The organism is Alteromonas abrolhosensis (genome assembly GCF_001953635.1).
Taxonomy (GTDB): domain Bacteria; phylum Pseudomonadota; class Gammaproteobacteria; order Enterobacterales; family Alteromonadaceae; genus Alteromonas; species Alteromonas abrolhosensis.
In genome coordinates this window covers 115,343-230,685 of the sequence record NZ_MEJH01000006.1, presented here as the reverse complement: position 1 = coordinate 230,685, position 115,343 = coordinate 115,343, and the positions used below count along the sequence as shown (strand labels likewise).

General features: G+C 45.5%; 96 protein-coding genes, 1 tRNA gene and 1 pseudogene (2 of these 98 running past the window's edge). 46 read left to right on the top strand and 52 right to left on the bottom strand.

All coding sequences use genetic code 11. The features are described from left to right. Positions 1-836, top strand: a pseudogene (locus BGK61_RS19860) (tyrosine-type recombinase/integrase) (its annotated part extends 103 nt beyond the left edge of the window); the annotation flags it as partial. A gap of 200 nt (positions 837-1,036) precedes the next feature. Here BGK61_RS19860 and BGK61_RS11310 read toward each other — a convergent pair. The 3 genes from BGK61_RS11310 to mutY all read right to left on the bottom strand — a co-directional run bounded on the left by BGK61_RS11310 (position 1,037) and on the right by mutY (position 2,663). Further along, positions 1,037-1,112, bottom strand: a tRNA-Phe gene (locus BGK61_RS11310). Between the two features lie 151 nt (positions 1,113-1,263). Further along, the gene (locus BGK61_RS11305) at positions 1,264-1,536 is read right to left on the bottom strand and encodes an oxidative damage protection protein (protein WP_014947929.1); all 273 of its coding nucleotides are present in this window, start codon (positions 1,534-1,536) and stop codon (positions 1,264-1,266) included. Positions 1,537-1,595: 59 nt separating this feature from the next. Next, positions 1,596-2,663 (bottom strand): A/G-specific adenine glycosylase, encoded by a 1,068-nt coding sequence (gene mutY / locus BGK61_RS11300; RefSeq protein ID WP_076011015.1) that lies wholly within the window; start codon positions 2,661-2,663, stop codon positions 1,596-1,598. A 113-nt stretch (positions 2,664-2,776) separates the two neighbouring features. Here mutY and BGK61_RS11295 point away from each other — a divergent pair, with 113 nt between their 5' ends. The 6 genes from BGK61_RS11295 (at position 2,777) to arcA (ending at position 9,564) form a co-directional block, all read left to right on the top strand. Further along, positions 2,777-3,481, top strand: coding sequence for an alpha/beta fold hydrolase (locus tag BGK61_RS11295; protein WP_076011014.1), 705 nt, complete (start codon positions 2,777-2,779; stop codon positions 3,479-3,481). A gap of 91 nt (positions 3,482-3,572) precedes the next feature. Then, the gene (trmB, locus tag BGK61_RS11290; protein ID WP_076011013.1) at positions 3,573-4,292 is read left to right on the top strand and encodes a tRNA (guanosine(46)-N7)-methyltransferase TrmB; all 720 of its coding nucleotides are present in this window, start codon (positions 3,573-3,575) and stop codon (positions 4,290-4,292) included. Further along, positions 4,292-5,374, top strand: a complete 1,083-nt coding sequence (locus BGK61_RS11285; RefSeq protein WP_076011012.1) for a methyltransferase — start codon at positions 4,292-4,294, stop codon at positions 5,372-5,374. The genes trmB and BGK61_RS11285 overlap by 1 nt, the downstream gene beginning before the upstream one ends. 149 nt (positions 5,375-5,523) lie before the next feature. Then, positions 5,524-6,948 (top strand): glycogen synthase GlgA, encoded by a 1,425-nt coding sequence (glgA, locus tag BGK61_RS11280; RefSeq protein ID WP_014996959.1) that lies wholly within the window; start codon positions 5,524-5,526, stop codon positions 6,946-6,948. Positions 6,949-7,055: 107 nt separating this feature from the next. Next, entirely contained in the window at positions 7,056-8,702 is a 1,647-nt protein-coding gene (locus tag BGK61_RS11275; protein WP_076011011.1) for a sensor histidine kinase, read from the top strand. A 154-nt stretch (positions 8,703-8,856) separates the two neighbouring features. Next, positions 8,857-9,564, top strand: a complete 708-nt coding sequence (arcA, locus tag BGK61_RS11270) for a two-component system response regulator ArcA (protein WP_014996957.1) — start codon at positions 8,857-8,859, stop codon at positions 9,562-9,564. A 158-nt stretch (positions 9,565-9,722) separates the two neighbouring features. Here the strand turns inward: arcA and BGK61_RS11265 are convergent, their stop codons facing one another. Then, on the bottom strand, positions 9,723-12,842 hold the full coding sequence (locus BGK61_RS11265; RefSeq protein ID WP_076011010.1) for a beta-galactosidase: 3,120 nt from the start codon (positions 12,840-12,842) through the stop codon (positions 9,723-9,725). A gap of 104 nt (positions 12,843-12,946) precedes the next feature. Between BGK61_RS11265 and BGK61_RS11260 the strand changes: the two genes are divergently transcribed. Beyond that, the gene (locus BGK61_RS11260) at positions 12,947-13,801 is read left to right on the top strand and encodes an AraC family transcriptional regulator (RefSeq protein ID WP_076011009.1); all 855 of its coding nucleotides are present in this window, start codon (positions 12,947-12,949) and stop codon (positions 13,799-13,801) included. On the opposite strand, the gene pmbA is transcribed toward BGK61_RS11260, so the two are convergent. Further along, positions 13,798-15,129 (bottom strand): metalloprotease PmbA, encoded by a 1,332-nt coding sequence (gene pmbA / locus BGK61_RS11255; RefSeq protein WP_076011008.1) that lies wholly within the window; start codon positions 15,127-15,129, stop codon positions 13,798-13,800. The genes BGK61_RS11260 and pmbA overlap by 4 nt on opposite strands. 72 nt (positions 15,130-15,201) lie before the next feature. On the opposite strand from pmbA, the gene yjgA reads away from it, so the two are divergent. Both yjgA and BGK61_RS11245 read left to right on the top strand, forming a co-directional pair. Further along, positions 15,202-15,759 carry a ribosome biogenesis factor YjgA gene (gene yjgA / locus BGK61_RS11250; RefSeq protein ID WP_076011007.1) on the top strand — a complete coding sequence of 186 codons (558 nt, stop codon included), beginning with the start codon at positions 15,202-15,204 and terminating at the stop codon, positions 15,757-15,759. 56 nt (positions 15,760-15,815) lie between these two features. Then, on the top strand, positions 15,816-16,244 hold the full coding sequence (locus BGK61_RS11245) for a hypothetical protein (protein WP_014996952.1): 429 nt from the start codon (positions 15,816-15,818) through the stop codon (positions 16,242-16,244). A gap of 100 nt (positions 16,245-16,344) precedes the next feature. On the opposite strand, the gene tldD is transcribed toward BGK61_RS11245, so the two are convergent. The 13 genes from tldD to BGK61_RS11180 all read right to left on the bottom strand — a co-directional run bounded on the left by tldD (position 16,345) and on the right by BGK61_RS11180 (position 32,152). Continuing rightward, positions 16,345-17,787, bottom strand: coding sequence for a metalloprotease TldD (gene tldD / locus BGK61_RS11240; protein WP_076011006.1), 1,443 nt, complete (start codon positions 17,785-17,787; stop codon positions 16,345-16,347). Then, a complete protein-coding gene (locus BGK61_RS11235) occupies positions 17,780-18,598 on the bottom strand; it encodes a carbon-nitrogen hydrolase family protein (protein ID WP_076011005.1) in 819 nt (272 codons plus the stop codon). Before BGK61_RS11235 ends, tldD begins: the two co-directional genes overlap by 8 nt. Next, positions 18,591-22,589 (bottom strand): YhdP family protein, encoded by a 3,999-nt coding sequence (locus BGK61_RS11230; RefSeq protein ID WP_014996949.1) that lies wholly within the window; start codon positions 22,587-22,589, stop codon positions 18,591-18,593. Before BGK61_RS11230 ends, BGK61_RS11235 begins: the two co-directional genes overlap by 8 nt. Positions 22,590-22,615: 26 nt before the next feature. Beyond that, the gene (rng, locus tag BGK61_RS11225) at positions 22,616-24,082 is read right to left on the bottom strand and encodes a ribonuclease G (RefSeq protein ID WP_014996948.1); all 1,467 of its coding nucleotides are present in this window, start codon (positions 24,080-24,082) and stop codon (positions 22,616-22,618) included. Then, positions 24,079-24,669 (bottom strand): Maf family protein, encoded by a 591-nt coding sequence (locus BGK61_RS11220; protein ID WP_014996947.1) that lies wholly within the window; start codon positions 24,667-24,669, stop codon positions 24,079-24,081. The genes rng and BGK61_RS11220 overlap by 4 nt, the downstream gene beginning before the upstream one ends. A gap of 36 nt (positions 24,670-24,705) precedes the next feature. Beyond that, positions 24,706-25,182 carry a rod shape-determining protein MreD gene (gene mreD / locus BGK61_RS11215; RefSeq protein WP_076011004.1) on the bottom strand — a complete coding sequence of 159 codons (477 nt, stop codon included), beginning with the start codon at positions 25,180-25,182 and terminating at the stop codon, positions 24,706-24,708. Then, on the bottom strand, positions 25,175-26,077 hold the full coding sequence (gene mreC, locus BGK61_RS11210) for a rod shape-determining protein MreC (RefSeq protein ID WP_076011003.1): 903 nt from the start codon (positions 26,075-26,077) through the stop codon (positions 25,175-25,177). Before mreC ends, mreD begins: the two co-directional genes overlap by 8 nt. Before the next feature lie 37 nt (positions 26,078-26,114). Continuing rightward, a complete protein-coding gene (locus tag BGK61_RS11205; protein ID WP_014947909.1) occupies positions 26,115-27,158 on the bottom strand; it encodes a rod shape-determining protein in 1,044 nt (347 codons plus the stop codon). Between the two features lie 397 nt (positions 27,159-27,555). Further along, complete coding sequence (locus BGK61_RS11200; RefSeq protein WP_014996943.1) at positions 27,556-28,143, bottom strand: type II secretion system protein; 588 nt, start codon at positions 28,141-28,143, stop codon at positions 27,556-27,558. 157 nt (positions 28,144-28,300) lie between these two features. Then, positions 28,301-28,804, bottom strand: coding sequence for a hypothetical protein (locus tag BGK61_RS11195; protein ID WP_076011002.1), 504 nt, complete (start codon positions 28,802-28,804; stop codon positions 28,301-28,303). 139 nt (positions 28,805-28,943) lie between these two features. Further along, a complete protein-coding gene (locus BGK61_RS11190) occupies positions 28,944-29,513 on the bottom strand; it encodes a histidine phosphatase family protein (RefSeq protein WP_234349439.1) in 570 nt (189 codons plus the stop codon). A gap of 42 nt (positions 29,514-29,555) precedes the next feature. Continuing rightward, the gene (gene glpD / locus BGK61_RS11185) at positions 29,556-31,103 is read right to left on the bottom strand and encodes a glycerol-3-phosphate dehydrogenase (RefSeq protein WP_076011000.1); all 1,548 of its coding nucleotides are present in this window, start codon (positions 31,101-31,103) and stop codon (positions 29,556-29,558) included. 290 nt (positions 31,104-31,393) lie between these two features. After that, positions 31,394-32,152, bottom strand: a complete 759-nt coding sequence (locus BGK61_RS11180) for a DeoR/GlpR family transcriptional regulator (RefSeq protein ID WP_014996939.1) — start codon at positions 32,150-32,152, stop codon at positions 31,394-31,396. 161 nt (positions 32,153-32,313) lie between these two features. Here BGK61_RS11180 and glpK point away from each other — a divergent pair, with 161 nt between their 5' ends. The 6 genes from glpK to BGK61_RS11150 all read left to right on the top strand — a co-directional run bounded on the left by glpK (position 32,314) and on the right by BGK61_RS11150 (position 42,973). Then, entirely contained in the window at positions 32,314-33,798 is a 1,485-nt protein-coding gene (glpK, locus tag BGK61_RS11175; protein WP_076010999.1) for a glycerol kinase GlpK, read from the top strand. A 305-nt stretch (positions 33,799-34,103) separates the two neighbouring features. Continuing rightward, positions 34,104-36,848 (top strand): TonB-dependent receptor, encoded by a 2,745-nt coding sequence (locus tag BGK61_RS11170; RefSeq protein WP_076010998.1) that lies wholly within the window; start codon positions 34,104-34,106, stop codon positions 36,846-36,848. 66 nt (positions 36,849-36,914) lie between these two features. Continuing rightward, entirely contained in the window at positions 36,915-38,369 is a 1,455-nt protein-coding gene (locus tag BGK61_RS11165) for an SLC5 family protein (RefSeq protein ID WP_076010997.1), read from the top strand. A 24-nt stretch (positions 38,370-38,393) separates the two neighbouring features. Continuing rightward, positions 38,394-39,941 carry a tryptophan halogenase family protein gene (locus BGK61_RS11160; RefSeq protein WP_076010996.1) on the top strand — a complete coding sequence of 516 codons (1,548 nt, stop codon included), beginning with the start codon at positions 38,394-38,396 and terminating at the stop codon, positions 39,939-39,941. A 51-nt stretch (positions 39,942-39,992) separates the two neighbouring features. Beyond that, a complete protein-coding gene (locus BGK61_RS11155) occupies positions 39,993-40,745 on the top strand; it encodes a SapC family protein (RefSeq protein WP_076010995.1) in 753 nt (250 codons plus the stop codon). A 98-nt stretch (positions 40,746-40,843) separates the two neighbouring features. Next, the gene (locus BGK61_RS11150) at positions 40,844-42,973 is read left to right on the top strand and encodes an alpha-galactosidase (protein WP_076010994.1); all 2,130 of its coding nucleotides are present in this window, start codon (positions 40,844-40,846) and stop codon (positions 42,971-42,973) included. Positions 42,974-43,021: 48 nt separating this feature from the next. Here the strand turns inward: BGK61_RS11150 and BGK61_RS11145 are convergent, their stop codons facing one another. The 8 genes from BGK61_RS11145 to BGK61_RS11110 form a co-directional block, all read right to left on the bottom strand. Beyond that, positions 43,022-44,119, bottom strand: coding sequence for a tetratricopeptide repeat protein (locus BGK61_RS11145; RefSeq protein WP_076010993.1), 1,098 nt, complete (start codon positions 44,117-44,119; stop codon positions 43,022-43,024). 168 nt (positions 44,120-44,287) lie between these two features. Next, positions 44,288-45,574, bottom strand: coding sequence for an alpha/beta hydrolase family protein (locus BGK61_RS11140; RefSeq protein ID WP_076010992.1), 1,287 nt, complete (start codon positions 45,572-45,574; stop codon positions 44,288-44,290). Between the two features lie 267 nt (positions 45,575-45,841). Continuing rightward, positions 45,842-46,795 carry a hypothetical protein gene (locus BGK61_RS11135; RefSeq protein WP_076010991.1) on the bottom strand — a complete coding sequence of 318 codons (954 nt, stop codon included), beginning with the start codon at positions 46,793-46,795 and terminating at the stop codon, positions 45,842-45,844. 208 nt (positions 46,796-47,003) lie between these two features. Next, complete coding sequence (locus BGK61_RS11130; RefSeq protein ID WP_014947881.1) at positions 47,004-47,588, bottom strand: single-stranded DNA-binding protein; 585 nt, start codon at positions 47,586-47,588, stop codon at positions 47,004-47,006. A gap of 267 nt (positions 47,589-47,855) precedes the next feature. After that, positions 47,856-49,418: a sodium/sugar symporter gene (locus BGK61_RS11125; RefSeq protein ID WP_076010989.1), complete on the bottom strand. Its 1,563-nt coding sequence runs from the start codon at positions 49,416-49,418 to the stop codon at positions 47,856-47,858. 355 nt (positions 49,419-49,773) lie between these two features. Further along, entirely contained in the window at positions 49,774-50,913 is a 1,140-nt protein-coding gene (galK, locus tag BGK61_RS11120; RefSeq protein ID WP_076026070.1) for a galactokinase, read from the bottom strand. Further along, positions 50,906-51,961, bottom strand: coding sequence for a UDP-glucose--hexose-1-phosphate uridylyltransferase (locus BGK61_RS11115; RefSeq protein WP_076012798.1), 1,056 nt, complete (start codon positions 51,959-51,961; stop codon positions 50,906-50,908). Before BGK61_RS11115 ends, galK begins: the two co-directional genes overlap by 8 nt. A 172-nt stretch (positions 51,962-52,133) precedes the next feature. Continuing rightward, a complete protein-coding gene (locus BGK61_RS11110) occupies positions 52,134-53,153 on the bottom strand; it encodes an aldose epimerase family protein (protein WP_076012799.1) in 1,020 nt (339 codons plus the stop codon). A 330-nt stretch (positions 53,154-53,483) separates the two neighbouring features. On the opposite strand from BGK61_RS11110, the gene BGK61_RS11105 reads away from it, so the two are divergent. Further along, on the top strand, positions 53,484-54,485 hold the full coding sequence (locus BGK61_RS11105; protein WP_014996928.1) for a LacI family DNA-binding transcriptional regulator: 1,002 nt from the start codon (positions 53,484-53,486) through the stop codon (positions 54,483-54,485). Between the two features lie 408 nt (positions 54,486-54,893). On the opposite strand, the gene BGK61_RS11100 is transcribed toward BGK61_RS11105, so the two are convergent. Continuing rightward, a complete protein-coding gene (locus tag BGK61_RS11100) occupies positions 54,894-55,757 on the bottom strand; it encodes an alpha/beta hydrolase family protein (RefSeq protein WP_076012800.1) in 864 nt (287 codons plus the stop codon). A gap of 231 nt (positions 55,758-55,988) precedes the next feature. Between BGK61_RS11100 and BGK61_RS11095 the strand changes: the two genes are divergently transcribed. Beyond that, positions 55,989-56,603: a hypothetical protein gene (locus BGK61_RS11095; protein WP_076012801.1), complete on the top strand. Its 615-nt coding sequence runs from the start codon at positions 55,989-55,991 to the stop codon at positions 56,601-56,603. 74 nt (positions 56,604-56,677) lie between these two features. Here BGK61_RS11095 and BGK61_RS11090 read toward each other — a convergent pair whose 3' ends face one another. Both BGK61_RS11090 and BGK61_RS11085 read right to left on the bottom strand, forming a co-directional pair. Then, positions 56,678-57,262 carry an HAD family hydrolase gene (locus tag BGK61_RS11090; RefSeq protein WP_076012802.1) on the bottom strand — a complete coding sequence of 195 codons (585 nt, stop codon included), beginning with the start codon at positions 57,260-57,262 and terminating at the stop codon, positions 56,678-56,680. A gap of 64 nt (positions 57,263-57,326) precedes the next feature. Continuing rightward, positions 57,327-58,664 carry an MFS transporter gene (locus BGK61_RS11085; protein ID WP_076026069.1) on the bottom strand — a complete coding sequence of 446 codons (1,338 nt, stop codon included), beginning with the start codon at positions 58,662-58,664 and terminating at the stop codon, positions 57,327-57,329. Positions 58,665-59,034: 370 nt separating this feature from the next. On the opposite strand from BGK61_RS11085, the gene uvrA reads away from it, so the two are divergent. After that, positions 59,035-61,866 (top strand): excinuclease ABC subunit UvrA, encoded by a 2,832-nt coding sequence (gene uvrA, locus BGK61_RS11080; protein ID WP_076026068.1) that lies wholly within the window; start codon positions 59,035-59,037, stop codon positions 61,864-61,866. A gap of 203 nt (positions 61,867-62,069) precedes the next feature. Next, positions 62,070-62,237, top strand: a complete 168-nt coding sequence (locus BGK61_RS19600) for a hypothetical protein (RefSeq protein WP_012516741.1) — start codon at positions 62,070-62,072, stop codon at positions 62,235-62,237. A 65-nt stretch (positions 62,238-62,302) separates the two neighbouring features. Here the strand turns inward: BGK61_RS19600 and BGK61_RS11075 are convergent, their stop codons facing one another. The 3 genes from BGK61_RS11075 to BGK61_RS11065 form a co-directional block, all read right to left on the bottom strand. Next, a complete protein-coding gene (locus tag BGK61_RS11075; protein WP_076011938.1) occupies positions 62,303-63,805 on the bottom strand; it encodes an Hsp70 family protein in 1,503 nt (500 codons plus the stop codon). A 76-nt stretch (positions 63,806-63,881) separates the two neighbouring features. Further along, the gene (locus BGK61_RS11070; protein ID WP_076011939.1) at positions 63,882-65,117 is read right to left on the bottom strand and encodes a S41 family peptidase; all 1,236 of its coding nucleotides are present in this window, start codon (positions 65,115-65,117) and stop codon (positions 63,882-63,884) included. A gap of 11 nt (positions 65,118-65,128) precedes the next feature. Beyond that, complete coding sequence (locus BGK61_RS11065) at positions 65,129-65,605, bottom strand: MarR family winged helix-turn-helix transcriptional regulator (protein WP_076011940.1); 477 nt, start codon at positions 65,603-65,605, stop codon at positions 65,129-65,131. Positions 65,606-65,818: 213 nt separating this feature from the next. On the opposite strand from BGK61_RS11065, the gene BGK61_RS11060 reads away from it, so the two are divergent. Next, positions 65,819-66,238 carry an acyl-CoA thioesterase gene (locus BGK61_RS11060; protein ID WP_014996919.1) on the top strand — a complete coding sequence of 140 codons (420 nt, stop codon included), beginning with the start codon at positions 65,819-65,821 and terminating at the stop codon, positions 66,236-66,238. A gap of 22 nt (positions 66,239-66,260) precedes the next feature. Continuing rightward, positions 66,261-66,959, top strand: coding sequence for a 2OG-Fe(II) oxygenase (locus BGK61_RS11055; protein WP_076011941.1), 699 nt, complete (start codon positions 66,261-66,263; stop codon positions 66,957-66,959). Here the strand turns inward: BGK61_RS11055 and BGK61_RS11050 are convergent. From BGK61_RS11050 to BGK61_RS11035, 4 genes are all read right to left on the bottom strand, one after another. Further along, positions 66,956-67,894: a dihydrodipicolinate synthase family protein gene (locus BGK61_RS11050; RefSeq protein ID WP_076011942.1), complete on the bottom strand. Its 939-nt coding sequence runs from the start codon at positions 67,892-67,894 to the stop codon at positions 66,956-66,958. The two genes, BGK61_RS11055 and BGK61_RS11050, sit on opposite strands and share 4 nt — an antisense overlap. A gap of 111 nt (positions 67,895-68,005) precedes the next feature. Continuing rightward, on the bottom strand, positions 68,006-68,491 hold the full coding sequence (locus tag BGK61_RS11045; protein ID WP_076011943.1) for a DUF3299 domain-containing protein: 486 nt from the start codon (positions 68,489-68,491) through the stop codon (positions 68,006-68,008). A 137-nt stretch (positions 68,492-68,628) separates the two neighbouring features. Continuing rightward, on the bottom strand, positions 68,629-69,159 hold the full coding sequence (gene ppa, locus BGK61_RS11040) for an inorganic diphosphatase (RefSeq protein ID WP_014947861.1): 531 nt from the start codon (positions 69,157-69,159) through the stop codon (positions 68,629-68,631). A 162-nt stretch (positions 69,160-69,321) separates the two neighbouring features. Beyond that, positions 69,322-70,299: a class 1 fructose-bisphosphatase gene (locus BGK61_RS11035; RefSeq protein WP_014996915.1), complete on the bottom strand. Its 978-nt coding sequence runs from the start codon at positions 70,297-70,299 to the stop codon at positions 69,322-69,324. A gap of 311 nt (positions 70,300-70,610) precedes the next feature. Here BGK61_RS11035 and mpl point away from each other — a divergent pair, with 311 nt between their 5' ends. The 3 genes from mpl (at position 70,611) to BGK61_RS11020 (ending at position 73,484) form a co-directional block, all read left to right on the top strand. Then, complete coding sequence (gene mpl, locus BGK61_RS11030; RefSeq protein WP_076011944.1) at positions 70,611-71,969, top strand: UDP-N-acetylmuramate:L-alanyl-gamma-D-glutamyl-meso-diaminopimelate ligase; 1,359 nt, start codon at positions 70,611-70,613, stop codon at positions 71,967-71,969. Positions 71,970-72,039: 70 nt separating this feature from the next. Further along, on the top strand, positions 72,040-72,672 hold the full coding sequence (locus tag BGK61_RS11025; RefSeq protein ID WP_014975357.1) for a flavin prenyltransferase UbiX: 633 nt from the start codon (positions 72,040-72,042) through the stop codon (positions 72,670-72,672). 2 nt (positions 72,673-72,674) lie between these two features. After that, positions 72,675-73,484, top strand: a complete 810-nt coding sequence (locus tag BGK61_RS11020) for a S1/P1 nuclease (RefSeq protein ID WP_076011945.1) — start codon at positions 72,675-72,677, stop codon at positions 73,482-73,484. 133 nt (positions 73,485-73,617) lie between these two features. Here BGK61_RS11020 and rraA read toward each other — a convergent pair whose 3' ends face one another. Then, positions 73,618-74,103, bottom strand: coding sequence for a ribonuclease E activity regulator RraA (gene rraA, locus BGK61_RS11015; protein WP_039220963.1), 486 nt, complete (start codon positions 74,101-74,103; stop codon positions 73,618-73,620). A gap of 351 nt (positions 74,104-74,454) precedes the next feature. On the opposite strand from rraA, the gene BGK61_RS11010 reads away from it, so the two are divergent. From BGK61_RS11010 to BGK61_RS10970, 9 genes are all read left to right on the top strand, one after another. Next, positions 74,455-74,967: a phosphatase PAP2 family protein gene (locus BGK61_RS11010; protein WP_076011946.1), complete on the top strand. Its 513-nt coding sequence runs from the start codon at positions 74,455-74,457 to the stop codon at positions 74,965-74,967. 1 nt (position 74,968) lies between these two features. Beyond that, a complete protein-coding gene (locus BGK61_RS11005) occupies positions 74,969-76,036 on the top strand; it encodes an MJ1255/VC2487 family glycosyltransferase (protein WP_076011947.1) in 1,068 nt (355 codons plus the stop codon). A gap of 12 nt (positions 76,037-76,048) precedes the next feature. Next, positions 76,049-76,285: an LPS translocon maturation chaperone LptM gene (gene lptM / locus BGK61_RS11000; protein WP_014996908.1), complete on the top strand. Its 237-nt coding sequence runs from the start codon at positions 76,049-76,051 to the stop codon at positions 76,283-76,285. Continuing rightward, a complete protein-coding gene (gene lysA / locus BGK61_RS10995; protein WP_014996907.1) occupies positions 76,285-77,535 on the top strand; it encodes a diaminopimelate decarboxylase in 1,251 nt (416 codons plus the stop codon). Before lptM ends, lysA begins: the two co-directional genes overlap by 1 nt. Positions 77,536-77,570: 35 nt before the next feature. After that, positions 77,571-78,401, top strand: coding sequence for a diaminopimelate epimerase (gene dapF / locus BGK61_RS10990; protein ID WP_014996906.1), 831 nt, complete (start codon positions 77,571-77,573; stop codon positions 78,399-78,401). Further along, positions 78,398-79,093, top strand: coding sequence for a DUF484 family protein (locus BGK61_RS10985; RefSeq protein ID WP_014996905.1), 696 nt, complete (start codon positions 78,398-78,400; stop codon positions 79,091-79,093). Before dapF ends, BGK61_RS10985 begins: the two co-directional genes overlap by 4 nt. A 5-nt stretch (positions 79,094-79,098) precedes the next feature. Further along, a complete protein-coding gene (gene xerC, locus BGK61_RS10980) occupies positions 79,099-80,019 on the top strand; it encodes a tyrosine recombinase XerC (RefSeq protein ID WP_076011948.1) in 921 nt (306 codons plus the stop codon). Positions 80,020-80,039: 20 nt separating this feature from the next. Beyond that, on the top strand, positions 80,040-80,780 hold the full coding sequence (locus BGK61_RS10975; protein ID WP_076011949.1) for an HAD-IA family hydrolase: 741 nt from the start codon (positions 80,040-80,042) through the stop codon (positions 80,778-80,780). A 152-nt stretch (positions 80,781-80,932) separates the two neighbouring features. Continuing rightward, positions 80,933-82,441: a sensor domain-containing diguanylate cyclase gene (locus BGK61_RS10970; RefSeq protein ID WP_076011950.1), complete on the top strand. Its 1,509-nt coding sequence runs from the start codon at positions 80,933-80,935 to the stop codon at positions 82,439-82,441. Positions 82,442-82,539: 98 nt separating this feature from the next. Here BGK61_RS10970 and cysE read toward each other — a convergent pair whose 3' ends face one another. Beyond that, positions 82,540-83,346: a serine O-acetyltransferase gene (gene cysE, locus BGK61_RS10965; RefSeq protein WP_076011951.1), complete on the bottom strand. Its 807-nt coding sequence runs from the start codon at positions 83,344-83,346 to the stop codon at positions 82,540-82,542. 437 nt (positions 83,347-83,783) lie between these two features. Here cysE and uvrD point away from each other — a divergent pair, with 437 nt between their 5' ends. Both uvrD and BGK61_RS10955 read left to right on the top strand, forming a co-directional pair. After that, positions 83,784-85,955, top strand: coding sequence for a DNA helicase II (gene uvrD / locus BGK61_RS10960; protein WP_076011952.1), 2,172 nt, complete (start codon positions 83,784-83,786; stop codon positions 85,953-85,955). 42 nt (positions 85,956-85,997) lie between these two features. After that, positions 85,998-87,275, top strand: coding sequence for a GGDEF domain-containing response regulator (locus BGK61_RS10955; protein WP_076011953.1), 1,278 nt, complete (start codon positions 85,998-86,000; stop codon positions 87,273-87,275). Between the two features lie 156 nt (positions 87,276-87,431). On the opposite strand, the gene rarD is transcribed toward BGK61_RS10955, so the two are convergent. The 3 genes from rarD to BGK61_RS10940 all read right to left on the bottom strand — a co-directional run bounded on the left by rarD (position 87,432) and on the right by BGK61_RS10940 (position 90,481). Beyond that, complete coding sequence (gene rarD, locus BGK61_RS10950; protein WP_076011954.1) at positions 87,432-88,346, bottom strand: EamA family transporter RarD; 915 nt, start codon at positions 88,344-88,346, stop codon at positions 87,432-87,434. A gap of 197 nt (positions 88,347-88,543) precedes the next feature. Further along, entirely contained in the window at positions 88,544-89,881 is a 1,338-nt protein-coding gene (locus tag BGK61_RS10945; RefSeq protein ID WP_076011955.1) for a magnesium transporter, read from the bottom strand. A gap of 87 nt (positions 89,882-89,968) precedes the next feature. After that, a complete protein-coding gene (locus tag BGK61_RS10940) occupies positions 89,969-90,481 on the bottom strand; it encodes a thioesterase family protein (protein ID WP_014996896.1) in 513 nt (170 codons plus the stop codon). Positions 90,482-90,695: 214 nt separating this feature from the next. On the opposite strand from BGK61_RS10940, the gene recQ reads away from it, so the two are divergent. After that, positions 90,696-92,537: a DNA helicase RecQ gene (recQ, locus tag BGK61_RS10935; RefSeq protein WP_076026067.1), complete on the top strand. Its 1,842-nt coding sequence runs from the start codon at positions 90,696-90,698 to the stop codon at positions 92,535-92,537. Positions 92,538-92,620: 83 nt separating this feature from the next. Here the strand turns inward: recQ and BGK61_RS10930 are convergent, their stop codons facing one another. After that, positions 92,621-93,289, bottom strand: a complete 669-nt coding sequence (locus BGK61_RS10930) for a glutathione S-transferase (protein ID WP_014996894.1) — start codon at positions 93,287-93,289, stop codon at positions 92,621-92,623. A gap of 104 nt (positions 93,290-93,393) precedes the next feature. Between BGK61_RS10930 and BGK61_RS10925 the strand changes: the two genes are divergently transcribed. The 4 genes from BGK61_RS10925 to BGK61_RS10910 all read left to right on the top strand — a co-directional run bounded on the left by BGK61_RS10925 (position 93,394) and on the right by BGK61_RS10910 (position 99,021). After that, complete coding sequence (locus BGK61_RS10925) at positions 93,394-93,711, top strand: hypothetical protein (RefSeq protein ID WP_044556888.1); 318 nt, start codon at positions 93,394-93,396, stop codon at positions 93,709-93,711. A gap of 87 nt (positions 93,712-93,798) precedes the next feature. After that, positions 93,799-96,645: an EAL domain-containing protein gene (locus BGK61_RS10920; RefSeq protein WP_234349544.1), complete on the top strand. Its 2,847-nt coding sequence runs from the start codon at positions 93,799-93,801 to the stop codon at positions 96,643-96,645. A 132-nt stretch (positions 96,646-96,777) separates the two neighbouring features. Continuing rightward, positions 96,778-97,392: a GTP cyclohydrolase II gene (gene ribA / locus BGK61_RS10915; protein ID WP_014996890.1), complete on the top strand. Its 615-nt coding sequence runs from the start codon at positions 96,778-96,780 to the stop codon at positions 97,390-97,392. 135 nt (positions 97,393-97,527) lie between these two features. Then, positions 97,528-99,021, top strand: coding sequence for a DUF3300 domain-containing protein (locus BGK61_RS10910; RefSeq protein ID WP_076026066.1), 1,494 nt, complete (start codon positions 97,528-97,530; stop codon positions 99,019-99,021). A gap of 131 nt (positions 99,022-99,152) precedes the next feature. On the opposite strand, the gene BGK61_RS10905 is transcribed toward BGK61_RS10910, so the two are convergent. Then, entirely contained in the window at positions 99,153-100,049 is an 897-nt protein-coding gene (locus BGK61_RS10905) for an ATP-grasp domain-containing protein (protein ID WP_076012079.1), read from the bottom strand. A 163-nt stretch (positions 100,050-100,212) separates the two neighbouring features. Here BGK61_RS10905 and BGK61_RS10900 point away from each other — a divergent pair, with 163 nt between their 5' ends. The 3 genes from BGK61_RS10900 to BGK61_RS10890 all read left to right on the top strand — a co-directional run bounded on the left by BGK61_RS10900 (position 100,213) and on the right by BGK61_RS10890 (position 103,112). Further along, positions 100,213-101,694, top strand: a complete 1,482-nt coding sequence (locus tag BGK61_RS10900; protein ID WP_076012078.1) for a methyl-accepting chemotaxis protein — start codon at positions 100,213-100,215, stop codon at positions 101,692-101,694. A 36-nt stretch (positions 101,695-101,730) separates the two neighbouring features. Beyond that, the gene (locus BGK61_RS10895; RefSeq protein WP_076012077.1) at positions 101,731-102,249 is read left to right on the top strand and encodes a DUF6436 domain-containing protein; all 519 of its coding nucleotides are present in this window, start codon (positions 101,731-101,733) and stop codon (positions 102,247-102,249) included. A 122-nt stretch (positions 102,250-102,371) separates the two neighbouring features. Further along, entirely contained in the window at positions 102,372-103,112 is a 741-nt protein-coding gene (locus tag BGK61_RS10890; RefSeq protein WP_014996885.1) for a MauE/DoxX family redox-associated membrane protein, read from the top strand. A gap of 103 nt (positions 103,113-103,215) precedes the next feature. Here the strand turns inward: BGK61_RS10890 and BGK61_RS10885 are convergent, their stop codons facing one another. The 6 genes from BGK61_RS10885 to BGK61_RS10860 form a co-directional block, all read right to left on the bottom strand. Continuing rightward, complete coding sequence (locus BGK61_RS10885; RefSeq protein ID WP_014996884.1) at positions 103,216-104,187, bottom strand: histone deacetylase family protein; 972 nt, start codon at positions 104,185-104,187, stop codon at positions 103,216-103,218. Next, complete coding sequence (locus BGK61_RS10880) at positions 104,184-106,025, bottom strand: bifunctional acetyl-CoA hydrolase/transferase family protein/GNAT family N-acetyltransferase (RefSeq protein WP_014996883.1); 1,842 nt, start codon at positions 106,023-106,025, stop codon at positions 104,184-104,186. Before BGK61_RS10880 ends, BGK61_RS10885 begins: the two co-directional genes overlap by 4 nt. A gap of 131 nt (positions 106,026-106,156) precedes the next feature. After that, positions 106,157-106,654 (bottom strand): alpha/beta hydrolase, encoded by a 498-nt coding sequence (locus tag BGK61_RS10875; protein WP_076012076.1) that lies wholly within the window; start codon positions 106,652-106,654, stop codon positions 106,157-106,159. Positions 106,655-106,711: 57 nt separating this feature from the next. Continuing rightward, a complete protein-coding gene (locus BGK61_RS10870) occupies positions 106,712-109,810 on the bottom strand; it encodes an efflux RND transporter permease subunit (RefSeq protein ID WP_076012075.1) in 3,099 nt (1,032 codons plus the stop codon). 21 nt (positions 109,811-109,831) lie between these two features. Continuing rightward, positions 109,832-110,977: an efflux RND transporter periplasmic adaptor subunit gene (locus BGK61_RS10865; RefSeq protein ID WP_014996880.1), complete on the bottom strand. Its 1,146-nt coding sequence runs from the start codon at positions 110,975-110,977 to the stop codon at positions 109,832-109,834. A gap of 315 nt (positions 110,978-111,292) precedes the next feature. Then, on the bottom strand, positions 111,293-111,961 hold the full coding sequence (locus tag BGK61_RS10860; protein WP_014996879.1) for a DNA-J related domain-containing protein: 669 nt from the start codon (positions 111,959-111,961) through the stop codon (positions 111,293-111,295). A gap of 209 nt (positions 111,962-112,170) precedes the next feature. On the opposite strand from BGK61_RS10860, the gene BGK61_RS10855 reads away from it, so the two are divergent. After that, a complete protein-coding gene (locus BGK61_RS10855; RefSeq protein ID WP_014996878.1) occupies positions 112,171-112,887 on the top strand; it encodes a DUF1499 domain-containing protein in 717 nt (238 codons plus the stop codon). An 80-nt stretch (positions 112,888-112,967) separates the two neighbouring features. Here BGK61_RS10855 and BGK61_RS10850 read toward each other — a convergent pair whose 3' ends face one another. Both BGK61_RS10850 and BGK61_RS10845 read right to left on the bottom strand, forming a co-directional pair. Further along, on the bottom strand, positions 112,968-113,285 hold the full coding sequence (locus BGK61_RS10850) for a DMT family transporter (protein WP_076012074.1): 318 nt from the start codon (positions 113,283-113,285) through the stop codon (positions 112,968-112,970). 115 nt (positions 113,286-113,400) lie between these two features. After that, entirely contained in the window at positions 113,401-114,003 is a 603-nt protein-coding gene (locus BGK61_RS10845) for a LysE/ArgO family amino acid transporter (RefSeq protein ID WP_076012073.1), read from the bottom strand. A gap of 176 nt (positions 114,004-114,179) precedes the next feature. On the opposite strand from BGK61_RS10845, the gene BGK61_RS10840 reads away from it, so the two are divergent. Then, positions 114,180-115,064 (top strand): ArgP/LysG family DNA-binding transcriptional regulator, encoded by an 885-nt coding sequence (locus tag BGK61_RS10840; RefSeq protein ID WP_076012072.1) that lies wholly within the window; start codon positions 114,180-114,182, stop codon positions 115,062-115,064. 58 nt (positions 115,065-115,122) lie between these two features. On the opposite strand, the gene BGK61_RS10835 is transcribed toward BGK61_RS10840, so the two are convergent. Then, positions 115,123-115,343, bottom strand: the 3' end of a protein-coding gene (locus BGK61_RS10835) for a diguanylate cyclase (protein WP_234349493.1). 1,312 nt of this gene lie beyond the right edge of the window; the window shows 221 of its 1,533 coding nt (coding positions 1,313-1,533); the start codon falls outside the window, past its right edge; its stop codon occupies positions 115,123-115,125.

Here is a 115,343-nt window from a genome sequence, read left to right as displayed (position 1 = left end):
AAAGCCGTGCAGAGCACTTTGAACACCGCCTTCGCGATGAAACGTTAGCTATACTGATGCGTAACTCTCAAGAGGTTGGCTCATGGAATGAAGCTTTAACACTTTATCTAGAATCCAGACAAGCAAACAAGACCATTGATGAAAAGACGAAAAAGCTAGCCTGGTGGTCTCAATATCTAGCAAATATTCCATTAACCGAAATTAATTCTAAGCTTATTCTGACGACGTTAGTAAAAAAGACTGACGTCACCTTAGCAACGAAGAATAGATACCTCGCAGAGATCAAAAGCTTTTTAAATTTCATTCATAAAGAGCTGGAGTGGATTGATCGCGTCCCCCATTTGAAAACCCACAAAGAGCGAGAAAAAAGCTTCTATAAGCTTACTGAGAAAGATTCTGCTCGCCTCATTGATTGCGCCCCAGCCTTTCTGCAACCTATCATCATATTTGCCCTAGCAACCGGATTTCGTGCCTCTAATATCATTGGCCTGAAATGGACTCATGTCGATTTGGAGCATCAAACACTGAAGGTAGACGCGGGTTCTCACAAAAGTGGCTCTTCGGTTCTTATACCGATGAACAATATAGTCTTCGAACTACTGAGTTCTTTGCATAACTCGAAAAATTCCGTATTTGTTTTTCTCAATTATGATAATTCGCGTATTAAAGACTTAAATAGAAGGATATGGGCTAGGACGACGAAAGCAGCAGGTCTAGATGGGCTGCGTTTTCACGACTTACGTCATAATTGGGCATCACGCCATGCTGAGAGTGGCACCGACTTATTAGCTATTAAAGAATTAGGGGGCTGGAAAACACTGGAGATGGTTCAGCGATACACACATCCATCGCTGAGTTATTTGTCACAGCAAGCAAACAATATTGTAAAAGAAAAAAATGATACCTTTGTCACAAAGTCAGGTTGTGACAAAAAATCGTCACACTTTGTGACAATCAATGGCCTTCTGATTAAAAAAGACAAGGCCCAGAAATGGAAAAACCTGATAGTTTTCAATAAACTATCAGGTTCCAATGATGGTGCCTCGACCCGGGATCGAACCAGGGACACGCGGATTTTCAATCCGCTGCTCTACCAACTGAGCTATCGAGGCTGAAACTTGTTAGCGTTCTAGGCGTTTACTGCCTGTCCTGCTGTGGGTGCGTATTAAACGGTTTTCGCCTTCACAAGTCAACCGTTTTTCTCGCTTTTTTTGCGCTTTTATTACTGTTTGCGCATTGTTTGCTCAAAAAAGTCTTTTTTGCTTATTTTTCAGGCGGAACGTAGCCTTCAATCGTAGGCTCTACGTCATCAAACAAGTATGCCGACATTTTTTCTTCCAAAAACTTACGGGCATTCGGTTCCATCATATTCAACTTATGTTCGTTAATTAGCATGGTTTGCTTTTTCTGCCATTCAGCCCATGCTTCTTTAGAAATGTTGTCGAAAATACGTTTACCCAGCTCACCTGGATAAAGTTGGAAATCTAAGCCGTCAGCTTCTTTTTGAAGCTTGCGACAAAATACCGTTCTTGCCATGTTATTTCCTTTCGTTCGCTATCTGCTTAGCAATAAATATTACGTTGGGCTTAGAACGCCTAACGCATTAACTGCTGAATAATCTTGGTTGTAGGTGCCGCTAAACCAACTTCAATAGGCTCGTTCAACGAAAACCAACGAAATGCCATTTCGGCTACGCGCTTTGTTGGAGCAGAGTTTACCACGGCCACCACCGGGGTGATATCTAAATGAAAATGGCTAAATGTATGACGGAACCCTTCAAGCGTTCGGGTTTCGTCGACACTGATACCTCGCTTGGCCAACTGCTCTATCCCCTCTTCTATTGAAGACACCTCAATAAAACCATATAGGCCACCCCACAGCCCGGTTGAAGGGCGCTGCTCTAGATATACTTGGCTGTTGAACTGTGCCACCATCATAAAGGTGAATTTCTCGGGGAGCGTCTTTTTTGGTTTTTTACCCGGGTAGTCGGTTTGCGCGCCTTGGGCGTAGGCTATACAGTCGGCTTGAAGCGGGCACTCATCACACTTTGGCTTGCTTCGCGTACAGATCATCGCGCCCAAGTCCATCATCACCTGCGTATAGTTGGCACAACGTCCGCCTTCTGAATTGGTGGGCGTGTTTTTCTCGGCCACTTCCCAAAGCAGATTCTCTACCTTTTTCTGTCCCGGCCACCCGCCAATTGCATAGTATCGTGCCAGCACACGCTTCACATTGCCATCTAATATAGGAAAGCGCATATTGCGAGATAGCGAAAGTATCGCCCCTGCGGTTGAGCGCCCTATGCCGGGCAAATCCATGACTTCTTCCAGACTATAGGGAAACTCGCCGTTGTAATTATTTACCAGCATATTCGCAGCTTTGTGAAGATTCCTTGCTCTTGCGTAGTAGCCAAGCCCAGTCCAATGATGAAGCACGTCGTCTTGAGATGCCTTAGCCAAGTCGTGCACGGTAGGAAAAGACGCCATAAAGCGTTTAAAATAGGGAATTACCGTAGTGACTTGGGTTTGCTGCAGCATTATTTCAGACACCCACACTTTGTATGGCGTAACGTCTTGTTGCCAAGGCAAATGCTTTCGCCCGTGTTTATCAAACCATGCGAGCACTCGCTCTGCAAAGCTACCTGTATATTGTTGTTCTGTCATAATCGTCTGTATGGGCAATTACTACCGCTTGGTCGCTTTCTACCTAGCGACCATTCATTAAAAAGCGCGCTATGGTAGCATGTAACTAGCCAGTTTATTGTTAAGGAGCACACGTGTCTGTGCAGCACCCTGTTTTATTTTTTCCCGGTACGCTCTGTGACGAGCGAATATTTCTGCCTCTTTGGCGCACACTCAGTATTGCGCAACGTCGCTATGTGCCACTTCAGTGGGCAGCTTCACAAGAAGAAATGTTAGCATTAAGCGAAGATCGTATTCTCGAAAACGAAAAAGTGCACCTTGTGGGTTACTCCATGGGTGGATTTATTGCCGCGCTGGTAGCGCAGCGCAACCCTGCAAATGTAGCTTCCATAACATTGATTGGCTATAACCCAGAAGGGCTATCAAAAGAAGAAATAGCCAAGCGTAAGCAGCTGACCACCATGCTTAAGCAAGGAAACTTCAAGCCCGACAACGATGCTTATCTTTCGCGATTTATCCACCCTTCCCGCTTAGCGGATGAAAACGTGGCTGGTGTGGTAAAATCTATGGCGCAAGATTTGGGTAAAACCACCTTACTTAACCACACCATGGCTACCACACCACGAGAAAGTACCGTTAAAGCGCTGGCAAAGATCAACGTGCCAGTAACGTTCATTACTGCCCAGCAAGACGCCATTGCACCTGCAGTAGCAATACAGCAACTGAAAAGCGCGTTGCCTAAAGCGACATTTCATACCATTCAGGATGCGGGGCATATGTTGGTACTTGAGCAAACTGAAGCCGTAGCATCTATTATTGCTAAACAAATTGGCGTATAAAATTACAGCATTTTTACCATTTCAGCGTTGCATAAGCCGTGGGTAAGTGGATAATGCGCCACCAGAAAATTGGGTAAGAAAGGCATTGCATATGAGGCAATTCAAAAGTCAGGCGGAAGCAGAAGCCGCTGGAGTATACGTGAGCAAAGTAAAAAGCTTCGTGAAACGCGAAGGAAGACTTACGAAAGCACAAGAAAAAGCGCTAGAAGATCACTGGCCGACCAAAGGCATTGACTATGCCGACGCACCGTTATCGTTGCCAGATATTTTTGGCCGAAACGCACCTATTGTTGTAGAAATTGGCTTCGGTATGGGCAAGTCACTGGTTGAAATGGCCGCGAATGCGCCCGAGAAAGACTTTATCGGCATTGAAGTTCACCGTCCTGGCGTAGGCGCATGTTTAGCTGAAGCAAGCGAACAAGGCGTCGAAAACCTGCGCGTAATGGACCATGATGCGGTAGAAGTCCTTAAAAATATGATCCCAGACGGTTCACTGTCTCGCCTACAGCTGTTTTTCCCAGACCCTTGGCACAAAAAGCGTCACCACAAACGCCGTATTGTTCAGCCTGAATTTGTTGAGCTGGTTCGCAGTAAATTAGCTATTGGCGGCTGCTTTCATATGGCGACTGACTGGGAGCAATATGCTGAGCATATGTTAGACGTTATGACCAATGCTGACGGTTACGCCAACACTTCGACTGACGGCGACTATGTACCTCGTCCGGACTACCGTCCAATCACCAAGTTTGAAACCCGTGGCCAAAAACTAGGTCATGGCGTTTGGGATTTAATTTTCGAGCGTACTAAGTAATGATTCTATCTCCTCAAAGCCAACTGTTAGAACGAAATATCGCGCTTTTCGACGAGGGTCAGTGGGCATTTATCAATCCCTCTGATGCGTATTTTCTGGACGGTCTTAAATCGCAAGAAGTCACGGTAATTCACCAGTATTTCGATATTTTTTCAGAGTGCGTAAGAGTCGTACCTTCGGTTTCGTTTGATAGTCGAGATATTACACGCACAGGTTTTGAGGTGACACAAAAGGTCGGCAACCATACCCATATTTTTACGCCGTTCGTGACCTTAGAAAAATCCCACACTGACGTGATGGTTTTCTTACCCAAAGCGAAAACCCATTTTCAAATGCTATTGCGAATGGCGGCAAGTATGGTGGGTCAAAATGGTCGCATTCACGTGGTGGGTGAAAACAAAGGCGGTATTAAGAGTGCGGCTAAGTTGATGGAGCAATACGGTCCAACCCAAAAAGTTGACTCAGCCCGCCATTGCAGCCTTATCACCGTTTTGGTTGAAGAGCCACATCTTGCCTTTGAACCCGATGCATGGCTTGATATGAATACGTATCACGTTGAAGGCACGGCTTGGCAAGTAGCCTCTATGCCTGGCGTATTCAGCCATAAAGAATTAGATGCAGGAACAGAGTTGTTACTAGAAAAACTCTCTACCTCACTGAGTGGTGAAATATTGGATTTCGCATGCGGCGCTGGCGTAATAGCCAGCTATATAATGCTGAAATATCCACATTTGAAGCTGCACCTTACCGATGTCAGCGCGCTTGCAGTTTACTGTAGCGCCTTAACCTTAGCGGAAAATGGGTTAGCGGCAACCTTATATGCCGCCGACGGTTTGCACGGTTTTACCCAAAAAGTACAGCACATTGTCACCAACCCTCCGTTTCACACGGGTATTAAAACTGACTACACCATCACTAAACGCTTTATTTCAGATGCCAAGGCAAGCTTAAGTCGCGGCGGCACTATGCAAATGGTGGCAAACCGATTCTTACCTTACCCGGGTTTACTCGCTGAGCACTTCCAAACGGTCTATACCACAGCACAAACGTCGCAATTTTCTGTTTATCAAGCGGCTTTATAATTAAAAAAACCATTAGCTTGTGCTAATTTAGCTTTTCTATCTGTTGCTCATGCCATTGCGTACTCTACACAATGGCATTTGGCGCTTTTTCCGTACACTATATTTAAGCATTACAAGTGCACTGCACGTTACGCTCTGGGAGATTACCTGTGAATATTGTATTTGCTATTTCAGAAGTTGAAGAATTGGTAAAAACCGGCGGCCTTGCAGACGTTGGAAAAGCACTTCCACTTGCGCTAGATACCTTGGGCGAAAGCATCACCATAGTTATGCCTTACTACCAAGTGCTGGCAGAACAGTTGAGCTTACCAACCGTAACTGAGCAGCAAACCCTGTTTACTGAAGGACAGGTATACCATTTTGATATCCGCTACATGCAATGGCACGGTATTCCTATTTATTTCGTAGACTCGCCAGAACATTTCATGCGTGAAGGGCTATATGCCAACGCATTTGAAGCCTACGAAGACAACGGTGAGCGCTTTAGTTTTTTCAGTGGTGCCGTACTCCAAACCCTAAAAGCTATCGATAAAAAGCCAGACGTTATTCACTGTCACGACTGGCATGCAGCCATGCTTCCGTTTTTACTTACCCATGACAAATCAGGGTATTTCGACAGCACTAAAACGGTATTCACTATCCACAATGCCGCTTTCCAAGGCGTTCATAGGCTGGAAACTATCCCGTTTCTTCGCCATCACCCTAATATTCTGGCGCAAGTTCACGGCGGTTACATAAACATGCTGCAAAGCGGCATTGAATTTGCCACGAAGGTGACAACGGTAAGCCCAAACTATGCAAGAGAACTACTCACTGACTTGGGTAGTCATGGCCTTCATGAACGCCTGGTAAGCCGTCAAGCCGATTTAAGTGGCATTCTGAACGGATGCGACTACACCCAGTGGAACCCAGAGACAGATACATTCCTACCTGAGAACTACAGTGTAGATAATCTTCACCCGAAAACATCATGTAAGCGAGCATTACAAGAAAAGTCAGGATTACCTGAGAATGGCAATGTACCTCTTATTGGAATGGTATGCCGCCTTACAGAACAAAAAGGCTTTGGCTACATACTGCCCATCTTGGACGACCTGATTAAGCACAATGTTCAAATGGTAATTGTGGGAACGGGCGATCCTAAAGTCTGTATGGATCTTGGCGAATTTGCTCAACAGCACCCTGACCAATTCGCGTTTATAAACGGCTTTAGTTCCGAACATGCCCATCTTGTAGAAGCTGGCGCTGATTTTTTCCTAATGCCTTCTCAGTTTGAGCCGTGCGGATTGAACCAGATGTACAGCTTAGCTTATGGAACCATCCCTATCGTGCGTTCGGTGGGCGGACTCAAAGACACGGTTATCGATTACAGTAATGATAGCGATGGGACGGGTTTTGTGTTTGACGACCCTACGCCGCACGCCTTGCTATCGTGTATTCGCCGAGCACTGCTAGCGTTCTACGAAGACGCTGGCAAGTTCAGAGCAATGCAGCAACGGGGTATGCGAACGCGATTTACTTGGGAAGCGGCTGCAAAAAATTACCAGCAACTTTACCTTTCAACCCTCAACTAGCGGGCGCTGCTTACATTAATTATTGTTTATAGGCATCTTCCTTTTTGCGCATTTTTGCGCCACTATTGATGTATGTAAGACGTGGATGGACAATACGCAAGACGGATATGACGGATAAAGTAGTCAAGCTTACTATAAAAAGCCTTTTCCTTTGGGTAGTAATGTCAATTGCTACCTTTTCGCTTGCGGTGTTATCCAGTCTTGCCGTTTACACGCAAATAAAAACCTATCGCCATGAACTTGAGTCTAATGCACTCATGCTTGCCAAACTGGTGGCAAGAAGCTCGGCCGCCTATCTTTATGACGAAACACCAGAACGTATTGAGACTGCTTTAAGTAATTTAGCAGCGGCTGATCATGTGTTAAATGCCCATGTGTACAAAGCACAAAGCGGTAACTTGGAGCCTCAGATATTTGCTTCTTACAATAAGGAAGGTCAATTATTGTTAGGAGGCAAAGAGAATCAACTAGCTTCCATGTTTATGACACCTCAGCTGGCTGACAATGGGCAATACCTTGAGTTAAGTGCAAAAGTTTTCGACATTGAGACGAATATTCAGCTGGGCTGGATATATTTACGAATTTCTTCAGAGAACTTCAATCAACTCGTTGGGAAGTCAATTTGGCTGAATATAGCTGTCGCTTTGGCATTGTTAGCGATTAGTTTTTACTCGGCCATGCGAATGCAGCGCTTTGTTACCGGCCCTGTTGAAGAGATAGCAAACTTCTTGCAACGCACATCGCGGCAGCGGGATTATTCCGCTCGTGCCAGCGGTTCTACCATTCGAGAACTTGATATCTTAGCAGACGCTGTAAACGTGATGCTATTTCGCATGCAGGAGTACATGCAAAAGCAGCGACAAGCAGAAGAGCAACACAGAAAGCTCAATGCCAGCCTTGAAGATATGGTAAGTCACCGCACCACTGCCTTAAAAGATGCCAACCAAGAGCTTATTCAAACACTTGAGAAACTGCATCAGTTCCAGCGTCAGATTGTACAAAACGAGAAAATGGCATCATTGGGCGATATGGTCGCTGGCGTTGCGCACGAGGTAAATACACCTATCGGCTTAGGCGTAACGGCGTCCACAATGATGCTAGACAGGCTAGCTGTTATTCAGAAAGACTTCGAAGATAAAACACTCAAAGCCAGTGCAATGAAGCGCTTTTTGGATGAGAGTAATGAAAACCTGAATATTATTTACCGCAATTTGAACAGAGCTGCCGAGCTTATTAGCAGTTTTAAGCAGGTTGCTGTCGATCAAACCTCAGAATCTAGTCGAAGTTTTTGCGTTGTGCAGCTAGTTAATGAGATACTACTGTCATTGCAGCCTCGACTCAAAAAATTAAAACACAACATCAACGTAGAATGCGACCCTACCCTTAGCGTTGAAACGAAGGCTGGCCCAATAAATCAAATCTTGATTAATTTAATCATGAATTCGGTTATTCATGGGTTTGAAACCATGGATGAAGGCACAATTGATATACGTGCCGAATTGGTGAGTAACAATAAGCTCAAGCTTGTTTATACCGACAACGGAAAAGGTATTCCACCGGAAATTCGCAAACGGATATTTGACCCCTTTGTTACCACAAAGCGGGGACAAGGCGGATCTGGTTTAGGAATGCACTTGGTATACAACTTAGTAACGCAAGCCCTTAATGGTTCGATATCAATTACCAGCGAGGAAGGCAACGGCGTGGAATTTGTAATTATCTTCCCTGTTGTTAATGCGAAAACATCAGAATAGTTGTATAAAGTATGAACTTTTCTTGAATTTTATTGGCTAACCCCAATACCTAAACAGTAAGAATATTCACAAGTTGCTTGCAATCAAGTATATGAATATTAAAATTTAACCAGTTAGTTGCTTAAATCGTATTTTAGAAAGAGTGTAGAACACCATGCAGACGCCAAATGTGTTAATTGTTGAAGATGAGGTGGTAACCCGTACCACGCTTAAGAGTTTATTTGAAGCGGAAGGGTATAATGTGTTTGAGGCCGAAAACGGTGATCAAATGCATGATTTCTTCGAGAATCACGCTATCAATTTGGTTATCATGGATATTAACCTACCGGGTAAAAACGGCCTTATTTTGGCACGTGAAGTACGTGACCGTAAAAACGTTGGCCTTATTTTCTTAACGGGTCGTGATAATGACGTTGACCGTATTCTAGGTCTTGAAATTGGTGCAGATGATTATCTGACTAAGCCATTTAATCCTCGTGAATTGACCATTCGCGCACGCAACTTACTGTCTCGTACTACAAACTCTTCAGAAGATGACGATTTACCAAGCCGTGTAAGCTTTAACGGTTGGACGCTTGACGGCGACAGCCGTTCATTGATTTCTCCAAACGGTAAAGAGTTCCGTCTACCACGTAGTGAATTCCGTGCACTTCACCTTTTCCTAAGCAACCCAGGTAAAATTCTTACCCGTGAGCAGCTAATTATGGAAATGACAGGGCGTGAACTTCGTCCGAATGACCGTACGGTTGACGTAACGATTCGTCGTATTCGTAAGCACTTTGAATCAGATCCAACAGATGAAGAGTTGATTGTAACCATCCACGGTGAAGGTTACCGTTTCTGCGGTCAAGTTGACGGCTAAGACGTTGCCTGAACGAGTTTTGAATTAATAAAAAGCCGCTACTGTGTAGCGGCTTTTTTTATATGTAAACACTTTATCCCAATGACGGCATAACTAAGCTATGCCGCGAATTGTCACTGGAGATATTGAGTGCTAAATGACCTACTTAACACTGAGGATTAACTGTCAGCGGCGCTAAAGCAAACTGAATAACGGTAACGCTTCTCTTCCAACAAGAACGCTTTGTGCGTGCTTGGGCTCCAAGAGTCATCGCCGCCTACGCCCATGTGAGCATGATCAATGTACACAAACACGCAATCTTGAGGTGTCAAATCACAGGTGTGTTTTGCCTCATCTAGCTGGGACTGACCGTACTCGCTCACGTTAAAATAGAACTGTCCATTTGCTTTTAAGCTGCTAACTTCAAGTTGTGTACAGCCACAACGCAAGCCGTTATCCGTTGGGAATATGTAGCGCGTTTGCATCTCTTCTATAGGTAAGGTGTAGTGACCATAACGCGCTGCCGCTTTTCTGTCAGGATAGTTCTCAAACGGCCCTAAACCTTGCCAGGTAATCGACGTTGGCTCATGCGCTACAGGTACCGCCGTTTGCATACCAATACGCGGCATAGGCGGTAAACCATCATCCAAAAGTACTTCAACGTCTACCGACAGCTCGGCCTGTGCATTTATGGTGTAAAGCCACTTGGTTGCCGCTACCAGCTTTTCTGAATGGTGATATTCAAATAACGATGTTATACGCACGTCTTGCACGCCCTGCTCAACATTTACACTTGTGCAAGTGCGTGTCCACTTGCCAATTCCAGCACGACGCCAGCGTGACTCCCACGCATTCGGGTCGGGATTATCTACTTCGCTTACCCCGATGTCGTTATCTAGCGGCGCTCTAAAGAAGTTATCTTCTAGCGGCGCGCTAAGTATTTCCTCCGCGCCTTGAAGCCATGAGGTTAATAGCCCGCTTTCACTACTAAAGCTAAATACGTTATTCAGCGCATGTACCAGTAACGTCCCATCCTGAGCTTCAATTGATAGCTCACTAGTACCGTTTGCTATGTCGTTATCATCAAGAGAAAACGACACAATTCCACGCTTGTTGACTAGCGCTAACTGGGCGGTGTCCATGACATGCCCTGCATTAGCCCACGGGCTATCTTTTGCTAATACTACGTCAATATTTAAGTGATAGTCGGCACCCGCTTTGAATGTAATATCTGGGGCCAGGCTGAGCGTTTGTGTTTGTTGCGGGGCAATGTCGATTTCACATTCGCCCTTTGCCTCAGCAATCGGTTTTCCGTTTTCTAGCAATTGCCAACGTAACAATTCATTGTCTGTACGTCTAAATAGGTAATCGCTGCTTACGGTAAGCTCAAACTTGTTGTCTTTCTCAGCCAACAAAAAGCTTAAGTGCTGCTGACAAAATTTAGCTTCAAACAAGTGCGGGTGTGGCGTTCTGTCTGGAAATAACAAACCATTGATACAGAATTGCCTGTCGTTTTCACTATCGCCGAAGTCGCCACCGTAAGCCCAGTAAGCTTCGCCGCTATTAGTGTGTTTTACTAATCCTTGATCAACCCAGTCCCAAATAAAGCCACCTTGAAGGCGAGGATAAGCCTTAAACGCTTTCCAATATTCATCAAAGCTACCCAAGCTATTACCCATAGCATGCGCATATTCGCATAGAATAACGGGGCGGTTTTCCCCCGGCATCGACAACCATTTTTTAATGGCCCACTTAGGGACGGCGTCGTCCTTAATGTCGGTATCAACCCGTGCATACATTGGCGCAATAATGTCGGTAGCCGTAGTATCAGCGCCGCCGCCTTCGTACTGTACAGGGCGCGAGGGGTCAAATGACTTTGCCCAGCCATACATTGCATCGTGGGTAGGGCCGTGACCAGACTCATTCCCTAACGACCAAATGATGATGCTGGGGTGGTTTTTGTCTCGCTCGACCATTTGCGTGAAGCGCGCCATGTAGGCGCCGGCCCATAGCGGGTCGCGAGAAAGCCTTCCCATTGGGAACATACCGTGGGTTTCGATGTTGGCTTCATCTACCACATAAAGCCCGTATTCATCACAAAGCTCATACCAACGAGGGTTATTTGGATAATGAGCGGTACGCACAGCATTGAAGTTGTTTTGCTTTAACAACTTAATGTCTTCAAGCATGTCATCTTCATTGATTGCATGCCCTTTCGTTTGATGGTGTTCGTGACGGTTAACCCCACGAATTAGCACGGCTTTACCATTTACCAATAACTGGCCGTTTTTCATTTCAATGTTTCTAAAGCCAACGTCATAGGCCTCAACATCAACGGCGCTGCCATTCTCATCAATAAGTGAGACTACGATGCGGTACAGATTCGGTGTTTCAGCAGTCCAGTGTTTAGGTTCATTCACATGAAGCGTTTGAAAAACTACATCATCCCAACCGCCCTTTTCATCAATACGCTTATTATTAGTGCCGGTAATAACTTGCTCGGTAACAGCGTTATTGCCATCAAAAAGCTGAATACCCACTTTGTAGGTAGAAGGCGCATTGATGGCGGTACGTACGGTTACTGTTGCGTCGCGATAGCATGCGTCAAGGCTTGGCGTAACAAACACATCCTGAATGTGATGCTGAGGTTTGGTGACTAGATTTACGTCGCGGAAGATACCGCTAAGCCACCACATGTCCTGATCTTCTAAGTAGCTGCCGTCTGACCATCGGATCACCATTACCGCTAGTCGGTTTTCACCGTCGACCAAGTAGCCAGACAAATCAAATTCAGCTGGTAGTCGACTGTCTTGGGAATAGCCTACGTACTCGCCGTTGCACCACAAGTGAAACGCGCTATTTACCCCTTCAAAGACGATATGATTGCGCTGTTTTAGCTCATCCTTGGTAACATTGAATGTCGTACGGTAGCAACCCGTTGGATTCTCGCTGGGTACCACTGGAGGGTTCACCGGAAAGGGATATTTAACGTTACAGTAAATCGGTTTGTCGTGACCTTGCAGCTGCCAGTTAGAAGGCACCGCAATAGGCTGCCAATTAGCAGACTCGTCATCACTTAATGTTTTAGAAAGCAGGCTTTCAGGTACGTTTGCTGGAGCTTCAAATAAACGGAAATCCCACTGACCGTTTAAACTACGCTTTTGTGCGTTGGTATTGTGCAATGCGTCTTTTAGCGTTTTATATCCGTGATGTGGACTGTGGGCATTGATGCGATTTCTCTGAAATACAATCGGGTTTTGCCAATCGTTTTGAGCCACTACTTGCGCAACATTAAGCATGTCATATCCTTTACTTTTTCGTTAAGCGCAATATAGCTAACTTTCATTAAATCCTTTATGCTCTAATCTTTCATATATTTATCCAAAACTATCATTTCACATTTATGCAACTTAACTTTAGAGACATTGTAGACATAGGCCCTAAGTGCTTTGAACGCTTTATTGATAGTAGTAACGCGCCTGAAATCAGCGACCTGGAGATTGAACTAGCAGGATGCTCTAACTTATCAGGTGACTATACGGTAGGTCGCGTTTCGCCTCCTAACCACACCTTGTTTTACAGCATTCATGGACAAGGAAAATTTCGTGTCCCGTCAGGCGAGATGCAATTAGATGAAGGACAGCTAATTATTTTACCCGCTGGACAAAGTTTCGAAGTCACAATAGTCAGTGAGCAATGGGATATTATTTGGGTCAACCTGGCAGACTCCGAACGCTGGACATCATTTAACAAGCGAGGTGCGGTGATTGTGGATAATGCCATGCTGGAAGGAATGCATCATGCAATGGAACTTTTGTATTTAGAGCGTGACGTCGAGAATCGAAATTCGGCGATGCAAGTTGTGTCTCGCTATCTGTACCGTATTATTGATGCGCCTTTGAGTGACGCACATACTCACGATGAGAAAGAACGACGACAGGTAAGCAGGCTACACAGCCTCTTTTCAGCGGTTGAAAAACAACTTCAGTTTGATTGGGATATGGAAAGCTTAAGTGAGAAAGCCCATTATTCTGCCCCTCACCTTCACAGGCTGTGCTTACAAGTATTTGGGAGAAGCCCCAAACAACACGTTATCCATTTGCGTATGACACGAGCCAAAAGCTTATTACTAAGCACACAGTGGCCCGTATCCTATATCGCCAGTTATGTGGGTTACGCAAATGTATTTACATTCTCGAAACGCTTTAAGAAGTCGACCGGGCTGTCTCCTTCAGCGTTTCGAGAAAACGTAAACTAGCTACCTGCTATTTTCATTTGGTCTATAAGTACAGAGCCGGTCTGTACACTACCGCGCACATCTTTTTCTGCGCCAATTGCCACAATGCCTTTAAACATATCTTTAAGATTGCCAGCAATAGTTACCTCGTGAACTGGGTATTGGATTATGCCATTTTCAACCCAGTATCCCGCTGCGCCGCGTGAGTAGTCACCCGTCACACCATTAACGCCTTGCCCCATCAGTTCGGTAACGAACAAACCTGTGCCCATTTCTTTAAGCAGGTCGGCGTCGCTATGACCCGTATCACCTACTAGCCAGTTATGAATGCCACCGGCGTGGCCATTCGAGCGAGTGTTTAGTTTACGCGACGAGTAAGTGGTATAAAGATATGTGGCCAGTTTACCCCCATCTACAATGGTCATGTCAGAACATGCCACACCTTCGTTATCAAAGCTTGAGCTTGCTAGACCACCTTTAATAAACGGACGCTCTTCAATGTTAAGCCATTCTGGGAAAACTTGTTTACCCAAGCTATCTAACAAGAAACTAGAACGACGGTAAAGGCTACCACCGCTAATGGCTCCTACATAATGACCAAACAAGCTAGATGCGATGTCACGGTGTAAAAGCACGGGCACGTTGGCCGTGTTAATTTTACGAGCGCCCAAACGGTCTACAGTAGCTTTCGCGGCTTCGATGCCCACTGCACTTGCTGATTGCAGCAAAGAGGCTTTACGGCTTACTGTGTAAGCGTAATCGCGCTGCATGTCGTTATCTTGTGCGCCAATAACCATACAGCTTAGTGAATAACGGCTGCTAGGATAGCCGGCATTAATACCGTGCGTGTTGCCGTACACTCGCATACCTAAATTCGCGTTATACGACGCACCATCTGAGTTCGTAATGCGAGAGTCATAATTCATTGCAGCCGTTTCAGCTTCAATGGCGATTTTAATGGCCTTTTCAGTATCTAACTCTTCAGGGTGATACAGGTCTAAATCAGGAAATTCTGTGGCGATAAGGTCGGCATCGGCCAAACCTGTACAAGGATCTTCACTGGTATAGCGAGCAATATCTACGGCTTTTTCTACCGCGAGTGTTAGCGCCGCTTTGCTCAGATCTGCGGTAGACGCACTCCCCTTTCGCTTGCCTACATATACGCTGATACCTAAGCCGCCGTCGTTGGTAAATTCAACGTTTTCAACTTCTTGCATACGTGAAGATACGGCGATGCCCTGCACTTTAGACATGCTGGCTTCGGCTTGTGTTGCGCCTTTAGAAAGGGCTAATTTCAGTACATCATCTACGACATTTTGAATGTCGGCTAACTGCTGCTCAATTTGCATAGTAAGTTTCGCTGTCTTAATTCGACTGTGATAGTTACAATTTAGCTAAAGTGTAACACTAATGAGTTTGAAATGAGTGATCAGAAATACAATTCTCCTGAAGATCCTTACTTCGAAGATGCGCAAGCAGATGAGTTCGAAGAGGAAGAATTAATCAGTAAAACTGAGCTGAAGCGTCAAGCTAAAGAACTTCACAAGCTAGGTGAAACGTTGGTTAACCTGACCGATGCTCACATAGCGACGATTCCAATGGATGAAGATCTTGCTGACGCCGTAGCTATTGCCCGCAAAGTGAATAAGAAAAAAGACGGTTACCGCCGTCAGCTTCAGTTTATCGGCAAAGCTTTACGTCAAAGAGATACCGCCCCTATTGAAGAGGCGTTGGCTAAAATTTCGCATCAGCACCAGGCGAGCAATGCTGCTTTTCACGCACTAGAGAAAGCCCGTGAAGCCGTGATTGAACAGGGCGACCCAGCTATCCAAAAGCTGATTGAAGCGCACCCTGAACTTGACCGCCAAAAACTGCGTCAATTTCATCGCCAAATTAAAAAAGAGCGTGAAAAAAATGCGCCGCCTAAAGCATTCAGAGAGTTGTTTCAGTATTTGAAAGACGTTATTCACGACGACTAAAGGGCGGCATGTTAGCCAAACTCGGCATTAAGTCCACCTGCCCAAAGGGGGGTAATATGAAAATTTTTTCAAACCCTAATACTAAGCTCAGAAGTAAGTATGGCCAGTATCAAATTGCTGTACTAGGCGACATTGTTGGTGTATCGGCTGAAGGTATTGCTGATGGGGCAGCCATTGAGCGTTACGCACGCGACATGATGGATGTAATTAACAGCTTTGCTGGTAAGCGCTGGGCATTTCTAGGTTTTTTGCATGGCTCCGCTCTTCTCACTAAAGCGGGTGAAACCGAACTGCAGCGTTCTATTGAGTGGCGTGCGAAGCACGGAATGGCGCTTGGCGCGCTGGTTATCGGCGACACCACAGTGCAGCCTATTGTAAGAGCGCAATTTCAGAGAATTTATGATAATGCAGGCCTTGAGCTAGGTATTTTTGGCAACGAGGAAGATGCCATTAAGTGGTTGAATGAAAAAGGATTTGAAAGTTAGCCACGACTTATACCAGTCCGCTTACAAAAAAAGGTTGGTGCCGAAGCCCAACCTTTTCTTAGTTTTTGTGTGAAATTTTCGTGTGATGATTTAGGCTGAATTAAGCCGTACCACCCACCGTCAACTCGTCAATTTTAAGCGTAGGCTGGCCTACACCCACTGGCACGCTTTGACCGTCTTTACCACATACGCCCACGCCCTTATCTAGGGCTGTGTCGTTACCAATCATTGAGATTTTTTGCATAACCTCTGGGCCGTTACCAATTAAGGTTGCCCCTTTTACTGGCGCGGTAATTTTACCATTTTCAATTAAATACGCTTCAGCGCTAGAAAACACGAATTTACCAGACGTAATGTCTACCTGTCCGCCAGCGAAGTTCGGCGCATAAATACCTTTGTCGATAGACGCGATAATTTCCTGCGGATCGTGTTGGCCTTCCAACATATAAGTATTCGTCATGCGGGGCATAGGCAAGTGTGCATAGGATTCACGCCGACCGTTACCGGTAGGTGCAACGCCCATAAGCTTGGCGTTGTGCTTATCCTGCATATAGCCTTTCAAGATACCATCTTCAATAAGCACGTTATGCGCTGTTGGTGTACCTTCATCGTCTACCGACAACGAGCCACGACGGTCGTTTAACGTGCCATCATCAACAACCGTTACGCCTTTGGCAGCTACGCGCTGACCAATGCGACCACTAAATGTTGATGCACCCTTACGGTTAAAGTCACCCTCAAGGCCGTGCCCTACTGCTTCATGAAGTAATACACCAGGCCAACCGTTACCTAATACTACAGGCATAGCGCCTGCCGGCGATGCCACGGACTGCATATTAACCCGCGCCATGTGAAGGGCATCTTCTGCCAGTGTTTCATAATATGGTTTACCATTCTCGTCTTGCTTAAAGAACGAGTAAGCATAACGACCACCGGCCCCCGCTGAACCACGCTCACGTCTATCGCCTTGTTCTAGCAATACCGAACAGTTTAAACGCACCAGCGGGCGAATGTCGGTAGCCAACGTACCGTCGCTACCAGCGACTAAAATCTCTTCATATACGCCGCTTAAACTCACCACCACCTGATTGGCAGACGGCTCTTGTTTGCGAATATAAGCATCTACGGCTTTTAATAACGATATTTTCTCAGCGTCTTGCATCGCAAGAATTGGGTTATTTTCGCTGTATCGCGCTTGCACTGGCTTTTGCCCCAATGCCGCAACTTGCTGTGTGCCGCCACTTGGTGCTATACCACGTGCAGCTTTACAGGCTTTTGTCAGCGCTTCTTCGCTAATCTCATCTGAGTAAGCGAAACCCGTTTTTTCACCGCTAATAGCACGCACGCCTACGCCGCGCTCTATATTGTAGCTGCCTTCTTTGATAATTCCGTCTTCTAACACCCAGCTTTCGTGCTGGCTTGACTGAAAATATAAATCAGCATAGTCGGTATCGTGACGATGAATAGTGGCTAAAGCTCGCTCTAGCTTGGTGATATCTAGCCCTGAGTCAGATAATAAATGACGCTCAACAGATTTAGACAAAGTGACTCCTGAATCGGTTATGTTCGGCAACCGGCATATTCTGTTTGATGGTTTCTCTTTCTGCAATATCTACTTTTGCCGACACCAACCCTCTTTCAGTTTTACGTTCGGCAAGGGTTTCACCCCATGGAGACAATACAATACTGTGTCCATAGGTCTCGCGACCATTTGCATGCACACCACTTTGGTTTGCAGCTACCACAAAGCACTGTTTCTCGATGGCTCTGGCTTGCAATAACGCATGCCAATGCGCTTCTCCGGTGCGTTGGGTAAAGGCCGCAGGTAATAGCAAGATATCGATATCACCCATTGCAGTAAACAACCCTGGAAAGCGAACATCATAGCACACCGCAAGCCCAATGTTGCCTATTGGCGTTCGAACGGTAATTACTTCGCTGCCCGCTTCGGTTGAAGCCGACTCACGATAACTGCCCGTGCTGTCGTTTACCGAAACATCGAACATGTGAATTTTGCGGTAATCGGCCAGCAAATCGCCATTTGGCCCAAACAGCATACACGCCGCAGAAAATTTCTCCGGATTGTTTGTTTTTACGGGAAACGTGCCAGAAACCAGATAGCATTGATGCTCTGCCGCAAGCGTTGACAAACGACGCTGAATTACGCCGTCGCCCTTTGTTTCTGCCACTGCAAGTTGACCTTTGTCTTTACCGCCGAAATAGGCAAAACACTCAGGAAGTACGACTACGCTGTTTTTCTCAAGATTGGCAGACGCCAACTCGCTGGCAACAGTGTCGAGATTCTCTTCTACGTTTGGCGTAGATGTCATTTGTAATGCAACTAAGTTAACCATCGATCACCTCCATTTTAAGCCTGCGCACGTCATCTTCCGTCAAAGGCCTGTCTTGTGGGTTAGCCGGTACAGGGGCGTTTTGCGCAGGCAAGCTTATGTCTTTGCTGTTGCGCTCAACTTCGTCGAACTTAGGATCTTTTATGGTGCCTGTGACGCGATAGTTCACATTCGAAATAACTTTCGCAGAGGTTAGCACTTGGTCGATGGCAAGGGCAGCCAATGCAGTAGGCGGCGTAGCCAAGAAATAGACTAAAAACGGTAAGTTCCCAGTTACGTTTGGCGCGAACGATACGTTGTAATTTAACCCACCAGTATTGAGGTCGGTGAAACCAGTGATTTCTATTTCACCTGCGCCACCGTCAATTTCAGTATCGTCGGTATACGCTTTGCCATCAACGATGCTTAACGTACCGCCCATATCATCATAGAAGAAGCCTTTAGCAAAAACATCTCGAAAATCGAGACTTAGCTTCCGCACTAGCGAGTTCAAGCTGAACAGGGTGAAGATACGTGAACCTTTGTCACTTAACTCAGTAAGATAGCCATCAGACAGCGACCATTCTACGTTGCCGTTAAGCTTTTCAAACCCAAAATTCATGGGCGAGTTTGGCCAGTTGATATCAAATGCGACGTTTGCACTAGAATCTTTAATTCCTGACTCAACTCCGTATTCTTTCAACATTTGCCCAACGTCGGGTGAGGTTAATGTACCGGTTAACGCGCTTTGAATTTCACCGCGTACATGCTTCCAATACCCTGTTGCGGTGACGTTGGTTTCATCTGACTTTATTAAAAGCTGGCGTATCGCTAGGCCATCATCTTCCTTGGCAATATCTAAGGTAATTTCACCAAAATCAATACCGTGCACACCACAAGACTGGCAGTAAAAATAAATGGGCGGTAGTGTATTCGGGTCAATATTATAGGGCGAATCGCCCTTTTCACCCGGCGTAGCACCTTGAACGGCTAACGCAGTATCAGCACCCTCACTACCTTTAGTTGCAGCCTCTGTATCAACAGGTGTTTCCAGAGATAAGTAATCAGCATTTATTTCAATGCCTTGCTCGTCTAAATCACTATTAATGCGAATAGTCGCTCTTGCTTGCGGTGACGCTAAGTCTAAGATCCAATCCTTATTACGCTCAGTAGCACTAAGCTCTGCATCCTTAATGCTATGACCAGCAAAATTAAGCGTATCGGCTTTTGCGAATATACGCGAAGGCGTACCAAATAAGTTCGCACGCTTGCCTTCGTTCGCATCAGATTGATTTGTCGACTGACGACTTGTTTGCGCATAGCTACCGTAGTCTTTCCCTTTGCCAGAAAGCAACATATTGATGGTGGTAAACCATTCTTGCACATCCGCCTGGGCTAAATTTGCGCTGATACTAAAGCCCGTACCTATATTGGCAATATCGCTTTCCCCAAGTGCTAGGTGCGCACGCGAAAACTGCATTTCCTTGTGAGGGAGCACGCCGTCGAAACGAATATTGTTACCAAGTGTCGCTTCAACATTCGATGCTTTGCCATCGCCTTTACTGGTAATACGCAGCGGTAAACTCGTGCCCGCTGGCGTATCAAAAGGAGCAGGTAATACGCTTTGTGTCGCCGTTAAATCTGCGCTTAAATTAGCAAGGTATTCAAAGCCGCTATTTGAAAGCTTAAGGTCTACCTTAGTTTTCCAGTCGCTTTCACCGTCAATGTAGTCGGTCAGGTCTGTATTTACATAATTAGCCAGAGGATGAACGTGCCAGCGCCCGCCTAATTCCACATGAAGGTCGTAAGTCTCACTTTGCCTTCCCGATAACGACAGACTTATAGGTTGGGTAAGGAAATGGGCTTTTAGCCCGCTCGCGTTAATATCGCCATTAGTGAACGACACATCTCCCGACGCCTTATCAAAAAGCATGTTGGTAGTTGATATATAAACAGGGTTACCCGATAAGTGTGCCGTTCCTGAGGCCACCACATCTTTGCCTTTAAACGGAATATCGAGTTTGATGTCAGCTGATAACGGCCCGCTAATTTGCACTTCATCGTTCAGTACTTTACCTAACGAGTTTTTAAGAGATGAGTCCATCATCAGTGCGCTAAGCGCATCACCTGTGCCTGTGCCTGTGGCATAAATTGCCAGGCGCGCGTCTGGACTAAAGCTTGGAATAGCGGCCGACATATCGCTGATTTTCATACCGGCAAGCGTCGCACTAGGACTTTCCATCACCAATGCGCTGTTTACAAAGTACAAAGAGAGATCAAGCTTATTGAGCGCCGGCCAGTCTGGCGCAAAAAGAAAATCGCCCTGCTCTATGTCGACATAAGCTTGGAAAATGCCAGAGTTGTCTTCAAAAGGGAAATCGCCAGTTCTACCGTGCCATAATACTCGCGCGTTTGTTATTTCACCCTCTCCGGTAAACGCACGCGTTAAGTAATTATCGGTATTTTCCCCCATTAAAGCAGCAGGAAACAGACTACTTACTTCGTTTAAAGGTAATGGTTCGACATCAACATACAGCGACATAAACCCCGTAGCGGTGTTCAGTTTAAACTGTGGGTGAAGAGTAACAGCATCGCTATCTAATAGCATATCGTTACCTTTTACTACCCACTGTTTCTCTGCGCCATCTACTTGCTCTGGATAAATGTAAAGCTGGGATCTAAACAGGTCTATTTTGACGTCTTTCTTAATTACGCCGTTGGCACTTAGTAAGCTATCTGCACTTTCTAAGTAGATAGCGCCATTATTTTTATACCAGAAAAAATCTGCATCTAGCGACGAAAGACCAGGTACCTTATCTGTTTTGTCCCACTGTAAATCTAACACTTTCGCGGCCACAGAAGGCTCTCCGTTGTGCCACTGGATTTGTAGCGTTGCCAGCTCACCTTTGGGGTTTAGGCCTCTTATTTCCTCTTCACTGGTATCATCCATAAAAAGTGGTAACACCAATAAGAAAGGATTAATTTGCACAGGTTTGACAGTGTTTATCAGCGCGTCGCCGTTTGCGCTTATGCTTCCAATTAAGTCTGTGGTAAGGGTCTCATTGCTTGAGTTTAGTACCAGTTGATCAACCCTAACATTCCAGCCGCTCTGCTTGCCCTGAGCATTAGGCAAAGCCTGAAGACTACCGCCACTGATCCCCGTTACCGTTTTCGCTCTGCCGTTACCCCATTGTAGAAGGCTTTCACTTAGCTCGGCTTGCACACTGGTCACTTCACTGTTGGAAAAATTAGTCCACACTTCGAAATTTGCTCGGCTTTGAGCTAACGGGCGCTTAGTTTTAATGAGGTTGCTTACCCAAGGGGAAATGTCGAGCTCTTCAGCCTTCGCATAAAACACACCTTCAAAGTCTTCTCGCGTGCCCGTTATATCGATAATGAAAGACGCTGAGTTAGCCGCTAAGTCCACAACTTTTAGCTGGCCTAAACCCTGGTGCCTTTCTTCATGGTTGTTCCACGATAAGCTTTCAATATCGAAGGAGTTGGTTTCATTGAGATGCGTAATAGACACTACGCCATCTTCTAATGAGAAGCTTTGAAGCTGCTCTAGAAAAAGGCGTTCAAGGGCATTTACCACGGGGAAATTGTTCTTACCACCGCCTGACAGACGATCAGCATCAATATCAAGCTTAAGACCGCGCAGTTCAAAGCGCCTAGATGAGATCAATTGGTGGCGCAGCGATTGCCAGAAATCTAGCTCAACATAGATTTGTCGTATGTCCAAAGCCACTGGTGAAGCGTCATTTTTAGCCAGCGATACCGAATTGAGCACAATGCTGGGGCCATTGCGCTGCCAAACAGCATGCACACTTTGAATGGATAGATTTACGCCATACTGCTCATTTATATAATTTTCCAACAGATGTTTGTTGTGCTCAATATGCGGCAGAGCATAGCGTGCAGCGCTTAAAACAAGCGCGAAAAGTACAAGCAATACGGCAAGTAGCAGCCAAAACTTCTTAAGCAGATAAGCGGCTACCGACGAAAAATTTGTCACATTTTGCCTTTGTATACGTTAATGCATTACATCATGACGACGTCGTACTTATCCTGATTGTACAATGTTTCTGTTTGAACCTTGATCTGTTTAGACACAAATACTTCCAGTTCTGCCAGCATGTGAGACTCTTCACCCATTAAGGCTTCCGCCACTTTTGGTGAAGCGTAAACCACAAACTTGTCTGCGTCGTAGGCGCGATTCACCCGTACAATTTCACGCATAATTTCAAAGCAAATGGTTTCAATCGTTTTTACTGTGCCACGGCCTTTGCACACCGGACATTCGCCGCACAGTATATGCTCAATGCTTTCACGGGTGCGCTTACGGGTCATTTCAATAAGCCCTAGCGCGGTGAAACCGTGAATATTTATTTTGGCTCTGTCCTTGTTCGTCGCCACCTCTAATGAGTGTAAGACACGTCGTTTGTGGTCTGGTTCAATCATATCGATGAAGTCGATAAGGATCATACCCCCTAAATTACGCAATCTTAACTGACGGGCAATCGCCTGCGTCGCCTCAATGTTGGTGTTAAAAATGGTTTCTTCTAAGTTGCGGTGGCCAACAAAGGCGCCCGTATTAATATCAATAGTCGTCATGGCTTCTGTCTGATCGATGATCAAGTAGCCGCCAGACTTTAAATCGACACGACGCTCAAGTGCACGTTGAGCTTCATTTTCTACATCGTATAAATCAAAAATAGGTCTATCACCGGTGTAGTATTCGAGTTTGCCGTTCATCTCGGGCACGTACTCTTTCGTGAACTGGTGAAGTTCATTAAATGATAGTTTCGAGTCGATACGAATTCTGTCTAACTCTGTGCCAACGAAGTCGCGTAGTACTCGTCGCGCAAGCGGCAAGTCTTCATAAAGCACGTTTGACTTACGCTTTTTCATGCGAGACTGAATTTTATCCCATAGCCTTCGCAAAAATGCCGCGTCGGACTGCAGTTCGTTTTTGCCTACGCCTTCTGCAGCGGTTCGCAGAATAAAGCCGCCGTTTTCATCACAAAATTCTTGTACGAGCGACTTTAAACGCTCTCTTTCTGCTTCTTCTTCAATGCGCTGAGACACGCCCACGTGGGTAACAGAAGGCATAAACACAAGATAGCGACTGGGAATTGTGATGTCTGTGGTTAGGCGTGCGCCTTTGGTGCCGATAGGATCTTTTACCACCTGAACCACAATATCCTGACCGTCTCGCACCAACTCGCGAATGTCTTGTTTTTGAATGTGGCTTGCCGAGACTTCTTCAGCAATTTCGTTGTGAATGACAATGTCAGAGGCGTGTAAGAACGCGGCTTTTTCTAAGCCAATATCTACAAATGCTGCCTGCATTCCCGGTAATACGCGACTTACTTTACCGCGATAGATATTGCCCACCAAACCGCGTTTGGTATGACGCTCTACGTGAATTTCTTGCAGTATTCCGTTTTCAATAAGCGCCACCCGTGACTCTGACGGGGTAACGTTAATAAGCAGTTCAGCACTCACGACACAACTCCAAATGCATTGAGTAATTGACGGGTTTCATAAAGTGGCAGACCTATAACGGCGCTTGCGCTACCGTTAATAGAGACCACAAATTCACCGCCTATACCTTGAATAGCGTAACTCCCTGCTTTATCGGCAGGCTCTCCAGTTTCCCAGTATGCGTCAATTTGTTCATCCGTCAATGCTGCAAAAGTCACAGATGTGGTAATGACCTCGGTCTGTTGCTTAGTGTTACTAAGGGCACATATCGCTGTCAGTACCTCGTGAGTTTTACCAGAAAGCATGGTAAGAATGCGCTTAGAGTCTGCTTTATCTTCAGGCTTGCCAACACTTTGTCCGTCAAACGATATCAGCGTGTCGCTGGCAAGAATAACCTTGTCTTCGGTCATTGCCTGCTTATCCTCAAGATGTGCTTTTACCGCTTGCGCTTTTTCAGTGGCTAACCTTGCGACAAGTTCCATCGGCGTTTCATTTTCGCGTGGCGACTCATCAATGTCGGCAGGTTGTATTGTATGGGCTATGTTCATTTGCGTGAGCAAAGCGGTGCGTCGTGGAGAGGCCGACGCTAACACTACCGATTTTGTCATTGACTTACCTTTGGTTTAATCGAGAAGGTGTTCGAGTTACGAAATTGAAAACTGTCTGCGAGTACGTCTAAGTAGCCAAAACACCCACGGCCACAACACCATTGACGTTATCACCGGCCATAAATAATCGACTTGAAAATAAATATCAGTGAGCAAATGCTGCACCCAAAATGTGAGTAAGTGGTACAACGCTGATAGTAGGCCAATGATAATCGCCTGCTGCCATACAGAATAATTTCGAAGCCGTTGGTAATTTGCCGCCAAGACATACACACAAATACTTAAACCCAAACTGTGAATGCCCAAGGTTGTCCCGACTAGAACATCCATGGCTACACCCGTTAAGAATGCTACGCCCACGTTCACTCTGTGAGGCAACGCCATGCTCCAGTATGCTAGTACAACAAGTCCCCAATCAGGGCGATAAACATCAATCTGAGTCGGCAGGGGAACAATTTGCAGTACAAGCGCAATTAACAGGCTTATCCAAATAACGAGGTTACGTTTACGCATCTGAAGACTCTTCCTCGTTTACAGCTGGCTTATCAGTGTCGTCAGTTGAGTTAGTATCAGACTCATTCTCTGACTCAGGCGTGTGCCATAGCAACAACAAGTGTCTGAGCCTGTCTAAGTTCGCTAGAGGTGTGGCGATTACACGAGCAAACGGACGGCTTTCATCTCGGACAACTTGGGTCACTGTTGCTACAGGATAGCCTTCAGGAAAAACCTTTCCCAAACCAGACGAAATCAACGTGTCACCTTCTTGAATATCTACACTATGAGGAACATGCTCTAGATATAGTTCGTTAATCGCACCACTTCCGGTGGCAATAAAGCGGATATCGTTTCGAAGAGAACGTACAGGGATAGCATGGGTAACATCAGCAATAAGCAGTACGCGGCTGTTAGTAGACCCAACTTCCATTACCTGACCGACTATGCCTTTGTCATCAATAACTGGCTGAGACAAGTACACGCCGTCTATCGCCCCTTTATTGATTACCACCTGCTGACTGTATGGGTTTTTATCCACCGCCATTAGCTCAGCAACCATTTTTCGAGAGGAAACCCGAATAGGTGCCTGCAGCAACTCTCTCAATTGCGCATTTTCTTTTGCAATGACATCGAACTGCTGGAGCTTTTCACTCATCAGCAACAGTTGATTATTTAGTTTTTGGTTTTCGGCAAGCAGTTGTTCTTGAGAGGTTAGGCGCTGCGCACTTTCATTCAGCATTAAACCAGGAAGATTTGCCAAGTACTGGAGCGGACTCATAAATGAGTTGAGGTACACCCGCGTGGATTTGAAGCCATCTAGCTTGTGGTCTACAAATATCAGAACCACCGACAGCACAAGCGCCAGTGTAAGCCTGTTATTTAACGAAGGGCCGCGGGTAAAAATAGTATCCATGATACAAATAAGGCAACCTTACGGTTGCCTTTCCTGTTTATTCGTAGCTAAACAGGTCGCCACCGTGAAGGTCAATCATATCGAATGCCTTACCACCGCCGCGTGCTACACAAGTAAGCGGATCATCAGCTATTACAACTGGGATGCCCGTTTCTTCCATTAGCAATCTATCTAAGTCTTTCAGTAACGCACCACCACCGGTAAGTACCATACCGCGCTCAGAAATATCTGAAGCAAGCTCTGGTGGAGACTGCTCTAGTGCCACCATCACCGCCGACACGATACCGGTTAACGGCTCTTGCAGTGCTTCAAGAATTTCGTTTGAGTTTAGTGTGAATCCGCGAGGTACACCTTCCGCAAGGTTGCGACCGCGTACTTCAATTTCGCGTACTTCTTCGCCTGGGTAGGCAGCACCAATCTCATGCTTGATACGTTCAGCAGTTGCTTCACCTATTAATGAACCGAAGTTACGACGAATGTAGTTGATGATAGCTTCATCAAACTTGTCACCACCAATGCGAACAGATGATGAATAAACCACACCGTTAAGTGAGATAATAGCCACTTCTGTAGTACCACCACCGATATCGACCACCATTGAACCGGTTGCTTCAGATACCGGTAAACCCGCACCAATTGCAGCCGCCATTGGCTCATCGATAAGGTAAACTTCACGAGCGCCAGCGCCTAGGGCTGACTCTTTAATTGCGCGGCGTTCTACCTGTGTTGAACCACATGGAACACATACCAATACACGCGGGCTAGGACGCAAGAAATTGTTGTCGTGCACTTGTTTAATAAAGTGCTGAAGCATTTTCTCGGTCACATAAAAGTCGGCAATTACACCGTCTTTCATAGGACGAATTGCACGAATATTACCTGGCGTACGGCCAAGCATTCGCTTAGCTTCTGCACCCACCGCTGCAACACTTTTAGGCCCTGCTGCGCGCTCTTGACGAATAGCTACTACTGAAGGCTCGTTTAGCACTATGCCTTGGTCTTTAACATAAATCAGCGTGTTAGCTGTTCCGAGGTCGATGGACAGATCGTTAGAGAACATGCCTCGAAGCTTTTTAAACATGAAGAGTGTATTCCTGTTTCTGTGTTAACGCGTATTTGCAAAGGTGAGATGGCGACGCTTTAACGTGAAGTCGATATTTATTCGCACACTTTAACAATGGGGGCAATTTTGGGCAAGTAATGCTGTAATTAAGTGACAAAATAACTGCATTTTTGCTTTGTAATTTTAGCGCTTTACCCACTGAGGTGTACCACACACGCGTTTCTTAATAATTTCGGAGTTAGACCCACATAATGACCGCGTAAAAAAGAGAAGGTTCAAAATTGCAATTACTGTTTCCTTTGTTTTTTAGTAGTAAATATTAAACGTAATAGCGCCCAGCTAGGCTTAGTTCGCTGTTAGCTCCACTCGCCTCTTTCCCTATAAATGCTCTACCTAACTAACGTTGAATAAGTGACTAAAAAACGCTTACTTGACCGGTGGCTGGATTGTATGTAAAACCGTCGAACCTTTCGCCATCTGGAATACCGTTCGCTGGTGTAGAGTTCTCAGGCAGACCTATGGACGCAACCGAGTAGTACACACACAGCGCACTTTTAGATGAAGCATCCTCACGTACGACAAATTCGAAATCAGCAATTTCTGCATCAATATTTGACGTGGTATTAGTTGGTGGTAGTTCAAGGATAAGATCCAAAACGTCTTTGCATTTACGCTTATCAACTGAAGTCACGCGTGTGATGCCTTTCCCATTTCCAGTGGGATAACCTAGCTCCCCATCTACACCTACTTGATTTTGCTCGTAGGTAATTTTAGTGCCCTCTTCGTTCCCATTATTTCCGCTTTTGCGGCCCTCTATTTCCCACTGTGCTTTTATAATTCCAACTGCGGCCGCAAATCTTCCCGCAACGTTTTCCACACTTTGTTCAATTATTTCATCAGTCTTAGTGGCAAAGCGCGGTAACAATGTAGCAATTAATAATCCTAAGATGACTACAACAAGTATCAGTTCAATTAGCGTAAAACCCTGTTGCTTAGTATTCATTACATCTCCTAGATATCGACAAAGACGACTCGTGCTTCAGTATAGTTAATATCTTTAGCCGTTGACTTTGCGCAAAGCGTTTTCTTTAGAAAGTGTTCCTTCTTCGCGCGATTTTCAAAAGGTGATTACGATAATTTGAGGAAACTAACGACTTAGATTAATCGTTTAAATCCGATACCGTGCCGCTAGCAGGAAAGTAGTCAAAATACACGCCGCTGCTTAAGCTATAGCGACACCAGTAGTTATTTTCATTGTCTTCAAGTTCAGCATAATAATCTGCGTGAATTTTAAATCCGTCTACGCGCAATGGCGTGGCAACCAAAGAAGTCCAAATTTTTTCGCACCCTTCACTAGAGAGTTCAGCTGTAGGCCACCCATTATGATTCATACGCACTGGGGTGCGGTTAGTCTCCTTGCCCGACTCATTGTAATGAATTAGCATGACCATCGTAGTAGGTTGTCGCACTCGCCACTGCCAATGCGAAGAAACAACGTGACGCTTAAACGTTTCAACGTTCATTGCAAAGGCGGTTGTTGTAGTGTCTTGCTCATCAGTATGAAGAAAGCTGATAGTCACGCCGAGTGTAATTGCAAAAATAGCAGCAATGGCCGCTTTAAAGACATTTGATGTGGCAGGTTTTTGGTTGTTGGTTTTATTCATTGTTATTTTCCCCATGCCTTAGCGCAAGTCGTCAGTGCTTGTCTGGCAATGCTCTATTTTATCGACATTTAGAAGGAAAAATGAAGTAGGGTCTTAACAAACCTAAAGGATGTCTAATTAGAAACCCGTAGGCTTGGAGTTACGGCACCGCTTTCTGCAATACTGTAATACCCCAAAAATCACCGTCTTTTTGCTTTAGTTGCCATCCGCGTTTTACTAATGATTTTCGAGTGAAGTAGTTGGTCATGCCATGACCAAAAAGTACCACTCGTTCATGGCTTTCAGTGAGTTTCTCGATGTGCTGAGAAACCAAATTAACGCGTTGTTTTGCCTCTTTAAAGCTCTCAAACTTGCCTTTAAAGCCCATAAACCAAAGGGCGCGACTTAATACCACCCAGTGCCAACTGCGCAACGTAAACGGGAGTTTGTAGTAAGGAATATCCATTTCTTTGAGATAAAATAGCTCTTCATTAATGTGGTTCGCGCCGTAATAATCCGCAGACAATTTAGCCCTCAATAACGGGCTAACCACAATGTAGCTATTGTCGATATTTGCTTTTTGCTTTGGGTGACTCGCAGGGTCAAGAACAGACTTGTCGTAGTTACGCACCCATTGTGCATATTGTGCTGAGTTAACCTTGTCGTTATGCGCTGATAGGGGCTTACCGTGCCTAATAAGTACCACTTCTTTCATAGAAATCTTGTTCATATCATCCCTGTCCATTGTGAGTACTTTCTTAGTCTCGCTAGCCTATGCGCTTGCCAGCGCAGCTTCCACCTGCTCTTCAGTTGCAACTGGGCCAGAAACTTTTGTGATTATATAAGACGACAACGCATCTTGCTGATCTTGATTCAAGCGCAAACCATGTTTGGTTCTGCGCCAAATCACGTCTTCAAGGCTGCATGCCCATTCGCGCTCAATCAGATAATCGACTTCAGCCTGATACATGCCGGCACCAAAATGTTCACCCATAGCGTCTACAGAACATTTACCTTTAAGAAATTTGTAGCTTAGCAGGCCATATTGTCTCGCATAGCGCTCGGCAATCGTTTTATCTAACCACGGAAACTCAGCGGTTAACTGGGCAACAAGTGATACTTGATTTTCAAATGCACCACCAGGAAGCGGTACTTCTTTCGTCCAGGCTTTTTTCGCTTTAGGGAAACAAGTGACAAGCTTATCTACCGCGTGCTCAGCAAGCTTCCTGTAGGTAGTAATCTTGCCACCGAAAATGTTTAACAGTACGGGTTTCCCACGCTCACCTTTCAGCTCTACCTTGTAGTCCCTTGTCAGCTCCTGTGCAGAAGCATTTTTTTCTTCTAAAAGAGGACGCACGCCGCTATACGTATGAACGATGTCTTCTCGAGCGATCTTAGATTTGAAGTAGTTGTTCACTACGTCAATTAAATAACCTGTCTCTTCATCTGAAATCGCAGCATCTGACGGATTACCGGTAAAGTCTTCGTCAGTGGTACCCACAAGTGAAAAGTCACCCTCGTAAGGAATAACGAATACTATGCGTCCATCCTTGTTTTGGAGGATGTACGCTTCTTCGGTATCGTAAAGCTTAGGTACGATTAAGTGACTGCCCTTAACCATTCGCATCGCGTTAGGGTTGTTAACATTAACTAAGCGGTCCAAGAACGAAACTGCCCAAGGACCTGCTGCATTTACAATAGCCTTAGCATTCACTGTAAACGTTTTCCCTTGGGACGTTTTAAGTTCTACCTTCCATGAATTCTCTCGCTTCTCAGCTGAAATACACTCGGTTCTTGTGTAAATTTCAGCGCCTTGATCTTGTGCTGCCAACGCGTTTAGCACTACTAAGCGCGCGTCATCTACCCAACCATCTGAATATTCAAAACAGGTAGATATATCGCTGACTAGAGGACTTTCGCTTGTGGTAGAAAGCTTGCGCGAGCGAGGCAACATATTGCGCTTTGCAAGCGAGTCATAAAGGAACAAGCCAATTCGAATCATCCATGCTGGACGCAAATGTTTTTGATGAGGTAAACGAAAGCGCAGCGGCCACATAATATGAGGCGCTTTTTTCAGTAATACTTCTCGCTCAGCTAACGCTTCTTTCACTAACCGAAATTCGTAATGCTCTAAATACCTAAGGCCACCATGAATAAGCTTACTGCTAGAAGATGATGTTGCACCGGCTAAATCCCCTTTCTCGCACAAAGCAACTGAAAGACCGCGTCCCGCAGCATCTAGAGCTACGCCCGCGCCATTCACACCACCGCCAACAACTAATACGTCGACAGTTTTTTCAGTTTGATTGCTTTGACTCATACATTGCCTCTATTGGTATTTATATGGGTATTCTCATATTGTTGTCTATTTGACAAGCAAAAAGAAAACATGTCAACACAAAACGAACATTTTCGAACATCAAAGAAAATTAAGAGGCAATGTCGCAATGGGAAAGCAGATAGATTCGCATGCAGCTTTAACGACGAGGTTAATAAAAATAGGTAGCGTATAGCAGGGTTTAGTGAACACCTAATTCGATTAGGCCGTTGTATGTGAGGAAAGGAGTAAGGAGCCTAATTAAAAACTTGAGAAAATCTAAGCAAAGGTGCTCATGCTTTAACAAAGGTAATGTTATTTTCTTTAATAATTTTACTTATGCTAGGCGGTGGCGTTTTATCACAAACCAAGCAATCTACTTGCGAAATATGCCCCTGCTCTACCATCGCTCGACGCTCGAACTTACTATAGTCTGCAGCCAGAATGACGTGTTGAGTGTGCTCCAAAATGGCTTGTGACACCTTTACCTCTCTGAAGTCAAAATCTAGCAATGCACCGTCAGCACTGATCCCACTTATACCGATGATACCGTAATCCATGCGGAACTGGCTTATGAAGTCGCACGTTGCCTCACCAATAATGCCACCGTCGCGATAGCGTACTTCGCCAGCGGCGATAATCACCGAGAAGTCTTCTTTAGCTGACAAAATAGTGGCCACGTGAATGTTGTTGGTAACCACGTGGAGATTTTTGTGGTTGAGCAACTTTGTTGCAATCATCTCCGTGGTGGTGCCAATGTTTATAAATAATGAAGCGCCGTCAGGGATCATGGCTGCAACCGCCTCAGCAATTTTTTCTTTAACTTCACTGTTTTGTGTTTTGCGCTCTTGATATGGCGTATTTTCCCAACTTCTATTTAGCCCTGCGCCACCATGGTAACGGCTAACAACGCCTTTTTCCGCAAGTTGGTTTAGGTCTCGTCGAATCGTTTGCGGTGTGACCTCGCACGCATTAACCAAATCATCGATAGACATAAAGCCATGTAGCTTTATAAGCCCAACAATTTTTTCGTGTCTTTGCGTTTGATTCATCGCGAGTCCTTTGAAATAGAAAATATTCTTAATTATACGCGCTTAACTTCAATGTTCCCATAGTAAAACGAAAAGCCAATGTTCGTTTTCGAAAATATGGCATTGTTAATCCCGTGTAAATGATGCAAACTCTACGAAAAACTATCTTCAGGAGTGACCTTATGGGACAACATATTCTTGCCATAGACCAAGGCACAACCAGCTCTCGCAGCATCATTTTTTCGTCCAAAGGCAGTATAGAAGCCATTGCACAGCAGGAATTCTCTCAAAAATACCCGAAAGACGGCTGGGTTGAGCACAATCCAGAAGAAATTTGGGAAAGCGTTATCTCTACTCTGAAAGAAGTTTTTAACAAATGTTCGTTAACCCCAACTGATATCGCAGCCATTGGCATAACCAATCAGCGCGAGACAACGCTGGTGTGGAACAAAAGCACCGGCGAGGCCATTTACCCAGCTATTGTCTGGCAAGACCGACGCACCGCGCAGCTTTGTCGCGAGTTAAGTGAAGATGAAGAGTTCACTTCGCATATTACTGAATCGACTGGACTTCTCTTAGACCCCTACTTCTCTGCAACTAAAGTGGCGTGGATTCTAGACAATGTGGAAGGTGCGCGTGAACAAGCTGAAAAAGGAGAACTCCTTTTTGGAACAGTCGACACTTTCCTTATATGGCGTTTAACAGGCGGTAAGTCTCATAAAACAGATGCGACAAACGCCTCGCGAACTATGTTGTTTGATATCAACAACCAATGCTGGGATGAAAAATTACTCAAAAAATTCAATATCCCACAATCAATGTTACCCGAGGTAATGGATTGTGCGGATGATTTTGGCGTAATAGATGAAGGCATCATTGGCAAGGCTATTCCTATTCAGGGGGTAGCAGGGGATCAGCAAGCCGCATTAGTAGGGCAAGCCTGTTTTGAAAAAGGCATGGCAAAGAGCACGTACGGTACTGGTTGCTTTATGATATTGAACACCGGTGATGCCCCACTCCATTCTAAAAACCGTCTGCTCACTACTGTGGGCTACCGCCTTAATGGCAAGACCACTTACGCGCTTGAAGGTAGTATTTTTATGGCTGGCGCTACCGTTCAATGGCTGCGCGATGGCTTAAAACTAATTGACGATGCTGCCGAATCAGAAGCACTTGCACAGCGTGCGAGGCAAGATAATGGCGTATTCTTAGTACCTGCATTTACAGGATTAGGCGCGCCGTACTGGGATCCGGATGCCCGCGGCGCCATATTAGGTTTGACGCGCGACACGGGCATTAGCGAAATCGTTGCAGCGGGCCTACAGTCTGTTTGCTATCAAACAAAAGATCTCCAAAAAGCAATGGAAAGCGACGGCGCTCGCCCTACCACTATTCGTGTAGATGGCGGGATGTCCCGTAATGACTGGGTCATGGGCTTTCTTTCGGACATTTTAGGTGCTGAAGTGGAACGGCCAGAAATTACAGAGACGACCGCATTAGGTGCAGCTTTTCTCGCTGGATTACAGGCAGGAATCTTCGATTCTATCGATGATTTAACCCATTGCTGGAAGAGTGATAGCGTTTTCACTCCAAGGTTAACCAAGCAAGAACGCGATAAAGCCTATGACGGCTGGAAAGCGGCAGTCGACCGTATCCGCTGTAGCTAATTTCCTCTTATTTTTCTGAATGTTAATAAAGTGCGGTTATAGGCCGCACTTTTTTTATACAAAAAAATTTTTTATAACATTGTAATTACATTGTCATTTTGTGCTAGTATTGATTTCAAGGTAAACGTTTCACCTTTTACCTTAAAATAGAAATGTTATATTTTTCATAAAGTTACAAATAATAATCACGAAAATATAACGTTAAATGTGTAAAAGTATTGTTAATACGCTTGATCCGCACATACTAAAAACGTAATTTAAGTGCAAAGTACGTTAAAACGTAGCCTACTCACGGAGAAAACACAGTGACACATAAAATTAACACATCACAGTTAGGCCCTATTGCGAAACGCTCACTTTTAGGTGTTGCTATCGCCTCTGCCCTACACGCCCCGATTTCACTGGCCCAGGAAGCCACTACTGCTACTGATAAAGAAGTAGAGGTTATCGAAGTTAAAGGTTTTACCAGCTCACTGAAAGCATCAATGCTTGATAAAAAAGCATCTGATGTTGTTTATGATGGTATTACTGCTGAAGACTTAGGTAAATTTCCAGACCAGAACGTAGCAGAATCACTACAAAGAATAACTGGTGTTGCTATCGATCGTTCAGGTGGTGAGGGTCAATTTATTACTGTCCGTGGTTTTGGCCCAGATTTTAACACCGTACTTGTTAACGGCCGCCAAATTGCTACTGAAAACCAAGGTCGTGCTTTTAGTTTCGATACCCTTCCTGCTGAGCTTATCAGTGGTGCAAAAGTTTATAAGAGCCCGCTTGCATCTATGCAAGAAGGCGGAATCGGCTCAACAGTTGAAATCACAACTGCCCGTCCGTTCGCTTTTGACGGTTTCAAGGCTGTTGCTAGCGTAAAAGGAATGTATGAAGACATTTCTGAAGAAACAACGCCGCAAATGTCAGGCTTAATTACGAATACTTTTATGGACGGTAAATTAGGTGTTCTAGCTGCCGCGTCATTCCAACAGCGTAAACTTCAAACGAATATGTTAGAAACTCGCTACTGGCGTCCAGGGGTAAGCCTTACTGACCGCTCTGAGTTAGATAACCCTGATTACGCTGACAATGCTCAGTTCAACGGTGTTTATATTCCACAGAACTTTGACCAAATTGTTGACTTGGTAGACCGTGAAAGAACGTCAGGTAATCTTGTTGTTCAATACGCCCCGAATGATGATATGACTCTGACCTTAGACGGTCTTTACTCTAAGTTTGAAGTTGATTCTGACGCCCACAGTGTTGGTCACTGGTTCTCAGATAGCAACTTAGATAACATGTCTTTTACCGATAATGGCAGCTTGTCTGGTGTAACAAGTACTGTGGTAGATGGTGTAGGTGGTGCTACCGACTTTATTCGCCGCCGTTATGGTCGAGACGTTGAAATTCAAGCTTTTGGTGCAAACTTCGAATGGCTTGTAAACGATAACCTAACAGCAAACATTGATATCTCAACTTCTACTGCCGAAGACAGCAGTGGTGGTGATAACTTCTTCACCGTTGTGGGTTATAACAACGAATACAGCGTAGATTTCACAGGTGCAACTCCGTCACTAACGGTTGCAGGTGGAGACGCTGCATTGCAAACCCCGTCACTAGGCCGTATGCACTATAATGAGCGCAATGGTTTTGACACCGAAGATACTATCAGTGAATACCGTGCCGACTTCTCGTGGGTACCTGATTCAAACAATGCATTCTACAAAGCTGATTTTGGTATTTACTTCCAAGACCGTGAGAAATCAAACACACGTTTATTCGCTTCGGGCTGTGACATCTACTGTGGTTACACATTCGACCTTCCTGACGAACTGTTAACCGTGTTTACCGCACAAAACTACTTCGGCGGTGTGCCTAATCAGTGGCTAACTTACGATCCTGAAGCCTTCTTTGACTACGCAACCTCTGATGCAGCGGTACAGCAAATTGCCGACGCGACTGGTGAATCATTTGATGACGTACGTGCAGCGATTGACGCAACAAATATCGGCAACCCGCAACCAAGCAACGACTCATTCGTAGTGAGTGAAGAAGTACTAAGTGCATACGCTCAATTCTACTTCACTACCGAAATCTCAGACATGCCACTTGATGTTAACTTTGGCTTCCGTTACAGCGAGACTGACACTTCAGTTGATGGAACAAGTCAAATTGTAAGAGATCTTCAGCCTATCCCTAACGATCCGTCTGACCTTAATGTGGTTTATGAAACAGAAGTCGGCGCACCAGTTAATGAGAAAAATAGCTATTCTTCGCTGCTACCTAACTTAAACGTTAAGTTACAGTTAACAGACGATTTATACCTACGATATGCATTCTCAGAAACGCTAACGCGTCCAATGATGGATGACTTAGTCCCTGTGTTCAATGTGACTGTAAGCCGTCCAGGTAACTTACAAGCACAAGCGGGTAACACTGAACTGAAGCCATATAAAGCCACCAGCTGGGACGTGTCGTTAGAATGGTACTACGATGATACTAGCTATTTCTCAGCTGCAGCATTTAACAAAGAAGTAGAAGACTTTATTGCGGGCGATGTTGCTGATGAGTCTCTTTTCCTAGATAGCGGCGAGTATGTATTTAGTGTACTTCGTCCTCGTAACGGCGATACTCTTGAAGTTGAAGGTTTAGAGCTAGCTTGGTTGCACACGCTTGAAAACGGATTTGGTATTCAAGCTAATGCTACTATCGTTAATTCAGATGCTGAATTTAGCCTGCCCGGTTTAGGTAACTCACAGAATATAACGTTGTTCTACGAAAAAGATGCGTTCCAAGCGCGTGTGGCACTGAACAATCGTGAAACCTTCATGCAAGAAGCTGTAAGCACGTTAGGCGGTACTGAACCTCGTTTCACCGAGACTTACACCCAAGTTGATATGAGTGTAAGTTACGATGTAACAGAGTCAGTTACGGTATTCTTTGAAGGTATTAATATTACCGATGAAGAGCTAACACGTCGTGGTCGCTTGTCAGAACATTTCGTTCAACAAGTTGCTGACGGTGCGCGCTACGCCGTAGGTGTTCGTGCTAGCTTTTAATAGCAACTAGTATAACAAGGGGGCGCTGTTGCCCCCTTTTGTCTTTATTCTGCTGAGGAGTTTTTCGTGTCAGGCAGCTTAACCCAACTTGTCGTTTTTATTTTCATTACCGCACTTATCGGACTTCTTACTTACCTAAAGTGTCGCGGTCATGGGCATAGTAAAGCCAACGAAAACAAAGAATATTTTTTAGCTGGCGGCGGACTAACATGGATTTACGTCGCGGGCTCAATCACACTAACAAACTTAAGTACCGATCAACTTGTAGGGATGAACGGTAACCAGATGGCGCTGCTTGCGTGGTGGGAATTTGCGGCGGTTGCCGGCCTTATCATTCTGGCTAGAGTATTTCTTCCCGTCTATTACCATTATCAGTGCACCACAACCACTGAGTTACTGGAAATGCGCTATAACAACAAGCATATACGCGCGCTAATAGGCCTTCTTTTTTTTCTAGGAAGCAGTCTTATCTTTATGCCTGCGGTTATCTACACAGGCTCATTGTTCATGATTAATATGTTCAATGTAGACATTCCACTGATGTACGTTGCCACTGCCTTTGCATTGATTGGGGCTTTCTACGCCATCTTTGGTGGTCTTCGCGCGGTTGCAGTTTCAGATACCTATTCTGGCGTTTTGCTTCTTACTATGGCTATCGTTGTAGTCGTTCTTGCACTTTTTGCCATCGATTTTGATTTCTCTGGCATACCTGCTCAGCGCCTTACCTTAATTGGCGATAACGATTCCCCGCTTCCATGGCACACGTTGTTAACGGGTATGGTGTTTATCCAGACCTTTTACTGGAGCACTAATCAGGTTATTACTCAGCGTGCAATGGCTGCACCTAATTTAAAGGAAGCACAAAAAGGCGTGTACGCAGCGGCGGTCATTCGCTTTATCGTAGTACCAACCATCATCGTAGTTCCAGGCATCATTTCATATAAGCTTTACGGAGACATTAACGATGCTGCATATGGCACGTTAGTTGGTGACGTGTTACCAAGTTGGTTATCTGGCGTGTTTGCAGCGGCTCTTGCTGCGGCGGTACTCACCACTTATAACAGTAACCTCAATTCTGCCACGGCATTATATGTTTGTGATATACATGAAGCTTATATACAGAAGAAGCCAAATGTTGCCCGCTTGAGCGGCTTTGTAACGGCAGCGCTTACCATAGTATCGCTTCTCATGGTCCCGGTTTATGCGCAAGCAGAAAGCATAATCAATTTACTTCAACAGCTATTTGGTTTGTTAAGCATGCCTATTCTGTCCATATTTATCGTTGGCTTGTTATTTAATAATGTAAATGCCAACGCTGGAATAGCGGCCGTTGTTTTTGGTGTAGGTCTGTATGCTTACTTCAGCTTCGTGCACGCACCTTTCGGCCTGCATTACATTCATTTGATGCTGGTTACTCTGGTTTGCTGTATTGCTCTTGCCCTTATATTGAATAGGCTGGTGTTTAAGCAAAGCGCGCAGTGGCGTGGACGTTTGATAGAAAACGAACCAGCACACGGCTAAAAGGTTAGGTTACTCTTTTATTGTATGTCTCAGATTAATCGGATAATTATCGTTGGTGGCGGCACTGCAGGTTGGCTTACTGCAGGCCTCCTTGCTGCCACGCACAGTGAACCCGATAAAGACGGTAATAAACTGACTGTTACTGTCGTTGAGTCGGATACCGTTCATCCCATCGGGGTTGGTGAAGGCACGTGGCCTACAATGCGACGTACCTTGTCCAAGATTGGTATACCTGAGGCCGACCTTATCAAGCGTGCAGGAGCAACGTTTAAGCAAGCCAGTAAATTTGTTAACTGGCACAAAAACGAGACGGGCAATGCCTATTATCATCCATTCAGCGCGCCCCAAGGCTCTGCTAATTTAGATATCACGCCATATTGGCTTTCTTCTCAGGATAAGAAGGGACAATATGCTAACGATGTTTGCTTTCAGCCCGAACTTTGCGAAGCCGGTCTGGCTCCTAAAATATCTGCGCATCCAAATCAGTCATTTGTTGCAAACTATGGATATCATCTAGACGCTGGGCAATTTATTGATCTAATTCGAACGCATTGCACACAGAAGCTTGGCGTTCGACGTATCGTTGACGATGTGATATCCGTGAATCCAAACGAAAATGGTATTGGATCTGTTGAAACGCGCAACAGCGGAAACCTTACGGCTGAACTATATATAGATTGCTCAGGCTTCAGTAGCTTGCTGATTGAAAAGGCCTTGAGCGTTGAGTTGGTCGACGCGTCTCGATATCTCTTTTCTGACAGAGCTCTCGTATGCCAAATGCCGTACGAAGATACAAACTCTCCGATAGCATGCTATACACAATCCACGGCACAAGAAGCCGGTTGGATATGGGATATTGCACTTCAACATCGCAGGGGAACCGGGTATGTATATAGCAGTAAACATCAATCTGATGATGCTGCTAGAGATACCTTTGCAAAATATTTAGCCCAATATACTAACGCCCCCGTGGACAAATCTGCGTTTCGCGAAATACGCTTTAGTACCGGTTATAGACGTAAGTTTTGGGAAAAAAACTGTGTCGCCATTGGACTTTCCAGTGGCTTTTTAGAGCCTTTAGAAGCCTCGTCACTTATGCTGATAGAGCAAAGCGCCACTCTCCTTGCCGAGCAGTTACCAGCAAACACGCAGGTTATGCCTCACGTTGAACATCGCTTCAATGAACAGCTACAGGGCATGTGGGAAAGTGCCATCGACTTTTTAAAACTTCACTATGTACTTAGCAATAATAATGCAGCTTTTTGGAAGGATAGCCGACTTGAGCAGTCAATTCCTTCGAGACTCTTATCGTTGTTAAAAGAATGGCAATTCCGACCAATTTTGGACAGAGACTTCTCGAAAAGTAGCGATACATTTAGTGCACAGAGTTACCGCTACATTCTCTATGGCATGCTGAACAGCAACAGTAATATCAATTCTGCCAGCACTTATCGACGCACCTTAAAACACGCAGAATTTGCCGACAAACAACTGTCCCTAAACCAAGCTTTGATAAAACAGTTAAAGTCGCGAATGCCTTCACATCGAGGCCTTATAGAAAGTTTTTACTAGGCTCAATAGCTCAATTGGCTCAGCGTAGTTAATAAATTCAGTGGGAAAATTATGTCGAAACCGCAATACGTTCATCTTGATCCAGCCAAGCATAATGACATCAGATTGATTGATGACTCATCATTTAGCCACGCTAAAGATTTCAAACTAGTCAATATCGGATTTAACGAAATCGCATCGCTAAGTGGTTGTATGCCATTGGTTTTAGTGAAAAGCGGGAATGACGAAACGCTAACGCTGGCATGTTGTGTTGGTATTGAGGAATTAGGCAATGTTTATTGCGGTGAAGAACGATGGCTAGGTCATGCCGTACCATTGAGTATTCAATGTTACCCATTCAACTTTACTATAGAAGGCAATCGCGTAAATGTATTCATCGATGAGTCGTCTCACCGACTTACCAAACTCTCAGGTGAAGGCGCTAAACTTTTTTCATCAGATGGACAACCAACAACAATCCTTAAGCAGCAGCAAGAAAATTTAGCCACGCTGTTAGCTGGGCAAGAGCAAGCCGCTGCCTTTGTGAGTATTTTAAAGCAGCACGATCTCTTATCTCCACTTTCCGTCACTATAACGCGACAATCTGGGCAAAGTTTTCATACAGATGGGCTCTATTCCATCAATGAAGAAAAGTATGCCCAACTTGAAGCTGACACCGTATTGCAGTTTCACAAAGAAGGTATATCAATGGCGATAAACGCCCTACTTCTATCGCTACGGCAATACAATAGATTGGTGCAACTAACCCAATCATTCGACGACCCTGCTATGAAGGTAGGTATTAAGCTCGATAACTCGTTGTAAAACCAAGAACTGTACAGATACTCCTGCTGTACACATCAATCATCTTTTCTTTAAACAACATGCGCTATAGAAATTTAGGCATGTAAAATGAGGTTTTTATGTCGTCATTCACATCATTTGTTCGCCTGTCGAACGAAAAAGCCACATTAATATTCGACTGCCAGGGTCGTATGCCCAAAGTCATTTACTATGGTGCGCCATTAAGCGACAGTACAACGCCAGAAATGCTGAGCGTTTTAAATACGCGCCAAGAAGCAAAATGCGCCCCTGTAATTGAACCGCCCATTTCATTAGTACCGACCCATGGTGATGGGTGGACGGGTCAACCAGGACTAGAGGTGTTTGGCGATGCCGACCAGTGGTCAGCAGGTTTTGTTCTAACCGAAGTAAATCAAGACGCACAGTCTGTCGCTTTTGTTGGTGAAGACGCTCATCGCGGCATGCGTCTTATCACCACCGTTGAGCTCGATGATGAAACCAGTGTCGTTAAGTACGTTTCTCGTATCGAGAACAGTGGTAAAACACCTTTCAATTTGAGCTACCTGAACGCCGCAACCCTGCCCTTGCCTACTACAGTGAGCAAAATCAAAACGTTTGAAGGCCGCTGGTCGGCCGAGTTTCAAACCAAGGATCATGACTTGTTCTTTGGAAGTTATGTACGTGAAAATCGTCGAGGCAAAACCTCTCATGACACCTTCCCTGGTCTAATCGCCTTTTCACAAGGAACAGGCGAACTTCAGGGTGAGTGTTTCGGTTACCACCTAGGCGCTTCAGCAAATCATAAACTTCGCGCTGAGCTTATGGCTGATGGCAGAAGCTATGTTCAATTCGGTGAATTGCTGTTCCCTGGCGAAGTGGTACTTAACGCGGGTGAAAGCTATACGTCCCCCGTGCTTTATACCGGCTACGGCTGTGAAGGTTTCTCTTCTCTCTCACAGCAGTTCCACAATTTTATTCGTAGTAAAGTGTTAAACCACAGCGCCGCGTCAAAGCCACGCCCAGTACACTACAACACATGGGAAGGCATATACTTCGACCACAAAGAAGACACCTTAAAGGCGCTTGCTGACAAAGTGGCACCACTTGGTATTGAGCGATTTGTATTGGATGACGGGTGGTTTAAAGGCCGTCGTCACGATAAAGCAGGATTGGGCGACTGGTTTGTGGATGAGGCTATCTATCCAGAAGGGCTAGATGGCTTAATTGGCCATGTTACCGGACTTGGTATGGAATTCGGCATTTGGTTTGAACCCGAAATGGTTAACCCCGATAGTGATTTGTATCGTGCACACCCCGAATGGGCGTTGCAAACCGAAAACAACCCTCATGTTGGTTTCAGAAATCAGTACGTATTGGATTTAACCAACCCCGAAGTGGTTGAGTATTTGTATACTGTAATTACCGATGTACTGAAAGCCTACCCAAAAATCAGCTACATCAAATGGGACATGAACCGCGATGTAAACCATCCGGGCAACCTTCAAGGCAAGCCTGCTATGCATGGTCAAATGGCTGCACTTTATAGCTTAATTGACCGCGTAAAGGCCGCACACCCAGGTATTGAAATTGAAAGCTGTTGCTCTGGCGGCGGACGTGTAGATTTAGGGATTTTGCCACATACAGACCGTTTCTGGACATCAGACTCTAACGACGCACTAGATCGGTTGTATATTCAGCGTGGCTGCTCATATTTCTTCCCATCTGAAGTAATGGGGGCACACGTTGGCCCGCGTGACTGCCATATAACGGGTAGACACTTACCCATTGAGATTCGCTCGGCAGTGGCCTTGTTTGGTCACATGGGTATAGAAATGGACCCCCGTGAACTTACTGAACACGAGCAAAGCGTACTTACTGATGCCATTTCACTTTACAAAAAGTACCGTCATATCACCCACGGCGGCGACTTATTCCGCATGGACGATGACGGTATGAATGTAAAATTTGGCTATGTGTCTAAAGACAAGCAAGAAGGCATTTTTGCGTATAACAGCGTTACAGAGACTGTGCGTACTACGCCTAATCGCTTCTATTTCGCAGGCCTTGATGCGGATAAACAATACACCATTGAGCGTGTATGGCCTGAAAAGCTGAAAGAATACACGCCGTCTATTTTGCAGCAAACGCAGGGGCAAGCATTCTCAGGTGAAGTACTGATGAAATACGGTATGCAGCTGCCGGTGCTATTCCCACAAACCGCATTGATTTACACCGTTAAAGCTGTTTAGAAATAGAAATAACAGCAACAAACTAGAAGTTGGAGCGAACTGGCGGTTTTAAGCCGCCGCTCGCTTTTTCAATGCCTTTTTGATTTTATTAAGCACCTTTGCAAAACGCTCGTCTTTTTCTTCTGTAATTGTGTTAACAACACGTTGTGCTTCATCGACCTGACCAGCGTTAAGGAGCAATTCAGCTAAGCGTAAATGCGCCCAGTTAGGTGTAGGTAAGCTCTCTGTATCAATAGACGTAGTTTTATAGTCTTGCAGATAATCTTTTAAAGCATTTATACCTAATTCAGTATACTCACCACTTTCAACTGCAACTTGTCCCAAACGATACTTTCCATACATAAGGCTACTTTTGCGTTTTTGATACATTTCCCATGCATCATTCTCAGCTTTTGTTACTTCCGTTATTTCAAGCTCTGAAAGTGGCGACAATATGTCGAATGAAGACGCGTATTGCTCGTCAGACAAATAGAAACTTCCAAGTTCAACACGCGCTCGAATTTGGGTTTGTTCGTCTTCTATAAGGGACGCAAATATTGCCTTTGCCTCTGACTCTTTTTCGTCTTCCAGATAGACTCGCGCAAGAGCAAATTGACCTTCGGTTTTGTCTAAAGCTGCAATTTGTTGGGCTAGGTTCATAGCCTCATCCATATCCCCGCCAGCAATAGATGGCGCCATTAAATGAAATTGCATTAAGGCTTGGTAAACCTCAACATTCTCGGGTGCAATCTCGACGGCCTTCTCTAAGCTTTTTTTCGCTTTCTTTGCATAACCCAGAGCAGAAAAAATGCTACTTGAAGCCTGTGCGCCCATTACACTCGCGTGTGTGTGGTAAGCCCTATAGTCATCGCTATACGCTTGAAGAAATTGCTCAGCCGCCTCTTCAGCATCGTCCAAATCGGTATTCATCAATGCAGAAATCAACATATTGTGCTGTTCAGGTGATTTGTTTTGCACATCATCAAGGGCATCTATTACACGGGCGAAATCGCCTTCCTTAAAGAATGCTTTTAACGCCGTTACGTCAATACTGGTTTCAGCAACTTTGTCTTGTTTTACGGTATTCGCTTCAGCAAAAACAGCAGGCTGTACGGCAACAAAAGAACAGGCACAAAGCACTGAAGTAACTAACTTACGCATTTTCATTTCACTTCCTTATGATGTAATGATGAGTTCTATTAATGGTTGAAATACTTGGCAGCAGTGGCGAAAACGTAAACGTTCAAATATATACATTACGCCACAATCTAAATAGATACAGCGCAAATATGTAACAAGAATTAAAAAGGGTGACTGTGCACCCTTTTAAACGCATTATTTGCTTTGCATTTCCAAGCCTAACGCCCAGCGATCATCAAACCCTTTCCAAGGCTCTGGCTTTTTGCCGTTAACAGGAATTTGTGCACTGCTGCCATCTACGTTTAGGTAGCCACAATATTCAGACAAGGCTTTCACGTGGCAGTTCATAAGCGCCAAAGCAAAGTGCTCGTTAATAGCATTAAGCTTTTGCACTTCCCATGCAGGTTCAATGTAACTTCCCAAATCAAACTCACTGCCATAGGCTTCTTTAGGTGCAGGGTGAGGCGCAATGTTATGACGTGCATTCTTCACGGTCAGTAGCTTAGATTCTTTACTGCCGGTGTTATCAAACAACCACTTAATACCATCGTAGCCAGAAATATCGTCGTTATCACCAGCAACATAGAGAACAGGAACTTTGATATTGTTTAGCGACTGAACATCAAAAAGCTGATGTTGCCCGCCCCATGGCGCAAGTGCTAACGCTGCTTTCCAAGCTGGCAGTGTTTCTTCGCCACGGGCCTTGCCACCTGCGCAGGTGTTAAGCGCTTCTTTTATCAACGCTACCGCTTTAGGATCTTGTGTTCCGGTGAAGGTTGCAGCGGTTTGGTCGTTAAAAGCATAGCATCCTCCTACCGTGCTAACTGCGCCGTAGCCCCCCATCGAATAGCCGATAATACCTGCTTTGCTCGCATCCACACTCTCTTTAAAAAAGGTATTTTCGCTGATGCTGTTCAAAGTAAAAACTTGGTCACGCGAGCGATTTAGTAACGTGCTTGGAAAGCCTGAATACGGGTTTTCTGCAAAATTAACATCTTTGTTTGTGGAATCTGTGTGGTCGATTGCCGCTACAACATAACCGTGAGACGCAAGGTGTTCACCTAAATAAAACATAAGGGTACGGTAACCGGTATAACCATGAGAAATAACAATTACCGGAAAATCAGTGTCAGCGTTGGCAATGGGGGCATCACGGCTTGCATCGGCTTGTACCTCAAACACTTGACCACTTCTTGTTTCATTAATGTACGTGGTCTTCTGAGCAGAGCTTGCTGCGGGATACCAAACTTCCAAAGTAAGTGATCGCTCGACTTCATTGCCAGCAATGTCTTTGACTTTAACAGGGTAAGCCGCTTCGACTGTTTTTACGCCAACGTCATAGTTACCTTTCTCACTCAACGACGGCATTACATCGGCAGGGAACGGCTTATAAAGCGTTTGAGCAGCTGATACCGAGGGAGATATAATCGCGGTTGCTGAAACCAGAGCAGCTCCGCCAAAAAGAAGGGATAACGTTTTCATATTTTGGTAATTTTCTCGTTATTAATAAGCAAATTTATAATACCTCGTCACGGGTATCGCACAAGGAAAACACTATTGTTATTGGTGATTAAGAAAAATAAAGAGAGGTAATTAAATCGGCCTAGCTAAGCGTTTATCCGCTCTTTAAAGACGGGCTTCACTAGTCCAACACGTGCTTTACGAATGTGATTCACCTGCCATCAAAAGCTTGTAAATTAAGCATGTTTTGCATAAAGGAAATGGTAAAACGTAAAACCTAATTAGTATTCAGTTTGAAAGGTATTGCTTCCACCTTTCATCAAAAAGTGGTTTAAGAAATAACGGATATCCATCTGCCGCGAAGTTGATGTCTCTCAAGGTTTGGCTTTTTACAGGCGTAGATGTAATGTGAGTCAGCGCGCTGTTTAGATCATTCGTTACCGATTTTCCTAGTTCACTCTTAGAACACAGTACGCGCTTTGTTCCTCTTAATTGCTGTGACAGTTCGCTGATTTGATAGACATTAAGCGCATCGAGTTCTTCTTCCGGTAATGCCGAAAGCTCGCGGTGCCCTACATAACCAAAGTCTATTCTTCCACTTTCCAGCAGGGCAATGGTATGCATGCCTAAGTCTTTGCCCAACCCATTTAAACGTACCACATTGTTTTTTGTAGCCCATTGCTCAACAGTATCGGCGTATACGTTATTCACATCGTTGTAGAGTACCGTTCTCAAATTTTGCTGAAGCAGAGCGCGTAAAGAAATGGACTCAAAATATTCCTGCGTTGGCTGAGGCTGCGCGGTATCTAATTCATTTTTCAATGAAGGCTGAAGCGCGTTTCTTGCAACAATGAGTAGCGGTAAGTTTATAGAGGTTGGCTGGGAGTAATATCCCCACTCAGCGCGTTCTTCTTGGTAAGCGGCGCCATAGAAACAATACACTTTTTGCGCGGATTGTTGATGCTGTACCAACGACCATGCACGTTTAACCGGATAAGCTTCAAATTGGTGTTCGTAGTTATGCAGGTGTGTAGAGAGGTACGCCATGGCGTCATAGATGGGCCCTGAAGTGATACTGACACCACTGCCTTCAATTCCAAGCTCGGGTGGTCGCAACCATACTACTGTAGGCTTTTTGGAGGCGCAGCTTTCCCCTTCACATTCGCCGTCTGTTTGAGCAAACAACACGCTGCTTTTAAGACACAACAAAACAAAAGCCACCAAGGTTACTACTACTGACACTGCAAAAACCCAACCTTTTACACGTAATTCTTAAAGCTCACTCATCGCGTTTATGGGAAAACAACAATGGGAATATGATGAAATTATTTTAAGGTAATCGGGGGAAGAATGGCGGGCACCAATCTCATAATTGGGCGAACTTAGCTCAAAAAAAGAGCCGCTATTAAAGCGGCTCTTAGAATATTTTCAACACGTGAACTGTTTTTTCTTAAAACGGAATGTCATCGTCGAAGTCAAAATCTGGCTCAGCCATTGGTGGGTTCTTTGGCTGACCTTGATTGCCACCCTGAGGCGCTTGATTGTAGCCGCCACCTTGGTTTGAGTTGTAGCCGCCCTGCTGACCACCACCTTGCTGTGGCGCTTGGTTATAACCGCCTTGTGCAGGCGCCTGGTTGTAACCACCTTGGTTGTTTTGAGGACGTTGGTAACCACCGTTACCACCACCGCCTTCACCGCCGCGACCGCCAAGCATTTGCATTTGGTCTACGATAATTTCAGTGGTGTATTTATCTTGGCCTTGCTGATCTTGCCACTTACGCGTTTGCAATTTACCTTCAACATAAATTTGCGAGCCCTTTTTCAGGTACTCTCCGGCAATTTCTGCTAAGCGACGGTACATTGTAAGGCGGTGCCACTCAGTGCGCTCTTGAACCTGACCCTGTTGGTCTTTCCAGCTTTCGCTAGTTGCTAGGCTTAAGTTCGCAACGGCGTTTCCGTTAGGCATGTATCTAACTTCAGGATCATTGCCAAGGTTTCCAACAAGAATAACCTTATTAACGCCTTTCGTTGCCATTGATGTCTCCTGTAACGTTTTTAGTGGCTTGCTGTATAACTCTTCTTAGTAAGACATCAGCAAGCGCGAAAGTTCATCGAATATTAGCCGGTTAGTATACCGTATTTTATGAGGGAAAATTGAAGTTTTTCGCCACAGGTTTACGTTACTAACTGCAACACGTTCTAGAACTTAACAAAATTTATTGTCAGCGTCTTCTGCACTTTCGCGTTGTTTTTAGTTAATTTTAGCAAGGGCGTTGCGATTAAAAACGCCCTTCCTTGTCTGCTACCACCACGCAATGTAAAACGCCGCTGTAAGGATAACTACAGCGATAGATGCCACATTAAATCCGCTTGTGGTTTTGAACTGCACTTCGTTTAGGTCGACAGCGTTTTCACTGACACCTTTTTTCTCTAGCAGAGAAACAACCACAGCTAGAGCAACACAAAGCAGGAACACAAGTCCAACACGGTCAATAAACGGCAGTTCAGGCCAAAACAGCCAGAATGTTAAGCTTAATAAAAATGAACCTAACGCTGCAAGCAGACCACCGTTTGCCGTGGTTTTCTTCCAAAACATACCTAAAACGAACAACGCGCAGATACCTGGTGTAAAGAAGCCCGTGAATTCCTGGATATACTGGAATGCTTGATCGAAATTACCCAACAGCGGCTTGGCCACCACCATAGCAATGATAAGCGCAACCAAGCTTACGATACGACCTACTTTCACATAATGCTGCTGCGACTCGTTTGGACGCTTATCCTTATAGAGATCCATGGTAAAAATAGTAGAAACGCTGTTTGTCATCGACGCTAGCGAAGACACAATCGCCGCCACAAGCGCTGCGAAGATAATACCTTTAAGGCCAACAGGCATTAGTGTCATTAGGCTTGGATATGCTTGGTCTGGCTTAGCTAAGTCAGGCACAATAAGTACTGCTGCAATCCCCGGCAATACCACAATTAACGGCATTAGTAGTTTCAGGAATGCCGCAAACACAATACCTTTTTGCGCTTCTTGGACACTTTTTGCCGCCAATGTACGCTGAATGATGTATTGGTTAAAGCCCCAGTACGACAGGTTCATGATCCACATGCCACCAATCAATACAGAAATGCCCGGCAAGTCCATATAGTGTGGATTGTCTTTTGACAAAATCATGTCGAATTTTTCAGGGAGCTTGTTAGTTAGGTCAACAAAACCTTGGATGGCCCCATTGCCGTCGCTGATTAGGTTTAACGCCGTATAAGACAGAAACAATCCACCAATAACCAATAGCACCACTTGAATAATGTCGGTTAAAGCAACAGCTTTTAAGCCGCCGTAAAGTGAATAGGTTAACGAGAAAAGGCCTAAGAACATCATGCCATAAACCATATCAACACCCGCAATGGTATTGATGGCCAATGCACCTAACCACAGCACAGCCGTTAGGTTTACAAAAACATAAACGCCTAGCCAGAATATTGCCATTACCTTACGCACGCGATGATCGTATCGCTGCTCTAGAAATTGAGGCATGGTGTAGATTTTATGCTTTAGAAAGATAGGTAAGAAGAACTTGCCTACAATAAGCAATGTAATGGCTGCCATCCACTCATACGACGCTATGGCAAGCCCTAATTGGTAACCCGAGCCAGACATACCGATGATTTGCTCGGCGGAGATATTGGCGGCGATGAGTGATGCGCCAATTGCCCACCATGGCAGGCTTGAACCCGCTAAAAAGTAATCGTTGGTGTCTTTTTGATGACCCTGCTTTTCGCGAGAAACCCACCACGCGATTCCGATAAGCGCGACGACGTATACCACGAACAACGTGATATCTATTGATGCTAATTTCATAGTTTTTCCCAAAGTTCTTATTTTGGGTGCGGCGATTGTTATGCAGGGTACACAGGTGAAAAATTGTTTTTATTATTCTATTGGTTTTTGCCACACCGGTGTCACGTTTTTAAAACGCGTTTCGCAAAACACAATAAACCATTAATAGGCGAGAAACTCACCGTTAATTTTATCGCGTTGCTGCGGGTAGTATTAGTATCACACTTTGTTTACTTTTTTTAACTAGAAATGTGCACTTTTTGTAAAAAAAAGCCGCAACCAATGGATGCGGCTTAAGGGACACAAACAATTCTAAAGAATAGGATTGTTTAGAAAGGGGAGAGGTTTGTGCATTAGGTTCTATTTGGTTCGACTATCAGGCGAATGCACCCTGTGTAGCCGTACATACATAGATATCAGCGTTATAACCGGTTTCATCAAAGTACTTGTCGGCAACCACGCGCTTCACCGCGTCGACTTTGTCGGTAGGAACAAGGGCCACAACGCAGCCGCCGAACCCACCGCCAGTCATGCGAACACCACCCGATTTACCCAGCACTTCACCAATGATCTCAACCAAGTAATCGATTGGGCGAACGGTAATCTCAAAGTCATCACGCATTGAAATGTGAGATTGCGCCATGGCTTCACTAACCGTTTCGATGTCGCCAGTTTTTAACGCTTGGCTTGCTGCCAGTGTTCTAGCGTTTTCGGTAACAATATGCTTCGCGCGGCGATAAACCACCTCTGGCATATGTGCTTTAGCGCCTTCTAGCATTTCCATAGTTGCTTCGCGTAACGATGACACGCCCAACAAGGACGCGCCTTGTTCACACTGCTGACGACGCAAGTTGTATTCACTGTCAACCAATCCACGTTTAACATTCGAATTGATGATAACGATTTGGTGCGAGTCTGGTAGTGGTGAATGCTCAATGGCTAGCGACTGGCAATCAAGCAGCATTGCCATGCCTTCATTACCCATAGCAGAGATTAACTGGTCCATAATTCCGCATGAGCAGCCAACGAACGTATTCTCGGCTTTCTGGCCTAATAGTGCAGCCTGTACGCCATCAAGGGGCAACTCATACAGCGCGCTCAACGCTTTTAATATAGCTACTTCAAAAGATGCCGAAGAGCTTAATCCTGCGCCTTGTGGCACATTGCCCGTTACTAGTAAATTAGCGCCACCAAAATCTGGAATGGCCTCTTTTAGTACTTTTACTACGCCGCGAACATAGTTAGCCCACCCCTGCTCTTCGTCGTAATTAATTTCTGATAGCGAGAACCTGTTTTGCTGGTTTTCATAGTCCATCGCAGTGACCACGATGTCATTATCTTCGCGCTTGTTAGCCGCAACCCATGTTCCAAAGTTAATTGCAGCAGGAAATACGAAACCTTCATTGTAATCGGTGTGCTCACCAATAATGTTTACTCGCCCCGGCGCATGTGCAATTAACGCTGGCGCCTCGCCGTAATGCGTTTCAAATTTAGAAGAAATTACTTGATTATCCATTCGCATTCTCACGTTTCTTATAGTGCACTGTGGATAGTGCTTTTAATCTGTCTGCCGCTTGTTCAGGGGTCAAATCTCGCTGTGCCTCTGCCATCATTTCGTACCCAACCATAAACTTACGGACACTTGCTGAACGCAGAAGTGGCGGGAAGAAATGCGCGTGTAGCGTCCACTCTGAGTGCGCTTCGCTATCGAATGGGGCACTGTGCCATCCCATGGAATATGGGAAAGATGTATCAAATAAGTTGTCGTACTTAGTTGTGATTTCGCCAATGATCTTAGCAAGAGATAGTGACTGAGAATCTGAAAGCATGTGCATGGATTGCACGTCAAATCTCGGTAAAAGTAACGTTTCAAAAGGCCAAGCGGCCCAGTATGGTACAACTACAACCCAATCATCATTTTGACAAACGACTCGCTCTTGCTTTGCTACTTCTTGCTCGGCATAGTCCAACAGCATAGGAGTGCCGTTTTCACCGAAGTACTGCTTTAACTGCACGACCTTCTTCGCCGGATCAGTTGGCACATGCTGCTGAGCCCAAACCTGGCCATGAGGATGAGGATTCGAACACCCCATCATCGAGCCTTTGTTTTCAAAAACTTGCACCCAGCGATAGGTTTCACCAAGCTCAGCGGTTTGCGCTTTCCATGTATTCACGACTTCCAGGCGTTCTTCGTCACAAAGTTCAGGAAGTGTTTTACTGTGGTCAGGGGAGAAGCAAATGACGCGGCTACAGCCTTGCTCAGTCTCGAATTGGAAAAGCCCTTTTTTCTCACTCGCTTGTTCTGTATCTTGCTTCAGGGCTGCAAAATCGTTTTGAAAAACAAACGTTCCCTTATAGTCTGGATTAACTTCACCATTCACCCGTGTGTTAGTCGGGCACAAATAGCACGTCGAGTCGTAAGATGGCTTTTGTTCGTTATTTGGTTCTTCAGACGCTCCCTGCCAAGGGCGCTTAGCTCTGTGAGGCGACACTAACACCCACTCACCCAACAAAGGGTTGTAACGGCGATGTGGATCGTTGGTAGGGTCGAAAGGGGTTCCCATAATCACTCTCTCTGAATTAGCCAGCTACGCCGAAATGCGCAACATCAAATAGGGTTAAACGTTTACCCTAACAATGATATAGCAAGCGTCTATGTTTATCAATTACGGAACAAAGAAAATTAATTGTTAAATTAATAACAAATAATTTTCTTTTGTCGTTTATCCACTAATATTACGCGCTGAACTTATATCGCATGCTTGCCGTGAACGTTTCTCCTGGCTTAACAAAGCAGTTTGGAAACTCAGGCTTGTTGGGTGCGTCCGGGAAGTGCTGGGGTTCTAAGCACAGGGCACCAAGCTGATCATCACTCTTAAGCCCACCGGTGTAGAACTGCAGTCCAGGCAAGTTAGTAAATAGTGCCATAGTAATACCTGTATCAAGTGCCTTTACTATTGCTTGGGGGCTATGCTCCGGCGCATTACGCAAGACATAATTATGATCGTAACCTTCTACCCGGTCGAACAATGGGTGGGAATTAATTTGTTCTGCCCTTTGTTTTATGGCCGTTAGCGTTGTGAAGTCAAAGGGCGTGTTGGCGACATCGACCAAATCCCCTGTTGGCAATAAAGTGGTATCAGCATCTGTTACTTTGTCGGCATCTATATGCAACAGCGTATTACCAACCTTAGCGTCATTACTCAATGTGAAATAAGCATGTTGTGTAAAACTCAGTGGGGTTTCCTGGTCTGTGTTTGCGGTGATCACAAGGCATAATTCGTTGTCCTGATTGAGGGAGTAACAAGCTTCAACGTTAACAGTTCCAGGAAAGCCACCTTCCCCATCTGGGCTAGTTAAGGTAAAAGTAACGCTAACTTTGTCATCAGATTCTTGCGTTTTTGCCGCCCATACTTTTTTGTGAAAGCCTGCTAGTCCACCATGGAGATTATGCGCTCCGCCATTTTTGTCTAACGCGTATTGAACACCGTTTAAGGTAAATGTGCCGTGGCCTATTCTGTTTGCATAGCGACCTACAATAGCGCCACGATAACTTGGGTCGTCAATATAATCTTGCAGTGTGTTGTAACTTTGAACGCAACTCACCAGTTCGCCTTCTGCATTCGGAACCTGAATCTCTTTAATAATTCCGCCGTAATTGAGCAAGGTAACTGACATGCCGTTGTCGTTAGATAAAGTAAAGGCGTTTACGACTTCGCCTGCTACTTCACCAAAAGCAGATACGTTTATTTTCATAACAAAATTTTTACCTTAAAACATGCTTAGTAAATTGGCGCTCTCCCAACCTACCACATATTTTTATACATTGATGGATAATGTAATTTATCAGAATGCCAAGGAGGTTATACGTTTTCCACTCTTTTTCACAGCGCTTTGGTCAACAATAATGAATGGTAAAACCACTTCGCTTAATAGTCTTTTTCCTCTTCTCGAACTGGCTCCTTATACTAAGAAAGACAGCACAAGGTTATAGTTAGAATTTTATCTTTTTTTGTAAATATAATGTACGCTATAGCAACCAGGTCTTACGACCCTCCACGCACTAAAAACGAAGTTTGAAAGAAAATGGCAACTATAAAAGACATCGCCCAAGCCGCAGGGGTTTCACTGGCGACCGTATCAAGAGTTATTAATAATGGCCCTAAAGTGGGCAACGAAACTCGCAAGCGCGTCAAAAAGATCATGGAAGAGATGGGTTATCGTCCTAACGCAAATGCTCGGGCCCTTGTAACCAAACGCAGTGCGTCTTTAGGTGTTGTCATAGCTGAGCTGCATGACCCGTTTTTCGCTATGTTGGCCCACGGCGTTGAGTCAATAACCCGGAAGAACAACGTGCAAATTCTGTTAAGTGCCGGCTCTATTGAAAAAGAGACTGAGCTTCGTGCAATTGAAACCCTTTTAGAACATCGTGTAGAAGCCATGGTAGTGCATAGCAAAGCGCTTGATGACGAAACCCTTATCGGCTTTGCAAACCAAGTTCCTGGGTTTGTTTTGATTAACCGCTATATACCAGAAATTGCGAATCGTTGTGTGTGGTTAGACAATGTAACCGGCGGCCGACTTATGGCTGAATATGCTATTAACCAAGGTCACGAACATGTTGCGGTGATAAGCAGTCAGTATCGCATTGACGACCCTAATCACCGATTAGAAGGTATTAGAAACGCAATTAACAACGCCAACTTAAGTTTGCCTGAAAGCATGATTGAATACGCCACCCCAGACCAAGAAGGGGGCGAACTAGCAATGCAAAACTTGCTTGCTACAGGCGCAAAGTTCACTGCGGTTTTGGCTTACAACGATGCGATGGCATCTGGAGCAATGACCATGTTGCAAGACCATGGTATTTCAGTTCCAGAACAAGTCTCTGTGATGGGATACGATGATGTACTGTTAGCAAAGTATTGTCGTCCTAAATTAACTACCCTGCGTTATCCCGTAGAAATGATGGCTGCAAAAGCGGCGGAACTTGCATTGAAGTATGCATCGGGAAGCAAACCAGAAGAAGGCCTAACATTTAAGTATACCCCCACTGTCGTAAAACGAGACTCAATGGTAAGGGTATAGTCCTTCGCTTTTCATACGAAATAGATAAGATTAAAAAATACCCGCCAATGCGGGTATTTTTTTAATCACTTATAAGCCAGTTTGATGGACGATTAATCGTAATTCGATGTATTACTGTGCAACTGTGTTCTAAAAATTTCATGACATGAAAGTATTGACAAAAATAACCACTTGATCGTTTCGCTTCAGATTTTTATCCCCAATGAGGAAAAATGCCTGATCCTGCACAGCTTTACGATCAAAAAAGATTAAGATCGGAAGTAATTGCGCTACAGCGCTTGATTTAACTGATATTTCGTGATCCGACCAGAAAGTAACAGCAAGATCGTGATCTATTGTTTTATATGGCTATTAACAGACTTACCAACAAGGTTTTCCACCACTTATCCACAGCGTGTAAGGTTTAAATTACTGAGCGAATCTAGCTAAAAATTGTTTGTACTCCTGTATGGCATAATCGCTTTTTAGCGTTGCATTGTGCGTTGCCCCAGGAATAACAGAAATATACTTCTCACTGCTTGATGCGTCTTCTAACAACTGTTGGCTAATTGGGTAAGGCGTTATTTTGTCCTCTTCACCTACCACCAGCCATAGCGGCCCTTCATAATGACGTAAGATTGGAGCAATTTGCATACTATGAACTTCATCGTGAAGTTTCATGTTTGTGAAAGAATTAGAGAAACCCGGCACCATATTGGCAATTAAATCAGAAATGTTGTTGAAAGCGCCGTCTAATACCAAAGCGTCGATCTTTCTATTTGCAGCAACATAGCTTGCAAAATAGCTACCTATACCTCGACCATGAACAACGGTGGGGATTGAAGCATCAAAAGCACTCTGTACATAATCAAACTGTGTCAACGCGTCTTGCTTAATCGCATTAATACTTAAGTCCTTAGCTTTATCGCTTGCCCCAACTCCCTGATAATCGAGCCACAGGATGTTGGCAGGCAGCTTACCCAACCTATGAATAACACTATTATTCTCGCTAACAGGCATACGATTGTCTGCAAAGAAAACGATGTTAACGATAGGATCGGGATAAGACACGGCTACCCCTCTTAAGGTTAATCCTGTCTCATTTTTTATTTCAACACGGGTTATGCCCGCCGAGGTTTTATCTTTTTGAATAGCGGCATGCAGCTTTGTGGTATCGAGAGGCTTTTGCTGAGCATCTTGATAAAAAAAGGCCGACGGCGACACGTTAATCGCACACCCTAAGAGTGACACACTGGCAACTACACTGATTACTGCGTTTCTAAAAGTCATCATTTAAGAACTGTCCGTGTTGAATGGTTATGGCGAAATTTATATTTTGGTTATTAAAGCTTAGTGGTCGTGTCGCTATCAAAAAATCCGTATAGCAAAATAGACCGTTCCTCACTTAGGCTAAACGAGCTGTAACAGTTTGCAACAGTTGTTCTATTTCTTAGCGGAACAAACTTACTTATACTCGGTCAATATTACTTGCATAATCTATCTGCTTAAAACAAAAATAATTTAATGAAAAGTAAAATATTTTCTATACCTTGCCTTAAATCACCAGCGCGACTTTTTATTGCCTGCTGCACCCTACCTTTGCTGATTGCCTGTGAATCGACTCCGCCTGAGATGGACTCGTCCTTAATTCCTGCATCACAAAGAAAAGACTACCAACTAACTATGTCTAAAGCGAAAGCATGTCCTATAAACTTAGCTGAACTGAGCGATATACGTTCGAGCAAGGACCTATTAGTTGGGAACAGTAATGTAACGAAAGATACGCTCTATACGCTGTTACAACAAAGCTTAGAGGATATGAACGTTAGTCCAGATATTGAAGCAGCTAATAGCGTAAAAGTGGTATTAAACCGAGCGTTTATAAAAAGCTTGGGAAGTAATATGGTTGCCACCGTTGTGCTTAAGGTAAGGTATAAGCCAGACTATGCGGATGAGTATTCACCTGCTACAACCTTTAGAGGGCAAAGCATGAATGTGAATGCCAATATCAGCGAAGAACAGAGCAATCAAATTGCCATTGATGCAATGAAAACGGCCATAGATGATGCCACCAAACGCATTAAGTCTTCACTACTGCATAATTGCAGCGATGCTCTCGGAGAAATAGAGGCGGTATAAGCCTAAGAAATTATAGAGTGAGCGCGATTGATTAAGCGTTAGCGCTAAGCTCGAAGGCTCACTCAGCGTAAGATTTAGTAGATAAGCCGCCCATTATCGACCATAAAGCACGCCATGCCGCCGTTAACCGCCGCTTTTCGGCCCATGTCGGTGTCTTCAAACACCACACAATGCTGTGGTGCTACACCCATTAATTCTGCCGCACGCACAAAGGTTTCAGGGTGAGGTTTACCTTGAGTTACGTCATCGGCTGTAACTAGCGCAGATAATTGGGCTAGCAAGCCGTGTTCATTTAACACCATTTGCGCGTGCTGCCTATCTGAGCCCGTACCCACTGCAATGGGCATGATTCCCTTATAGTGATTAAACACGTTAAGGGTATCTTGAATAAGCCTTGGCACATGATCTAGCCCTTCGAAAGCCTGTTTTTTATATGAAGCAACCTCTGCTGGTGCGTGGTTTTTGCCATATTTGGCATTCATAAGATGTACGGTTTGAAAGGTAGGAACACCACCTAAACTGTATTGATAGTCTCGGTCAAAAGGGTAGCCAAACGCGTCGCACGTAAGCTGCCATGCATCAATATGCGCCCCCATAGAATCGACCAAAGTGCCATCCATATCAAAAATAATGGCTTTATAGCGGCTTAGGTCAATCATGGTGTTCGCTTCCTTTTTAAAATGGTGTAGTGCTAGCCCTTCATGGTTGCAATGCGATGAGCAATTATGCTGACAACACGTCTCGCGCTTTAACTGCATCGAAATCACGATCTACTTTCAGGTATACCGCGTTATTTTGACTGTTTAGTGTCACTTCTAATACACCAGGTACTAACATCAATTCAGCTTCGATAGTGGAAACATTTGAACCGTTAAATTCACCATGCATCATAACGCGCTTAACGCGGCTCACTTCTTTAACCCCAAAAATAATGAACAGCCAAAGCAAAGTGCTAGCAGCACCAATCCCATAAGCTAACTCTTGCGACCAAATATCGGTGACTAAACCTGAAATTACACCACCCAAAAACGCACCAAAAAATTGAAAACTTGCGTAGAGGCCCATGGCTGTTCCTTTTTGTCCTGCAGGCGCAATGCTCGACACCAATGCAGGAAAATTCGCTTCCAAATAATTAAAGCCGGTAAAGAAAAGTACCACAGCCACGGTAACCCACCACCAGCTATGGTCTTCTAGGCTCAGCGCCAAAAACGCGCCGCCCATTAATACAACACCAGTTACAAGGAGTGATTTAGGCGTACGGCCCCTTGCTGCTCCCATCATTATAATCAGACCTACAATTGACGCGCCTAAAACGGGTAAGTAAACCGTCCAGTGACTGTCTAGCGTCATATCAAAGTTCAGTAGCGTTACGGGCAGTTGAACAAACAATAGCGTTATCATCATATGTAGGATCATCACGCTGATATTTAAACGCCATAACTGAGAAGAAAAAATTAAGCGCTTCAGCTGGTCTTTTTGTGGCAGTGTATCGCCACTGCTAAGCTGCACACCATTTGGCACTACCCATTTAACCAGCGGCATACAAAGAATGGCCAGAATACCAGTGATACCAAACACACCGGTAAGCCCGTAGCTGTTAGCAATAAGTGGCCCTAAAATAACCGCTAAATAGAATGAAAAGCCAATGGCTATGCCTATGATAGCTAACACTTTGGCACGCTGACTTTCCCGGCTGACATCCGTAGCCAGCGCCATTATCGCACCTGCAATAGCCCCAGCGCCTTGGAGAATACGCCCAACAATCATCATGGCCATACTGTCGGCGTTTGCTGCGACAAAGCTTCCTAATGCAAATACAGCAAGCCCCAGCAAAATAACGGGTTTGCGCCCCCATTTGTCAGACATCATGCCCATAGGAATTTGCAGCGCAGCTTGGGTTAGGCCATATCCACCCACGGCAAGCCCTACCAAAAGCGGTGAATAATCCGGGTAGTCCATCGCGGCTACAGCCAACACGGGCATAACCATGAACAGCCCCATCATGCGTAATACGTAAACGGAGGCGAGTGCAAGCGCGGCGCGTAATTCCAAAGCGTTCAAAGCGTCTGTTTCCCTCAATAGATAAAATCAAAAAAACAAAAAAGCGCGCAGAGAACACTTGTTTCTGCAGCATCAAAAATAAGGACGCGAAGTGTAGCATAATACCGGTCCCCATAAATAATTACCCACTCAGCGAGACTTAAATTCGATTAATACAATTGGCATTTTCTTTCACTCGTGTGGTCGATTTAGCCCTTTTGCCTTAATAGGGGTTTAAAAGTGGGGATAAAATCACCATTTCCCAACGCAGATCTGTAAGCTTATGTCCGTGAGGTGATCTGCTTACTCCGCTTACAGTATAACTTGAATGTCATATCACTTTACTTGACACCTATGGCATACTGATTCTTTTTCTCTCATTTAGGCTTCAATGGATAAAATCGAAATTCGCGGTGCTCGCACCCACAACTTGAAAAACATCGATTTAACACTGCCACGAGACAAACTGGTGGTGATAACCGGCCTTTCAGGCTCGGGTAAATCGTCTCTTGCTTTTGACACGCTATATGCAGAAGGTCAGCGTCGTTACGTTGAATCTTTGTCTGCTTATGCCCGTCAGTTTCTATCTATGATGGAAAAACCAGATGTTGATCATATTGAGGGTTTATCACCAGCAATATCCATTGAGCAGAAATCAACATCGCATAACCCCCGCTCAACGGTGGGTACCATCACTGAAATATACGACTATCTGCGTTTGATGTTCGCGCGAGTGGGCACGCCACGCTGTCCAGACCACGATGTGCCGCTAGATGCACAAACGGTCAGCCAAATGGTCGATAAAGTGTTAGCGATGCCCGAGGGCAGTAAGTTAATGCTGCTAGCGCCTATTGTTAAAGAGCGTAAAGGCGAGCACGTTAAGACGCTGCAAAACTTATCTGCTCAGGGCTTTATTCGCGCGCGTATCGACGGTGAAGTGTGTGATCTATCCGATCCGCCATCTCTCGATTTGCACAAGAAGCACACCATCGAAGTTGTGGTTGACCGCTTTAAAGTGCGCGACGATATGGCGCTGCGTTTAGCGGAATCGTTCGAGACGGCGCTGAGCCTTGCTGGCGGTAACGCGGTTGTGGCTGATATGGACGATAAAGACGCAGAAGAAATTGTGTTTTCTGCTAATTTCGCCTGCCCACACTGTGGTTACAGCATCAGTGAATTAGAGCCGCGCCTGTTTTCATTTAACAACCCAGCGGGCGCCTGCCCTACCTGTGACGGCTTAGGCACAAGACAGTTCTTTGACCCCGCACGCGTAGTCGGCAATACCGAATTGAGTCTGTCTGGCGGCGCTATTCGCGGATGGGACAAGCGCAGCTATTACTACTTCCAAATGCTACAGGCAGTAGCAGACCATTATAAATTTAGCCTTACCGCGCCATTTGAAGAGCTCGATAAAAAGCACCAAGACATTGTGCTTTACGGGTCTAAAGGCAAGTCGCTGTCGTTTAAGTACATAAACGAGCGCGGCGACGTAATGGAGCGTAAGCATCCATTTGAGGGCATTATCCCTAATATGGAGCGTCGCTATCGCGAGACCGAGTCGAACTCGGTGCGCGAAGAGCTAGCAAAATATTTAAGCCAGCAGCACTGCAGTAGCTGTAACGGCACGCGTCTGCGTGTTGAAGCACGTAATGTATTTATACAAGATACCAACCTGCCAGCCATTGCTGACATGTCGATTGCCGATGCGTACGGCTTCTTCGAGACACTGAAACTTGAAGGTCAACGTGCTCAGATAGCCGAGAAGATTTTGAAAGAAATCATGGACCGCTTGCGCTTCTTGGTAAACGTAGGTCTTAACTATCTTTCTATGTCGCGCAGCGCCGATACTCTATCGGGCGGTGAAGCTCAGCGCATTCGACTGGCAAGTCAAATTGGCGCAGGCCTAGTGGGCGTTATGTACGTGCTGGATGAGCCCTCTATCGGTCTTCATCAACGGGATAACGAACGCTTACTTGGCACGCTTACGCACTTGCGCGACCTGGGTAACACCGTACTAGTTGTAGAGCACGACGAAGATGCCATTCGCGAAGCCGATTACATTGTAGATATCGGCCCGGGGGCGGGTGTACATGGCGGTGAGATAATTGCCGAAGGTTCGCTGGAAGATATTAAGAACAGTGAACACTCACTTACTGGAAAATACCTATCTGGTAGAGAGAAGATTGATATTCCTGCAACACGCACACCGGTTAAAGACGATAAGTGGCTAGAGCTTTTAGGCGCTACCGGCAACAACTTGAAGTCTGTTGATTTACGTATACCTACCGGTGTTATGACCTGTGTGACGGGTGTATCGGGCTCGGGCAAATCAACGCTGATTAATGACACCTTCTACAAAATTGCGCAGCGCGAGCTGAACAAAGCGACTACTTCTGAACCAGCGCCGCATAAGTCGATGACAGGATTAGACCAGCTCGACAAAGTGGTCGATATTGACCAAAGCCCTATCGGCAGAACGCCGCGCTCTAATCCGGCGACTTACGCTGGCATTTTCACTCCAATTCGCGAAATGTTCGCCGGCACACAAGAGTCGCGTTCACGAGGTTACAAGCCTGGCCGCTTTAGCTTTAACGTAAAAGGCGGTCGATGTGAGGCGTGTCAGGGTGACGGCGTAATTAAAGTGGAAATGCACTTTTTGCCAGACGTGTATGTGCCTTGTGACGTGTGTCAGGGCAAACGCTATAACCGTGAAACCCTTGAGATAAAGTACAAAGATAAGAACATTCACGAAGTGTTGGAAATGACGGTGGAAGATGCCCGTCAGTTCTTCGATGCTATTCCGGCTATTTCACGTAAATTGCAGACCCTCATGGACGTAGGCTTGTCATATATTCGACTAGGCCAAGCCGCCACTACGTTATCAGGTGGTGAAGCACAGCGCGTGAAATTGGCGAAAGAGTTGTCAAAAAGAGACACTGGGCAAACACTCTATATCTTGGATGAGCCAACCACCGGGTTGCATTTCCACGATATTAAACAGTTATTAGCCGTCCTTCACAGACTGCGCGATCACGGTAATACCGTTGTGGTTATTGAGCATAACCTAGATGTGATTAAAACCGCAGACTGGATTGTTGACCTTGGACCGGAAGGTGGATCCGGAGGTGGCCAGATTATTGCAGAGGGAACACCTGAGCATGTGGCACAACAAGAAGTTTCACATACAGGTCGATTCCTGAAACCCATGCTCACACAAGCTTGAGCCGGTAACGAGGTAAATCCGTTAGCGTAAAGCGCACTCGTTTTCTACTTTGCTGCTGTGTAATTTACACAGCAGCTTGTAAGAAGTGCGCGTTGACGTTTATTTACACGTTTTTCCATGCTGGTCAGAGCTTGTATTGGCAAATCATACGTTACGATGATTTTTGTGTATTTTTGCAGTAAGAATTGCTGGAGCGACAACTAATGAACCAAACGCCGCCATTAGCCTTAGTGAAAACATGGTATCACCTACTGTCATCATCAGAAGACAATGATGTGAAAGCACGCGCACAAGAAATGCTGTTAAAAGCCTTCGAGTCGCCTGAGGCCATCGCGATTTATCTAAAAGAACACAATATCCTTAAGCACTGATCAAAAAAGCCTTAGCGCAGTAAACGCTACTACGCTAAGGCTTAGTGTTTATTTATAATAAGATATTACGCGTGTTTCGCCGCTTGAATAGCTAATCCTTCGCACACCGAGTTGAAGGCGTCATTCTCTAATCGCGGTAAACCGGTAAGCAGGTTTTCATACAGCGCATCAACGACGATTGGCGATAAACTCATACCACCTGTGATCATCACCACTTCTGGCTTTTCACTGCTGTTTTCCAAGCATTCCACCACTAGCGCTTTCACTTTATCAAGCCAAGGTTTTAATGCCTTTTTGAGCGAGTCTTGCGAAATCTCCACGTCAAAATCATCTTCGATATAGTGCAGCGGCAAGGTAATGTTCTGCTTACTCGACAGTAGTTCCTTGGCTAATCGAGCCGAGTTCACCACACGGGCAGACAACTTGTTCTCCTGAACAATAAGCAAGCGTTCTAGTTGGGCTGGCTCTTTAATCACAGACATGGTTTGAGAAATATCTAACCCGTAATCGTCAGAGAAAAAGCGAGTAAGAGCAGGAATGTTATCAACCGCACACATGTCAGAGAAGTACGTGGGAGGAACAGGAAGCCCGTTAATCATCTTAAGGCCCATTCCCATTTCTGGGGCAATAGCCTTAAGCACCAAGCTTTTATCGCAATCCATACCGCCTAATCGTCTGCCTGTTACCGACAGAACATCCTCTTTGCGATCAAGCTGATTTGAACGCTCTGGGGAAAGCTTAATACAGCAAATATCCGTGGTCCCCCCACCAATATCGACAATCAGCGTAGTGGTATCCCTTGGTAGGGTTTGCTCAATTTTATACGCCGCTGCTATGGGTTCATCTAGGAAATTAACCCCTGTAAACCCGGCTTTCGTCGCCGCTTCAGTCATAATTTGAATGGCTTGCGCGTTCCCTTCTTCACCGCGGGTACCGTGAAACTTAACTGGACGGCCAATTACCGCATTATTAACAGCCTTGCCTAGCTGCTGCTCTGCGCACTGTTTAAAATACGCCAACTGCTTAGCAATAATACCGATGAACGCTTGTTTTTGGTCGCCGTCTAGCGACGCGCCTAGAAAGTTCTTAGGTGAATAAATTAGTCGGCCTTTATCAGGCATTTTAAGAAAGCGCCTAAACCCCTCTTCACCAAACGCAAACTTACCGTGCTCTACTAAGCGCAGCAAAGGAATTTCGTCTAGCGACATGGCATGCATCAATTGCGCAATCGCTTTACGCTGTAATGCAGGCTTGTTGTGCAAATCACCGCGCAGCGAGTCGATACGGTCGCTATACATCGCCTGTTCTTTTGGATCTTTTGCCGAATAATAGCCGTCCTTCGCCTTATCTATTTGCTCATTGATAACGCGCTGTAACTGCGCCACTTTCGCTTCAACCATGGCATCAGGAGGCGGCGGCAGTTCATCTTCAAAATAGATGAACACCGAAGAACGGATTTTATTGCCCTTCTTATCTAACGGGTCAAGTTTGATGTGCTGATGGGCCGTTCCATCAAAATACACAACCTCAGAATTTGATGTACCGTAGTCAATCCCAATCGCAGTCATAGTATGTTCGCTCAAAAAGTTAGAAGCGGATTGTAAGTAAATACGAAAGTGCTTTCTAGCTTTGTATGTAATTGAGCTATATTGCTTTTAACAGAGCTATTGCAGCATTTAACTCTGAGTCACTGGCTGTATGCCCGTCCCAAGATACCGCCTGGGGCACAAAGTCCTCTCGATATGAGCCGTTCACATGGTAAAGACGTTCAAAACCCAGCTCTAAAGTTATGGTCGAATCAGGTAGTTGAAATTGATTTATCCCGCCAAGCAAATCAGCCATGGGTGTGCCGATTACCGCCTTTGCACCAATGGCATCAAAGCCAATAGCCATACCTTCTCCCATACTGCCGGTCCAATGCCCAACGAGCACCACTACTGGCTTACTGTAATAAGGTAATGAAGGAGTAACATAGGCCAAGTGTAGCTCTGCTTCTTGGTAGGGTTTACCCGCATTTTGAATTCTGTAACCTTGATATGCCGTTTTGGCATTTACAAAGTGCCCCAAGATAGGCTCAGCTACGCCAGTGTTTCCCCCGCTCGGCGTATTACGCAGATCAATCACTAACCCTTGTGTTGATTCAAGTGACTCAAGAGCTTCTTTGAACGCACGAACGGTTTCAAAATTACCTAGATTATTATTAAAGCGGATGTACCCTATTCCCTCTTTCTGCTTAACTATCAGAGGGGCTTTTGTTCGAAATAGATTAATAGCATCGTAGCTAGCTGCTAATTGCACGCGTTTGGCATCATCAAAATCAGACGCCACTTCAATGTGTCTTTCTTGATTGCGACGCCCACCTAAAGCCACGTTAACCGCCCACGTTTTGTGTGCGTCAGTAATCGGTAGCGATGTGTTTCCAAAAACGCGATGTATTGCGACTTCAGTAGACTCGCCGTCAATACCCACAATCAAGTCACCTAAGGCTAACTGGCTATTGGCAGCAGCACTGCCCGCTTTAATACGTGTTATAACAAAGTCATCACCCTGCTTTTCCACCCAAATATCAGAACCCGTTGGCGTGACGCTGTAGTCTGCCTCATTAAGCGGTGATACGTTAAAATGCGGGTCGATAAAAAACTGCTTCACCACCTGCAATACATCGATAAATTCCTCTTGCGTTGTGGCGCTCAATGCAAGGGGTTGATAATACGCTTTTAAAACTTCCCAGTCGGTAGGCGCCGTATCTAAGTAGGCGTAGTTGTCTTCAACAGTTTGAACAAAGGCTTGCCAGCTTTCTTTCGTATTGAAACCCTGGCTTTGTGCGCAGCTGCTTAGCGGAAGGAGTAATGACAGCAATATAATAATTCGATAAATCATAATATTCCTAATTATGAATTGGAGTGATGGGGAAATTGTTCAGTTAAGCGCGTAAGAAGTGATTGTTTTTTTAGCGCCTGTTCCATCGTTTTAAGTGATGCTTCAAGATTTACCTCTATTTCTTCCCAGAGCGCATCATATACGTCTTCAAATTCTTGCATTATCGTCACTATCTGCTCTGCCTCGGCCTTTGCTTTAGGCGCAATATCGTACACACGCTTTCGCGAGTCTCGTTCATCGGGCACTGAAACAAAAAAGCCGTCTGCAACACTTTGCTTCAATCGACTTTCAATAAGTTGACGTGAAAGACCGATGTGGCTTGCCAGCTCAGTTGACGAAAGAGGCCCTTGAGTATGGATCGCCAGTACCAGAGAAATACGATTTGCAGGCAGACTAATATTAAGCGCTTCAAATACCTCTTGGCCTTGAGTTGCAATAAGCTCGCTAGCACGCAACAGTATCGCGCCAAACTGAGGGCTTCTGATCATGGTAAATACCTTTTCGATTCATTACATAAAACCAATTACGCAAATATTTGCGCAAATATTTTCATAAATCAACTTGTTTTTGAACTCGCCTTTTTTGGTTAGGTGTTAAAAATGTTTTCCAACTGAATTACATGGTCTTTGATAAATGACTGAAATACCCGCGTCATAATGCTAGAGTGAAAACCAAATAAACAACGAACCCTACTAAGAAGTATGAGCCATTCAGCACCATTAGTTACATCATTTGACGTGCGCTTTTGTGAAACCGATGCCTTACAACATGTTAGCAATACGGCGTTAGTTACGTGGTTTGAAGCAGCCAGAGAGCCTATTTTCAGAATGTTCACCCCTGAACTAGACTTAAATAACTGGCCGTTAATTTTAGCCAGTTATAAGGTCGATTTTTTAGCTCAAATTTTTTACGGCAAACCGGTAACGGTAAAAACCTTCGTTAGCCGTTTAGGCAACAGTGCATTCGATATATTTCAAGAGGTATGGCAAGACGACAAGCTTTGCTCAACCGGCGTGACCACCATGGTACATTTTGACTATAAAACACAGCGCTCTGCGCCTATACCGGATGAAGTGAAATCAGAACTACAGTCACACTTCAAAGAAATACCAACTAAGTAACAGAGCGCAGTACGAGGTCTCCATGAGCGATTTAATTGATGTTATTGATGATGTGTTACCACCTGAGCTGTGCAAACAACTCATGGAGCGCTTTGAAAGCAGCCCTAATTTGTCTCAAGGCCGTACTGGCGGCGGCGTCGACTTAGATAAAAAGCGCAGCATGGATGTGTCGATAAGCCGCAACCCGGAATTTAAAGACTTATTTCAGCAAGTGATGCAGCACACTGGGCAGCAGCTGGTCTCCTACATTGAAAAGTACTATTTTGCGCTTGTTGGGCCTATTGGCTTAACCGTACGCCATCCCAAAACTGGCGAACCGGTGAAAGTAACAGGTGAAAATTTTGATGAAGTGGGTAAACCCAATTTGGCTAATTTGGTGAATTACCTGTTTCGGATTGGCGATGTAAATGCACAGCGCTACACCGCGGGTAATGGTGGCTACCCATACTGGCATTCAGAAGTCTATCCACAACTTCAACATAACGATGCGCTGCACCGCGTGTTGCTGTTTATGTACTACTTAAATGATGTGGAAGAAGGCGGCGAGACGGAATTTTATTATCAAAACCGCGCGGTTAAGCCCAAAGCAGGTAGAATGGTGATTGCGCCTGCCTATTTTACTCACACACACCGCGGCCAAATTCCAAAAAGTAACGACAAGTACATTTTAACGTCTTGGCTTCTGTTTAACCGCGCTGAGCAGATATATACGCAGGGCTAGCTTAACGACAACTGCGCGATAATACGTTCCAGTTCGCTGTACTCTTTCTTGTCGATCGGTAAGAAGGGTGCAGGCAAGCTAGGCGTTTCACAATAGCCCAAAATTTCTGCCGCGGCAGCAACCACACGCAAACCACCGCCATTGCGCGCAAACATGCACCATATTTCGTTTAACTCTTGCGACTGAGCCTGTGCATCACCAGACTGAGCGGCCTCGATAATACGCATTACGGTTCGCGGGAATATTCCCCCTATAACAGAGAGCCATAGGTCACAACCTTCACTCATTCCTGCTGCGCCAAAACTATCACCACTCACGCCTATAGCAATGTGTGCAGGCATTATCTCTCGTAATGATGCTAATCGACGAGCGCCTTCGCTACTGCTTGCTTCAGAGGGTGGGATATCCTTGCTCGAACTATTATCCATTGAGCTTTTGGCAAACGGAGTACCGGGTATTTTAATCGCCCCGATATTCGGTAATTTGCCTATGCGGCGATACAAATCATCGCTGAAGGTAAAATTAGTCACACGAGGATTTTCGTAAACGCAGATAGGCACAGATACCTCGTGACTCACTGCCTCATATAGGCCGTACACTTCTTCTTCATTAAGCACTTGATAGGATACTGGTGCCAACAACACAGCATTAACACCTGCTTGCTGCACAGCTTCAACGTTTTTTAGCACGTCATAAGTACGCAGCGCCCCAACGCCTGCCATAACAGGAATACCATTTGCGTGGTCGACGGCGAGCTTGGCTACGTCGTACTTTTGCTCTCGCGTTAGATAAGGATACAGCCCAGTAGAGCCTATCGCGCAAATTGAATCTACGTTCGCCGAAGCTAAATTCTCAACAAGCCCTTGAAGTGCTTTGAAATCAATAGCTTCTTGTTTGAATGGAGTAATGGGAAACGCTGATAATCCTGTAAACACCTGATGTCCTTTTTTAAAACGTTTAGCTCTTCATAACGTTAGCGCATTGATTATGTGAAGTCTCTGCGCCAAGAAGCCTGTGAAGCTGGAGGTAGTCGGAATATTCTTTATTTAGAACCCCTCAACCACCTCACCCTTTAATCGGTAACCAACAGACGCAATATCGCCTTTCCAACCGTCAGTCGATAGTTCGCCGGTTACCCAAATCGCGTCGTAAATATTATCTATGCGCACACCTTCTTCAAATTTTACGTACACTATCTGATTAGACGGCGGCGGTGGCACGTGAATACAGGCTCCGAAATATGGAACAAGTAAAAACTCGGTGGTTAGCTCTGCCGTACCTTCTAGCGGCACAACAAAACCCGGGATTTTCACCCGTTTACCATCAAAGGTATCGACAATCGGCGCGTCAGGCTGAAGCTGACTCATCTCACCATTGTGCTGAACAGCAGGCGGCGCGAGTTCGTTAAAGCCTTCAGGCACTAGGTCCTCCCAGTATACTTCAATGGGAGTCTCATCTGCCAAAGAGTTGAAGGACACAACCATCATTAGTACAGCAAATAATGAGGTTACGGTTTGTTTCAGGTTGTACATACTGGTCTCTTTCAGGTATCTGTTAAGCTTTCTGTTGTGGTGCCTAGTTTTAGTTATCCATCTTCACTTTTAGACCACATACAAAAAGGGCTGGTATTACACCAGCCCTTTGTATCATCAATTTTAAGCAGCGTGAATTATTCTGCTTCGAAACGCGCGATGCTTGCGGTAATTTCTTCTTTTGCAGCGGCAGCGTCTGCCCAACCGTCAATCTTCACCCACTTGCCTTCTTCTAGATCTTTATAATGCTCGAAGAAATGCTCAATTTGCTTAAGAAGAAGCGGAGGTACGTCTGCAATTTCTTTAACGTCACGGTAAATAGTAGAAAGCTTGTCTACAGGTACCGCTAGTACTTTTGCATCTTTACCAGACTCGTCAGTCATGTTTAGTACGCCAACTGGACGACACTTAATTACAGAACCCGCAAGTAGTGGGAACGGTGTCATTACTAGAACGTCAACTGGGTCACCGTCTTCTGACAATGTGTTGTTAACGTAACCGTAGTTAGTTGGGTAGTGCATGCAAGTTGCCATGAAACGGTCAACAAATAGTGCACCTGTGTCTTTGTCTACTTCGTACTTCACCGGGTCAGCGTGTGCTGGAATTTCGATGATCACATTCACTTCGTCTGGTACATTTTTACCAGCAGAAATAGCACTCAAGCTCATTCTTTGGTCCTTTCAATGATGTATAAGAAATTTTGGGTTAAGTATACGGTGAGAGCAGCAAAATAAAAACGCTTTACGACCCATGTCGTACTAATCTCTTTATTTTTCGTTAAATTTTGCTGCTTTTTAAAAACCAAATGGCCCATCAGGGCCATTTTTTCGCTATTTCGCGTTGTCGTTGTAGCTTAAGCACATATCAACTTCGTCTTTAGAACCGATAATGCACGGTACACGTTGGTGAATTTCTTCAGGCATCACCTCTAGAATTCGGCCCGTGCCCGTTTCCGCTTTACCACCAGCCTGTTCCATCAGAAACGCCATTGGGTTGGCTTCGTAAAGCAAACGCAATTTACCTGGCTTTGACGGGTCTCTGTTGTCGAATGGGTACATGAAGATACCACCACGACAAAGCAAACGATGAATATCACCCACCATTGCCGCTACCCAGCGCATGTTAAAGTTTTTGCCTCGAGGACCATCTTTACCTGCAAGAAGATCGGCAATGTATGCCTGCATTGCCGGTTCCCAGTGACGTTGATTCGACGCGTTAATCGAGAACTCTGACGTTTGCTCTGGCACTTGAATATTCGGGTGGGTAAGCAGGAAACCACCGTGGGTTTTATCAAGAGTATAAATATGCGTGCCGCGACCTGTCGTCAACGCTAGCATTGTAGACGGGCCATATAGTACATATCCCGCTGCAACCATCTGTGTACCAGGCTGCAAGAAAGCTGACGGATCGTCTGGCTCCATCCACTGAGGCGCATGAGCAATTGAGAATATAGTACCGATTAAACTGTTAATTTCAGTGTTTGACGAGCCATCAAGTGGGTCGAAGCTCACTAAGTACTTACCTTCCGGATTGCATGGAACTACGTCGTCTTCTTCTTCAGACGAAATGGCTTTAACGTAGCCAGATTCCCTTAGCGTGTCTTTTAAAATGTGGTTAGAGATAACGTCGAGCTTTTTCTGTGTTTCGCCCTGTACGTTTTCTGAAAGGGTTGAACCGAGCACGCCAGCAAGTGCGCCTTGACTCACGCGGAAAGAAATTTCTTTACAGCCCGCTAGCAGTGTACGAATGAGTAAGATTAACTCAAGCGGTGCACCGTCTTGTTGCAATTGGGAATTTAAACGTTTCATTGAATGTAAGCCTTTTTTTCGTGTGTAGGGTGTTGCGCTTGCAGTCGCTCAGCTTTCCTTACCGGCGTTTGTCTGAAGCACACACAGGTTTTAAACCTGTGGTTAGATTGTAACCGTGTTCTTGGGTAAGTGGAACACGCCCGTAAAATGTCATACACACACCATACCAGTTTGCCCATACTGGATTCTTCGGGGTTTCGCGTATTACAACGGCTTAGCGCATTTATTGAATGATTAAAATTGAATTATCTATAGGCCACAGGGTTCTGATACAGTACCCCAATAACATGATAATTCATTGAGAATGCGCTATGCATGTACATATTTTAGGCATTTGTGGAAGTTTTATGGGTGGCATAGCTGCCATTGCCAAATCACTTGGCCACAAAGTAACAGGGTCTGATAAAAACGTTTATCCCCCTATGAGCACCCAGCTTGAAGCATTAGGCATTGAGTTGACCGAAGGTTATTGCGAAAGTCAGTTTGACCCAGTACCAGACATGGTGGTGATTGGTAACGCTATGTCGCGCGGTAACCCCGCCGTCGAATACGTGTTAAATAGAAATCTTCCTTATACCAGTGGCCCACAATGGTTGCTTGATAACTTACTAAAAGATCGTTGGGTAATTGGGTTATCAGGTACCCACGGTAAAACAACCACCAGCAGTATGGTCGCGTGGATTTTAGAACACGCTGGTCTTAATCCTGGTTATTTGATTGGCGGCGTTCCGGAGAACTTTGGCGTATCGGCTCGCGTGGGTGAAAGCCCCTTTTTCGTCATTGAAGCTGACGAATACGACAGCGCATTTTTCGATAAACGTTCTAAGTTCGTACACTATCGCCCTAAAACTTTGGTTATTAACAACCTTGAGTTTGACCATGCGGATATTTTTGCTGACCTTGGGGCTATTCAAACCCAATTTCACCATTTGGTTCGCATGGTGCCGGAAAACGGGCTTATTCTTACACCAAACGGTACTCCAGCCATTGAGGATATGCTCAAGAAAGGTTGCTGGTCTTCTCGCCAGTCGCTAGGTAAGGAGTGGCACGCCGAACTATTAAAGAAAGACGGCAGTGAATTCAATGTATTACATAACGGCGTTATTGCCGGAACTGTAACATGGTCGCTTTTGGGTCAACACAATGTAGATAACGCCTTAATGGCCATAGCTGCAGCCCATCACGCCGGTGTTACCTTACCTGATGCCATAGAGGCTTTATCATTTTTTAAGAATGTTAAGCGCCGTATGGAAGTAAAAGGTGAAGTAAACAACATCACCCTTTATGACGACTTTGCACACCACCCTACCGCAATTGCGACTACACTAGATGGACTGCGCAAGAAAGTGGGTAATGCCCGTATTCTGACTGTGCTAGAGCCGCGCTCTAACACGATGAAAATGGGCGTGCACAAAGATACGCTGGCAAATTCGTGGCAGAAAGCCGATGAGGTTTACCTTTATGAACCTGAAGGCATGGACTGGTCGTTAGTCGATTCGGTAGCGCACAGCAATGCGCCTACGCACTGCTTCAGAGATGTAGAGAAGATCGTTCAAGGCATTTGCAACGTAGCACAACCGGGCGATCATATTCTTGTAATGAGTAACGGCGGTTTCGAAGGCATTCATGGCCGAATACTCGACGCTCTGAAAATGAAGTCCAAACTGTAAAAAAGACAGAATAATATGAAGTGTTACCCGATAGACAAGCGCGATGCTTGTCATCTACAGAGGCTATACAATGAAACATGACAAGCAAGTCACACTTGCTATCACAGGCGCATCTGGCGCGCCTTATGCACTTACACTATTGAAATCGCTAGTTAACGCCGATTACCAGGTGTATGTCTTAATCTCTTCCGCTGCCAAAGTGGTGTTTGCCACCGAAGAGAATGTGAAGATACCCGGGCGCCCCGAAGACGCAGCCGCGTTTTTTACCGAGCATTGCAATGCAAAGCCTGACCAAATCAAAGTATTTGGTAAAGAAGAATGGTTTTCACCGGTAGCATCTGGCTCAGCAGCCCCTGCGAAAATGGTGGTTTGCCCGTGTTCAACAGGCACCCTATCGGCTATAAGTATTGGCGCTAGCGACAACCTTATTGAGCGTGCAGCTGATGTTGTTCTAAAAGAGCGTGGACAACTTATTTTGGTGCCTCGTGAAATGCCACTTTCTTCTATTCATTTAGAAAATATGCTCAAGCTTTCGCAAATGGGTGCTACCATTATGCCCGCAGCGCCAGGCTTTTATCACAACCCAAAAACTATCGATGACCTGGTAGATTTTGTGGTGGCGCGCATACTAGATCACCTAGGTATTGAGCAGTCTCTTGTCGCAAGATGGGGCTACCAGTCTTCCAAACATTCTGAGGATTAACCATGTTCGCGTTTGCAAACAGGATTTGCGCAGTTGCGCTGAGCACGCTATTTACATTGTGCATTTCATCACCCGCTTTCGGCTGGGGACAAACCGGCCACCGAGTGACTGGCGCTATTGCCGAGCAGTATCTAAGCCCACTTTCTCAGGCGGCGCTTATGGAATTACTACCTCATGGTTCATTAGCTGAAGCCTCGACCCATGCTGACGAAATGCGTTCTGACCCCAGCGATTTTTGGCAGAAAACAGCTAGTCCTTGGCACTATGTGTCTGTGCCTGCGGGTACAACCTATGAAGAAGTGGGTGCCCCCAAACAAGGTGATGCGGTTACCGCGTTAAAGCAGTTTACTGAAACCTTGAAAAGCGACACGGCCACCATTGATGAAAAGCGCCTGGCACTTCAGTTTATTGTGCATATTATTGGCGATCTCCATCAACCACTTCATGCCGGAAATGGTACTGATCGTGGCGGTAATGATGTAAAGGTGCGCTTCTTCTGGCAAGACTCTAACCTACACCGCGTGTGGGACTCGCAAATGCTAGATCAGCGCGATCTGTCTTATTCAGAGTGGACGTCTTGGTTAACGCAAGCCATTACTGCTAAAGATATTCGCAGTTGGGCAACCACTGACCCTATGGTGTGGATTGAAGAAAGCACCGCTATTCGCGATACCATTTATCCTGATGACGCAAACAACATGAGCTATGACTACTTATACAACCACCTGCCTACTGCTAAAAAGCGTTTGCAGATGGCGGGAATTCGCATTGCCTTGTATCTAAACCAAGTGTTTGATGAAGCAAACAAGTAGCTTCACACCCGGTGTGTCAACGCTGAGCGCACTTGAATCGTTTTAAACGCAAATAGAAATACAAACGGAGGCACAAAGCCTCCGTTTTTTATTTCTTTGTTTTCAAAGCTGTTAGCGTCTGCTTGCCGATGATTTAGTCTAAATCTAACGGCTCAGGTGAAAGAATAACGCCTGTGCTATCGGCGTATAGATGATCTTCTGGTAAAAACGTAACGCCACCAAAATTAACCGGCACGTCTACCTCACCAATACTTTCACACTCAGCATTTACTGGAATGGCAGCTACCGCCAACACACCGATATCTAATTCGGCAAGGCTATCAACTTCTCGCACGCTGCCGTAAATCACAACCCCTTCCCAATCGTTATCGATTGCAATTTGAGCAGAGGATGCATCAAACAGTGCACGACGGCTAGAACCACCGCCATCAATAAGCAGAACTTTCCCTGCGCCAGGTTGCGCAAGTACGCGGTCTACTAGACCTCTGTCTTCAAAGCATTTAATCGTGGTTATTTCACCACCGAAAGAATACCGGCCACCAAAGCTCGCGAAAATTGGATCTACCACGTCTACGCTATCAGCAAATAAATCGCATAATTCAGATGTGTTGTATTCCATCGTTCTGCCTTACTAAAATTGAGAAGACTAAAATTAAGTGAAAAATAAAGCGCTGTTTACGCTTCTAAATCTAGCATAGCATTAAATGTGGTAATGCAAACGTTTGATTTCACGCCTTTCGTCGAATTTTTTACTTTTTCTAGACCCAACAGACTTTGCCCTCACCTATCTCACATGAGCACATATTTTGCTTAGTTTTTATCTTTTACAGCCATTCCCAATATCTGTCTGCCAAGGCAAACGAAAAAACGACACACGCTGTCAAAAAAGTTTCTTTTTTTCGTCACCCACTGGTCACAGATGAACTTTAGCCTGTGCAGTAATTAACCGATAGGGGACAAGGCGATGTTGATGAAATCCTTGACCAAATACGATACTGACTTGTTTTATCGCCTGTACAAACTGACGCAAAAAAGAGACTGCCGTAGCATTATTTGGCTATCGAAAACTGGCGACGGATACTTATACCTGGTTATCGGTGCACTGCTTTGGGCATTTGAACCCGAGCACGGCGAGCTTTTCCTCTACACAGCGCTGATGGCTTATGCGTTGGAATTACCCATATATGTGATGCTTAAGAAAATGTTCAAGCGCCCTCGCCCTTGCGATTTTCTAATGAATTTAACAGCACATGTCACACCTTCAGATAAATTTTCACTTCCTTCTGGCCACACTGCGGCAGCTACATTAATGGCGAGCATCGTGGCCCATTATTATCCTTCTTTCGCGGTATTAGCTTATAGTTGGGCCGCTTTAATTGGTCTTTCACGTGTGCTGTTGGGCGTACATTATCCATCAGACGTGATCGCTGGCACGCTTCTAGGCGTTACTATAGCAACATTGAGTATTTCTATTCTGGGGTAGCATGAGATTATTGTATGGTGTGCAAGGCACCGGCAACGGCCATATCGCCCGAGCTAGAATAATGGCGGCAGCGCTTGCTGAGCGTGACGACGTCAGCGTTGACTTCATATTTACAGGTCGCCCGCCTGAAAAGTATTTCGACATGGAAATATTCGGAGATTACCGAACCTTTACCGGCCTGAGTTTTATGACAAAAGGGGGACGAATTGATAAATGGGAAACTGTTAAAAACGCAAACGTGAGCCAGTTTATAAAAGACGTGAAAGCGTTTGATACCCGCAATTACGATTTGCTTGTTAATGACTTTGAGCCTATTACTGCATGGGCTGCCAAACAACAAGGCCTGCCCTCTATATCTATTAGTCACCAAGCCGCGTTTGCCTACGATGTACCTAAAAGTGGCGCTACTATTTTCGATACGCTACTAATGAAAATTTTCGCACCTACCGAGCTTAAATTAGGTGTGCATTGGTATCACTTCAATCAACCTATCATTCCGCCATTTGTTGCAGAAAAACCGGAATTGTCTTCAAGCAACAGCCATGTTTTGGTTTATTTGCCTTTTGAAGATATCGAAGACATTCAACAAATGCTTGAGCCGCTCAGCGACCAGGTATTTAAGTGTTTTCATCCCAACATTGCTGAAGCCACGGAAGCTGGACATATTCAATGGCACCCAACCTCTAAAAAGCACTTTCAAAAAGCGTTGCAGCATGCCAGCGGCGTAATAGCAAACGGCGGGTTTGAACTTTCAAGTGAAGCGCTACAGTTAGGTAAGAAGCTACTGATTAAGCCTCTGCATGGCCAATTTGAACAGTTATCGAATGCGCTCACGCTAAACCAACTCGACTTGTGTCAAACCCTGTTTCAACTCGACACTGACACAGTTGAGGAGTGGCTTGAAGCCCCTGATAACGAAGCTATTTCATTTCCAGACAATCCAAATATCCTTATAGATTGGCTTAAAAATAAAGACTTTTCCGACACCCAAACCCTATGTGATACCCTGTGGAAAAACGTTCGATACGGCGATAAAACACAAGAACGATTATTGGCTCTTGCAATTTAACACCGCAATGCGATGATAGCGGCATTTGTCGTATTCTTCGCGGGATTTTTCGTGCTTAAAAAGTCAGTTGTTTTCTTGCTAACACTCACAGCATTATGTGGCTGTGGTTACAAAGGGGCGCTCTACATTCCTGAGGCGCCTGCACAAAACACGTCTGCTGAACCAGCGTCTTCTGAAAATGCAGAAACCGGCGCTGACTCTGCCACCAATAACACTTCACCCGCAACTACTTCTGGAGAGCTGAACTAGTGGATTATTTCGCCTACAGCCAAGGTCAGCTGCATGCTGAACAAGTGGCTGTTTCTGATATTGCAGCCCAGCATGGCACGCCGGTTTATATTTATTCACGCGCTACATTAGAGCGTCACTGGCACGCGTTTAATGATGCTATTGGTGAGCATCCTCATCTTGTTTGTTATGCGGTAAAAGCGAATTCAAACATTGGTGTATTAAGCGTTCTTGCTAAACTTGGCTCAGGCTTTGACATTGTTTCAGCAGGCGAATTAGCTCGCGTAATCGAAGCCGGTGGCGATACAAGTAAGGTTGTATTTTCAGGCGTGGGTAAAAAGCACGACGAAATCCGTTTCGCCTTAGAACAAGGCATTATGTGTTTCAATGTAGAATCAGAGCCTGAACTTCACCGCATTAATCAGGTTGCGGGCGAAATGGGCGTAAAAGCCCCTATTTCACTGCGCATAAACCCGGATGTAGATGCCAAAACTCACCCTTATATTTCTACGGGTTTGAAGGCGAACAAATTCGGTATTGCCCGTGAACGTGCATTGGCCACCTATGAATTAGCCGCATCGCTACCTCATTTAAATGTAGTTGGTATGGACTGTCATATCGGCTCACAGCTCACAGAAATTGGCCCATTTGTAGATGCGCTTGAGCGCCTGCTTCTGCTTATTGATGAATTAGCCGAGCGCAACATTATCATTGAGCATTTAGATGTGGGCGGTGGTCTTGGCGTTACTTATAATAACGAGCAGCCACCTCACCCTAAAGCCTATGCACAAGCTATGGCTGAAAAGATGGTAGGTCGTGAAAACCTGAAGCTAATTCTTGAGCCTGGTCGCGCCATTGCAGCCAACGCAGGTATTTTGGTGACCGAAGTTGAATTCATCAAAGAAGGTGAAGAAAAGAGCTTCGCGATTGTCGACGCTGCCATGAACGATTTGTTGCGTCCTGCGCTTTACTCAGCCTGGCAAAAAATAATTCCTGTAAAAGAGGAAGCTACGGCAACACCACGTATTTATGATGTTGTAGGGCCGGTTTGCGAGACTGGCGACTTTATAGGTAAAGATCGCGAATTAGCTATTGAACCCACTGACTTACTTGCGGTTCGCAGCGCTGGTGCCTATGGTTTCGTTATGGCGTCGAATTACAATAGCCGCTGTCGTCCTGCTGAAATTATGGTAGACGGCGACAAAGCAATTGTTGTTCGCGAGCGAGAAAAACAAAAAGATCTCTGGCAAGGTGAGTATAAACTTCCGTAAACTAGAGACAAACTAACAAGATAGATGCGCGTTTAATGCAGGTTCAATTTTCTAAAATGCATGGTTTGGGTAACGACTTCATGGTTATTGATAACGTTACTCAAAACGTCTTTTTCTCTAAAGAAAAAATTCAGCAACTGGCTAACCGAAACTTCGGCATTGGCTTCGACCAGCTGTTGATGGTGGAACCGCCTTACGATCCCGAGCAAGATTTTCACTACCGTATCTTCAATGCTGATGGTTCGGAAGTGGAACAATGTGGCAATGGCGCGCGCTGCTTTGCACGTTTTGTTAAGCAGAAAGGCCTCATTAACCGCAACAAAATTGTTGTAAGCACCAAGGCTGGAAAAATGGTGCTTTATCTTGAGAAAGATGGTCAGGTTACCGTAAACATGGGTAAACCTGAGTTTGAACCAGCGAACATTCCCCTTAAAGCCAATAAGCAAGAAAATACCTATATTTTGCGTGTCGGCGAAAGCACTTTATTTATTGGGTCAGCATCGATGGGTAACCCACACTGCGTAATGGAAGTGGACGATGTTGATACTGCTAACGTAGCTGAAATTGGTCCGCTTGTTGAGAAACACGAGCGATTCCCTGAGGGTGTAAACGTAGGTTTTATGCAAATTATCAATGAGTCACACATAAAACTTCGCGTATTTGAGCGTGGCTCGGGTGAGACATTGGCATGTGGTAGCGGTGCTTGTGCCGCAGTTGCAATTGGCCAAATTCAGGGTAAATTAGGAAAAGACGTGCGGGTAGACTTACCCGGAGGCACTTTACGTATACGCTGGCCTGGCCCAGATAACGTGTTAAAAATGACAGGGCCTGCCGAACACGTATATGACGGACATATAAATCTATGAGCGAATTATCAGGGCAGTCTAACGCTACGCAATTGATTGAGCCATTTAACGACACGACGGAATTGTCGAGTGCTGATGTGCGCGCGTTCTTGTTACAAAACCCTGAGTTCTTTGCCGAGCACGCCGACCTTCTTGAAAAAATTAAGCTCCCCCACGAACACAAAGGCAGTGTATCGCTTGTAGAAATCCAGAGTGATCAGCTTAGAAAGAAGGTTCGCCAGCTAAATTTCAAACTTAATCAACTCGTTACCATTGCTAAGCAAAATGAGAAGATTTATCGCGTTTACACCGATTTAAACGTGCAGCTTTTACGCTGTGAAAGTGTTGCTGAAGTACAGTTCACGTTAGAAGATGTGCTGCAAGAGCGATTGCAGCTGTCGTCAGCGGTTATTAAGAGCTTTAAAGGCCCGCATGCTATTCCAGAGCTGCAGCGACGCTTGTTCACGGAAAAGCGCTTTAAGAATACTAACTTTTTCTTTGGCCGTTTATCTCAGCACGAACGTCAGCTTCTTTTCGGCGAAAGCCCTGCAGAATCCGTAGCGCTAATGCTGCTTGGTGACAACCGTGAACTCGGGATTTTGGGCATTAGCAGCAGCGACGCCAGCCACTTCACGCCAGATATGGATACTCTCTTGCTTCAACAGCTTCAGCAAGTACTCAATATCATCTTGCCTGAAATGATGGGATATTAGGTGTAGTGTCTACGGACGCCTTGATAAGCGAACCCTGCCAGCAATGGCTAGATAAGTTTCTGCTTCACCTTCAAGTGGAGCGTGGGCTATCTCTTCACACCATCAAAAACTACCAGCGCCAGCTTACCGAAGTTGCAAAATTACTTGGCCTTTACGAGTGGTCAGGGCTTACGCCTAGCGATATAAAGCGGGTCATGGGCGATGCCAAAATGTCGGGACACAGTCCGCGCAGTATTGCATTACGGCTGTCTGCACTTAGAACTTTCTGCCAATACCTGATTGACCACCAGCAGCTGTTCAGTAACCCCGTTGAAGGTATTCAAGCCCCAAAACAAGGTAAGCCTTTGCCAAAACAGTTGAGCGTGGACGAAATGCAGCAGCTACTTAATGCCACACCTCAAAGCAGTGACGATGATGAAGGCATGCAGTTACGTGATATCGCCATGTTTGAGCTAATGTACGGCTGCGGTCTTCGATTAAGCGAACTGACTGGGCTTAACCTGGCAGACTGTTTAAAGGACGGCACAGTAAAAGTCATGGGTAAAGGCAGTAAACAGCGAATACTGCCTTTAGGTCGACACGCACAAAAAGCACTAAACGCATGGTTAAAAGTGCGTCCAGCCTATGCGTCACCGTATGAAAGTGCGGTATTTGTAAGTAAGCGCAAAACCCGCATATCTAACAGGCAGGTTGCAAATCGCCTCGATAAAATGGCAAAAGAACAGTCGCTTTCACAAAAAGTAAGCCCTCACAAACTGCGCCATTCCTTTGCTACGCACGTATTAGAGTCCAGTGGTGATTTACGTGCGGTTCAAGAATTGTTAGGCCATGCTAACTTGTCAACGACACAAGTTTATACTCACCTGGACTTTCAGCATCTCGCCAAAGTGTATGATGCGGCGCACCCTCGCGCACACAAAAAATAACCCCGATAAAAGGTTTTACCATGCAGTTTTTCAGGTCTATCAATAAAGTCGAGGCTATGACCTTCGACCTTGATGACACCCTATACAATAACGATCCTATTATTCGACGGGCGGAACAAGCACTTCAGGCTTATATTGCAGAACATCATCGCGACGCCGCTAAATTATCTGCACACGACTGGCTACAGCTTAAACGTGCCGCTATTGCCAAAGACACTCGCCTAGCGTCTGACATGGGACAACTTCGTCGTGTGGTGCTTACTGCGGCTTTATCAGGTGCGCCGGCAAACCAACTATCGCTAGCACCCGCTGCAGACTTGGCATTACGCTCTGCTGTGGACGATTGTTTCAACTGCTTCTATGACGCCAGAAGTGACTTTACGCTAGCCGACAATGTACACAACACCCTTGATAAGCTGAGCCAGCGTATACCACTTGTTGGTATTACAAATGGCAATGTAAATACGCAAAAAGTGGGGCTAGACAGCTACTTTCAAAACATTCTACACGCTAGCGTAGAGCGCCCTATGAAGCCCGCCGTTAACATGTTTAATGAAGCAGCATTGCTTTTAAAGGCCGAGCCTGCGCACATCCTGCATGTTGGTGATAACATCATTAAAGATGTATTAGGTGCCGTAAACGCGGGCTATCAATCAGCGTGGTTTGCATGTAACCGCCCTATGGAATTGGCTCTGGAACCCGTATCGGTACTGCCCCATGTGCAACTTCATACGTTGGAAGAACTCACCCAATTTGTATAAGGTTTTCAACCTTTCCTGATATATCAAATGACGCTTCTGGGGTGTCTAGGCAAAGTAGATTTTAAGGCCTATAGGGCACAGCCGTAAGGTATATGGATTTCAGTGCTCACTCGTTATACACTGAAAACTGATGTCGTAGTCTTTGTGTCCTTATGGAAAAACCAACTGCCTCGAAGTCAAGGTCGCAACAGGCGTCCACGGTAGATAAGTCAATCTCGAACGCAAACGAACGTGCCGAGATTAGTCGCTCATTTTTGCCATTTAAACCATTATCGGGGCTACAATGTGATGTCTTTATCATCCTTTCGTGGCTTGCAGTGTGGCAAATTGGACGCATTGTCGAATATACCGAACACGCCAGTGTTTGGTTTCCGGCTTCTGGCTACACGTTGGCGTGCTGCTTGGTACTTGGCTGGCGTGCAGTATTTCCCATAATTGTCGCCGCTGTATTGATTACAGTATGGAATGGCCAACATTACTCTCTACCGCTCACTATTAGTGAACTCATCTGGGGTGGGCTATTATTTAGCATTGCTCATCTATTGCCATACTACGCGGGGGCTAGTGCACTAGGCCACTTATTGAGAAAACCCGACGTTACTACACCTCAATTTATTGTGTCGTTCTTGATCATAGGCTGCCTCACATCACTAGTCGCAACGCAGCTCGTCATTGGCTCTCTTGTTCTAACCAATCAAATGCCAGCAGCGGATGTAAAACAGGCCATGCTACCGTTTTGGATAGGAGATATGGCGGGAGTCGTGGTACTTGCGCCCCTTTTCGCGGGGTTTTTAGTGAAGATATGTGCCACTTCTAAAATAAATCTTCTGGCGTTTTCTAACTACTCTACGTCCAACTTACGTGGCTACTTTAAAAAAGTGGCGATTAATTTAGCTCTTATTGTTTTCGTTATGTTGCTGGCAAAACTTACCCAGTCTCGTGATAGTGCATTTGCCATCTTCTTTCTTGCTATTACCCATATGTGGATAGCGTGCACTGAAAGTACGAAACGCAATATTATTAGCCTTGCTATAAGCAGCGTATGCATTGTGTTGCTGGTGCATCTTTTTGCATTAATGGAGTACGCTAAAGTGTACCAGTTTGCACTTAACGTCATCGCTGCCAATGCCTTGTTTGGCATAGCCATTCCTCAGCTACAAGCAGACAACGCTTTGTTAAAAGACCGCGTTTTTGTAGATACCCTTACCCGAGCCTATACACGAGAATATCTTGCGCAGCGTAGTGCCCTAGAGATGGCGCAAAGTCGTGAATCTGGCAGCCCCCTTTATTTCGTTATCTTCGATTTAGACAAATTTAAACGTATAAACGATGAGTTAGGGCATGTTGACGGTGACAATGCTTTGCGGCAGTTAAGCCAAGTTACTAAGAGTGTTGTGCGTAAAGCCGATGTTTTTGCCCGTTTCGGAGGCGACGAATTTGTACTGCTATTACCCAATATCAGCGAAAGCAACGCGCTTCATCTAGTGGACAGAGTGCGTGAGGGTATAAACGCGATCACCATATCTGGAGTGTCGTTATCGTCTAGCTTTGGTGTCACTCTCATGCAGCAAAACGATACACTTGAGACGCTTATCCAACGCGCCGACCGCGCACTCTACACCTCAAAAGAAAAAGGCGGTAACACAATAACCCTCAAATAATGGGGTCAGAGTACATTTATCGCTATTGCTAACAAAGCTTGAAGTGGAAATGTACTCTGACCCCAGATTTAAGGCAGAAATGTACTCTGACCCCAATTTTATACGTGGGAGTTGTCTTCTAGTACGTTTTGGCGCATGGATTCACATGGGCTTTGACAAACCGGTCTCCCAACCACTTTAGCTGGAACACCCACCACTGTAACATGAGCTGGAACGCTATTAAGTACAACGCTACCTGCGCCTACTTTTGAGCCTTCACCTATCTCTATATTTCCAAGGATCTTGGCGCCAGCACCAATTAATACGCCTTGGCGAATTTTAGGGTGACGGTCGCCCGACTCGTTACCGGTACCACCTAACGTAACACTCTGCAAAATAGACACATTGTCTTCAACAACAGCGGTTTCACCCACAACAATACCGGTCGCATGGTCAAACATGACGCCTTTGCCAATGCGCGCAGCAGGATGAATATCTACACCAAAGCTTGCCGAGTTACGGCTTTGCAAGAATAAAGCAAGCTGATGACGCCCATGAACCCATAGGTAATGGGCCATACGGTGCACTTGCACAGCATGAAAACCTTTAAAGTGGAGTAAAGGAGTAAGGTAATCATTAACCGCCGCATCTCGCGATCTTATCGCTAAAATATCGGCAATGGCCGCTTCACTGATGCCTGGCTCAAGTAAATAAGCTTCATCAAACACTTCGCGAATAGCGAGCGCAGGCATAACGTCGTCTGCCATTTTGTTGGAAAGAATAAAACTTAGCGATGATTCAAAATTGTGGTGTGCAAGAACACTGGCATGCACATAGCTAGACAACAAAGGCTCTTTTTCAGCAACAACTTGCGCTTCTTGTTTTAGCGTCGACCAAAAATCGATGGGCGTAGATAGTGCGGTCATGAGCATGTCCCGTTATATAAAAATGCTGTGTACTGTTAGAAAACTGAGTAAGCGGACTAACCAGTTGCTTGGCAAGCACTGCAATGCTAACCAAAAAATCTGGTAGAAAGTGTACCTGAGTTCGACGTGATGCAATACCGATGTGATACCGACCAAGCGCATAATTCGATCAATTTATCGAATTAATTCGTTATAGCTAATAACCGTACGTTTGATTCTTCCTACCGTCGCGTTAAGTGCTTTCGCCGCTACTAGTAGACCGAAGAAAGCGCTCGTTTCTTTCAGTAAGAAATACTTAAAACCTAGTATCTAGACGCAGGTTAAAAAGTACGAGGGTTTGTATTCAACGGGAAAACTGGACTGTATAAATTAACAGTCAGGTGGCATAATAGCGCGCTGCTGAATGTATAACACTATCAACTAACAGGTACCACACTATGGATGTATCTCGACTGCTAGACGAGCTAAACGACAAACAGCGTGAAGCAGTAGCAGCCCCACTATCTAACGCCCTAGTATTGGCTGGCGCGGGCAGTGGTAAAACCCGCGTATTAGTGCATCGCATTGCGTGGTTAATGGAAGTCGAAAACATCGCCCCTTTTTCTATTTTGGCAGTGACCTTTACCAATAAAGCAGCCAAAGAAATGCGCGGTCGTATAGAGTCGTTGATGGGTCGCAGCTTGCACAATATGTGGATTGGTACCTTCCACGGGCTTGCACATCGCCTGTTACGTGCACACCACGCAGAAGCAAATTTGCCTGAGAATTTTCAGATAATCGATTCGGACGATCAGTACCGACTCATTCGCCGCATTCTTAAAGCCATGAACCTGGACGAAAAGCATTGGGCGCCTCGTCAAATACAGTGGTACATAAATGGCAATAAGGACGAAGGCTTGCGCCCTCAGCATATTGAAACCCATGGCGATCATATCCAAAAGACCATGCGCGAAGTCTATGCTGCTTATCAAGACGCGTGTGACCGTTCAGGCCTGGTGGATTTTGCTGAGCTGTTGCTACGCGCCCATGAATTATGGGCTAAAAACCCAGAAGTATTAGCGCATTATCAACGTCGTTTCCGTGCAGTATTGGTTGACGAATTCCAAGATACCAACAATATCCAATATGCTTGGCTTCGTATGCTGTGCAGTGGCGGCAATAACAATATTATGATTGTTGGTGATGACGACCAATCTATTTACGGCTGGCGTGGCGCTAATGTAGATAATATTCAGCACTTCCTGAAAGACTTCAACGAGCCTACCACTATTCGCCTTGAGCAGAATTACCGTTCTACCGGAAACATTCTTAAGGCAGCGAATACGGTTATCGACAACAATACTGGCCGTTTAGGGAAAGAGCTTTGGACGGAAGACGCACAAGGCGAGCTGATTTCTGTCTATGCGGGTTTTAACGAACTAGATGAAGCGCGCTTTATTGTTTCGAAAATCAAAGATTGGCTTAATCAGGGCAACGCCCTTAGCGATACCGCCATTCTTTACAGAAACAACGCCCAGTCACGTGTGCTGGAAGAAGCTTTACTACACGAAGGGTTAGCCTATCGCATTTACGGTGGTCTGCGCTTTTTCGAACGCCAAGAAATTAAAGACGCACTTGGCTATATGCGCATGGTAAGCCACCCGCACGATGACGCGGCTTTTGAACGCGTAGTAAACACCCCAAGTCGCGGTATTGGTGAAAAAACCCTTTCGCAAGTGCGCGACACCGCGCGAATGCACAACTGTTCAATGTGGCAGGCGTGCCAGTTGCTTATTAACGAGGGAGGCTTTAAGGGCCGAGCCTTAAACGCCATGCAAAGTTTTGTATTGCTTATTACAGAGCTAGAGCAAGCCACACTAGATGAGCCTCTTGACCAACAAGCCGACAAAGCTATTCGCCAATCTGGTCTGTACGCCATGTACCAAGCAGAGCGTGGTGAAAAAGCGCAAGCGCGACTAGAAAACTTAGAAGAACTGGTTACTGCATGTAAAACCTTTATCGTACCTGAAGAAGCTGAAGAGATGTCGCCTTTAGCAGCATTTCTAGCTCATGCTTCATTGGAAGCAGGTGAAACTCAAGCAGATAAAGATCAAGACGCGGTACAGATGATGACTATTCACACCGCTAAAGGCCTCGAATTTCCGTTGGTATTCTTAGCTGGCGTGGAAGAAGGGATGTTCCCAAGCCAATTGACCAACGACGAACCGGGTCGAATGGAAGAAGAACGAAGACTTTGCTATGTTGGAATGACAAGAGCTATGCAAAAGTTGTATATCACTTATGCAGAAAGTCGTCGATTATATGGACAAGATAAGTATCATACTGCTTCACGATTTATTCGTGAAATGCCAGCAGACTGCGTGGAAGAAGTAAGGCTAAAATCCACAATATCGCGTCCGGTACACAATCGCTTTAGTCAGGCGACATCGCATGCGAGCTTTGAAGAGACCGGCTTTAGTTTGGGTGAACGGGTTGTACACCGTAAATTCGGTGAAGGTATTGTACTTAACTACGAAGGTAGTGGTGAGCATGGCCGAGTTCAAGTAAACTTCGACGAATTTGGCAGCAAATGGCTAGTACTTGCTTACGCAAAGCTGGAGAAAGCGTAACATAATTAATTGGCAAGGTAGCCGAAACCTAAGTTGAAATGTATGCAGCAACATGTGCTGATCATCGAAAATGGTGAAGGCAACCTTGAACTCATAGCGAAATTAGTGCGCCGTGCGGGTCTTACTCCCGTGGGTGCGACGTCGCTTACCGAAGGTAAAGCACGATTCTCGCAAAACATGCCGGAAACCTTTTTATGTGCCATCGTAGCCTACTCGTTGCCCGATGCGCCAAAGGGCGAAGCCATTGATTTTACTGTTGAGTCTTTCATACCCACCATCGCAACTACGGAAAGTTTAGACAGCGCTATTCGCGATAAAGTCCTTGAACGGGATGTTGTCGATTACATCCCCAAAGAAAATTCACAAAATTACGACTACTTAAATCGCCTTATTAGCCGGTTGGAGAAGAACAAATCCACAGGGGTCGTGGTGGTAAGTACTAATCGAGTTTTGCGTTCAAAAACGGTTTCATTACTTCAGCATCATAACTTTATTGCATTTGAATGCTTAACGGCTACAGACGCAATGCAATGCTTGTCTGAACATAAAAACGTACGTCTTGTTATCACCGACAACACCTTGCCTGATATGACAGGCACGCATTTTGTTGCCAGTTTAAGGAAAGCTTTCTCTAAAGAGCAACTTGCCATTATGGGGGTAGCCGGAGGCAAAGGCATGTTGATGTCTGCGCACTTCATTAAAAGTGGTGCAAATGACTTCTTACGCGTGCCCTACTGTCATGAAGAGTTTTTGTGTCGGGTAATGCAGAACGTCGAATATATTGAGAGCGTTGAAGAAATTCGCCGTGTGGCCAACACCGACTATTTAACAGGTTTGCCTAACAGGCGCCATTTCTTCTACATGGTTACCGTACAACACCAAAACTTATCTGAAGATCACGCCCTAGCCCTTATTGACCTCGATTTTTTCAAATCGATAAACGATACCCATGGCCATGACGCCGGTGACATTGTGCTAAAAGCCCTGGCGGCGCTTATTGAGTTTTATTTTCCAGATGAAATCATCTCCCGATTTGGCGGTGAAGAGTTTTGTATTTATATGCCATCTACACCTTTAAAAAAGGCGTGTGAACGCTTAGAGGATTTCAGAAAAGTAGTGGAGGCGGAAGTTATTCAACTTCCCAAAACCGACATTAAAGTGACCTGTAGCATTGGAGTAAGCGGCGCCCATACCCAGCGCGTAGATAAGCTACTAAGCCTTGCCGACAAGCAGCTTTACGCTGCAAAAAATTGCGGGCGCAACCAGGTCAAATGTGAACCGCCCGATGTACCTCAGCAAGAGCAAGCTTCACTGCTTTAGCTTTCCCATTTAACTAACCGTGCTTTCTGACCATAGCGTAACTCACCATTTTCCACGCACATTTGCTCTTTCATCATAAGCGAGCTGCTTTTGCATATAGGCGTTTACGCTACCGCTTTGCGGATTGGTATTACGCAGGGCTGTGAGAACCAGCCCCTACTCTACTGCGAGCTTTTGCGCTTTACGTTGACTGCGATAATTGACTAGCGAATCAGCGCTGAACAAGATAAGCGCAAACCACACAAAGCCGAAGGTCACCAAACGGGACTCCTCAAGCGGTTCGCCGTATAGGTAAACCGCCAGTATGAACATGAGCGTTGGCCCAATGTACTGAAAGAAGCCTAGCGTTGAATACATAATGCGCCTTGCAGCAGCGGTAAAACAAAGTAGTGGCGCGGTAGTAACAATGCCAGCCGCTAAAATAAGGCTATTTAGCGTGGCGTCGTTATTAAATAAGTTGCTGTATTCAGACCCGAAGAATATCCAGTAGATAATAGCCAATGGTGAAAGCATTAAGGTTTCAATGAAAAGGCCAGGTAGCGAGTCTACGGCCACCTGCTTGCGCAACAAGCCGTACACACTGAAACTTCCTGCAAGCACCAAGGCAATCCACGGCACATGGCCGTATGAGAAGATTAGAATAGCCACGCCAATAACAGCAAGTCCGACAGCAACGCGCTGTAAGTTGCGTAACCTTTCTCCTAAGAAAAGTCGCCCTAAAAACACGTTGATAAGGGGGTTGATGTAATAGCCTAGGCTTGCATCAAGGATATGGTCGTTATTAATTGCCCAAATAAACAATAGCCAGTTCGCCCCGAGTAGCAAACCAGCAACGAACAAAATCTGCATAACTCGCTTGTTGCGAAGAGCAGCGCCCACTTTTGGCCATTGCTTTAGCACTGCTATAAGCCCAACTAGAAGCACTACAGACCAAATAACCCTGTGCATAAGGATTTCGGCTGCCGGCAAAACCATCAACTGTTTGAAATAAACAGGTGCAACACCCCACATACTATAGGCGGCAATAGCACAAATAACGCCGACTTGAGCGGCACTGGCTTGCTTAGACAAGACTAACTCCAACGAGATTCGGGGGATGAAGGCGCGTATTGTTTATCAGGTTCGGTGAATACACAACCCTTAACACTTTCCAATGCGGCAAAGGGCGCCTATCAAGCGGCATAACTAACGAAAAGTCCCACTAAATGTACTCACTTAGTGGGGCTTTGGCTGGGTCAGTCAGTTTAAAGCAACAAGCAATAAAAAGGTTATAGAAGAAACAGTGTGCCCAAACCTAAGAAGGCTACAAAGCCTACAATGTCAGTGACCGTTGTTAGAATTACCGAGCCCGACAAAGCGGGGTCTATTTTTAACTTGTCCAAGATTACAGGCACGAATACGCCAGCTACGGCTGCGGCTACAATGTTGAACAATATAGCTAAACAGATAACCAAACCTAACATGGCGTCGGTAAACCAGAAATAAGCAACCACGCCTATCACTAAAGCCCAAATAACGCCGTTAACACCGCCTACTTTAAGCTCTTTCACCATAAGCGCCCGTAAGTTAGCAGGTGTGACCTGCCCCAGCGCCAAGCCTCGGACAATCAGGGTTAACGTTTGACTACCTGCAATCCCTCCCATACTGGCCACCACTGGCATGAGCACGGCTAACGCAACCACTTGTTGAAGAGTGCCTTCGAACAATCCAATAAACCATGAGGCTAAAAATGCGGTGAGAAGGTTAATTCCAAGCCAAAGTGCACGATTTTTAGCACTTTTCGCTACAGGCGAGAACAAATCTTCGTCCTCATCCATACCCGCCGAAGCCATCACTTGGCGTTCGTAAAACTCATTAACCAACTCACTAGCCGAGGTCACGTCTAATCGCCCGAGAAGCTTGTTGTTTTCGTCAACTACTGGCAACGATGCCAGTCCTGAGCGCTGAACAAGAAGCGAGGCATTCATTGTGTCGTCAGCCCCTTGAATGGTCGTCACACTTTCTTCCGACAAATCGAATAGCGACACGTGATCTTGCGCATTGAAAAGGTGGCTAATTTTAACCAGAGCGGAAAATTGACCTGAGCGATTCACCAAAAAAATGCTGTCACAGTGCTGAGGAATGTCGCGTCTTAGCAAGCGCAATCCTTCTCGCACTTTCGCGTTCGACGGCAGCACTAACTGCTCGTGGTTAACCCAGTGACCGATTTGGTTATCGGGAAATTGTGTGGCTTCTCTAAAGTACTTTCGCTCTTTGGAATCAAGTGATTCATAGGCCATATCGACTAGGCGTTTTGGCAATGAATCAAGTAGCTCTAGTAAATCCTCTGCATCAATATCAGCAAAAATAGACGTCCATTCGTCGTGAGGCGTATTGTCGATAAGAATTTCACGGGGGTCGCTACGCATCTCAACCAATACGTCGAGCTTACGGTCGCGAGGAATGCCTTCCCACACCGCCAAACGTTTTTCTACGGGCAGCGATTCTAACAGTGATGCGATGTACACCTCGTCTTGCCCCGCAAGAGTGGCTAACAAGGTCGCCGGATCATCACCCATGCTTTCGGTAACAATCTCTTCAATTAAATCTGGTAATGGCTCTGCCATGCTACACCTCCCGTTAATACCGCTCACTTCCTTTGCACAGCTTGAAAACAGGCGTGATGGGATGGCGCAAACCAATTGGCGTGGCTGCTACCCCAGCATGTATGTACCTGTTCCAAAGGCAATATGGTCGCCTTTTTCGTTGTGCAATTCCATTCTGCAAACCACTAATTTACTGCCCTTGCGTATAATCATCGCTGTTGCAATAAAACGCTCACCTCTTCCCGGCCTTAGGTAGTCAACGCGCATGTCGACTGTACCCATAGTGGGTAATCTAACCTGAAGATCCTCAAGGTGCTCATGTGCGGTTTGTTTGATGGTTTCTACAATTGAAACTAACCCCCCAATGGTGTCTAGCATAGTCGCTGTTACACCGCCGTGTAGGATTTTTTGCATTGGGTTGCCGGTAAGCGCTGGTTGCCAATCAAGATGTAGGGAAACCTGAGTCTCCAGTCCCTCTCCCTCAGTAACAAATTCCAAGCCCAGCAACTGGTTAAAAGGCATAGTATCACGAAAAAGCCCAATTACATGTTTAATCATTAGTTGATGGTTTAGCGTTTCACTGCCGTTCGCTTGACGTTTATTGGTCGTATTTTTATCCACTCGCTTTCCTTAGTGAAATGACGTTTGAAGTGCTTCTGAATAGGAACATTACTACTGAACGTGAGTTTGACGGAAATTCATCCAACCAATGATATTAAATCAAAATAAATTATGAGGGCGACTGCCCCTCTTATAAGGGCGGTTGCTGAATTTTAGTCTAGTTTTTTAAATTGCCCCGTGAAGACATCGGCAAAAACGCGTAAAATCCAGCGCCATGACAACTGCAATAGCTCCATCAGAATTAGCGCCAGAAACGCAACGTGTAAAAACACCAGAAACCGTCTTAAAAGATGTATTTGGTTACGATGCTTTTCGCGACGGTCAAGGCGAAGTCATTCACCAAGTATGTGAAGGTAAAGACGCACTTGTTTTGCTTCCAACAGGTGGAGGTAAGTCGCTGTGCTATCAAATTCCTGCGTTAGTGCGCCAGGGCACCGCTATTGTTGTGTCACCGCTTATATCGCTTATGCAGGACCAAGTAGAACAGCTTAAAGCCCTGGGCGTAAACGCTGCCTATCTCAATTCAACGCTGGAAGCAGACGAACAAGCGCGCATAAATGACGCACTACAAGCAGGAAAGCTGGACTTGCTCTACGTGTCGCCTGAGCGTTTAATGCAGTATTATTTTCAGCAGTCGCTTGCACATGCCGACATTGCCCTATTTGCCATTGATGAAGCGCACTGCGTCTCCCACTGGGGGCATGACTTCAGGCAGGATTATCGCGCTCTGGGGCAAATAAAGTCTCGCTTTCCCTCTATTCCTGTTATTGGACTTACAGCTACTGCAGATTCAGCCACCCAAGCAGACATACTGACGCAACTCAACCTCAACGAGCCGCTGGTTTATAAGGGCAGCTTCGACAGACCTAATATTCGCTACCGCGTAATGAGCAAGTACAAAGCCTTTGATCAAGTTGTTGCTTACGTAAAACAACAAGAAGGTAGCGGTATTATTTACTGTAACAGTCGCGCTAAAGTCGACGACCTGCACGCTAAATTATTCAGACAAGGTTTTCGCTGTGCGGCATATCACGCGGGAATGGATAACGACGAGCGAGAGCTGGTACAACGCCAGTTCCTTAACGATAAAATTGATATTGTGGTGGCTACCGTTGCCTTTGGCATGGGTATCAACAAATCGAACGTGCGTTATGTGGTTCACCACGATGTTCCGCGCAGTGTTGAAAGCTATTATCAGGAGACCGGCCGAGCTGGGCGAGACGGCCTGGAATCTGAAGCTTTACTATTGTTCGACGAAAAAGACGCAGCCCGTGTAAAACAATGGATAGAGCAAGGTGAAATAGCCGAGCGAAACCAAATAGAGTTACAAAAATTTGCGGCTATGGAAGCCTTTTCAGAAGCGCAAACCTGCCGTAGACAAGTATTGTTAAACTACTTCTCTCAGTTTAGCGACAGCGCCTGTGGCAACTGTGATATCTGCTTAGACCCACCTAAGATGATCGACGGATTGGTGATTGCACAAAAAGTTCTGTCGTGTGTACTTCGGCTCTCACAGCAAGCCTCTAGCCAGTATGTCATTGATGTTTTGCGAGGCAAGCAGCTTAGGCGTCTTCAGGAAGCAGGCCACCACCAGCTTTCCACATACGGCATAGGTAAAGATAAGTCGGATAGCTACTGGCACAACATTATCAACCAACTTGTTCATAAAGGGCTTATTCGCGTTGATATTACCGCTCATGCCGCGCTACGTTTAACCGAGGCAGCACGGCCAGTGCTCAAGGGCGAGGTCGCCGTTCAGCTTGCCGTTCCGCGACTTGAATTTAAGCCCGATAAGAAAAAAGCTAAACACGCGCCAGCCAATTACGACAGAACGCTGTTCACGCGCCTTAAGCATTTGCGTAAGGTGTTGGCAGAAGAAAACGAAGTGCCACCGTATGTGGTATTTAGCGACGCCACCTTAGTGGATATGGCGTGTAAACTCCCCACTACGCGCAATACCTTATTAGATGTAAGCGGCGTAGGCCAAACCAAACTCGAACGCTATGGCGAGGCCTTTATCCAGCTTATTGACGACTATATAAATCGCGATCATTAGTCGCTGTAGACCAACTGAGGTTTATACCCTGCTGGTCGAAGAATATGACATTAAGTAAACGTCCACGCTTTAAGATATTTACGCTAGGCGTAAGCGTATTCTCCGCCTTTCTCAAGCGCAGCCTTGTAGGCATCTCTGGCATGAATACGCTTAACGTAACCTTGAATGGCTGTAAAATCTTTCGCTCGCCCGCTCGCCACTAGCGACTCTAACGGAAATATCATTTGAACATCAGCGCCACTAGGCGCGTCACCCGCAAACCAGGTGTTTTTCGCTAAGTAGGATTCCACATAGCGTAAACTCTGCGCTAAATTAGGGCCATAATAAGCATTTAAAATACCGTCTATCAGCGTGTTAGTAATTGGTTTGATAAAGAAGGGCTTAGAACCTTTTTGGCGCGCTTTTTCCAGCACCAAGTTTGCCACCAATGGCGGCATCAACGAGCCTTCAGCGAAATGCAACCAGAACCAATACTGTTGAAGTGCCTCTGGGTCTTGAGGTACAGAAAATGCGTCTGTAGCGTGGTGTCGAACAAGGTATTCCACAATAGCACCAGACTCGGCAATGGCACCGTGCGGCGTAGTAAGCACCGGAGAGCGTCCCAACGGATGAACAGCGCGCAGCGAATCTGGTGCTAGGTTAGTTTTACTATCTCGTTGGTAAAATTCTATTTTGTACTCTACGCCTAGCTCTTCTAAGAGCCACAGAATTCGCTGTGAGCGAGAGTTGTTTAAATGGTGAAGTGTTAGCATACCCCGTCCTTAATACGCTTAAATTAACGCTATTGTTTTTGTGTTGTACTATATACACTTTTTAAAGCGAGCGGGTTTACAAAACCAGTAAATTGATGAGTTCTATGCAGCCTTTTACAAAAAGTGATATTCAACAACACGCCGTGGTTAACGAACAAAGCGTAGAAATTCGCCTTGCCTTACCATCAACACCTCTTAAAACGCAGCAGTGGGTAGAGCAGTTTTGTGAATTGTTTCATTTTTCACTATCTGATACCGATTGGGGTGCTGATCGCTTTCAGGCGCTTGTTACCACCCAATCCAACGATACACATTTTCAATGCATGCTTTGTGTAGAGTGGCTGTGCGAAGCGATTTGGCTAGAGCCAATCGGCACTCAGCAATCGCCCGACGCGATTTATCGCTATCTGCAAAGTGCTTAGGTTTTCTCGCGCTTTTTCTTTCTGTTTGGCTTTTGGCGCAGACTAGTATTATTCTATTGAAAACACATAATTAGCGCTTCAAGGATCATGCTAGTGCCAATCACCCGGCTAACAAAGTACGTTTTAGCTTTGCTCATTAGTTGGCTAGTGTTGAGCACAAGCGCTCTCGCCACACCGCGCTTAAGCATCGATGAGTCTTTTGAAAAGGAAATCATCAATAACCATGCTCGGATATCACTGGCGCCAAACAGCGCAACGTATTTTGATATTCTTAGCGGGAGTTCGGGCAAGTCTTCCTCAGTAGCGCCCTCCTCCAACGAGCGAGTGTGGTATTCCACAGAGCTTGTCCATACAGGTTATAGCCCCGTTCCATTAGTACTGAACATCGATCGTTTGAACGTCGACGATCTACAAATCTACCTCTTAGACGGCAGCCAACGAATTATTAAATCGTACCGCTATCAAGCAGGAAAGGGAGACTATTCGTTAAGGCAACCGCTTCCCAATATCAGGCTTTCCTTCACGCTACAGCCGTACCAAGACGCCAGGTTGCTCGTTGCTGTTAAAGACGAGGGGCTTAAGTACTTTCCTATTTCCCTTTGGGAGCGTGATCTTCTAGTTCAACACGATACAAATATGCTGACATTATTTGGTGCAGTATCGGGCGTAATGATGCTAATAGCCTTCTATTTTCTGTTTTCCTATTTCTATCAGCGCATACCCACCCGTTTTTGGCTAACCATGTCGTCACTGGTACTAATTGCTCTGCTGTTTATCACAGAGGGTGGCCTTGCACTTTGGCCAAGCCTCACCAACGCCAGCGAGCAGTTTTACGCCGTCAGTTTTGGCGTATTGTTGCTATGCATCGCTAAAGTGACGCATCACTTATTTGCTCGCGTACCGTTGGTTTTAAGGCTTCTTAATTATGCGGTACCTATTGCCGCCACCATTTACTGCTTTACCGTTAACGCCTATATGGTCACCATTACGCTGCTAGTCCTTACAGCGACAATGGGCCTGTATCACGTTACCTTAGCTCTTATCTTTAAAGACAAAGGTAGTGGAGTAGTCAGCACAACTTACACCTTGGCTTGGCTATCCTTCTTCGCATTTTACGCATTAGTCACGCAAAATCTCTTTGGCGACCTCATTTACACTGTTGAAGTGGCTATGGGGATGCTGTTTTTCTTAACCTTGGGGTTCTTATGCTTCGGATTTGCAGTGATTACAAAGGAGCACGTGCTCAATCAACATAAGCTTTTCACTCAGGCTGAAACTATTTCTAGCTTAAATCACTTTTATGACTTGTTTCGAAATTCAACGGAAGGCCACTACACCTCGACATGGGACGGTAAGCTTATTTCGGTAAACCCTGCCATGTGTAAGGTATTTGGGTACGAAGATGAAGAGGAGATGCTAACTGAGGGCGCAAATACGAAAGTGTTTTATGCGTCTCCCCAAGACAGGCATGTATTACTAGGCGAGATATCTCAGCAAGGGCATGTCACCAGAAAAGAAATTAGAGGAAAGCGACGAGACGGCACAGAGTTTTGGTTTTCGCTTTCTTGTCAAATTCGAGAAAACGATGAGGGTAGCTACCTCTATGGCTCCATCATCGATATCACGGAGAAAAAGCAATCAGATTTAAGCCTTCAGTATTTAGCCACTCACGATTCACTCACAGGTGTTTATAACAGACGGCAGTTTGAATCTGTCTTTAAGGAAAAAGTGCATCACCACAGCGAGCTACCTGTGTGTCTGCTGTTTTTAGATTTAGACCGATTTAAAGTCGTCAATGACACCTGCGGTCATAAAGCCGGGGATGTTTTAATAAAAGACGTGGCACGTCTGATTGAAAACGCGTTACTTCCCAGCGCCCAGTTAGCTAGACTCGGGGGAGATGAATTTGGTGTTATTTATTCGAATTTAGATGCAGACGCGGTATACCTCAATGCTGTAAAAATACTAAATGCAGTACAAGCGTATCGGTTTATGTGGGACAACCGCATTTTTAATTTGGGCGTAAGTATCGGTATGGTCGTGTGTGATGATAGCGATACAAGCTCAGGCCAATATCTAAGTATGGCCGATGCTGCCTGTTACTTTGCCAAAGAGCAAGGCAGAAACCAGGTTCATAGATACAATAAAGATGACGAGAGCATGCAGCGTTATCAGCGTGAACTGGACTGGGTTTCCTCTATTAACAACGCACTTGAAGAAGGCCGCTTTGAACTTTTCTACCAATCACTTAGACCCTTGAGCAAGGCCAGCGATGGGCACTATTACGAAGTATTACTGCGACTTCGGGAAAAAGACGGCAAGCTCGTAGAGCCCGCTAATTTCTTGCCCACCGCAGAACGATTTGAAATGAATGTAAATGTCGACAAATGGGTAGTCACAAATACGTTCAAATGGCTGTCTGAAAACCCTGAACATCTCGCTGAGTTAAGGCGATGCAGTATAAACCTCAACTGCCATTCATTAGCAGACAGAGATTTTACGTTATTCATTTTAAACGCTTTCGAAACCTTTAATATTCCTTACAACAAGATCTGTTTCGAGGTGATCGAGTCGGTAGCGATAATAAAAATGGAGGACACCCTTGCCTTTATGCGCACTTTTAATCGCCTTGGGTGTTCGTTTGCCCTAGACGACTTCGGTAGCGGCTTCTCTTCGTACAGTTACCTTAAAAGCTTGCCGGTTAATCAGGTAAAGATTGACGGTATGTTTATCAAGGATATGCTGAACGACAGTGTAGACACGGCTATGGTTGCGTCAATCAATGATGTAGCGAAAGCCATGGGTATGCAAACCGTCGGGGAATTCGTTGAAAATGAAGGCACCATGGCACAACTTGGCAAAATGGGCGTTGATTTTGCCCAAGGCTATAGCGTTGCAAAGCCTGCCCCGCTGCGAGAGTTTACCCCACTTTAATAACTGCACTTAATATACGTCTTACGAAAAAAGTGATAGCACTAGCGTCAACTCGCGTATAATAAAATGGTAGACTTGCAAAAAAAGAAGTCATCCCCACTTATTGCCTACTGTCCAAAGTGTAGAAGTAACATGAGTAGCAAACAGCCTAAATACGAATATGTCAGTTCCGCTAAATTACCCACTCGCATGGGCGATTTTAAAATACACGGCTTTGTTGAAGCCAGTGGCCAAGAACACGTTGCCCTTTCTTATGGAGAGTGGAAAGAAGACGACGTAGTGCCAATTCGTATCCATTCAGAATGCTTAACAGGCGATTCTTTATTTAGCACTCGCTGTGACTGTGGCTTTCAGCTAGAAAAAGCCATGCAAAACATCGTGGATAACGGTCACGGTGTGCTGCTTTATTTGCGTCAGGAAGGACGCGGCATCGGTCTTTTGAATAAAATTCGCGCCTACAACCTTCAAGATAGTGGCATGGACACGGTAGAAGCTAACGAACATCTTGGATTTGACGCCGATTTAAGAAGTTACGATATCTGCAAGCTGATGCTAGATACGCTGAATGTGAAGCATGTTGAGCTTATGACAAACAACCCGAAAAAGTTGGCAGCACTAAAAGCGCTTGGTATAGACGTGGTTGCACGTAAGCCTATTGACCACGGTATCACCAAAGACAACAAGCATTACTTAAAGACGAAAACAGAAAAGCTTGGGCACGCTTTCGACCCCCACGTTTTCAAATAGACGAGTTATTTAAAGACGCCCGCACCAATGTGGGCGTTTTCTATTCAGCTTGGGTTAATCATAGACTGGTTATAACGTATACAGACTTACCATTTAGCGCGCGAAAAGCCGTTGCTCATGCGCTAAGGAGAATGTATGAAAAACATAACCTTATCTGTGATTGTCGCACTGTCTAGTGTTTCAGCGCTACCTGCCATCGCCCAGTCGAACGCCAACCTTGCACATGTTTCTGCGTCAACGCAGCAATATTCTGACGCAGAACTAGACAGTGTACTTGCGCCTATTGCACTTTACCCTGACACCCTTCTCACCCACATATTGATTGCTGCTACCTATCCATTAGATGTGGTAGCCGCGGATCGCTGGCGTCAAAGCAATCAGCATTTAACCCCTGAACAAGTGGAAAATGTTTTAGAGAGTGTTAGCTGGGACCCGAGCGTAAAAGCGCTCGCTCCATTTACAGATCTACTGAATACAATGGCAAATGATCTTGAATGGTTACAGCAGCTTGGTGATAGTGTCTTGATTGATCAAAGTCGCGTGCTAGACCGAGTTCAAGTGCTTCGCCAGCACGCGCTAAACACCGGTAACTTGGTGACCAATGACTATATTGAAGTTGAAAGAGAACGCGAATCTACTCGTGAAATAATTTACATTGAGCCGCGTCAGCGGGAAGTGGTCTACGTTCCCTACTACGACCCATTGGTTGTATACGGCCATTGGTGGCATGCTACTACCCCAGTGCACTGGCGTCATCACGTTAGCTACCATCACCATAGCAATGTTTATTGGTCTCCTAGTATTCATCTTTCTACGTTCTTTTTCTTTGGTAGCGTGCACTGGCATAACCGTCATGTAGTGATACACCGCGAACCAGTTCGCCGGTATTATCACGGTAGTCCTAGAAAAAGAGTAATAAGTCGAGACTACTACCGCTGGGAGCACAACACTGTACATCGTCGTGCACGTTACTCGAACCGCGTGGTCCATAGTGCGCCTACGCGCTACGAACATGGCAGTGTAACGCGGGCAAAGCACTTGTCAGATAGGCGGCTTACACCGACGAACTCACCGGCCCGTCACGACGATGAACGCGCTGTAAAAACAATAGTGCGAAGAGGGGAAGCGAATCCCGTGAAACGTACGATTGAGCCTAAGCAAGTAACACCGCTCAGAGAAAATCGTTTACCTAACAGACAAGATACTGTTAAACGTAAGCAATCGATTGAACACGCGTTAAAACGCAATCAAGCGGTAGCCAAAAATGAAAGGCCAACAAGAGATAACACTTTACAGCAATTAAAGCGAGATAAGCCTGCTCGATTAATATCACCCGCAGAATCAAAACGGTTCGCTAACCGGGGAGAGACGCCATTGCGTTCAAGCAAGCAAATTGATTCGAGGGAGCGCCTTGAAAAAACCAGTCCGCAAGACCGACAGTTCGCTCGCGAAAGCAGTAAACCTGAACGCATTGAGCGAGGTAGTTTCCGAACTGAAAACCGTGTTCAATCACGAGTTGCTGAAGTAAACAAACGCAGTGAGGTGAGATCTGCCCGTAGCGAGAAGACCCAAAGGCAGGTGTCTCGCGTAGAAAGGAGCATTTCGAAGGGTACGAGCTACAAGCACTAGTTTGCTAAATATTACTTCTATCGTGGGGGCTTTTTCAAAGTTGCATCGAGAATTTATGGCGTCAAACACTACGCATCGTTTTCAGTGACAAAGAGTTCGCGACGCTTTGGCTTAAAAGGGCTGGCAAAGACTTATTTTTCCAGCCTTTTTTTAGTGCTCAAGCCAGCCTGATGAACGCTTACTAAAGCTTCAACAAAGCGAAGTGGAGATTGCTCGTCTAGGTTGAAATACAGTGAAGGCTCAATAAGTTCTAGTTCCATTACTGCCCACTGGTTATCTTGCCTAACTAAATCAACCCGCGCATAGAGCGCGTTGCAAGGCATTGCTGACAATGCTTTTTGGGCAATATCTAATTGTTCTTGAACTGCTGAAATCAGATGCAAGCTTCCCCCGTGCTCCTCTTGTACACGAAAATCGCCTTGTTGCGGAACCTTCTTTATCGCATGACTGTATTTCCCATCAAAATAAAACAGGGAGTACTCCCCCTCGTCAACCACACTCTTTAAAAATGGCTGAACCATGAAATCGCGCTGGTTGAATGTATCAGAGAGAACCTGCTGCTGTTCGTGCCAATCAGCTTGTGAGAGCTTAAATGTGTCATCTGCATTTGCACTAAGTGTGGGTTTAACCACTAGGGTATCGCACTTAAAACTAGAAAAAGCGTCATTTATAACACTGTTATCATACGCACTCTCCCATTGTGTTTTTACGATGGGAACACCTTTGTCTTGCAAGTCCTTAAGGTAGTGTTTTTCAATATTCCAACGAATAAGAGACAACGGGTTAAGCAAGGTGGCTGTTGACGCTTCAATTTCTTCCAAACAAGCCAGAAAAGCCTCGGCGTGCTGCTGATAATCCCACGTACTGCGAACAATCACATAGTCAAATCTATCCCAATTTTCCGCCTTCTTATGCCACGATATAGTTTCAACTGACCAATCGCGGTCGTTGAAGTAAGGAATCAAAAGTTCATCGTACACAAAGAAATCTTCGAGGTTATCGGTAGAAAGAAATGAGACAGATGGCATATTTTATTCCTTGGACTAACATTATATTAAACTTTTTTAATATAAGCTCATTAAGCTAAAAGTTGCATGGCGTAAATACAATAACTTACGTAGACTTTCGCGAAATTAGCACAGCCCAAATTTTTAACCTACACTTAACCCAAAATACTTGTCGGAGATTGGCATGCAGTACCCTTGGCTCTTAGAAGGTCACAAGATTTTTCGTGTCGTTATTGCTATCCAATTGCTTTTAGCGGTTGCTATTGGGCTGTATACAGGTGAACTTCTCCCTGCATTTGTCTTTGGCATTCCTATTGCTGTTGTGCCACTAGTACTTAGCATTCAAAATCCCTATTCAGCGATTAGTCGTCACGCGATAGCGATTGGTGTACAACTGCTTACTGCCCTTCACATTCACCAATCGTTCGGACTAATAGAAATACACTTCGAAATATTTGTACTCCTTGCTTTCCTTTCATATTTCAGAGATTGGAAAGTGGTTGCTACAGGTACAGCAGTTGTTGCCGTTCATCACATCTCGTTTTTCTTTTTACAAGCGGGCGGCGCACCCTTATTCATTTTTGAAGAAGGTCACGTTACCTTCCCCATATTGTTAATGCATGCGGTCTTCGCGCTCTCAGAAGGAGGCGTATTGATGTATATGGCTAAACAAAGTCACCAAGAGGGCGCAGGCGCAGCTGAGTTGCGCTTAGCCATCGACACCATGCAAAAAGCCGATGGCAAACTAGATTTGGCCGTGAAGCTTAACCGCGAAAACAAAATCGTTAAGCCGTTTGCCGAGCTTATTGACCAAGTGAAGTCGCTAATAGAGCTTGCCTCTAACCTAACTGACGAAGTCGTTCGCGGTTGCGGTAAGATGGAATTAGCGGCACATAATATGTTTGAAATTAGCAAAAACACCGATCAAGAAATTGCTATGGTATCGGCATCGTCAGAAGAAATTGCGCAAACTATGCAGTTGTCGACAGAGCAAACAACCCTTGCCAGCGATAAAGCCACAGCAGCACAAAGTGCATCCCAGACAACACGCGACTCAATTTCTAATACAAGCCGCACTATTGACTCACTGCGCAATACGCTAAATACAGCGGCCAAAACAAATTCTGCTCTAAATGAGCAGTGCTCACATATTTCCGATGCCATGCGCTCGATTACAGCAGTAGCGGAACAGACTAACTTACTTGCCCTGAACGCTGCTATTGAGTCCGCCCGGGCTGGTGAACACGGTCGTGGTTTCGCTGTGGTCGCAGACGAAGTACGCACGCTGGCTATTCGTTCAAAAGAAAGTGCTGATCAAATCACAAGCATCACCGAACAACTTGTTGCTCAAACCGCCAGCTCAGTTGAGCAAATGCAAACCTGTATTCAGTTGGTCGACGAAGCCGTTATCTCCAGTAATAACGCAACCTCAGCCATGACAGAGATCATGACGCAAATTCGTGAAGCGAGTGAAAGCATGACCGAAATTGCAACATCAGCAGTTGAGCAGGAAACAGCATCATCTTCAATTGCGCAAAGTACGGCGCGTTTGAGCGAGTTTACTTCAGAAGAGCTAGCTACTGCTCAATCGCTTGCGGGTGAGGTTGAAGTGTTATCACAAATATCGCAGCGCATGCGCAGCGCCATTGAACGCTTTGAGCTTTAACTGTCTCTATCGCGCACGAATGTAGGCCTTTGCCTAATGCAAAAAAAGACAAGCTGGTTACTACTTATGCTTTGGGCGGTAAGTTTACTCACCGCCCTGTTAGTATACGGACAACGTCAGCTCTCTGCTTTCGACCCTAATGGCGAATTGCTGCATCGCACCACTGCACCAGACTTCGATGCCTCGCTTGTAGCGCTGTTAAAAGAACAGGGCATCGGCGCAGGTTCTATTATTCATGTGGGTACGCGCTCCCGCTGCTATTGTGAAACGCTTACTACTCCTCATCAAACCCAGCTGCTTGCGAAATTAGGTGACGAGTTTCATCAAGTCAGACTTAATGTGGAAGACGTACCGAAGCTAGAAGCTATGCTCGACGCCGTCCCGGCATTAATTGTGTTAGATGGGCAAGCGCAACTTCGCTATTTAGGCCCTTACGCTACGGGCTATGGCTGCTTTACTGGCAACAACCTTGTCGACCAGGTGGTGGGTTATACCTCACACCTGCCTTACCGTGGTGCGGTGATCAATACTGACGCACTAGGCTGCTTCTGCTAAACCACTGGCACGAATTCTGTAATCTTTCTCTGTAATACGTAATATCACTTAAATGTGGGCAAAAAACGTGCATTTTTTGCTCATCTACGTTTGTTTCCTGAAAGGTTTACAAGGAGTCCACAATGTCAAAACGCGCCGTACTTTATCGCATGGTTACATCGGAACACATTTGCCCCTTCGGTCTTAAATCAAAAGATTTACTCGAAAGAAAGGGCTACGACGTTGAAGACCATCACTTGTCCAGCAGAAGTGAAACCGACGCCTTTAAAGAAAAACACAATGTAAAAACCACCCCGCAAACGTTTATCGATGATAAACGTATTGGTGGCTATGACGACTTAAGAGATTACTTCAATTTAAAGCAAGAAAGTGAGTTTGGGTCGCGCTACACACCAATCATCGTAATTTTTTCGTTGGCCGCACTCATGGTATTGGCACTTATGCTCAAAGGGGGTTTACCAGCTGGTATCGAACCTTTTGTAATGAATTTTATCGGTGTCACCATGGTGATCCTCGCACTACAAAAACTTCAGGACATTGTAGCGTTCTCAAATCAGTTCATTACTTATGATTTGCTGGCAATGAAGCACGTTAGATACGCCTATGTTTATCCTTTCGCAGAAGCCTTTGCAGGACTTGGTATGTTGGCTGGCCTACCAGCAATATTGGTATCGCCCGTCTCTATATTTATCGGTGCAATAGGAGCTGTGTCTGTTATTAAGGCGGTATATATCGATAAACGTGAACTTAAATGCGCATGTGTTGGCGGTAACTCAGATCTACCTCTTGGGTTTATATCGCTTACCGAAAACCTTGCCATGTTAGGTGCTGGTCTATATATGCTTACGAAATGGATAGCCTAAGCTAAACAAAGCTGAAGCGCCGATACTGAGACAATTTTATGACTTTGATTTTCTGATGCGGTTACCGGCGCTCTAAATTACGTGCAATGCTGCCCTGTTGAGATTATTCAATAGGGCGGCTCATTCCCTTGAGGTGCGCCACTACGCTACGACCTAATGCACTTAAATCGTAGCCGCCTTCTAGCATACTCACTATTCTACCCTGACAGCATTCATCTGCCACAGCGCGAAGCTGTTGGCTTATCCAAAAATAATCGTCTTCCACCAAACGCAAATGGGCCATAGGGTCTTCGGCATGGGCATCAAAACCCGCAGAAATAAGAATCAGCTCCGGTTGAAAATTGCGTAATGCATCAAACCAGTGTTGTACTTTTTCTCGAAATACCTCACCCGTAGTTCCCGCTTCAAGCGGAACCGAAAGAATATTACTTGCAGATACCGGCGACCCGCTGTGAGGATAAAAGGGATGCTGAAAACTGCTGCACAGCATAATGCGCTGATCGCCAGCAACAATTTGCTCAGTACCGTTTCCGTGGTGAACATCAAAATCGATTATGGCAACACGTTTTAATTCGTAGTTTTGAAGCGCATAGCGCGCGGCAATAACAATGTTATTAAAAATACAGAAGCCCATGGCGCTATCGTAGGTAGCGTGGTGCCCTGGTGGCCTGGTCGCACAGAATGCCTGCCTGTCGTTACCTTCCATGACCCAGTCCACGGCGTTACATCCCGCACCTGCCGATTCCAGCGCTGCATTTAAGCTGTGTCGCATCAAGCCAGTATCTTCGTCTAACCAGGCCACGTTATCCTTGTTTTCGGAATAGAGTGTTTTTTCGTGGTCACTAAAAATGGACTGAGCCGCATGCTCAAACACACTTTTCACATAGTAAGGGTCATGGGCCAATTTGAGATAGGCTTCGGCAATAGGCGTAGCATCGGCATGCTCACAAACCATATCGAGTCCAGAAGACAGTAATTGGTCGTCAATGGCGAACAAGCGATCCGGTGACTCGGGGTGATCTTTCCCCAGGTCGTGTTTAGTGCCGTGTTTGCCGCGAAAAATTTTAATTGTCATGCGAGTGATGCCAAATCTAGTACTAACTCTATGTCACTGGGGTCGCCAGTAAACTTCCGTTTAAATTGCGCTTGCTCGAAAATGGCAATCATCGGGCTGTTATCGCCACGCACGTAGGCCATCATCTTCGCAATTCCCCTCTTCTTTGCCACGTTGATTAACTCGTTTAACAACCGACTTGCCATACCCTTTCCCTGCTGGGTTTCACGGGTAACAAACGCGGCCTCACAAGTATTGTCATTAGGGTTGTAGTAAAACCGCCCCACAGCGTGAATGGTAATTCGGGAGCCTTCTTGTCTTACAATACACAACGCCGCATCAGAGCTTTGGTCCACCGACACCAAATTACACGACTTTTCACGAGACATCTGCTTTGGGTCGTAGTTATAACGCAGCCTCAGCGTTTCTTTAGTGTGGGAATAAAAGAATTCCTGCAAGCGCCGTTCATCGGCTGGGTTCAGCGGGCGCATATAAAAGGTTTCCCCTTGAATATTTAGCTTTTTGAGCTGAATTGCCCCCAGTTCTGGAATGTCGGTCGGGTACTTTTCCTGATAATGGGGTACCCAATAATGCTGTCTTACTTCTTCTAAGAGCGCTGCACGGAATTTCGGGTGTGCCACACGAATAAGCTCCAGTGCTCGCTCTCGAATACTCTTACCTTTAAGCGATGCTATGCCGTATTCGGTCACCACGTACTGCACGTTGCCTCGCGAAGTCACAACCCCCGCCCCTTCGCTTATGCGGGGTGTGATACGGGAAATGGTTTCATTTTTGGCAGTAGAAGGCAGCGCTATAATCGCTTTCCCACCTTTGCTGATAGACGCACCAGTTACAAAATCTACTTGCCCGCCTATGCCACTGTAAAAGTCATAGCCCAGTGAATCGGCCACCACCTGACCGGTTAAATCCACTTCAAGTGCACTGTTTATAGCGACCATATTGTCGTTCTTAGCAATATTGGTGGGCTTGTTTACATAACTACTCGGGTAAAACTCGATGTGAGGATTACTATCAATTAAGTCGTAAAGCTTGCGGGTGCCAATAGCAAAGCTAGTAACAATTTTACCGGGGTGAAAAGTCTTCTTCTTGTTGGTGATAGCGCCAGATTCCAACAGTTCAATAATACTGTCGGTGAGCATTTCGCTGTGAATACCCAGGTCTTTGTGGTTACACAGATATTTAAGGGTGGCACTCGGTATTTTCCCAATACCAAATTGCAGCGTTGCACCATCGTCCACCAACATTGAAACATACTGACCAATTCGCTCCGCCACCGAATCGATAGGCGGCGGCGATACTTCAACAAGTGGCTCTTCGGCTTCGATGCAAGCTGTTATTTCACTAATATGGATGTACGAATGCCCGGCGGTTCTTGGCACCTGAGGGTTAATTTGAGCGATCACTTTTTTACTTTGTCTGATTGCTGACATAGCTATATCTACAGCCGGGCCGAGCGAGCAGTAGCCGAACTCATCTGGAGGACTTACGTTAACTAGCGCAGCATCCAGTGCCAGCGTACCGTCGCTAAATAAGCTTGATATTTCAGACAAGAAAACGGGAGTGTAATCAGCGCGACCTTCGTCTACTGCCTTACGCATGGCTTCACCGCCAATGAAGAAGGTGTTGGCTTTAAAAAGGTTCTTATACTCTTCCTTTACCCACCGAGTGTCGCCTAAGGCCAGCATATGAACCAGCTCGATGTCGCTAAACCCTTCGCTGTTATCAATAAGATGCTGCACCAATGCGTGCGGCACTGAGGCATTTCCGCCAACAAAGACACGGCAACCAGACTTTATCAGCGACGACCATTGAGGCGCTTGAGGTAAACTAAATGTCATTTCCATCTGCCCTGTTTTAAGCAATGTCTCATCATGCCATAAAAACAGGTGCTTTCCCGCATTTGCGTAAGCGTGAGCTATAAGCGATTGGTCGTAGGCTTATTGAACCAGCAAGCCCTACTATCGAAAATTTAGTATCGAAATTTTTCCAACCAATTTCTGAAAAACGGAGAAATAACAGACTTACTGTTTGCTAGGCGGTGGCCGTCATTAAGCAATAAGAGCTGAGCTTTTTGATGACGCGCGTACTTTAAGCTGTTTTCAATAGGCACGATATCGTCATTCCAGCCATGCACTAAACTCACATAGCCGTCGTAGGGGAAACGTTGAATCTTGTAGTTCGGCAAATATAACGCAGGGGCCATAAGAAATACGCCCCTGGCGGAGATATGGCTAGCCGCAGCGAGTGAAACATAGCCACCCATACTGGAGCCAACCAAAACCACATCATTGCACTTTTCAGCGACAAATTCTTTAAGGCGAGCTAGGCGTGCTTCAGGGCAGTCGAGATCTTGATAATCAATACTCTCGACGCCAAAGCCCATATCGCTCGCTACATTTGAAAGCGTTGTTATTTTACTGCCCCATGGACCGCTTTCTTTGCCGTGAGAAAAAACAACGGTAGTCATTACCTATATCCCTATACAAAAATGAAATGTTTTTTCACACTCTAGCGCACTTGCTTGTTACTTGTCTTCCCTGTGAAAGAGTTTTTCTACCATCACGTAGAACATAGGCACGAAGAAAATTGCCAAGAATGTAGCAGCAAACATGCCGCCCATAACTGCAATACCAATCGCATTTTGGCTGGCTGCACCAGCACCACTTGCCAGCGCTAGCGGGGTTACCCCCAGAATAAACGCCATTGATGTCATCAGTATTGGACGGAAACGCTGAGAAGCCGCATTCGATACTGCAGTCATTAAATCTTCGCCGTTTTCATATTGCTCTTTCGCAAATTCAACAATAAGGATGGCGTTTTTCGCCGCCAAGCCAACCGTTGTCAAAAACGCGACTTGTAAGTACACATCGTTCGGCAAGTTGAAGATAAATGCTGCCGTTACCGAGCCTAGTATGCCCAGAGGTACGACTAACATTACAGCAAATGGCACAGACCAGCTTTCGTATAACGCTGCCAAACACAAGAAAACAATCAAAATTGAAAGGGTATAAAGCAAAGGAGCTTGCGAGCCAGCTTCCTGCTCTTCAAACGATAATCCAGCCCATTCAATTGCAAAACCAGGAGGCAATTGCTCTACCAGCTTTTGCATTTCAGCCATTGCTTCGCCTGACGATACGCCTTCCGCAGCGCTACCTTGAATGTTCACAGATGAAACACCGTTAAAGCGCTCTAGCTTGGGCGAACCATATACCCACTCCGTGGTAGAGAAGGTACTGAAGGCAACCATCTCACCATCGCTATTGCGCACGAACCACTTATCAAGGTCTTCTGGTGTCATACGATGGGGTAAGTCGGCTTGCATATAAACCCGCTTAATGCGCCCCTTATCAATAAAGTCGTTAACATAACTTGAACCCCAGGCAATTTGCAGTGCACTGTTAATTTCACTTAAGTTCAAGCCAAGAGCTGACGCCTTTTCACTATCAATATTGATTTTGAATTGAGGAACATCGCTTAGTCCATTAGGGCGAACGCCCGCCAGTTTGGGGTTCTGCGCCGCCATGCCCAACAGCTGATTACGCGCGTTCATCAGTGCTTCGTGACCATTTCCACCACGGTCAACCAGCTGCATATCAAAACCCGTTGCATTACCTAGTTCCATGATAGGCGGAGGCACTATAGGAAAGGCTGAGGCATCTTGAATTTGGCTAAATGCTCCGAAAGCTCGGTTCATCACTGCAAACGCAGAGTTATTTTCATCCCTTACACTCCAGTCGTTGAAGTTTAAGAACGCCATACCCGCGTTTTGCGCCTGACCCGCAAAGCTAAATCCCACAACCGCGAACATGCCGTTAACTGCGTCTTGTTCTTGCTCAAGAATATAGTCTTCCACTTGTTTAATAGACTCAAGAGTCCGGCCAGCGGTTGCGCCTGGTGGTGTGCTGACCAACACCATCATACGCCCTTGATCTTCATCTGGAAGAAACGCGCCAGGAAGCTGGCTGAAAATAAATGCCATACCACCTACAAGCAAACCATAAACAACGAAATAACGCTTGAAGCGTTTCGCCATATGGGTTGTGGTTTTTTGGTAACGGTCACGTCCTTTATTAAACGTGCGGTTAAACCAGCCAAAAAAGCCTTTGTTCTTGTCGTGGTCTTCCGGATGCTTTTTCAATAACGTGGCGCATAAAGACGGAGAAAGAACGATAGCGACCAACACTGAGAATGCCATAGCCGATACGATAGTAACCGAGAACTGACGGTATATTGCTCCTGCTGAACCACTGAAAAACGCCATTGGGATAAATACCGTTGAAAGCACGGCGGCAATACCAACAAGCGCCCCTGTTATCTGGGTCATCGACTTTTTAGTGGCTTCGGCAGGTGAAAGACCTTCCTCTTCCATAATACGTTCAACGTTCTCCACCACTACGATGGCGTCATCTACGAGTAGACCGATAGCAAGTACCATGGCAAACATGGTTAGCACATTGATACTAAACCCGAACGCCAGTAGTACAGCAAAGGTGCCGAGCAACACTACCGGTACCGCAATAGTAGGGATTAATGTTGCACGCCAATTTTGAAGGAACAGCAGCATCACTAAGAATACCAGCACTACCGCTTCAATAAGCGTATGTACTACCGATTCAATAGAAAGCTCGATAAAAGGCGAGCTATCCACGGGATACACCACTTTAACTGTATCAGGCAAGTTCGAGCGCAGCTCTTCAACTCGGGCTTTAACTGCTTTAATGGTGTCTAGTGCATTTGCGCCAGAGGCAAGGCTTATTGCCATACCCGACGCTGGCTTGCGGTCGTATCGAACAATAACGTCGTAGCTTTGTGCACCCAGTTCAACACGGGCAACGTCACGCACGCGGACCTGTGAACCATCGGTATTAACGCGAAGCACAATGTTTTCGAAATCTTCGACGGTTTGAAGGCGACTTTGCGCTTGAATGGTCGCGTTGATTTGCTGATTTTCTATTGCAGGCATACCACCTAACTGACCAGCCGACACATCGGTATTTTGTACCTGAACAGCGCCTTGAACGTCAGTTGGTGTAAGGTTGTAGCTGTACAGCTTATCTGGATCTAACCATATACGCATTGAACGCTGCGCGCCAAACACCCTTACATTACCCACACCGTTAACACGAGAAATCGGGTCGCGAAACTGAGAAACTAACAGGTCGCTTAAATCGTATTGCGTCATTGAGTCGTCTTCAGAATAGAAGCCAACTGCCAATGCAAACGCGCTGTTTGCCTTGGTTACTGTTACCCCTTGCTGTTGCACTTGAGTAGGCAACAGTGGCAGTGCACCCTGCACCTTATTCTGAGTTTGTACTTGCGCAATATCAGGGTCTGTACCCGGCTCGAAAGTCAGCGTGATAGACATACTGCTGTTCGAGCTACTTGCTGAAAAATAACGTAGGTTATCAATCCCCGTTAGGCTTTGTTCTATCACCTGAGTAACCGAGTTTTCTACAGTTTCTGCAGATGCACCTGGATACGTCGCTGAGATAGTCACCGAGGGCGGCGCAACCTTGGGATATTGTTCAATAGGGAGTGAGGTGATTGCCAACACACCCGCCATCATTGTGATAATTGCCAGCACCCATGCAAACACGGGCCTGTCTATAAAGAAACGAGCCATATTAACTAAATCCCTTGTTTGCTATCGTGAGCCACGTGATGATGGTTGCCACTCTGACGGATTAACTTTCGCGCCTGGTTTAACCTTTTGATATCCAGTTACGATTACCTTTTCGCCTTCACTCACACCGCTTAACGCAACGTATTGGTCTCGATAAATCTTTCCAACTTCCAAAGTGCGGCCTTCAACTTCGTTATTTTGATTAACAACATAAACCGATAATGAACCGTCTGGTTGGCGAGTGGTTGCACGTTGAGGAACAAGCAGCGCGTTCTCGCGCCCAGTAATAACGTGACCTTTAACAAACAAGCCCGGAAGCAATACGCCATCTGGATTTGGCATTTCAGCGCGAAGCGTGACAGAGCCTGTAGTCTCATCAACGGTTACTTCTGAGAACTTAACGCTACCTGTTTGGTCGTAACGCTTGCCTGTTACTTCATCTACCGTTAATTCAACATCCATTGAGCCTTGGTTTCTCATTGACTGACGAAGCGTAATAATTGACGCACCTGACTCCTGCATATCGATGAACACAGGGTCAAGCTGGGTAATGGTTGCAAGTTGCTGAGATTGGTTAGTGGTAACAAGCGTTCCTTCGGTCACAAAAGAACGACTTATGCGGCCGCTAATAGGCGCATACACTTTGGTGTAACCCATGTTAACTTTAGCCACATCTACGGCGGCTTCTGCCACACTAATCGCTGCTTGGGCCTGCTCTTTTTGGGCAATAACGTCGTCGTATTCTTGCTTACTTACCGCATTCTGAGCCACCAGATCGTCGTAACGTCGAGCTTTTGCCTCTAGGGTTTTAAGGTTTGCCTGAACGCTTTTTAAATCAGCTTTTGCACTATTTAACTGAGCCAAGTAACGGGCTTCATCAATTTGATAAAGCTGCTGCCCTTTTTCCACATGTGCACCTTCTTCGAACAGGCGCTCTGTAATTACGCCATCCACTTGAGGACGCACCTGCGATTGACGTGACGGGCTTACGCGGCCCGGTAACACCATTTCATGTACTACAGGTTGCTTTTTCAGTGTAATTACCGACACTGATGGTGCAGGCATGCCTTGCTGAGCACCTTGTTGCGCTTGCTCACCCTCATTTGAACACCCAATAACGCCTACAAGCGTTATTAATGCTGCAGTAACATACAAAATGCGACTCATAAATTTTCTATTTCCCAATAACTTTTTTACAGAGCACGGCCTTTGCTCTGTATTTACAATATTAAAATTAAAGCGTATTGCTTCCAGTGCACCGAATTATCTCGCGCGTTTCTTCGGCTAAAACAGCGATAATTGGTCGTGAAGTGGCATAGTTAAGCGATCATTGATACGAGTCTACGCTCTTATAGGTCATATTGTGCGCATTAATGCGTGATAATAAAAGTCAATGAAGTTGAAATTACTGAAGTTGTCGGTCAAATGCCGGAGCTTATATACGTTATACGAATAAAGCGAAGCCACAGTGCGCTTAACGTTCTATTTAAACGAATAGAAGCCGAGTAATAGCTGGTAAGCGTGAATGACCTCTTGGGCTTCTTTTTGCGTTCCACCTTTGTCAGGATGAACCACCTGAAGGGCTTTCTTGTAAACCCGTTTCAAAACTGAAAGCGATACATGTTCTTTCTGAGACAGCCCTAAGCGTATATGCGCTTGCTCAATATCGGCTTCATTAAAAACGGTAACCTTTCCACCGACCATGCGCTGCCAAAAAGCATTAAGTAGTGCATCCACATTTTTTCTATCCGCTTTTTCAAAGTTGCCCCAGTCAAGGTAGTACTCCGCTAAGGGGTCCGCCTCGGTTAACTCCCCGCCTTCATCTATACGTAGTTGTTGTGCGTCGTTTCCCTCGCACTGGTTAAGCTTGATATTGAGCGTATGAATATCTAGCACCCCTTCATTGCCCTGTATCCAATTCATTTTCAATTGATAAAGGGCGTGAAACAAAATGAAGTGGGTTTTAAATAGCATTAAAGGTTCCCGTAGCGCATCCTCGTCGAAGAAGTAATAAGGCGCCTTCTTCAATAGCTCAATAAGGGCATATTCGCTGACTCCACTTTCAAAAAGTGATTTTTGGGTTGATAGAATATCAACAAGGAGTTCGGCTTGAAGCATATAAGCTTCGCTGGCATCAGACGGGTTGTGCAAAACGTAATTACCTTTGCTTTAATTGGGGTGATAACTATCAAATGTAGGGCCTGCTGGACTTTACTGTACAGTAAAGATCAACAGACCCAAGTGTACAAACATGTTTCGCATTAGCCTAGTGCCTGTATTATTGCTTGAAATTAATCCAACGTGTTGCGTTCACTGTTAAGGTAGATTAGTAAAATTAACATATTTTCCTTGGAGTTTACTTGAAAGCACTCATTGCCCTAACCAGTATTGTTGGTTTCCTAATGGTGGTGTTATCCGGCCCCCTCTATCAATATACGGGCGTTAGCCTGGGTACCGCTATGATGTCGCTTCAATTTGGCGTGTATGTAGGTGGCACGGCGTTGATACTGATTATTTTGCAGGTGCTGTTAAATCGCAAGAAGGTAAGCTGGGGCAGTACATTCATCTGTGCCGCTCTTGCCTTAGTGGCCGTCGGCATTCCCGTTAGCTTGATGAGCAAGGCAAGTACATTTCCTCCTATTCACGACATTACTACTGATGTAACTAACCCGCCTGAGTTTGTTGCTACTGCGCCACGTCGAGAAGGAGCACCAAACTCCATTGTTTATGAAGGCGGCGAGGTAACTCGACAGCAATTAGAAGCTTACCCTGAAATCAAAACTTACCTGCTTCCTCAACCGATTAATGAAGTGTATATCGCCGCGGAAAAAGCGATTGAAGCATTGGAATGGGAGAGGGCTAGCCAGGGCGAACGTCTTAACACATTAGAAGCAACTGTTACCACTTCGTGGTTTGGTTTTAAAGATGATGTGGTGATTCGCTTAACGGCCAAAAGCGATGACACCTTGGTTGATGTTCGCAGCAAGTCTCGTGTTGGAACCACTGATTTAGGTAGAAATGCAGAACGTATCACCACCTTTGTTGCTGAACTTAAGAACCAACTTGGGTACCACTAACACCTAATGAAGCTCGGTACGCGTATCACAGCCCGCTAGCAGTCGGCGCTAGCGGGCTCCTTCGTCTTATTGAGTGTTTTTCAGTGTGCTAGCTTTAACACGACCACACCTGCAACAATGAGCGCTACGCCAACATAGCGCGCCATTGATGATGGATCGCCGTAAAACATAACTCCCACTAGAAATGTCCCCGCCGCGCCAATTCCCGTCCACACAGCATATGCGGTTCCAATTGGAATTTGCTTTTGCGCCATCCAAAGACAAAATCCACTGGCAGCCATAAACCCAATGGCAAGCAGAATCCCCAATATGCGAGTTTCTGCCTCTTGCGACATTTTTAGTCCAACGGGCCAACCAATTTCTAAAAGCCCTGCAACAATTAAATATATCCAGCTCACTTTTGTGTCCTTTTCATCGCGCTTTCCAATACATCTCACTGCTGTGTAGCCTACCTACTGATAAAGCGAATAGAACACAACGCGTCGCAATATTTCGCGACCTAGCGCTTTTATCTTACAAACTTGCTAACTGGATGCTCACCATACCTAGCACTGCAGCATTAAGGCGATTAAACCAACGCCAGAAATTAGGGCGCTGCATATGGTGTGCAAAGCGTGCCGTTAACGTACTAAGACCAACGAACCACGCCACTGATGCACCAATTGCTCCACCTACAAACCACCATTTATTTTCTTGCCACTGACTAGCTAAATTCCCCATCAATAACAAGGTATCTAAATAAAAGTGAGGGTTGAGCCAAGTCACTGCAAGCGCGATAAGCAATGCTTTTTTAAACGATAATTGCTTCTTCGCCATCTCCAACACTAGAGAGTCGTTGGCCATGGACGACTTAATTTTATTAAACGCAATCCACAGTAGAAATGCCACTCCCGCCCACTTTGTGATAGACACCAGCATAGGGTACTCCTGCAGCAGCAAGCCAAAGCCCATCGCGCCAAGACTTATCGAAATGGCATCACTTAATATAAACAGCAATACAAATAATGTTGTCCACTGTCGTTTCATCGACTGCTCGATAAGAAAGCTGTTTTGTGCGCCTACGGCGATGATTAAAGTGCCGCCCATCACGAAACCACTTGTTGCTGCCGCCAACATGATAAATGCCTCTTGGTGTAATAAGTTAAAATGCAAAAGTCGTAACGGAATTTATTGTGACGACCTGAATAATTGGCTTGATTTTATACACCTTGAGCAACTAAATTAAATTAATGATATTTGTTTTGAATAAGCAAAATTAATACTTATAACCTTCTTTTCACAGGTGCTCAGCCATGTTGGATTACGACGCTCTTAGGTGTTTCCATGAGGTGCTTCGCTACGGCGGGTTCGAAAAAGGTGCGCAAGCGCTTAACCTCACTCAATCGGCCGTCTCGCAGAAGATAAAGCGATTAGAGCAGAGTGTGGGTGGTCCTGTGCTGGTGCGAACCAAACCCCTCCGGGCTACCCCACTGGGAAAAGAGCTACTTGCTCATATTCAGAAAGTAAGCGTTTTGGAAGAAGCGTTGAATATACAAAGTGGTTTAGAAGCACAGGCTGCCCCTATTAGTGTTGCTGTTAATAACGATGTACTTGCTACGTGGTTCTCGCAAGTCATGGCGGCCTTCAGTAGCGCGCGCGACAACCCAGTTCATATCGTCAATGCAGATCAAACTCAAACCCGGGATATATTGCAACAAGGTCGAGTAATGGCGTGTATCAGTCAAACAGGCACACCTGTAACTGGCGGACAGTCGATAAGGTTGGGCACTATGCGCTATCAACTCTACGCTTCACCACGCTTTATCGAGCGCTACCTGCACAAAGGAATATCGCCAGAACGAGTAATGAAAACCCCAGGTCTCCTGTACGATGAGTACGACGTAACTTTACTTTCTGATTATCAACGAGAGTGTTTGGATATCGCCCCTTCTTTTACCAATTGTCATTGGTTCCCGTCTTCTCATGGCTTTGTGAAAATGGCATTAGATGGTGTGGTGTGGGCGTTACTTCCCACCCTTCAGGTAGAGCAAGAGGTTAGCGCAGGTGAACTCGTTCCTTTATTTCCTCAAAAAGAGCTTGGTGTACCGCTATTTTGGCACTGGACAACGCTTGAATCAGCAGCCCTTGCCGACTTAACCAAAGCGGTAAAGAAAGTAGCGAAAGCACAATTAAAATAAACTCGGGCAGTTTTAAGAAAGAGTGTGCGGTATTCAGACTGGGGTAATCAGGCGCAATTTATGGAGATGCGAATTGCGCTGTTTTGTGCCTTTCTTTTACGCTGTACATCTGTATATCTGCTTTATTTAGTAAGGTAGCAAGGTCTTTGCAGCGCTCATTTGTAATGTAAGCACCTACGCTAGCTGTCACTGATATAACAACGTTATCTGTTCTAATATCCCTTTCCACCAAACTGGCGTCAATTCGCGCGGCTAATCGCTCAGACTGCCCTTCACTGT

Bases quoted from the DNA above. Each gene is read 5' to 3' on its own strand.
- BGK61_RS10985 (WP_014996905.1), top strand. From the start codon at position 78,398: ATGAGCGAATTATCAGGGCAGTCTAACGCTACGCAATTGATTGAGCCA.
- BGK61_RS11140 (WP_076010992.1), bottom strand. From the start codon at position 45,574: ATGAAAACGTTATCCCTTCTTTTTGGCGGAGCTGCTCTGGTTTCAGCA.
- BGK61_RS11305 (WP_014947929.1), bottom strand. From the start codon at position 1,536: ATGGCAAGAACGGTATTTTGTCGCAAGCTTCAAAAAGAAGCTGACGGC.
- BGK61_RS10845 (WP_076012073.1), bottom strand. From the start codon at position 114,003: ATGTTGGCGGCAGCAACAAGTGGTTTCGTGATGGGCGGCACTTTAATC.
- BGK61_RS11075 (WP_076011938.1), bottom strand. From the start codon at position 63,805: ATGACTGCGATTGGGATTGACTACGGTACATCAAATTCTGAGGTTGTG.
- yjgA (WP_076011007.1), top strand. From the start codon at position 15,202: ATGAGTGATCAGAAATACAATTCTCCTGAAGATCCTTACTTCGAAGAT.
- BGK61_RS19600 (WP_012516741.1), top strand. From the start codon at position 62,070: ATGAACCAAACGCCGCCATTAGCCTTAGTGAAAACATGGTATCACCTA.
- BGK61_RS11060 (WP_014996919.1), top strand. From the start codon at position 65,819: ATGAGCCATTCAGCACCATTAGTTACATCATTTGACGTGCGCTTTTGT.
- pmbA (WP_076011008.1), bottom strand. From the start codon at position 15,129: ATGCAAATTGAGCAGCAGTTAGCCGACATTCAAAATGTCGTAGATGAT.
- BGK61_RS11190 (WP_234349439.1), bottom strand. From the start codon at position 29,513: ATGAACAAGATTTCTATGAAAGAAGTGGTACTTATTAGGCACGGTAAG.
- dapF (WP_014996906.1), top strand. From the start codon at position 77,571: ATGCAGGTTCAATTTTCTAAAATGCATGGTTTGGGTAACGACTTCATG.
- BGK61_RS10865 (WP_014996880.1), bottom strand. From the start codon at position 110,977: ATGAGTCGCATTTTGTATGTTACTGCAGCATTAATAACGCTTGTAGGC.
- BGK61_RS10890 (WP_014996885.1), top strand. From the start codon at position 102,372: ATGTCAAAACGCGCCGTACTTTATCGCATGGTTACATCGGAACACATT.
- BGK61_RS10895 (WP_076012077.1), top strand. From the start codon at position 101,731: ATGCAAAAAAAGACAAGCTGGTTACTACTTATGCTTTGGGCGGTAAGT.
- BGK61_RS10905 (WP_076012079.1), bottom strand. From the start codon at position 100,049: ATGCCATCTGTCTCATTTCTTTCTACCGATAACCTCGAAGATTTCTTT.
- BGK61_RS11130 (WP_014947881.1), bottom strand. From the start codon at position 47,588: ATGGCAACGAAAGGCGTTAATAAGGTTATTCTTGTTGGAAACCTTGGC.
- BGK61_RS11150 (WP_076010994.1), top strand. From the start codon at position 40,844: ATGTCGTCATTCACATCATTTGTTCGCCTGTCGAACGAAAAAGCCACA.
- BGK61_RS10840 (WP_076012072.1), top strand. From the start codon at position 114,180: ATGTTGGATTACGACGCTCTTAGGTGTTTCCATGAGGTGCTTCGCTAC.
- BGK61_RS11275 (WP_076011011.1), top strand. From the start codon at position 7,056: ATGACGGATAAAGTAGTCAAGCTTACTATAAAAAGCCTTTTCCTTTGG.
- mpl (WP_076011944.1), top strand. From the start codon at position 70,611: ATGCATGTACATATTTTAGGCATTTGTGGAAGTTTTATGGGTGGCATA.
- BGK61_RS10930 (WP_014996894.1), bottom strand. From the start codon at position 93,289: ATGCTAACACTTCACCATTTAAACAACTCTCGCTCACAGCGAATTCTG.
- BGK61_RS10945 (WP_076011955.1), bottom strand. From the start codon at position 89,881: ATGGCAGAGCCATTACCAGATTTAATTGAAGAGATTGTTACCGAAAGC.
- BGK61_RS11195 (WP_076011002.1), bottom strand. From the start codon at position 28,804: ATGAATAAAACCAACAACCAAAAACCTGCCACATCAAATGTCTTTAAA.
- uvrD (WP_076011952.1), top strand. From the start codon at position 83,784: ATGGATGTATCTCGACTGCTAGACGAGCTAAACGACAAACAGCGTGAA.
- BGK61_RS11285 (WP_076011012.1), top strand. From the start codon at position 4,292: ATGATTCTATCTCCTCAAAGCCAACTGTTAGAACGAAATATCGCGCTT.
- glpD (WP_076011000.1), bottom strand. From the start codon at position 31,103: ATGAGTCAAAGCAATCAAACTGAAAAAACTGTCGACGTATTAGTTGTT.
- BGK61_RS10875 (WP_076012076.1), bottom strand. From the start codon at position 106,654: ATGACTACCGTTGTTTTTTCTCACGGCAAAGAAAGCGGTCCATGGGGC.
- BGK61_RS11125 (WP_076010989.1), bottom strand. From the start codon at position 49,418: ATGAAATTAGCATCAATAGATATCACGTTGTTCGTGGTATACGTCGTC.
- BGK61_RS11005 (WP_076011947.1), top strand. From the start codon at position 74,969: ATGAGATTATTGTATGGTGTGCAAGGCACCGGCAACGGCCATATCGCC.
- BGK61_RS11010 (WP_076011946.1), top strand. From the start codon at position 74,455: ATGAAATCCTTGACCAAATACGATACTGACTTGTTTTATCGCCTGTAC.
- BGK61_RS10975 (WP_076011949.1), top strand. From the start codon at position 80,040: ATGCAGTTTTTCAGGTCTATCAATAAAGTCGAGGCTATGACCTTCGAC.
- BGK61_RS11065 (WP_076011940.1), bottom strand. From the start codon at position 65,605: ATGATCAGAAGCCCTCAGTTTGGCGCGATACTGTTGCGTGCTAGCGAG.
- galK (WP_076026070.1), bottom strand. From the start codon at position 50,913: ATGGATAATCAAGTAATTTCTTCTAAATTTGAAACGCATTACGGCGAG.
- BGK61_RS11115 (WP_076012798.1), bottom strand. From the start codon at position 51,961: ATGGGAACCCCTTTCGACCCTACCAACGATCCACATCGCCGTTACAAC.
- BGK61_RS10910 (WP_076026066.1), top strand. From the start codon at position 97,528: ATGAAAAACATAACCTTATCTGTGATTGTCGCACTGTCTAGTGTTTCA.
- BGK61_RS11265 (WP_076011010.1), bottom strand. From the start codon at position 12,842: ATGCTTAATGTTGCGCAAGTAGTGGCTCAAAACGATTGGCAAAACCCG.
- arcA (WP_014996957.1), top strand. From the start codon at position 8,857: ATGCAGACGCCAAATGTGTTAATTGTTGAAGATGAGGTGGTAACCCGT.
- trmB (WP_076011013.1), top strand. From the start codon at position 3,573: ATGAGGCAATTCAAAAGTCAGGCGGAAGCAGAAGCCGCTGGAGTATAC.
- BGK61_RS11045 (WP_076011943.1), bottom strand. From the start codon at position 68,491: ATGTACAACCTGAAACAAACCGTAACCTCATTATTTGCTGTACTAATG.
- BGK61_RS11235 (WP_076011005.1), bottom strand. From the start codon at position 18,598: ATGGTTAACTTAGTTGCATTACAAATGACATCTACGCCAAACGTAGAA.
- BGK61_RS11025 (WP_014975357.1), top strand. From the start codon at position 72,040: ATGAAACATGACAAGCAAGTCACACTTGCTATCACAGGCGCATCTGGC.
- BGK61_RS11070 (WP_076011939.1), bottom strand. From the start codon at position 65,117: ATGATTTATCGAATTATTATATTGCTGTCATTACTCCTTCCGCTAAGC.
- mreD (WP_076011004.1), bottom strand. From the start codon at position 25,182: ATGCGTAAACGTAACCTCGTTATTTGGATAAGCCTGTTAATTGCGCTT.
- BGK61_RS10900 (WP_076012078.1), top strand. From the start codon at position 100,213: ATGCAGTACCCTTGGCTCTTAGAAGGTCACAAGATTTTTCGTGTCGTT.
- BGK61_RS10970 (WP_076011950.1), top strand. From the start codon at position 80,933: ATGGAAAAACCAACTGCCTCGAAGTCAAGGTCGCAACAGGCGTCCACG.
- BGK61_RS10885 (WP_014996884.1), bottom strand. From the start codon at position 104,187: ATGACAATTAAAATTTTTCGCGGCAAACACGGCACTAAACACGACCTG.
- BGK61_RS10920 (WP_234349544.1), top strand. From the start codon at position 93,799: ATGCTAGTGCCAATCACCCGGCTAACAAAGTACGTTTTAGCTTTGCTC.
- BGK61_RS11245 (WP_014996952.1), top strand. From the start codon at position 15,816: ATGAAAATTTTTTCAAACCCTAATACTAAGCTCAGAAGTAAGTATGGC.
- cysE (WP_076011951.1), bottom strand. From the start codon at position 83,346: ATGACCGCACTATCTACGCCCATCGATTTTTGGTCGACGCTAAAACAA.
- BGK61_RS11020 (WP_076011945.1), top strand. From the start codon at position 72,675: ATGTTCGCGTTTGCAAACAGGATTTGCGCAGTTGCGCTGAGCACGCTA.
- BGK61_RS10880 (WP_014996883.1), bottom strand. From the start codon at position 106,025: ATGACATTTAGTTTACCTCAAGCGCCTCAATGGTCGTCGCTGATAAAG.
- BGK61_RS10925 (WP_044556888.1), top strand. From the start codon at position 93,394: ATGCAGCCTTTTACAAAAAGTGATATTCAACAACACGCCGTGGTTAAC.
- BGK61_RS11180 (WP_014996939.1), bottom strand. From the start codon at position 32,152: ATGAATCAAACGCAAAGACACGAAAAAATTGTTGGGCTTATAAAGCTA.
- BGK61_RS11110 (WP_076012799.1), bottom strand. From the start codon at position 53,153: ATGAAAATAAACGTATCTGCTTTTGGTGAAGTAGCAGGCGAAGTCGTA.
- mutY (WP_076011015.1), bottom strand. From the start codon at position 2,663: ATGACAGAACAACAATATACAGGTAGCTTTGCAGAGCGAGTGCTCGCA.
- BGK61_RS11090 (WP_076012802.1), bottom strand. From the start codon at position 57,262: ATGATTGACCTAAGCCGCTATAAAGCCATTATTTTTGATATGGATGGC.
- BGK61_RS11095 (WP_076012801.1), top strand. From the start codon at position 55,989: ATGAAAAGTAAAATATTTTCTATACCTTGCCTTAAATCACCAGCGCGA.
- BGK61_RS11035 (WP_014996915.1), bottom strand. From the start codon at position 70,299: ATGAAACGTTTAAATTCCCAATTGCAACAAGACGGTGCACCGCTTGAG.
- BGK61_RS11205 (WP_014947909.1), bottom strand. From the start codon at position 27,158: ATGTTTAAAAAGCTTCGAGGCATGTTCTCTAACGATCTGTCCATCGAC.
- ppa (WP_014947861.1), bottom strand. From the start codon at position 69,159: ATGAGCTTGAGTGCTATTTCTGCTGGTAAAAATGTACCAGACGAAGTG.
- BGK61_RS11220 (WP_014996947.1), bottom strand. From the start codon at position 24,669: ATGACAAAATCGGTAGTGTTAGCGTCGGCCTCTCCACGACGCACCGCT.
- recQ (WP_076026067.1), top strand. From the start codon at position 90,696: ATGACAACTGCAATAGCTCCATCAGAATTAGCGCCAGAAACGCAACGT.
- BGK61_RS11260 (WP_076011009.1), top strand. From the start codon at position 12,947: ATGCAACTTAACTTTAGAGACATTGTAGACATAGGCCCTAAGTGCTTT.
- lptM (WP_014996908.1), top strand. From the start codon at position 76,049: ATGATAGCGGCATTTGTCGTATTCTTCGCGGGATTTTTCGTGCTTAAA.
- BGK61_RS11105 (WP_014996928.1), top strand. From the start codon at position 53,484: ATGGCAACTATAAAAGACATCGCCCAAGCCGCAGGGGTTTCACTGGCG.
- mreC (WP_076011003.1), bottom strand. From the start codon at position 26,077: ATGGATACTATTTTTACCCGCGGCCCTTCGTTAAATAACAGGCTTACA.
- glpK (WP_076010999.1), top strand. From the start codon at position 32,314: ATGGGACAACATATTCTTGCCATAGACCAAGGCACAACCAGCTCTCGC.
- BGK61_RS11160 (WP_076010996.1), top strand. From the start codon at position 38,394: ATGTCTCAGATTAATCGGATAATTATCGTTGGTGGCGGCACTGCAGGT.
- BGK61_RS11155 (WP_076010995.1), top strand. From the start codon at position 39,993: ATGTCGAAACCGCAATACGTTCATCTTGATCCAGCCAAGCATAATGAC.
- BGK61_RS11145 (WP_076010993.1), bottom strand. From the start codon at position 44,119: ATGAAAATGCGTAAGTTAGTTACTTCAGTGCTTTGTGCCTGTTCTTTT.
- BGK61_RS11055 (WP_076011941.1), top strand. From the start codon at position 66,261: ATGAGCGATTTAATTGATGTTATTGATGATGTGTTACCACCTGAGCTG.
- rraA (WP_039220963.1), bottom strand. From the start codon at position 74,103: ATGGAATACAACACATCTGAATTATGCGATTTATTTGCTGATAGCGTA.
- uvrA (WP_076026068.1), top strand. From the start codon at position 59,035: ATGGATAAAATCGAAATTCGCGGTGCTCGCACCCACAACTTGAAAAAC.
- BGK61_RS11100 (WP_076012800.1), bottom strand. From the start codon at position 55,757: ATGATGACTTTTAGAAACGCAGTAATCAGTGTAGTTGCCAGTGTGTCA.
- BGK61_RS11200 (WP_014996943.1), bottom strand. From the start codon at position 28,143: ATGAATACTAAGCAACAGGGTTTTACGCTAATTGAACTGATACTTGTT.
- BGK61_RS10955 (WP_076011953.1), top strand. From the start codon at position 85,998: ATGCAGCAACATGTGCTGATCATCGAAAATGGTGAAGGCAACCTTGAA.
- BGK61_RS10870 (WP_076012075.1), bottom strand. From the start codon at position 109,810: ATGGCTCGTTTCTTTATAGACAGGCCCGTGTTTGCATGGGTGCTGGCA.
- ribA (WP_014996890.1), top strand. From the start codon at position 96,778: ATGAGTAGCAAACAGCCTAAATACGAATATGTCAGTTCCGCTAAATTA.